The sequence below is a fragment of the Kordia periserrulae genome, assembly GCF_003054265.1.
Taxonomy (GTDB): domain Bacteria; phylum Bacteroidota; class Bacteroidia; order Flavobacteriales; family Flavobacteriaceae; genus Kordia; species Kordia periserrulae.
Window position 1 is genome coordinate 57,672 of record NZ_QBKT01000010.1, and the last position, 81,061, is coordinate 138,732.

Consider the following 81,061-nt stretch of genomic DNA (forward strand, 5'->3'; position numbering starts at 1 on the left):
GTGTTGGAGATTTAGTTTAAAACAAATTTAGTAAAATAATAGTGCGGTTTTTTGTGAGCTAAAAAGATGTATTTTAAGATTCATACCTTCATCTCGACTGCGCTCGATGTGACAAAAAAGGAGCTAGATTACCATTTTCTTGGGAATTAAAAATAGTGCTTTTAAAAATACTGCCCAATACCAAATACAATTCCGCGACTGGCATTTTTAGTGATTCCGTAGCCGTAATCGATGCGAAAAATAGCGTTGAAGATACGTTTGTGTATGAATCGTACACCAACGCCAGGATAGATTCGGAAGTTTTTGCTATCTACAAAATCGCTAAAGTCACCACCGGGATTTCGCCACGTTCCTGCATCAATGAATCCGTTTCCTTGTACAATAAACCATCCTTTTTCGTAGAGTGTGTATCGGTATTCGGTGTTCAAAACCAAACTTGCCGTTCCGCGATCAATGATGTTTCCCACACCGCGAATGTTTAAGTTGTTATCCACAGAAAACGGCGCAAACGGACTGTCGTCATTCGATGCGACACCAAAGCGCAATCGGTTTGCCCAATTCCCTTTTTCCCCAACTCGGGTAAAATATAAAAAGTCGCTCCAACCGATGAGAAAGTTATCTTGAAAATCATTTTCGGTAGTAACATACTGTAAATACAATGTGTTTTTGATGCCTTCTACGTATTGATATTCATAATCCAAATCGTTGAATTCGTAAATGAATTTTAGCATTTGTTTGTCCAAAGCTAAACTTTGTGGAATCGCGTTTGAGGTTAATCCAGAAAGGTAATTGTATTCTTCTTTAAAAATATTGATTCCGAATTGTAATGAATGTTTGAAATTGATTTGAAATAACGCCAACACTTCAAACGACGTATTGCTGTATTTGTAGTTTGCAGAACCATTGTTGAAAAATAACGGTTCTTCACTCGTCCAGTTTTGATGATTGATAGCAATTCCCAAACTCCGCGTAAACAAGTTCGGCGCGCGTAAATTGATGCCGTACGAGTCAAATCCGTTGTTTTGGTAAAATCCGCCAAAAGCGATATTTCTTCCCAAAAAATTATAATCGTACAACCCAATTTTATAGGCAAACTGCTGATTGGTCGTTGTCCAAATATTGGCATTTGGAATGAGCGTGAAGTTTTCTTCTATGTTATAATAGACATTGTAAAGATTGTCTTGCGAATGAAATACTTGATAATAGGCATTTGAAACGCCTGCCAAACGTTTGAGCAGAATGACATCCTTTTCGAGCTGAAGCGAATCCAACACATCTCCGTTTCGAACGCTGACATATTTTTTAAGAAAGCTGACTTTATTCTTTTTTTGCCCTTGAAATTTGACATCATAGACAATGTTATCTTGTGCTATTCCTTGCAAAGAAATAAAAAGCAACAAGCTAAAAAGTAGAAATATTTTCATTATCAATCGGCGAGAAAGTTATGGAAAACTACTCTATTTAACCAATTATCAGCATTAACATCTAACAAATACACAAAATAAGGCACTCCACTTGTCAGAGCTTCCGGTGCTTGTTGAGTGAAATCTTGTAATACATTAGAAGTGTCGAAATACTGAAAACGGTTATCTTCTGTAACCACATTTGCTAATACATTTCCTGAAGACGTTATTATACAAAAGGAGAAAGATGTTTCACCTTCAGTATTATTTTCCCAACTTATTTTTGGATACCCTACATTTGATTGGTTTATATATAATACTCCAATATTAGAAGTCCAAGTATTTGGTTGTGATATAGGTGTCACTTTTATTGGGTTCGACAATCGTACCTCATTATTAACCATATATTTTACAATGGCATAATATTCCTCATCTCTTGTGTCTTCTCTTCCCTGTTCAAAATTTCCAAAAACTGAGTTAGTTTCCATGGTAAACTCTCGATAATTACTGTAATTAGTTCGATCGACTTCGGTGTTTTCCGTTTTGAAAAATTCAATGTTTGTAGCCCCATCGGCAACGTGATAGAATAAAAAAGTATTACTTGTGCTAAAGTTTGAAAACCCAATAGCAGTAATTTTTTCGTTAGATATTTGCTGATTTGTTAGTCTTACCTCTAAGGAAAAAGGATCTACGGACTGTGGACTATCGTCATCATTACTACAAGAAAATAAACTTACAAGAAATAAACTTGCGATAAAAAAGTTTCTGAAAGTGTGTGTATATTTCATAATTCGTAGCTATTGTGCTATAAATATACTTTGAATTGCTGTATTTACCCAATTATCTTCGCTTACATCCATCATGGTGAATTTATACGAGTTTCCAATGGTCAATTCTACGGGATTTTCTTCAGAAATATTCAATACTACATTCGACGTATTGTAGTATTGAAATTGATTTTCAAGCGTGTAGGTTCCTGAAAGCAATCCATTATCAACTGTTGAAACGATTTGAAAATAAATTGCAGTATCGCCCGTTGCATCAGCTTCCCAGCTAAATTTTGGCATTTTTGATACTTCTTGATTTACCAAAACTTGGTCTGTCCACAAAGTAGGTTTGCTCGTGTTTTTTGTGCGAATCGGGTTCGAAAGCTTGAGTTCACCATCCAATTCATAAGACACAATAATCCATTGTTCATGCGCAAAAGGACGTGTAAATTGATAGATAAAACCGTTGAAAAGCGGTGTGGAATGTAAGTCTAATTTTCGATACTTGCTATAATCGTTTGAATCAACTTCGGTAGTATTAGTTTCAAAAAATTGCACATTGGTAGCACCTTCTTCCAAATAGTAAAACACATGTACTACCTCAGCACCATTGGCGTCGCTGGCAGCACAAGCAATAACAGCTCCAGTTTCAATCGACTGATTGCCGATAATAGTGGAAAGTCTGGCGGTGTTTTCTAAATTGATAGCTGTTTCTACATCGTCGGACTGACATGAAAAGAGTGTAATAAAGAAGGTAAGTACAATGACTTTTGTTAGTTTTTCCATTCGTATTTTTTATAAGTTTCGCGGACAATTGCTTCCGCAGGTTTGTTTTGAGGTGTAAATTGATCATCGGTTTCGCCGCCGACTTTTTCATCGTGAATGAACCATTTCCAGATAAATCCGCCCGCAAACCAATCTTCTTTCCAAAATTCGTTATACAAAGCTTGCAAAGCGACTTTCTGCGCTTCCAAGTTGAGCGTTTTTCCTTTATGGTTGGAATCCCAAGGTTCTTTTCCAGTGTAATCCATGCTGCGATATCCGTATTCAGTAAAGAGTATTTTTCGTGCTATTTTTTCAGACAAGGCTTTGATTTTCGTCTTGTGCTGTTGCCAACCTTTTTGCAAACTTTCTACCGAAGGCATTTTTTCGTCACTCAACGGAAAATACGCGTCAATTCCTATAAAATCGAGCTGTTCCCAAAAAGGCACTTTGTCAAACGAATCCCAGTTTTCGGCGTAGGTTAATTTTCCTTTGTATATTTTTTTCACTTTCGTGATGAGTTCTTTCCAAAACGCTGGTCGCGCCGCTACAAATTTGTGTAATTCCGTACCAATGCAATACATTTCCGCGTTGATTTCTGCAGCCAAACTTGCATATTCAAGAATAAAACTTTCATAAGACGCTTCAAACGCTTTCCAATCGGCTTCTGAAGTCATTTCAATCAAGCCTGTAAATTCGCCTTTCCATATCCAAATTTGCGGTTTTATCATGACTTTAATACCGTTTTTTTGTAACAATTCAGCATATTGTTTTGCTCCTTTTCGGGTTTCACCAAACCATTGTCTATCGGTATTGTGTACTACTTCTGTCGTTGTTAATTGTCGCATAAAACCAAAAGGCATAATGGCAGCATAATTTGCGTTGACTTCGATAACAGGATTCACGTGCGATTGGTCAGCCGCTTGTCGCGAAGCCACAAAACTTACACCATTTATTTTTTTAGATTGACTGGTGCATGAAAATTGCAACAGGCAAAAAAAGGCACAAAGGAGTCTAAATTTCATAGAGAATTTGTTTAAACTCCTAAAGTACTATATTTCTTAAAATAGCGCTCTTAAACCTATGCTAAAAGTTTGTCCCAATCCTTGAAAGTTGCTTCCGCGCACAAATTTATCAAAAGACGCTTCTAGGTTCAACACGTTCGTTAATTGGTATTTGGTTCCGATGCCGAATGAGGTTGAATTTTGTGCAAAATCATTTCCTAAATCGATTAAAAACGCTTGTTTTGTATTGACGTAAATCGTCGATTCTGCGGATGGAAAATAGCTTAAAAATACCGCAAATGGCATGAATAAACTGTTGTTCGCAAATCGTTCTCCTATGTTTGAATCATTCGGATTTGCATCTGACGCTTTTTCTCCAAAATTGAATCCGAAATCGGCTTGTGTAAACAACTGCCATTTGTCTTGTCCGAAGGTTTTGTCGTAGAAAAATTTCGTTTCCCAAAAAACACTTCGTTTGTCCAAATACGGCGCATTGGCTTTGTCTGCAAAAATTGGCAAATACACTGAACTCGTAAACGAAAACGTCGCTACATTTTTAAACGGTTGCACACGAATAGAAGGTGCAATGGTTGTAAAACCGCTTCTAGATGTTGCGTTATCTCTAAATTTCAACACATCTAACGCGCCCGCGCCACCAAAGGTATTGGAACGCACTTGAAAGATGAATCCGATGTTGACACGACGGTTTTCGCTGATTCCTGTATAAATCTCAGTCGTATTCGTAAAAAACGTTTCTCTCGGAATCGTCACCGAAGTGCTTCCTGCGTCGGTTCGTTCGGTTTGTGTATAAATACTATTGAAGAATTTAATGTCCCATTGTCCTTTTTTTAACAATTTAGAAGGCGTAAATTCTTGAATATTCGTTAAATCAGTTGTCGTATCATCGTCATCATTTTGCGCGAAAGTTAGGTTTGCATATAATATGCAAATGGCGATTAGAAGTAGATTTTTGGTATTCATTTTTTTTAGTTTAGTTTTTTATGGATTGTTTCTTTTGTCATTCCTGCGAAGGCAGGAATCTATTTTTTTTGTCTTTACACTGAGCTTGTCGAAGTGTTGTTTTTGGTTTATGAGTTTAAAAAGTTTAATAGTTTATGCTTTAATAACTATCATTTTTTTATTTAAAATTTATCTTTTTACATTTAGTATTTCTAGGTACTTCTCGATGTGAATTCACTCGAAGTGACGTTATTGTTTCCAACAACTAGCAACTAACAACCAGCAACTACTTCGTTGAATTCAAATTCCAGTTGTACGGATAGTAACTAATCTTTGATGTTGTTGGAATTTTCTCTTTTCGATATTGATTGATAAAATCGATTTCATTGCCGTTTTGTGTGAAATCTTCTTTGTACCATTTCATGATTTCAGAAAGTTGCACACGCTTTTTTCTAGCATTTACTTTGATAAAATCGTCACTGTTTAAAGCGATTTTGGTTTGTGTTTCTAGTTGCGCATCCAAAGTGCTAGGCAAATACGCTTTTGCGATGATTGGCGGACAACCCAAGCCTGCACAAACCAACACAAAGTGAAAACGCGCATCGTTAAATTGTCCACGCAACAGTTTGTGTTCTATATCATTGAGCGTAATTTTTTTTCCGCCGACGGAATGTTTTGTTTTGTCAAAAAAGCCTTTAATATCAAGCGGAGATTTTACAGGATAATTCTCCACAATTCCTTTGATTACGGATAAATTGTAAATATTAATCCAAAATGCTTGATACGTCGCTGCGTCACTTTTGTCAACTGTAATGTTGTTGGTGCTTGTTAAAATAGTCTCTAATTCGGCAGAGTTTTCTTTAATTGCCTCGTAATTCACGCGTCCGTCTTTTACATATTTTTGTAAAAAAGCGTCCGTTTTTTTGAAAAATTCGTCTGTGTTTTGCGCAACACTAAACGCTGTAATAAAAGCTGTTACAAAGAGTAACATTTTAGATTTCATAGCAATTTCTCCCATAATTATTTCAATTTGTAATGCTGTCTAAGTCCTAAAAACAATTTAGAACTTACAAACTTTCTCAAAAAAAGTTTTTTTCGCATCAAATTGATTTTCAAGCAAGTCGCGCGTAGTTATTTTTTAAAAATCCTTACAACATCTGTTTAATTTATAATTGTTCTAAATTCTTGCTCTCGTTTAAGTTCTTAACTTTAGCTTCGACAGAATTCCCGACGTGAGTTCATTCATACACAATCAACTTTGTCAATTGCCTAGGGACAAGCCCGTGAAGCATTCAGAGAAAACAATTAAAAATTTCGACTTAAGCATCGAAGCAATTAAATCTCGATTATCGAGTCAAAAATTAACTAACCATTACACCTATGGAACATATTGTAATTATCGGTAACGGAATTTCAGGAGTCACGGCTGCCAGACATATTCGGAAGCTTTCTGACAAACGCATTACCATCATTTCGGCAGAAACCGAATACTTCTTCTCGCGTACAGCATTGATGTACATTTACATGGGACACATGAAGTTTGAACACACACAACCGTACGAAAATTGGTTTTGGGAAAAGAATCGCATCGAACTCAAAAAAGGATTCGTCACACACATCAACGACGCTTCTAAAGAATTGGTATTTGCCAACGGAGAAACCATGCAATATGACAAACTCATCATCGCCACAGGTTCCAAACCCAACAAATTTGGTTGGCCAGGACAGGATTTGGAAGGCGTGATGGGCATGTATCACAAACAAGATTTGGAAACTTTGGAAAAGTTCGCACCAAATAACAAAGTCTGCAAACGCGCTGTGATTGTCGGTGGCGGATTGATTGGAATTGAACTTGCCGAAATGTTGCAAAGTCGTGATATTCCTGTGACATTTTTAGTGCGTGAAAGTAGTTTTTGGAATGGCGTGTTGCCTGCGGGCGAATCTGCAATGATTAACGAACATATTAGAGAACACCATATTGATTTGCGCTTAGGTGTGAATTTACAAGAAATCAAAGCAGACGAACACGGAAAAGTGAAATCCATCATCATCAAAGAAACGGGCGAAGAAATTGCTTGTGATGTGGTTGGATTGACCGCAGGAGTTTCACCGAATGTAGATTTCTTAAAAGAATCAAACATCGAATTGGGACGCGGCGTGAAGGTGAATCGGAAGCTAGAAACGAATGTAAAAGATATTTACGCCATTGGCGATTGTGCCGAACAACAGGAAGCTATTGGAAACCGCAGACCGATTGAAGCCGTTTGGTACACAGGACGCATGATGGGCGAAACGGTAGCACAAACCATTTGTGGCAATCCGAAAGAATACAATCCGGGACATTGGTTCAATTCTGCTAAGTTTTTAGACATTGAATACCAAACCTACGGCTGGGTTTTTGGCGAACGCGGACGACCAGAGTATGAACAACATTTTCACTGGAAACATCCAAAAGAGCATTTGTGTATTACGATAGCTTTTCACAAGGAAACACATGAGTTTTTGGGCATCAACACCTTCGGAATTCGCATGCGACATCATGCTTTTGACAAATGGTTGACAGAAAAACGCTCAGTAGAATACGTGTTGGAACATTTAGCCGACGCCAATTTCGATCCTGAATTTTACAAATTACACGAAAAAGATATCGTAGCGCAATTCAACCAAGAACACCACACCAACATTCAACTGAAAAAGAGAAGCTGGAAACGTATTTTTCAATTTTCTTAATCGCATCAAAACGTTACAACATGAAAGCAATACAACATATAGGATTGAGTCTTTTTTTAGCGGGACTTGCTATTTTCACCATACTTCCGTTCATCGGCTCGTATGAATTGAGCACTGAAAAACTAGATGAAGTTGTTCAAAATAAAGGTATTAAAAGTGAACTTTTTGTCAAAAATTTACAAGAATCAACCGTTGGAAAAGAATTTTCAACACCGTTTACATTTTCATCAAATATCGTTTCGGCTATTGAAGATGCGAATGAAACACACAAAGCAAATCAAGAGTGGGATAAGGTTATTTGGGATAAAAAGCACAGCTTTTCGTACGAGATTGCCAAAGATATCGGTGCTGGACCTGTCCGCGAACACAAAGGGTTGTTTTGGTTTTTGACATTTGGATTGGGAATTATTGGCGCGTTGCTATTTATCATTCCGCAACTCTATCTCAAACCAATTCCAGGCATTAAAAACAATGGCATTTGGCATAGCGCTGCCACCAACAGAGGCTGGATTGGTTGGTTTGTCTTTTTGTTCCTTGTCGGATTTTATATACTACTCTACTTCTATCCAGATTATATTGTGAATTGGACGTATATCGTTGACCCGATTAGCCAAAGTATTAGTGGCAACATGGCGAGTCAGTGGTTTTTATATGGTTTCTTGTATTGTATCGTGACGGTTGTCATGGGAATTCGCATGTATATCAAATACCGTCATAACAAATATCAAATATTGCGTACGACTTCTGTATTGTTCTTTCAGATTGCATTTGCCTTTCTAATTCCAGAAATCATGGTGAGTTTGGAAATGCCGTGGTACGATTTTAAAAATGCGTTTCCGTTAGATTATGATTTTTTCTTTGAATGGAATTTGAAAACACTTGCCAATAGTGGCTTTATCGGAATTTTTATTCTCGTTTGGGGAACGGTTTTAACGATTGTCGTTGTTCCTGTGATGGTCTACTTTTTCGGAAAACGTTGGTATTGCTCGTGGGTTTGCGGCTGCGGCGGATTGGCAGAAACCTTGGGCGATCCGTACAGACATTTATCCGACAAATCGCTTCGTGCATGGCAAATAGAACGCTGGTTGATTCACGGTGTGTTGGTTTTTGCCATTTTGATGACAGGAATGACGTTGTACGCCTATTTTACAGGAGCGGATGTTGTATTGGGAATTAAAACCCAATTGGTAAAAGACACCTATGGATTTTTGATTGGTTCTATCTTTGCAGGCGTGATTGGAACAGGATTCTACCCAATTTTCGGAAACAGAGTTTGGTGTCGTTTTGGTTGTCCATTAGCCGCGTATTTGGGATTGGTACAACGTTTCAAATCAAAATTTAGAATTACGACTAACGGCGGACAATGTATTTCCTGCGGAAACTGTTCTACGTATTGTGAACAAGGAATTGACGTGAGAGCATACGCTCAAAAAGGACAAAACATTGTGCGTTCTTCGTGTGTCGGTTGTGGAATTTGCAGCGCGGTATGTCCACGAGGTGTGTTAAAACTAGAAAACGGCCCAGACGATGGTGCCACGCGTCACGAAATTCCAGAAGTTATGTTAGGGAATGATGTGAATTTGTTTGAGATGTTGGAGGAGAATCGTTAGCTGTTAGCTGTTAGCTGTTAGCTGTTAGCTGTTAGCTGTTAGCTGTTAGCTGTTAGCTGTTAGCTGTTAGCTGTTAGCAAAATTAATTTTAATTTTATATGTTGAGTTTTTCATTTTATAATTTATTTCAATTTTATGTTGAATGTTGAATTATTCTTTGATAAAATAGAAACGACTAAGATTTGACTAGTTTAAAAGAGATGAGTTAAGTTTACTAGCGAGTCTTAGTCGTTATCTTGGAAAAAATACTGAAATTACATTTTGTATTATCACTGATTAAGTAATAATTACAATTAAAATGCTATACAAAGTTATTAGGGAAATTTATTTATTCTCAGTTGTTTAATACAATTCCTCTATTTTGTTTCTACAGTTGTAGTTTCGCATGGAGCACAAATATATATCCAACTTGAAGGACAAGGGTCACGATAGGAGCATTGTTCCGAAATACAATCTATAGTGCAATCCCAAGTACAAAAGTAGGTGTAACAAAATGCAGAATCTCCTCCTTTAATTGCATTCCCATGTAATTGCGAAATTGACTTTTTGTTCAGCTTTAGTGCTTTTAAATTCTTTTTTTCATGATATAAAATTTAGGAATTAATAACAACATAAAGAAAGAAAATATTTACAATAAATCCTAAGGGGAAAATTCCCCTTTAACATTTTTAGATAGTAGATTGTAGAAATAAAAAAATCCCAACAGTGATGTTGGGATTTTACTTTATAGAAGAAGTTTCTAGTACTCGAGGTGGGAATCGAACCCACACTCCCGAAAGAACTGGATTTTGAATCCAGCGCGTCTACCAATTCCGCCACTCGAGCATTTTTTTCTTGGTAATTGTTTCAAAAGGAGTGCAAATTTAGAAAATATTTTTAATTCTCCACTAAAAAAAGAAATAAAAGCTTTTAGAGTTGTATAAAATTTCTAAATTTGCACCTCATTTAACACAACACAACGATTAACTAACTACTAAACAGATTTTTAAATGGCCTATACTGTCCCAGAACCAAAGATTTTCGCCTGTACACAGAGTGAAGAGCTCGCAAGAAAAATTGCAAAAGAATATGGTACAGAGTTAGGTAAAGTTACGTTCTCAACCTACAGTGATGGTGAATTTCAACCTTCGTTTGAAGAATCGGTTCGCGGTGCTAGAGTGTTTATCATAGGATCTACGTTTCCAAACTCAGATCATTTGATGCAAATGTTGTTAATGTTAGATGCCGCTAAAAGAGCTTCTGCACGTCATATTACGGCGGTGCTTCCATATTTCGGTTGGGCGCGACAAGATCGTAAAGACAAGCCAAGAGTTCCGATTGGCGCAAAGTTGATAGCGAAAATGCTAGAAGTCGCAGGTGCAACGCGAATTATTACGATGGACTTGCACGCAGACCAGATTCAAGGGTTCTTTGAAAAGCCTGTAGATCATTTGTTTGCTTCTACCGTGTTTTTGCCATACTTGCGAAAGTTAAACTTAGACAAGCTTACCGTTGCTTCTCCAGATATGGGAGGTTCAAAAAGAGCGTATGCCTATTCTAAGTTTTTGGAAAGCGACGTTGTTATCTGTTACAAACAACGCAAAAAAGCCAACGTCATTTCACACATGGAATTGATTGGTGATGTAACAGGAAAAAATGTGGTTTTAGTAGATGATATGGTAGATACTGCCGGAACATTAACCAAAGCCGCAGAAGTTATGATGGAAAAAGGAGCATTATCTGTACGTGCAATATGTACACATCCTATTTTATCAGGACAAGCGTATGAGCGAATAGAAAATTCAAAATTGGAAGAATTAATCGTAACTGATTCTATTCCTTTACGCCAAGAATCGAAAAAGATTAAAGTGGTAAGTTGTGCCAATTTATTTGCAGATGTAATGCAACGTGTACAAACCAACACTTCTATCAGTTCAAAATTTTTAATGTAATTAAAATTAAATATAAACATTCAAGATGAAATCAATTACAATTAACGGATCTCAAAGAGAAAGCGTGGGCAAAGTAGCAACAAAAGCCTTACGTAATGCTGGAAAGGTTCCTTGCGTATTATACGGAGGAGATAACCCATTACACTTTTCAGCAGAAGAATTATCATTTTCTAAATTAGTGTATACTCCAAATGCGCACACTGTTGTGATTGCATTAGAAGACGGTTCTACACACAATGCTATTTTACAGGATATTCAATTTCACCCTGTATCTGACAAAATTTTACACATTGACTTCTACCGTTTATTCGAGGATAAAGAAATTACTATGGACATTCCTGTTTCTATCACAGGAAAAGCTCCTGGAGTAATGGCTGGTGGAGTTTTACGTTTAAACAAGCGTAAATTAAAAGTAAAAGCATTGCCAAAGAACTTACCAGATTATATCAAAGCAGATATTTCTGGATTGGAAATTGGAAACAAATTATACGTTACAGCATTACAAAACGATAACTACAAATTGTTACATCCAGATAACACGGTAGTTTGTCAAGTAAGAATTTCACGTGCTGCAATGAAAGCTGCTCAAGAAGCTGCAAAAGCAGAAAAAGAAGCTGGAAAAAAGAAGTAATTCTATTACTTAGCAATAGTAAAAGCATTCCGATATGGAATGCTTTTTTATTTTTGTAGAAATTTTATACTATGCTTCACTTTTTTAAAGAGATATTAGGTTTATCTCCATCAAAAACAGCATTGACTATTGAAGAAACGAATCCTATGAAAAAATTTCTTATTGTTGGTTTAGGGAATATTGGTAGCGAATATGAAAATACACGACATAATATTGGATTCAAAATATTAGATCATTTCGCAAAGAACGAAGAATTAACGTTTACTACAGATAAATTGGGCGATGTGGCTACGTATCGTTTCAAAGGACGTACGTTTATACTTTTAAAACCAAACACATACATGAACCTCAGCGGAAAAGCGGTTCGCTATTGGATGACGAAAGAGAAAATTCCTGTCGAAAATATTTTAATTATTACCGATGATTTGAATTTAGAGTTCGGAACAATTCGCGTAAAAACAAAAGGAAGTGATGGCGGACACAACGGACTTAAAAGTGTACAAGCCTTACTAAACACGACAAAATATCCGCGTTTTCGCTTCGGAATTAGTGCTGATTTTGGAAAAGGCAGACAAGTAAATTATGTCTTAGGCGAATGGACTTCAGAAGAAAACGAAAAACTCCCAGAACGCTTAGAAAAAAGTGCAGAAGTCATCAAATCCTTTGGAACTGCTGGTATTTCCAACACCATGAATGCCTTTAATGGAAAATAGAAAGTTAGATAGAAAAGTTGGAAAAAAGTCCTTGAAAACTGGCTTAACACCTTCCCACACATCATAAAAATAAAAAGAGAGACGTTACCGCCTCTCTTTTTGTATTTAGTTTAGTTAGGTTATGTTTATTATTTTACAATCAATTTCTTTACAGTAACACGCTCTCCATCATTCACACGAACCATATACATGCCTGCTTGTACAGCACCGATATTTACTTCCTCTGTAAAGTTTGTTGTATTGTTGTATTTGTTAGAGAAAATTGCGCGTCCGCGAATATCAAAAACATCGATTGTAATATCATCTGAAGAAGCCGACGTAAATTTCACGATAAACTTCCCGCGTGTCGGATTTGGCCAAATAGCGAAATCTTCCAATTCATTTTCAACCGTTGATAAGGTATTTTCCACATTAATTCTATAATCTTCTACTTCCGCATCTGCTCCATTTTCACAAGAAGTTGGCAATACATTATATTTTGTAGATACACGCATAGTTGTTGCGCCAGTGGCAGCTGTACTTGGTACAAGAATCATCATACCAGAATTTGAAGTTGGTCCGTCACCAACATTGTTTGCCGAACCTAAATCATACTCCTCTCCTGGGTCATCAAAACTACAGTTTTGATTCCAATCAATCCAAACAAGTGTACGAGTAGTGTAATTTCCGTCTGTATTAACGTTTATCGTAATTGGATACGACGATTCTTTTGTTACAGTAGCAATATCAGTAGCGGTGTAATCACTATATCCACTAGGTTTTGCGGAAACTCGGTTAATGCTCTCGAAGTTTACCAAAGTAGTACTCGTTTCAAAACTTGTATTGGCTACCGAAGCACAAACCGCACACGATTGTGTAGTGAACGAATACGTGCTCGAATATGCCATAGAAGCACATTCGTTAGAAACACCAACTCTCCAATAATACGTTGTAGATTGTGCCAATGAAGATGGTGTGTAATTGGCGTTTGCTACAGTTGCTGACTCTACAATACTTGTAAATCCAGGATCGGTAGCTATTTCTATAAGATATCCGTCTGTTAAACTATTTGTCGACCAATCAAACATTGAATTGACAGGAAGATTTGTAGCACTATTAGACGGAGTAACTAAGGTTACTGGCGTTAAACTACTTGGGAATACACTCAAAAATAAATCTGCAGAACGTGTTGTTCCTCCAGAAGTTCCATCTGCTGAGAACAAATACGTATTTGGCGTTACTCCTGCCGTTCCTGAAATTGTCAATGTTACTGGCGTTCCATCTACAGAAGCGCTTGTTGGGTTAAATGTAGCCGTTGCGCCAGAAGGCAATCCAGATGTTGAGAATGTAGTTGTTCCACTAAATCCGTTAAAAGCGTTGTATGTAAAGTTGTATACCGCGTTTGCTGGCTGACAAGCTGTTTCATCATTATCTGCAAAAACTAAGGCAAAATCTGGTTCAACTAAGGTAAAATTACTAGAATTCATCGCAAAGAAAATATTTCCTGCTCCTTCTACAATGATTCTTGCTTGCGATGTTGCTGGAGTAATTGGAACTGTTACTTGTTGCGAACCATCGTTAGGAACGTTAGTCGCTAATGTGTAAGGAAATGTTGCGCCACCGTCCACAGACATTAAAATATTTACGTTAGCAGTATTTACAGGTGCAATATTGGTATTTGCTACGTTCCAAGTTACGGTTTGCGACGTTCCCATTTCCCAACTTACATTAGATGTTTGCGACGTTACCGTAAAAGGTCCTGCCGTCGTTGTTACTTGAATCGACATCGTATCATAGCTTGTTTGTCCACCAAGTCCTGTCGCTGTTGGTTCTCTATCTCTAACTGTCAATGCCCAATTCATCGTTCTGTTGACAGTAGCTACGGTTTCCCAGGCACTATTAATCGTTGGATTCGTTTGTGTTAAATTTCCAGAAGCAACTCTGCTCAATTTTGGAATATATCTATTTGGAGAAGTTGTTGGTGATAACGAACGGTTCATAGAACCGTTGGTAACTGTTGGTCCAAAAGACGTATTTGTTACTTGTCCGCTATCCGTTTGTTCCCAGCAATACGTCAATGTATCGCCACTATCAGGATCGGTTGCACTTCCACGTAATACATACGCAGTTCCTTGCGGAATTACATGATTGCTCCCAGCATCAGCACTCGGAGGATTGTTTGCGATAGCTGGCGAACTATTCGCTTGCCAACACGTACGCGTTACTAGGTTATCCAATACTTGTCGGATACTGTGATAGTGAAAATACGGATCACTATTTTGCTGTACGTTGTTTGCTCCTGTAATTCCTGCATACGCCATTACTGTTGATCCACTTCCTGGCTCGGAGTTTACACCTGTTCCTTCTGTATTAAATGCCCATGTGTGGTTGGCTCCCATTTGGTGACCAATTTCGTGCGCCACATAATCTACATCAAACGTATCGCCTTCTGGAATTGCATCTGCTGGAGATGTATAAGCACTTCCTTTATTTCGGTCGTTAGTTGAAGCTGTATCATCTACACAAACACAACCAATACAACCCGCATTTCCACCACCACCAGAAGCACCAAATAAATGTCCAATGTCGTATGCTGCATTTCCAATAGAGCCCGTTAAGTAGTTTTGAAGTTCCAAATTCCAAGCACCACCTGCTCCTGAACTTGCAGGAGAATACGGATCGGAATTTGCGTTGGTAAATACAATGGTATCATTATTAGCAATCACTTCAAAAGTAACCGCCATATCAACTTCAAAAATAGCATTTACTCTAGTCATTGTTGCGTTGATGGCTGCCATAGCATCTGCTACAGTACCTCCGTGATATTGTGTATACTCTCCTGTTACAGAAATCGCAATTCGGAACGTACGTAGTATTTGATCGTTTGCATCCTCTAACTGAACGTTTGAATCATCCGTCAATCTTGACTGTACTTCATCAATAGTAGTACAATTAAATTCACTTACAGTACGCGTGCGCGCATCTCTTGTATACACAACATAAGTTGAACTATCGTTTCCAGCAGGCTGCATAAACACTGTTGGTCTGTTAGGATACGAAATCATTGTTTGTACACCTTTGTGTGAAATACTCAAACGAACTTCTGCACCGTAATTCTCCTGACTAAATCCTACATACGATTTAATGTCTGGAAACTTTGCTGCCAATTCTGGAGCGAATACAGAAGCTTCATACATTTTAAACGTTTCCAACTTTCCATCAATACCTGGAATTTGCAATACAGTATTTGAATTGAAAGTAGTTCCACGGAAAGGAGCACTATTCAGTTGTTGTTTGAAGCTTTCAAGATTCAACTCAAAAAAGTCAACCTTTTGTTCTGATAAGTTTAATTTTGATACAGATTCCGTATCGGTAACGGTTTGTAGCTTTTTCCAATCGTTGTTTTGTGCCAACCCAACGGAGGAAATCAAAAAGAAAAATGCTAGCAAACCGAAGCGTAATTGTTGCTTCATAGCTATTTATTTAAGATTAGGGGTTTTGTTAGAATTGCCCAAAAATCATTATTTTTCAAATAGCAACATAAATTTACCGCTATTTTTCGACGAATTAACCAAAAATAAGCGACGAAGGAATTATTTTTGTCTGTGAATGCACATTTATCCAAAAAAAAAGATTACAACCAGATTATTTATTTTTTGCAAAAGAATTAAATAGTTTTGTAAAAAAGACCGCCTAGTGAATACCATAGATTTTTTTGAGGCATACAAAGCTGAAAGTCCATCCGCAATTACCATTGGTACTTTTGATGGCGTGCATGTAGGACATAAAAAGATTATCGAAAATCTTATTGAAAAATCAGAAGGCTTAAATACGATGCTGCTCACTTTTTTTCCGCATCCGCGAATGGTATTACAGCAAGATAGCAATATCAAACTCATCAATACGATTGACGAACGCGTAGAACTCTTAGAAGCTACAGGACTCGACACGCTGATTATTTATCCGTTTAATAAAGAATTTTCGCGACTCAAAGCACGCGATTTTGTTCGCAATTTCCTCATTGACCATTTAAACTTGAAAAAAATCATCATCGGATACGATCATCGTTTTGGCAGAAACCGAACGGCAAACATTGACGATTTGCGCGAATTCGGACAAGCATTTGACTTTAAAGTAGAAGAAATCAAAGCCAAAGAAATTGACGATATCACTATCAGCTCTACCAAAATTAGAAAAGCACTCAACGAAGGCGATATTACGACGGCAAATACCTATCTCGGGTATGAATTTATGCTGACAGGAACGGTCATTGCAGGGAAAGGACTGGGAAATACAATTGATTTTCCAACGGCAAACATTCACATCAAAGAAACCTATAAACTCATTCCGAAACAAGGTGTGTATTTTGTAAAAAGTGCATTGGATGGAGAAACTGTCTTTGGCATGATGAATATTGGCACAAACCCAACCGTAAAAGGCACCAACCAAACGATTGAAGTACATTTTTTTAATTTTAATCGTGATATTTATGGCAAAAAAGTTCAAATTCGATTGATAAAACGCTTGCGTGACGAACGAAAATTTGGTTCTGTAACAGCGTTACAAGCGCAATTAGAAAAAGACAAACAAACTTGCGAAACGCTAATTCAAAACTACCATGCTCACTAAATTTCTGTACAAACAAGTAGACAACACATCGCTCATTGTATTTCGAGTGTTTTTTGGGTTGTTAATAGGTTTGGAAGGATTTGGTGCAATATTCACAGGTTGGGTAAAACGGACGTTTATTGAACCAGAATTCACATTTCCGTTTATTGGTTTTGAAGGCATCTTAACACCAATGCAGCAAACGTTGCGAAAACCACTTCTCGACTTCAATCTGTTTGGTATTGAATGGCTCAATATGGCAGACTATACCTACGGTTTCTACTTTTACTTTGCCATCATGGGAATCTGTGGTTTTATGGTGATGATTGGCTACAAATATCGCTGGAGCATTGGTTTGTTTACCATTATGTGGACAAGTGTGTATTTGATGCAAAAAACCTCATACAACAATCACTACTATTTGTTGGTATTATTGTGTGTATTTATGTGGATAGTGCCTGCGCATCATTACCTTTCGGTAGATGCGAAAAAAAATCCAGCTCTCAAAAAAATTCACATGCCCAATTGGGTGTTGGTCATTTTTATACTGCAATTATTCATTGTATATACGTATGCTTCCGTTGCCAAAATGTATCCAGATTGGTGGACAGGTGAAGTCACCACGAATCTAATGGCAGGACGAAGAGATTTACCAATTATTGGCGAATTTCTGCAGCAAAAGTGGATTCACGTAATGCTAACTTATGTTGGCATCGGATTTGATTTGCTGGTCGTTCCTGGATTGTTATGGAAACGCACGCGTGTCTTTTTCTTTATCTGTTCTATCATTTTCCACTTATTCAATTCGTTTGTATTGCACATCGGAATTTTCCCGTATATGTCACTGGCATTATGTCTGTTCTTTTTTGAGCCAGAAACCATTCGCAATATTTTTATGAGGGAAAAAAAGTTCTTTAAAAAGTGTGCATATTTTATAAAAAACGGACGCGCTTATAAAAATAACAATATCGTCTTAAAGCAAAAAGAAATCTATAAAGGTGATGAAGTAATTGTATCTCCGCATAAAAACTGGGCAGTTCCTATTTTTGTTATCTACTTTATTTCTCAAATGCTGTTGCCATTGCGTCATTGGACATTTGAAGATGATGTATTGTGGACAGAAGAAGGACATCGTTTAAGCTGGCGTATGATGTTACGCTCCAAAAGTGGAAACATTTCTTTTAAAGTCGTCAACAAAGAAAACAACGATATTACGTATGTAAGTCCGTCAAAATATACCTCTGCAAAACAAGCGGCTCGCATCGCAGTAAAACCTGATATGATGTGGCAATTTGTACAATTCTTAAAAAAGGAATATGCCAAAAAAGGTGTTGATGTCGCCATTTATGCAAACGGAATGGTCAGAGTAAACAATCATCCGCGCCAACGCCTTTTCAATCCTGAAGTAGATATAGCTGCAGAAGAATGGTCACATTTTTCGCATCACGATTGGTTATTACCGTTTAAAAGTAAATACGATAACGAGTCCAAAAAATCATCAGAAAACTAATTTTCAAAATTCCACAATTCTAAGCCGAAAAATAATACGTCAATTCTCTTAATTTGATTATTTTTGTGGCTTCATAAATCCGTGCGTTAAGGATTGAAGCATTGTTGGAGCTCCTCATAGAGAGCGACTGCTGAAAGCCTGACCAAAAAGCATACTGAGGCACTCGAAGGAAGCTTTTGGAAACGCCAAAAACATCATAACAAAATGTTACAATTACAATTTATTAGAGAGAACAAAGCACAGATTATTGACGCTTTGAAGAAACGAAATTTTGATGCTACCGCAATTGTAAATGACGTAGTTTCGTTGGACGAAGCACGCCGAAGTTTGCAAGTAGAATTGGACAACACGTTGGCTTCTTCTAATAAATTATCCAAAGAAATTGGGCAACTATTTAAAAGTGGTGAGCGTCAAAAAGCAGAAATTTTACGCGAAAAAAGCGCACAGTTAAAAACAACTGCAGAAACGCTGAAAGCAGATTTAAAAGAAAAAGAAACTGCCGTTGCCGAGCTTTTATATACCATTCCAAATGTACCCAACGAATTGGTGCCTGCGGGAAATAGCGAAGATGATAACGAAGAAGTATTTCGTGCTGGCGATATTCCGGTTTTACATGAAAATGCACAACCACATTGGGAATTGGCTAAAAAATACGACATCATCGATTTTGAACTTGGAAACAAAATTACAGGTGCAGGATTTCCTGTGTACAAAGGAAAAGGAGCGCGTTTGCAACGTGCGTTAATTCAGTATTTTTTAGATAAAAATACCGAGGCTGGTTATACGGAATATCAAGTGCCGCATTTGGTGAATGAAGCTTCAGGCTACGGAACTGGGCAATTGCCAGATAAAGAAGGGCAAATGTATCATGTAACAGGCGACGATTTGTATTTGATTCCGACAGCGGAAGTTCCGGTAACGAATATGTTTCGTGACGATATGCTAAAAGCAGAAGATTTGCCAATTTGCTGTACAGGGTACACACCTTGTTTTCGCCGTGAAGCAGGAAGTTACGGAGCGCATGTACGCGGGTTGAATCGTTTGCATCAATTTGACAAAGTGGAAATTGTTCGTATAGAACGTCCTGAAGATTCGTATGCCGCTTTAGATAGCATGGTGGAGCATGTAAAAGAAATTTTAGAAGAATTGAAACTTCCGTATAGAATCTTGCGTTTGTGCGGTGGCGATTTAGGATTTACCTCAGCACTCACCTACGATTTTGAAGTATTTTCAACAGCGCAAGATCGTTGGTTGGAAATCAGTTCGGTATCGAATTTTGAAACCTTTCAAGCCAATCGTTTAAAACTTCGTATCAAAGATAAAGACGGCAATAAGCAATTGGCGCATACGCTTAACGGAAGTGCCTTAGCCTTGCCAAGAGTATTGGCTGGAATCTTAGAAAATTACCAAACGGAAGACGGCATCGAAATTCCAGAAGTTTTGCGTCGTTACACAGGTTTTGACAAGATTTCTTAACTAGAAAAACATACATTAAAAAAACATCGATAATGCATTTTGTCGATGTTTTTTGCTTTTTATCGATAATATAGCTAGATTTGCATACCCAAATTTTAAACGACTAATATGTTGCGTATCCATAGATTAATAGCTAGTACGTATCATATTCGAACTTAACAAAAAATGCTATATACCCAAACCTAGTTTTAAATAGTTTTAATCTATGGAATTATAGCTGATAGAAATGCGTTGTTGCGAGTTTTCACTTGTAATGGCGCATTTTGCTTTTCATGCCATCACGAATTGGAAACCCGCGATTGCTGTAAGTATTGAGAATTTTAGCAAAGCGAGTCAAGAATCTAGAATCTAGAATCTAAAAGTGCTGAAAGCACGGTCTAACATCTAACAGCGCGAAAGCGCGGTCTAAAAATCAAACATTACCATTTATTTAACATACTTTATGCTATCTTTGAACTAAAAGCTATTGTATGCGATTCCTCATAAGTTTCTTATTCTGTGCATGCTTGTGTTCACAAACGTGGGCGCAAAGTGAAGCCTTAGCACAACAGTATTACGAAAAAGGAGAATATAAAAAAGCGATGGTTGCCTATGAAAAGCTCTACAAACAATCGCCTCGTAAAATCAATTATTTTATTGGTTTGGTAAATAGTCATCAGCAATTGGAAGACTTTGACACGGCAGAAACCTTGTTACTAACAGCCATAGAACAGCCTAAATTTAATCCAATTTTGTTGGTGGAAACTGGCTTTAATTACGATTTAAAAAAAGATTCCATTACGGCAAATACATATTACGAAAAAGCAGTAACCTATTCTGAACAGAAAATCACAGCATCCTATAGTGTTGGGCGTGCTTTTGAGAAAAAATCGTTGTTAGATTATGCTTTGCGCGTGTACAAATCTGCCATGGAGCAAAATCCCAACTACAACTTTCTCAACAATATTGCGCGAATTTATGGCGAAAAAGGTGACATTGAAAAGATGTTTTCTAGCTATTTAGACCTCATCAGAGACCGCGTAGAACAAAAAGGCTATGCGCAACGCATCATCAGCCAGTTTTTACGAAACGATCCGAATGATGAAAACAATCGACTTTTTCGAAAATTACTGCTCAAACGCGAGCAAGAAGAGCCGAATTTGCTGTGGAACGAATTGCTAAGTTGGTTGTTTATCCAACAGAAACAATACAAAAGAGCGTTCATCCAAGAAAAAGCCATTTACATGAACGGCGACTATTCGTTGCAACGTATTTTTGAGTTGGCAAATTTAAGCATTGAAGATAATGACAAGGAAACTGCACGCGAGATTCTAAATTATATCATAGAAAACTCTACGCAGGATATGACCATTATCCGAGCGTCGCAAAACTTACTACAACTAGATATTGAAACGGTTACCGATGGCAATTTTGACGCTATTGAACAACGATTTAATGAATTACTCACCAAATACGGTCGCAACTTTAGAACCATTTTATTACAACGCGATTACGCCAACTTTTTAGCATTTCAAAAAAACGAATCCGAAGCTGCCATTGCCTATTTAAAAGAAGCTTCAGAATTGAAGTTAACTTCGCGACAAGAAGCTGTCGTAAAATTGGCGTTAGGTGATATTTTGGTGTATCAAGAGCAATTCAATCAGGCATTGATTTACTTTTCGCAAGTGCAAAAATCGTTGAAAAATGATATTGTGGGACAAGAAGCGCGATTTCGCGTAGCACGAACCAGCTATTACAAAGGCGATTTTGAATGGGCAGAAACGCAACTCAAAGTGTTGAAATCGTCCGTATCGCAATTAATTGCAAACGATGCATTGCAATTAAAATTGATTATTTCTGATAATTCTCTGGAAGATTCCACACAAACTGCCTTAAAAAAATATGCAAAAGCCGATTTGTTATCGTATCAAAAAAAAGAAACAGAAGCGATTGCGGTGTTGGAAGATATTTTACAAAATCACAAAGGTGAAAAAATTGAAGACGAAGCCTTGTTAATGCAAGCGCAACTCTACGAAAAACGCGGCGAATATGACAAAGCGCGACTCAATTACCAAAAAATCATCGAATTTTACAAAGACGATATTTTAGCAGACGACGCGTATTTTGCGATGGCGCAACTCTACCTCAACCATTTTGACGATGAAGAAAAAGCCAAGCAATTCTTTGAAGAAATCATTTTCAATCACCAAGACAGCATTCATTACGTAGAAGCGCAAAAATCGTATAGAAGATTGCGTGGTGATGCGGTGAATTAATTCGAAAGCTTTTAATGAAAAAATTAACTTTTATCATTTTAATTCTTAGTTGTTTCTACAATTGCAAGAAAGATGGAAAAACTATCGGAAAAGTACATGAAAAAGCTGTAGACTCTTCAAAAATAAACTATTATGATGCCGAAAAATCAAGTTTCACGTTGTATGAAAGCGATATTATAAATGGATTAAAATACAGTCCTAAATATGTTATTTCTGAAATCAATTATGAAGTTTTTAGAATACTAGATACTACATCAAAAAATTATAATATGACTTATCATATTGCGAAAATAAACAAGGTGTCAGAATTGGTAAATGGTGCAGAAGGTGGACTTGTAAAAATCAGTGCGGAAATACGGAATTTCAACAATCCAACAAATATCGAATTTACTATTAAAGAAACAGAAGGTAATGAAATTCAATTTGAACCAAATTTATATAGAATTGTACAATATGGTTGTTGCGATTCTAACGGTTGGATAAAATTATACAGCTACCAACAAAAACTTATCGCAGAAGGCAATCCTACTGTCATAAATAACAAATATCCTGTTTGGTAATTATCAAGCATTGTTTAACTTAACGTGAGTTCGATTTAAGAAATCACTATTCAATTCATAATTCACTGATAAATAACTAATTGTCAGTTTGACATTGAGTATAATCTATTAGTAATCAGCTACATAAAAAAATAGTTATATCGAACTCACGTTAACTTAAGACTACATAAATAATTCAGCTTAAAACCGTAATTTTGCAATTCATTACAAAACAGTCGTATGTACATTTACAACATAACAATCAACATTGCAGCACACGTTCAAGAAGAATTTTTAAGCTGGATAAAAACACACATTCCTGACGTACTTGCCACAGGAAAATTTACCGAAGCTCGATTTACAGAAGTATTGGTTGATGAAGAAACGGGCGGCATTACCTATTCTGTTCAGTACACAGCAAAATCGCGCGCACATTTGGATGCCTATTACGAAGAAGATGCACCGCGTTTGCGCGAAGAAGGCATGAAAAAATTTGCAGATACGATGGTTGGTTTCAGAACCGAATTGAAAATTATTGAAGATTTCAAAGCCTAAGAAACGATGGAAAAACGATACTATTCACAACTTTCTTACTTCATTAAAGCAATTTTAATCATTGTCGTCATTGGAACGTTTTTTTACATCATCACGCAACTTTCGGACAAGCTAGCAGAAACGCTCAGTATAAAGTTTCGAAAAAATTTAGTGTTTATCAAATATATTTTAGACGCTATTTTTGGCATTGTTGGTTTACTATTTATTCTACTGATTCTCTTGCGAGGAAAACCACAAATTACGATTAATGAGACTAGAATTAGAACCAATCGTTTTAGAAAGAATTTTGACGAATTGGCGTCGTACCATCCCAGTAGAGGCGGCAGCGAACCGTATGTAATTTCAAAAGATGGAAAACAATACGATATTGAACTTTCATGGTTTTCTAAAAAAGATAGGCAGGAAATAGAATCCTTGCTACAAGAACGCATTAAAACTGCCTAAAACACACAATTTAAAACGGTATGAGCGATAAAGTAAGAGCTAAAAAACACCTAGGACAACATTTCTTAAAAGACGAAAATGTGGCACAACGCATTGCAGATACGCTGACGCTGAATGGCTACAAAAACGTGCTTGAAATTGGTCCTGGAATGGGCGTTTTGACGAAATACTTGCTCAAAAAACCAATTGCAACGTATGTGTGTGAAATTGACACCGAATCGGTTGTGTACTTACAAGCACACTATTTGCAACTCTCAGAACGTATTTTGGAAGAAGATTTTTTAAAATATGATTTGAAGAAAACCTTCCACGACGAATCGTTTGCCATCATCGGAAACTTTCCGTACAACATTTCGACGCAAATCGTTTTCAAAACTTTGGAAATGCGTGACCAAATTCCTGAGTTTAGCGGTATGTTTCAAAAAGAAGTCGCACAACGAATTTGCGCGCCGCACGGCAACAAAACCTACGGAATTCTCTCGGTATTGACACAAGCATTTTACGATGCGGAATATCTCTTTACTGTTCCGCCAGATGTGTTCAATCCGCCACCAAAAGTAGATTCGGGCGTAATGCGATTGATTCGAAAAGAAAACTTTACACTTCCGTGCAATGAAAAACTCTTCTTTAGAGTGGTAAAAACAGCTTTTCAACAACGTAGAAAAACGCTTCGTAACAGTTTAAAAACATTCAATCTTTCAAATAATTTAAAAGAAGATGCTATCTTTGGGCTACGACCAGAACAAGTAAGTGTTCAAGGATTTGTAGATTTAACCATCAAGATAGCCAATGACGCCATTTAAACTCAGCGAAGAACTCATTGAGAATGTACAACTTCTCATTGAAGGAACTAAAGATTCAGAACTTCTAGAACTCTTAGAAGAAGTTCACTATGCTGATGTTGCAGAAATTATTGACGACTTAAATCTTGAAGAAGCAACGTATATCATCAAGCTGCTCGACAGTGAAAAGACATCAGACATCTTAACTGAGCTTAATGAAGATGTACGTGAAAAAATTCTTGAAAATCTTTCTGCCAAAGAAATCGCCGAAGAAATTGACGAACTCGATACCGATGACGCGGCAGATATCATTTCAGAACTTCCTGACGAACGAAGACAAGAAGTAATTTCCGAACTGGAAGATAGAGAACATGCCAAAGAAATTGTAGAACTTCTTCGCTATGATGAAAATTCTGCGGGTGGATTGATGGCAAAAGAATTGGTTTGGGTAAATGAAAACTGGAACGTGATGACGTGCGTTAGAGAAATGCGCAAACAAGCAGAAGAAGTAACGCGTGTGCATTCCATTTACGTAGTGGACGATGACGATATTTTAAAAGGACGACTTTCGTTAAAAGACTTACTCACTACTTCTACTCGAACACCTATCAAAGAGATATACATTCCAAAAGTAGATTATGTAAACGTACACGACAAAGCGGAAGATGTTGCCAAAGTGATGTCAAAATACGATTTGGAAGCCATTCCTGTGGTAGACGAAATGCAGCGCTTAGTTGGACGTATTACTATTGATGATATTGTAGATGTCATTCGTGAAGAAGCCGAAAAAGATTACCAATTGGCCGCTGGTATTACGAAAGACGTTGAAGCAGATGATAGCATTTGGCAATTGACGCGCGCACGCTTGCCTTGGTTATTTTTAGGATTGGTTGGTGGAATTGGCGCCGCAGCCATCATGGAAGGTTTTGAAGAAATGATTAGCAAATATGCCATTCTGTTCTTTTTTACGCCGCTCATCGCCGCTATGGCGGGAAATGTCGGTGTACAATCGAGCGCAATTATTGTGCAAGGTTTGGCGAATGACGATATTAGAGGAAGCATCAACAATCGTTTGTGGAAAGAAATGTTATTGGCATTTCTCAACGGACTTGTCTTAGCGATAATCCTTTTCTTTGTGGTTTGGATATGGAAAGAAAACCCTATAGAAGCGTTGGCAATTTCTGCATCACTCATTGTTGTCATTGTAGTTGCAGGCATCATTGGTACTTTTATTCCACTCTTCTTGAACAAGCGTGGAATTGATCCCGCAATTGCAACCGGACCTTTTATTACCACCAGCAATGATATTTTCGGAATTTTGATTTACTTTTTAATTGCGAAACTCATCATCGGTATTTAAAAAAAAGCGAACTCTTCTGAGTCCGCCTTCCATAAATTTCAGCATTGCCTGCTTTTTTATCCACAAGTATAATTCACTGTTGGCTGACAACCAATAGCATTAGATGTACACATAGTATCTTCCTGTGTTAATACACTTCTGGTTCCTCCTTTAATACCTTGCGCACTTTGAGAATTTAACTCAGAAATTACTGATTTTTTTAATGACAATGATTTAAGATTTTTTTTCATAGTATATAATTTAATCTCCTACTCTTTTTACTATTTGGCTTTTCGGAGTCCGCCATGACTAGTACGTATTAGTGATTCGAAAATAAGTAGGAATCTTAAATTTTGACTTGATTTTGAGGTCGGATAGGTGTGTTTGTAACCATTCGCACGCTATTTAACATTTATTAGGAAATAATTTGATGTTGAAACTTAAAAACTTTAGTCGCGCCACTATACTATTCTCCTTTTTACATCGTTTACTTACAAAAAGAAGCTCCATACAACACAACTACTGAAAAGGCAAAATACAGCATGGCACATCACACCATACGAAAAGCAACTCCTGAAGATGCTAAGTATATTTCACTATTGGCAAAAATCAATTTTTCGGAATCGTTTGGTAATTTATTTTCTTCCGAAGAAGAACTCCGACTGTATATTGACAAGAAATTTTCTGAAGAGAAAATGAAAGCTTCTATTGAAAATAGCGAAAATGTTTTTTGGATTGCCTATGTACAAACGCTTCCTGTAGGTTTTGCCAAACTCAAAAAAGACATGCCTGTGCCTGATACCAACTACAAAGAAGCAGCGGAACTGCAAAAATTGTACATCTTAAAAGAGTATCGCGCAGAAGGAAATGGCAATCAACTCAAAGTAGATTTCTTTGAAGAACTACAAAAACTAAACTTAAAACGTGTGTGGATTAAGGAACTGCATACCGACCAACGCGCATTGAACTTTTACGAAACACATGACTTTCACAAACATCATACGCAATCGTTTAGCATTGGAAAAGAAGATTTTGTTTTCAATATTTTGATGAAGACATCGTAAAATCTTGTACATTCGTTGTATGAATGCAATCAATATTAAAGAAAAATTTCAAAAATTCAGCGCGCAATGGCATCCACATCAAATTGCTATTGTAGATGATATGCAAGTGCTCCTTGCTAAAATTCAAGGCGAATTTGTGTGGCATACACACGAAGAGGAAGACGAATTGTTTCAAGTCGTAAAAGGAACGTTGTATATGAAGTTTCGCGACAAGACAGTAACGGTTACCGAAGGTGAAATTATCGTTGTTCCAAAAGGTGTAGAACATTTCCCTTTCACCAAAAATGGCGAAGAAGTACATGTATTGCTTTTCGAGAAACTGTCTACTGCGCACACAGGCAATGTACAACACGAAAAAACACAAACCAACTATCCAAAAATCTAATCCGTGACTATTTTACATTTGGATGAAAATCATCCGTTACTCATACAACAACTTGCCGCTTTAGGACATATCAATCACGAAGATTACACGTCTTCGCGAGAAGAAATTATGGCGAAAATTCACCACTATGACGGTTGTATTATTCGGAGTCGTTTTACGATTGATGCGGAATTTCTAGCGAAAGCTACCAATTTAAAATTTATCGGTCGCGTAGGTGCAGGTTTGGAAAATATTGATGTAGCATTTGCCGAACAACAAGGCATCCAACTGATTGCGGCACCAGAAGGAAACCGAAACGCTGTAGGCGAACACGCGTTGGGAATGTTGTTGTCGCTCCTAAACAAACTCAACAAAGCAGACCGCGAAGTTCGCGCTGGAAAATGGTTGCGCGAAGCCAATCGCGGTGTGGAATTGGACGGACAAACGGTAGGTATTATCGGTTACGGAAACATGGGAAAAGCGTTTGCCAAAAAACTACGCGGATTTGATGTGGAAGTACTTTTTTATGATGTGAAGGAGAATATCGGCGATGAAAATGCAACGCAAGTTTCGCTAGAAACACTACAAAAACGAGCTACAGTACTCAGTTTGCACACACCGCAAACACCGTTGACCATCAACATGATTGATATGGAATTTATCAACGCGTTTCATCATAATTTTTGGTTGATTAATACCGCGCGTGGTAAAAGTGTGGTAACGCAAGATTTGGTAGCAGCCTTGCAATCAGGGAAAATCTTAGGTGCTGGTTTGGACGTGTTGGAATATGAAAAAAGTTCGTTTGAAAACCTATTTCAAGACGCACAAATGCCAGAAGCTTTTCAGTATTTGATTGCTGCTGAAAATGTGTTGCTTTCGCCACATGTTGCGGGTTGGACCGTGGAGAGTAAAGAAAAATTGGCGCAAACGATTGTAGACAAATTCAAAAAACACTTTCATTGATATGAAAAAAACAGTGTTCATATTTGCAACACTCATCATTGCATTGCTGGCGTTGATTCAGTTGAGTAAATTCTCCATCGTCAAAGGAAAATCTTCCCTAGAATATATCATTGCCGCGGTTGCCATTGTCTTCTTTTTTGTGGGATTGTATATTAACAAAAGAAAAAATCAGTCAAAAACATCTTTGACTAAACCTAATATTGACACGCAAAAAATAGAAGATTTAGGATTGAGCAAACGTGAATACGAAGTGCTGTGCAAACTCGCCAAAGGACATTCTAACAAAGAAATTGCTTCACTCCTATTCGTTTCTGAAAGCACAATAAAAACACATGTTTCCAACGTATACACCAAACTTAATGTAAAACGCAGAACACAAGCTATTCAAAAGGCTAAAGAGTTGCGCATCTTGCCGCACTAAAAATATATTTTTATACTTATCAGTAAAAATTTATTGAAAACTCTTTATTTTGAGAGATAAAAAAAGCGACTCACAAAAGTCGCTTTACATAAATATTATTGGTCTGCACATCCGTAAAGTCGGCAAGTAAATGTTTCATTACATGTATCTGATTGGCAACCGCACGAAGCTCGATAAGTAGCTCCTCCTTTTATCTGAGAATTTAACTTTGAAACTGATTTCTTATTAAGGTTCAAAGATTTTAAATTTCTTTTTTTCATAATTAAAATATTTAAAGTTATATATAATTGTAAGTTACAAATACAGATTATCAATGACTTACGGTAATCCCGTAATAAAAACATAAGTATTTACCTATGCTAAAATATTAAAGATGTTTCTATTTTATTAATACAACTCGATACTTTGAATAATATGGCATCTTGCCATTTTTCTAAAAATACTACCTTCGTATGAGCAGATTGGTACTTTCGTATGAGTACAATTTCAGTACTTACTGCTACTTTTGGCTTAGAAATCTTAAAACTATTCGACATGAAAACCACCATCAAAAAATACGGAATCAGCACACTTATCATCGCGCTCATTTTATTCTTTCTTGCTTTGTATTTTGGACAAAACTTGTCATTCAAAACACAAGAAGTCCTTGGATATGTCACAATAATTGTTTGTCTTATTCCTATATACTTCGGAATTAAACATCACAAAGCAACACAAAATGGAAATATCAGTTTTAAAGACGGATTCATCATCGGAATTCTGATTGCTTTATGCGCTGCGATTGGCTTTGCGATTATTGATTACATCTACGTCGCTTATGTAAATCCGGAATTTCCGCAGCAATATTTGGCGTATCAAATTGATGCTATCAACGCTTCCGACTTAAATTCGGCAGAAAAATTTCAAAAAATAAACGAAGCTACCGAAATGGCTAAAGACTACGGAACTCCTACATTTGGTGCCATATTGATGTTTGCGATTGTGTTTATTTTAGGAATGATTATTTCCATCATTTCGGCACTAACCTTACAGCGAAAAGCGAGTTCGTAGCAATAGCCTAAAATTACTAACTTAGTGTTTTTTCAAGAATGAACAAACTAGTGCGCATATACGGAATATACGGTTTTATTATAGCTGTAATATTATTTTCGACCGTGCTTTATTTTGGAAATGCATTGGCGTTTAAAACGCACGGAATTATTGGCTACCTTACAATGATTGCTTCAGTGAGCGTGTCTTTTTACGGAATAAAACACTTTGTAAAACTACATCAAGACAAAGAAATTAGCTTTAAAGAAATACTTGGTATCGGCATCCTGATTTCGTTATTTCCCGCCATTGCCTTTGGTATTATTGACGCTATATATATTAGCGTGATACATCCTGAGTTTCCAGCAGAATTTATAACCTATAAATACGCTATGTTGGATTCGCAAACCCATCTTGTTGGAGAAGAATTGCGATTGGCAAAACTTGCCGTTTTGAAACAAAGTGAAGCCTTTAAAAACCCGATTCTTGTATTTTTTGTCTCCATGATGATGGTATTTGTCATCGGCGTTATTGTTTCGCTGATTTCAACATTAATAGTACATAAAAAACAACCATAAAATTAACTACGAAACAACGAACTTATGAAAAATAGAGTAACTGGATTGGGCGGATTTTTCTTTAAAACGGAAGATCCAAAAGGATTAAAAAATTGGTATGGAAAACATTTAGGCTTGCCCGTTGACGATTACGGTTGTACGTTTTGGTGGAAAGACCAAGAAGGCAACGATTGTTCCACACAGTGGAGCACATTTCCCAACGACACCAAGTATTTTCAACCTAGTGAGAAGCAATTTATGATGAACTTTCGGGTAGAAAATTTAGTGGAATTATTAAAAGTCTTGAAAGAAGAAGGCGTAACGGTTGTCGGCGAAATAGAAGAATACAGCTATGGAAAATTTGGCTGGATTGTGGACCCAGAAGGCAATAAAATTGAATTATGGGAACCAATTGATAAAGCATTTCAATAGTTTTCTTTGTACATTGTAACAAATACAAGCTACTTTTTACTAATTAAATAGCATTTAAAAAGGAATCTATATGAGCAAAGATAAAGACACTTCTTCCCAAAAAAAACCGGAGTCTGAAGAGAAAGTACACAAAGCAAAAATTGTTCGCGATACGAAAGCGGAAGAACTGAAAGACGAAGTAAAAGAAACGCTGCACAACCTCAAGGAAAAAGCGGCAGAATTTGCAGATAAAGCCAAAGAAAAGGCGAGTCATTTTAAGGAAGAAGCCAAAGAAGCGTTTGAAAGCGCGAAAGAAAAAACAGCTGAATTTTCAGGAGAAGCGAAAGAAAAGTTTGCCGATTTCTCTGAAAAAGCACAAGAAAAAGCCGCCGATTTTGCCGAAGATGCCAAAGAAGCCTATGAAGAAGCAAAGGAAAAAACGGCTGAATTTACAGAAGAAGCCAAAGAAAAGTTTGCCGATTTCTCTGAAAAAACACAAGAAAAAGCGGCTGATTTTGCCGAAGATGCGAAAGAGAAATATGATGAATACAAGGAAGTAGCTAAAGAAAAGTTTTCAGAATTTAGCGAAGAAGCCAAAGAAGTCATTGAAGATATAAAAGAAAAAGTAAGTGAGTTTGCAGAAGAAGCTGGCGAACGCTTTGAAGAATTCTCCGAAGAAGCCAAAGAAACTCTTGGAGAAGCTTCTAAAAAAACCAAAAGCTTTTTTCAACGCCTTTTTGGAAGTAAAAAATAAATTCTCACCATAAATCTAATTCGAAAAGCTAGATGATTTCTAGCTTTTTTTATATCTTTATTGTAATATCACGTTATCACAATTTGTTATGGGCATTACCAAAAATCACATCTTTGACGAGTATCAAAACGAAACTGCAAATATCACAAAAGTGTTAGGTCATCCTGCCCGAATTGCTATTATTCAACACATAAGTCAACACGAATATTGCAATTGTAATGATTTGGTAGAAGCTACAGGACTGGCGCAACCGACAGTTTCGCAACACCTATCTGAAATTAAGAAAATTCACCTGCTTACACAGAAACATCAAGGAAAGAATATTTTTTACGCTATCGATTTGGACGTTTTAAACCAATATCGCCGTAAAATCAATGATTTTTTCGTAAAAATACAGGTCAACTGCCAGAAATAACTCCATTTTTTTAGCACATTTTTATAGTGAAATGTTAAATTATAGTAATTTAACATTTAAAAACTACGAAAATCCTTCTGCTGGTTTAATTTTATAAACTTGAACAGTGTATTTTATTTTAAAATGGACTGTTTTATCATTATAACAACCTACCATACATTATGAAAAATATTCTTGTACTTTGTACTGGAAACTCTTGTCGTAGCCAAATGGCAGATGGATATTTGACACATTTCACCAAAGGCAACGCTAACATATTCAGCGCTGGAATTGAAGCACATGGCGTCAATCCGAAAGCCATTGCCATTATGAAGTTGGACGGAATTGATATTTCGAACAACACGTCCAACCTCGTTTCTGATTATGAACATATTGACTTTGATTACATCATTACGGTATGCGATCATGCCCAAGAAAACTGTCCTTTTATTCCCAGTAAAAACGCCAAACGCATTCATCAAAATTTTGCAGATCCTTCTAAAGTAAAAGGTTCGGAAGAACAAATTTTTAATGCCTTTAAGAAAACGAGAGTACAGATAAAAGCGTTTTGTGAAACATTTGTTTTGGAGGAATTGGGTTTTTAGTTGCTGGTTGTTCGTTGTTCGTTGTTTGTTTTTCGTAGTTTGATTTGTGCGTCACGCTGAACATGATTCGGTGTCGCATAATTTTTTAGTTTTTTTTGTGATGAAACTCTTTTATGCTGAATAACTTCATAGCACTTCTCGATACAAAATCTTTTCAAGATTTCACTCGAAGTGACGCATTGGAATTCACATATCATATCGATTTAACCCTCAGGCGCCAACTCCACTTCCAAACCATCCAACTCAGGTGTCATTTGAATTTGGCAACCTAAGCGGCTGTTGTCTTCTACATGAAACGCTTCGGCAAGCATCATGTCTTCATCAACGCTCATTTCGGGCAATTCGTGGTCAGAATGTACATAACACTGACAGGAAGCACACATTGCCATACCACCACAAATTCCGATAGTTCCTTCAGGAGCGAGTTCGTACGAGCGTACGACTTCCATTAAGTTCATTGCCATATCAGTTGGCGCTACGACTTCATGTGTAACGCCATCACGATCTGTTATTTTTATGTTGATGTCTGCTGACATTTTTGATGTACGATTTACGATTTACGATTTACGATTGTAGATTTATGATTTTTGTTTCAGAGCTGTTCTCGATACTATTTTTTCGCTACGCTTAAAAATCACTCGAACTGACGTTTCTAAGTTCAAACTTAGGTAATTGAGCAAAATTATAAAAGAATTTTATGCCGAAATTAATTTATCGCTTTCACAACGGCTTTTGGCGCTTCTTTTCGTGTGCCGTCGAAACCGTCAATTCCACTTACCGTAGTGTATTTCATGACATATTTTTTATCTGGAAAAATACGCTGATACGCACTTTGACACATTAACGTTGCTTCATGAAATCCACAGAGAATCAATTTTAACTTCCCTGGATAGGTGTTTACATCACCAATGGCGTAAATCCCAGGAATGTTGGTTTGATAGTCTAACGTATTGTCTACTTTGATAGCGTTTTTCTCAATTTCCAATCCCCAATCGGCAATCGGCCCCAGTTTTGGTGCCAATCCGAATAGTGGAATAAAATGGTCTGTTTCTAACGTAATTGGCGTTTCTCCCTTTTTAGTTACCTCAACACCAGTTACATGGTTTTCTCCGTGAATCGCCGTGATTTCCGCAGGTGTAATCAAGTTGATTTTCCCTAAGTTTTTGAGTTCTTGTACTTTTTCAACAGAATCTAACGCGCCGCGAAATTCATTTCGTCTATGAACCAATGTTACTTCCGAAGCCACGTCTGTTAAAAAGATGCTCCAATCGAGCGCAGAATCGCCACCACCTGCAATTACGACTTTTTTATCACGATACATTTCTGGGTCACGAATGATATATTCGACACCTTTGTCTTCGTAATTTGCTAAGTTTTGAATTGGTGGTTTTCTTGGCTCAAAACTTCCCAATCCGCCCGCAATGGCAACAATTGGCGCATGATGTTTTGTGCCTTTATTCGTAGTTACGATGAACGTTCCGTCATCCAGTTTTTCAATAGTTTCAGCACGTTCTCCCAAAGTAAATGTTGGTTCAAACGGCGCTATTTGTTTCATTAAATTATCAACCAAATCGCCCGCCAATACTTCTGGATATCCAGGAATATCGTAGATGGGTTTTTTTGGGTAGATTTCCGCGCACTGTCCGCCAGGTTGCGGCAACGCGTCTATTAAGTGACATTTTAATTTTAATAATCCTGCTTCAAACACAGTAAAAAGTCCCGTAGGACCAGCTCCAATAATAAGTATATCGGTCTTAATCATTTTCTTTTTCTAATTATTCCACAGTAAAAATAACATGCTTTGGCACGACATTTTATGACTTTTGTCAGTTTAGTCTACGCTTATTACTTTTTCAATTTGTGGCACATGTTTTTTTATCGTCATTTCAACACCAGACTTTAAGGTCATTTGATTTACGCTACAGCCTGCGCAAGCACCTTCTAGTTGTACTTTTACAAGTGTATCGTTTTCAATTTCTACAAGTTTGATATCGCCACCGTCGCTTTGTAAAAAAGGACGAATTTCCGCTAACGCCTTTTCTACGTTGTCTTTTATTTCTTCGGTTGTCATGTATATCGTGTTTACGAGATTATTTTTTGACAGCTGAACATCCAGCCATTGTTGTAATTTTTATTACTTCTGTAGCAGGTAAACTTTCGTTTCTGTTTACCACTTCTTGCACTACATTTTGTGTCAGTTTTTCAAAAGCTGCCTCAATAATTGTAGCTGTTTGCATTGCCGCAGGTCTTCCCACATCTCCAGCTTCACGAATGCTTTGCACCAATGGAATTTCTCCCAAAAATGGTACACTGATATCTTCTGCTAGGTTTTTAGCACCTTCTTTTCCGAAGATGTAATATTTATTGTTTGGCAATTCTTCAGGAGTAAAGTACGCCATATTTTCTATAATTCCCAATACTGGAACATTTATGCTTTCTTGTTGAAACATTGCCACTCCTTTTTTGGCATCTGCCAAGGCTACATTTTGCGGTGTACTTACGACTACAGCTCCTGTTATTGGTAACGATTGCATGATGCTTAAGTGAATGTCGCCCGTACCTGGAGGCAAGTCTAACAGTAAAAAGTCCAATTCGCCCCAATCGGCATCAAAAATCATTTGGTTTAGTGCTTTGCTCGCCATTGGTCCACGCCAAACCACTGCTTGATTAGGTTTTGTGAAGAATCCGATAGACAGAATTTTAACTCCGTAACTTTCTACAGGTTTCATTTTTGAAACACCATCAACACGAACCGCTAGTGGCTTTTCGCCTTCTACATCAAACATAATTGGCATCGATGGTCCATAAATATCTGCATCCAACACACCTACTTTAAAGCCCATTCCTGCTAAGGTTACCGCCAAATTCGCTGTGATAGTAGATTTTCCAACGCCACCTTTTCCAGAAGCGACTGCAATGATATTTTTGATATTTGGCAGTTGTTTTCCTTTAATTTCTGGCTTTTCTGGTCGCTCAACTTTTACGTTGACTTTGACTTTTGCATCTGCATACACTTTATCGCGCAATACTGAGGTAATTTCAGCTTCCACTTTTTTCTTGGCTTGCAATGCTGGATTTGTGATGACAATATCTACTACAATTTCGTCTGCAAATGTCATGATGTTTCGTACAGCGCCGCTTGCAATCATATTGGCGCCTTCGCCTGGAACAGTAATGGTACTTAATGCTGCTTGTATATCTTTCTTTTGTATTTTCACAGTGTTATTTTTTGTGTTGTTCAATTTAAAAAGCGATGATATAGACACTTAATGTAAATTGATTCTAAATTGCAAAGATACAGCGAAATGTTTAGAAAGTGAAGTCCTTGTATTGAAATGATTTATTGTATGATTTGGATAGGTTATTTTGGGTGTTGGGTGTTGGGTGTTGGGTGTTGGGTGTTGGGTGTTGGGTGTTGGGTGTTGGGTGTTGGGTGTTAGGTGTTAGGTGTTAGGTGTTAGGTGTTAGGTGTTAGCAAAAATACTTTATCATTTTACATTTTGCTGTTTTACATTTTAAATTTTGTTATTCGTTTTTTGTCGATTTGTTTGTGAGAGAACATTCAACGTACGCGCTATGTGGAAACTAATCGCTACATTGCTACATTAAAAAATTGCTACACTATAAAAGTTCTTTAGACGGATCCCAAAAGTATTTTTCTAAGTTTTGAATTTGATTGTCGATGACTTCTACACCTTCGCTTTCGAGCAGTTGTTGCATTAAATTGGTTCCTTGAAAATGATGTTTTCCTGTGAGCAATCCTTTTCTGTTGACGACTCTATGTGCGGCGATATCTTCGTATTTTCCTGCGCCATTCATTGCCCAACCGACCATTCTGGCACTTCTGGCTGCGCCTAAATATTTGGCAATAGCTCCGTAACTTGTCACTTTTCCGTACGGAATTAAACGCGCCACTTCATACACACGTTCAAAGAAGTTTTGATTTTCTGGCTTCATACCACATCAGGTTTGTAAAAGATTCGAATGAGTGTCACAATCACTAAAACCAACATCAGTCCACTGAGAATATGATCGGAATATTTGGAAAAGTTACCCGATTTTGACTGCGATTTGTTAAAGTAAAATACATACATATACAGCATGGCAAAGGTTCCAAATCCTGTTCCTAACACAAATGTAATGATGTCTACAACCGTAAATTCCATCAAGTCTGACGCGCGCCAGAGTGCATTTAAACCAATAAAATACGGAATTGGCAACACATTGAGCATTGCTAAGAAAATTCCTTTAAAGAAACTTCCTTTTTTGCTCACTTTGACCATTCGGATGCGTTTTTTCTTTTTTGTTTTTTTCCGTGCGACAATGAAAAAATAGATGGCTAATAAACCAAAAATAACAACAGCTGCTTTTTCTAAAACTTCTATAATTTGTTGATTGTGATAGAGATATTTGGAAATCATCACGGCAATGATTGCCTGAATAAATACAACAATAGAAGCTCCGATAGCGAAGATAATACCGTTCATTTTCCCTTTTTGCGTACTGATTTTAGCAGCGGTAATGTTGATTAATCCCGGAGGAACCACACCTAAAAGTGCCGCCGAAAAGGTGATAAAAAAGAGAATAATGAAATCGGTCATTACTTAATTTTGAAGTGAATATAAGTAATTGCTTTGTTTACTTCCAAATATTGTGACTCGTAAAATGTTTGTATTTCAGTGACTTCCGCCGGACTTCCCTCATTTTTGTACACATCGTGATTGGCGTATAACACTTCGTGTCCCGCGCCATGCAACAATCCTAATGTATAACCGTGCATAAATTCGCTGTCGGTTTTTAAATGTACGGTTCCTTCCGAATTGAGAATTTTTTTGTAACGCGCTAAAAAGGCTTCGTTGGTCAATCGGTGTTTGGTACGTTTGTATTTGATTTGCGGATCGGGAAAGGTAATCCAAATTTCAGAAACTTCATTTTCGGCAAACAAACCTTCAATCAATTCTATTTGTGTTCGAATGAACGCTACATTATTCATATTTTCTTCAATGGCCGTTTTTGCTCCACGCCAAAAGCGCGCCCCTTTAATGTCGATTCCGATAAAGTTTTTGTTTGGAAATTTACGCGCCAATGCCACGCTGTATTCGCCTTTTCCACAACCCAATTCGAGTACAATTGGTGCATCATTTTTAAAGAAATCTTGATTCCATTTTCCTTTGTAGGGAAAATTTTTATTGACGATTTCTTCGCGTGTTGGCTGTAGTACATTCGCAAAAGTATCGTTTTCTCTGAAGCGTTTGAGTTTGTTTTTACTTCCCACAATAGTTTCTTAATATTTTGACAAAACTAAGGAAATCTTGCAGACCTTTTTATATTCTTATCTTTGATTTTATGAAGAATTCGAAAACTGTTTTGGTAGCACCGCTGAATTGGGGTTTGGGACACGCCACGCGATGCATTCCGATTATTCGTGGTTTACTAGCTGAAAATTTTACACCTGTAATTGCTTCGGATGGTATCGCGCTTCAATTGTTGCAAAAAGAATTTCCTGAATTGGAAACGATTCTTTTACCCGATTATCAGATTGAATATGCTAAAAAAGGCAAGAATTTTAAGCTGAAAATGCTGAAAGATTCGCCCAAAATGCTCAAAGCGATTTCGAAAGAGAAAAAAATCATTAAAAAACTCGTGAAAGAACGTGATTTTGCAGGAATCATCTCAGATAATCGACTAGGCGTGTATCACAAAAAAGTGCCTTCGGTGTTTATAACGCATCAATTGAATGTACTGAGTGGTGCCACAACATGGCTTAGCAGCAAAATTCATCAATCTATTATTAAGAAGTTTGACGAATGTTGGGTGCCGGATGTTGCTGGAAAACCGAATCTTTCAGGCAAATTAGGACATTTAAAGAAACATTCGCTCACGCTAAAATATATTGGTCCACTGAGTCGATTGCAGTTTCAAGAGTTGCCAACTGTGTATGATTTGATGGTGATTTTGTCCGGACCAGAACCGCAACGTACCATGCTTGAAGAAAAGTTGTTTGAGGAAGTGAAGCATTTTGACGGCAAGGTATTGTTTGTTCGTGGAAAAATTGAAGCCAAACAAGAACAGTTTCAGTTTTTGAATTGTGAGGTGTTCAATTTTATGCAAAGTGACGCGCTCGAAAAAGCCTTTAACGAAAGTGCCTTAGTGCTTTCTCGCTCTGGTTATACCACAGTGATGGATTTGGCAAAGTTGCAAAAGAAAGCATTTTTTATTCCCACACCAGGACAGTTTGAGCAAGAGTATTTGGCAAAACGTTTACAGAAGCAACAATTGGTTCCGATGGCGACACAAGACGATTTTTCAATTGATCAACTAAAACGGGTTGCCGATTTTAAAGGCTTACGCCAGATTGATTATGAAGAAGATTACACCGAATTATTCCGCCTTTTCCAGCGTAAATGAAAATTCTGAACCTACACCGTATTCACTTTCCACGTAAATTTTTTCGTTGTGCGCTTCAATGATGTGTTTTACAATGGAAAGTCCCAAACCTGAACCGCCTTCTTTACGCGTGCGGCTTTTGTCTACACGATAAAAACGTTCAAACAAACGCGGAATGTTTTCTTTTTCAATTCCTTCTCCGTTATCCGTAACACGGACAATGACTTTGTTTCGAATCAGATTTTCAACGCTGATTTCCGTAGTTCCTTTTTCGCGCCCGTATTTGACAGAGTTTACAATCAAATTGGTCAATACTTGCTGAATGCGTTCTTTATCGGCAGAAACCATGATAGGTTTGGTATAATTCATATCAAACGCTAAGGAAATTTGCTTTTTTGCCGCTTTCATTTCGAGCAAATCGAACACATTTTGCACCAATTCGATAATGTCAAATTTTTCAATATGCAAGTTTAAATCGCCCGCTTCTAGTCGCGTAATCATGTCCAAATCTTTCACGATGTAAATCAAGCGTTCGACACCTTTTCCTGCGCGATTTAGGTATTTTTTACGAATATTTTTGTCTTCCATCGCACCATCCAACAAGGTTAAAATATAGCCTTGCACGGTAAATAAGGGCGTTTTTAATTCGTGCGATACATTTCCGATAAATTCTTTTCGGTAGTTTTCACGAATTTTTAAGGTTTCAATTTCCAGTTTTTTGTTCGTGGCAAACTTCTCTATTTCTTTAGTTAGTGTTGCCATGTCTGTTGTAATCGGATAATTTTGAAAGTCGCGAATATCCAACAACGTCACATCGTCGTATATTTTTTTAACTCTTTTATAGATGAATCGCTCCACGCGGTATTGAATGATGAAGAAGCAAAACGCAAAACTGGTGATGAAAAATAGAATGGGTACAATAATGTAGCTTTCTATTTTAAAAAAGAACAGCAATGCTTCCAAAATAGTCGTTGTAAATAAGGTAATGTACAACGAAGAGCGCAGCGCAAAACGATATGATTTTCTGAGTTTTCTGGTCATGTTTTATTGTACATACTTGTACCCAACACCTTTAACAGTTTTAAATTGATTTTCACCAATTTTTTCACGCAATTTACGAATATGAACGTCAATGGTACGTCCGCCAACAATGACTTCATTTCCCCAAACTTTGTCTAGAATTTCTTCTCTTTTGAATACTTTTCCAGGTCGTGATGCTAACAAAGACAATAGTTCAAATTCTTTTCTTGGCAGAATGATTTCGGTACCGTCTTTTACAATTTTATATTCTTCACGATTGATGACGATGTCTCCAACGGTCACAATTTGTTCGTTTTCATCATCTTCTTTGAGCCTACGCAACAATGCTTTTACTTTACTTACCAATACTTTTGGTTTGATAGGTTTCGTGATATAATCATCGGCTCCAGCATCAAAACCAGCTACTTGCGAATAATCTTCGCCTCTCGCCGTTAAAAAGGTAATGATGGTATTTGCTAAGTTGCTATCTTTTCGAATATTTTCACAGGCTTCAATTCCGTCCATTTCTGGCATCATAACGTCCATGATGATTAAATGCGGTTTTATTTTTTTGGCTTTGGCAATAGCATCTATACCATTATTGGCAGTTGTTAATTGATAGCCTTCTGAAGATAAATTGTAACCGACAATTTCTAAAATATCTGGCTCGTCATCGACCAATAAAATTTTGATGTCCTTTTTTTTCATTTGAGTGTGTTGTTTGTTTAAGTAGTTGATTTCGTAATTATTACGCATAATTCACACTACATATTACTTCGCAAAAGTAAAGATAAAATTAATTATTGAAAGTGATTAACACTCATTTAATATGATAACGTTAAGCTAACATACATATTACAAAGGTTTAACCTGCAAGTAACACCATCTTTACACGTTGGTCATTTCTTTGCGCTGTGAAATAAAAACTAGATGAAACAAAAAATTACATTTACGATATTCCTATTATTTACTTTCGTTTTGATAGGGAATGCACAAAACGGTTCTATCGTTGGTAAAGTGCAAGATAAAGAAGAAAACAATGCTCCATTACCTTTTGCGAATATTTCTATCAAAGGTACTTCTAAAGGAACAACATCTGATTTGGATGGTTTATATCAAATACCAGAAGTAGCTCCAGGAACGTACACGTTAGTATTCAGTTTCGTAGGTTACAAAACTCAAGAAGTTGAGAATGTAGTTGTAAATCCAGGAAAAATTACAAATGTAGATGTTATTTTATCTGTAAATGCTGCTGCGTTAGACGCAATTGTCATTACAGCCACTACTAGAAAAGTTTCGGAAGCAGCTACTTTATTAGAGCAAAAGAAGTCGAAAGATATCAAACAAATTATTGGAGCGGAAGAATTGGCACGTAAAGGTGTGGGTGATGCCGCTGGTGCAGTTTCAAAAATTTCAGGAGTTTCGCGCCAAGAAGGTTCTAGCAATGTATATGTACGTGGAATGGGTGACCGTTACTTAAATACTACATTTAATGGATTGCCATTGCCATCAAACAATATTGAAAAGAAAAATATTTCATTAGGCTTGTTTGCAACAGATGTTATTGAAAATGTATCAATTAGCAAAGCCTATTCTGGAAAACAGTATGGTGACTTTGCCGCGGGTAATGTAAACATTAATTCTAAAGAATATAGAGGAGAAGGGTTTATTGAAGCCTTTACAGGATCGAGCATCAACACAAACGCCATTAATGAAGATTTTGTAGTGAGTGAAGGTTCAGGATATTTTGGAGATTATGCGCGACACAATCAAAATCCGTTTGCTGTAGTTTTATCTCATGGAATAGACCCTGAAGCAGTAAGTGCTCCAATTAATACCAATTTTGGAATTGCTGGAGGAAAATCGTGGACCTTTGGAAATGATTCTCGCTTGAGTGTTTTTGGAACGGTTTCTTTTGAAAACGGATACGAATATCGTAGAGGTGAAGCAACAGACTTTACTACGGTTGAAAAGAAAACATTTAAAGATGCGGAAGAATTTGAATACAGTACTACCACAACGGCAATGGGAACTGTAAGCTACAAAATTAATGATGATAACAAATTAAAGTTCAACTCCTTATTCATCAATAGTTCTACCAACGAAGTTGGATATTTTGGTATCGACGGAACAGGTCGTGATCGTGATGCGATTTTAAACACAGACGAAGGTTTTTACCAAATGAACGCACAATTTGACCAAAACCAAGTGTATGTAAACCAATTGATGGGAACACACAAATCTGGTAAGTTTGAAATTGACTGGGCAGCAGGTTACAACTTTGTAGTAGCAAAGCAACCAGACCGTCGCCGTATTACGCTTGAAAATTATCAATTTGCATTAGATAATGACCCAAGTACAAATCCGACATTCTACAGTAACATTGTTTTTGACAACCAACGTTATTTTCAAGATATTGACGATTCAGAATTTAATGGACGTTTGAACTTAGAATACGAAGCAAACGAAAATTTAAAATTGAATTTTGGTTACAACGCAAGAGCGAAAGAGCGTAATTTTGAAAACATTCGTTATGGATATGACATCATTGATTCTGACTTCCAAGTAACAGATGTTAATAATTTTGATGCAGTATTTAGTCCAAACAATATCAATTTAACTTCTGGAGATGGTATTTATGAAATTAGAGTAATTAATACTATTCCTGGACTATCAAATGTAAACCGTCCTGGACTTCCAGAAAACACATACAAAGGTAACTTAGACATTTTTGCTGGGTATGTAGATGCAGAAATCCAAACTGGAAAATGGTTAATTGTTCCTGGAATCAGATTCGAAGCATTTGACCAAAGTATTGCGTATGACGTTATCAACTTAGGAAACAGTGGAAATGCTACAGCAAGCGCTAACGAAAACTTTATTTTACCAAGTTTAAACATCAAATACGAATTGAACGAAGAGCAAAACTTACGTTTGGCAGCGAGTAGAACAGTATCGTTACCTGAATTTAAAGAAACAGCTCCTTTCGTATATATTGATGTAACCAACAGAGTTGGTGGTAACCCTGATTTATTAGGTTCTACAAATCCAAACTTCATCAACGTAAGTGATGTAGCATACTCAGATGTATTGAACTTAGACTTAAAATACGAATGGTTTTTTGGTAAAGGAGAAATTTTCTCTGTATCCGCTTTCGCAAAACGAATCTCTGACCCAGTAAACCGAGTAGTTGCTTTTGATGCTACAGGAACACAACGTTACTTTAGAACTGGAGAAACTGCCGAAGTGTACGGATTGGAATTAGAATTTAGAAAAAACATCTTAAAAGATGCTGATGATAACAACTTATTAGGCTTTGGAATTAACACTACGTTGATGCACACGGAGCAAGATTTATACGATGTTATTCAAGGAACTTATAGTGTAAGTTTTAGCGAAACTACAGAACAATTACAAGGAGCATCACCGTTCATTGTCAATGCAGACGTAAGCTACTCGCCTACCTTCGGAAACTACAAGCCAACTGGAAACTTAGTATTCTCATACTTCGCAGACCGTATTGACGCATTAGGTTCAGGACAGTTAGGAAACATTATAGAAAAATCAGTTCCAACCTTAGATTTTATCTTAAAAAACAGCATCACAGAAAACTTCGAAATCAACTTTAGCGTACGAAACATATTAAATCCAGATGTCAAATTTATTCGTGAAACCTCAGGTGGAGATGTACTTGTTACTTCAACCAACGGAAAAGGAGTTTCAGGTTACGATAGAGGACGAAATATTGGATTACAACTGAAATACAAATTTTAACAAAAACAAACTTAAAGATTACTATTAAAAACACAAACACAATGAAAAATCGTATATTATTTGGATTTGCACTTTTAGGAGCTCTAGCTATGACTTCATGTGCATCAGACGACACTGCTGATATCAACATTACTGATAACAGTGTAGTGAACAACACAACAACAAACCCAGGCGGAGGAAGTACTGGTGGACAAACTATCTTCTTATCAGGAACATATACAGAAGATTTAGAATTAGATGCTAACAATACATACAAAGTAAACGGATCATTAATCATGGCTGCTGGAACTACATTACGTGTACCTGCAGGTATGACTGTAGAAGCATTAGCTGCTGGATCTGACGTTTATATTGCTATCTCTGTGGGAGCTCAAATTGAAGCTATCGGTACTGCAGACAACCCAATCGTATTTACTTCTGATGCTTCTGCACCAGCTGCTGGAGACTGGGGAGGATTAATCTTATTAGGAGATGCGCCTGTAAACTCTGTTTCTGGTACTGCAACTTCTACTTCTGAAATCGCTAGTTTACCTTACGGTGGAACGGATGCTGCTGATAACTCAGGTACCTTACGTTATGTACGTGTACAGTACTCAGGAGGATCTGCTGATGGACAGTCAGAAAACAACGGAATCTCTTTCTACGGAGTTGGAAACGGAACTATTGTTGAGTATGTTCAAGTATTTGAAGGAAAAGATGACGGAATTGAGTTCTTTGGTGGAACTGTAGATGTTGACTTTGCAGCAGTTATTGGAGCGCAAGATGATTCTATCGACTGGACAGAAGGGTATACAGGAACTATCACAAACGCTTACGTTAAACACGGAGCTGATCACGATAAAGGAATTGAAGCTGACGGTTTCAACACAGATATCGGAAACAACTCAAACCCAATCTATTTCTCTGCGCCAACTGTAAACAACCTTACCATCATCGGATTAGGTTCTGCTAACAGTAGCGAAGCTGTTCGTTTAAGAGCTGGAACAAGAGCTATGTTCAACAACGTAGTATTAGAAGGATACAACGAAGGTTTTGATTTAGATACGGATCCAGTTGTTCCTGCTGATCACCCAACAGGAGAAGGTGTTGTAAGTGGAGAAACTCAAGTTACTGACATTACTTTTATCGATATCAATGTAAAAGTTAAAAACGATACAGGAATCATGTTTACAGAAGCTGACTTAATTTCTGGTGACGGAAACGGTACAGGAACTGACTTCGCTTCTTGGGGAGCTGGTTGGACAGTTGGAAACTAATTGCACAACAGTATACTAATCATACGGAAAAACGTCTTCTTAACGAAGGCGTTTTTTTGTTTATGGCAGAATAATACTTTTGTTATCAAATGGTTAAAACAGCGCACAAATACGTAAGCTTACTTCCATAGTTCGGCTTCTTTTGTATATTTGTACCATAAATTTATGAATGGTTAAAACATTAACGTATGAACAAAAACTACTTTTTACTAATTGCATTGCTAATATCTTCTATCTCTTTTGGACAAATATGGAGTGAAGATTTTGGTTCGTATGCAGAAAATACAGGAATTGAAGGAGATGGCGCTGGTGGTGTCGCAAATATTGGTGATTACCCAGGAGGCGTAACTTGGACTTTAGATGCTACGAATTCAGGTTTATTTAATTCTTCAGACTTTGCTAAAACTGTTGGTGGTGTATTTACTTTTAGAGATACTGATGGTGCAGGAGGAGTTACTTGGGAATCTGAATTAATTAACATTTCAGCAGCAACAAGCCCTGTAACATTTCAATTAACAGCTTCAAACAATGCTGGAGGATTTGAAACAAGTGATTTCTACAATGTATATTACAGTGTTGATGGAGGTCCTTTTACTTTAATTGCTGACTGGAACGGACTTGGAGATGCAACAACTACAATTTTCGGAGAAAAAGGTGGTGTTGATTGGGGAACTGTAGAAACAATCTCTCAAAGTGGAATCTCAGGAAGTACATTACAAATTAGAGTACAAGCACTTATCAATGCTAGTGCAGAGCAATTCTTCTTAGACGATATTTCAGTTTTTGAAGGTGCTGCGTCTCCATCTTTAACGCTTACTGCTCCAACAGACAACAACGTATTCGCACCTGGAACAACTTCTGTTGACGTTGAATTTGTTGCACAAAACATCGATTTAATGATCGCTGGAAACCAAGTAAATGTTACAGTAAACATGGGCGCTACTGATGCTGACGTTACAAGTCCTTACGCAATTCCAACTACAAATGGAGGAACGTATGACGTAACTGTTGAGTTATTAGAAGGCGGTATGGTTGTAGATACTAAAATGGTTTCATTCTCTGTAGCAAATATTACTACTGTAAATAACATTACAGAATTACGCGCAGGAACAGAAGGTGAATATTACGAATTAAATAATGAAGCTATCATTTCATACATCGTAACAGAAAACACAAGAAACCAAAAATACATCCAAGATGCTGGTGCTGGGATCTTAATCGATGATACAGCTGGAACATTAAGCGCACCATTAAACATTGGTGACGGAATCTTCGGATTACAAGGACAATTATCTTCATTCTCTGGAGTATTACAATTTGTGCCAATTGCAAACGTACCTGGAGCTTCTTCAACTGGAAACTCATTAACACCATTATACGTAACAGCGAACGAATTGGCTACAAACGGTGAAGTTTACGAAAGTAGATTAATCCGATTGTTAAATGTAACATTCGCTGATATGGGAATGTTTTCAGATAATACAAACTACACGGTAACTACAGATGGCGGAACAGATTCAACTGTATGTAGAGTATCTTTCGGTGATGAGGATTTAATCGGAACAACAATTCCAGCGGTAGCTGTTGACATTATTGGTTTAGGTGGAGAATTCAACGGAACATACCAAATATTACCAAGATACGCTGCTGATATTGACACTACATTAAGCAACGACGAGTTTGATACAACTTCGTTTAGCATGTATCCAAACCCTGTTAACGGAACTACAGTAACCATTACTTCAGCTTCAAACAGCACAAAAGAAGTACAAGTGTATAGCATCTTAGGAAAGCAAGTAATCAACACTACGATTACAAACACCCTAAATGTTGCTGAATTACAAACAGGAATCTACGTAGTAAGAATTACTGAAAATGGTAAATCAGCCACTAAGAAATTAGTTATCAAATAAGAGATACCTCTTTCACAACATACCAAAAAGCATCTTGAGTTTTCAAGATGCTTTTTTTTATTGAACTCATCTTGGCAAAAAGATGTTTTTAAGTACTTTTGCCACAGAATTTGCACTCACAAATGGACATCAATACAATTTTCAACATACATAATGAAGCTTCTTTTGAAACTGCTGCGTTTCAAACGTTTCAGCATCAATTTGAAAATAACAGTGTATATCGTTCGTTTTGCGATTTATTATATGTGCATCCAAGTGATGTGCGCAACATTGAAGACATTCCGTTTTTGCCGATTCAATTCTTTAAATCACACAAAATAGTTTCCAATCGTAATCCTGTCCAAGAAACATTTACGAGTTCAGGAACCACAGGAAGCATCACGAGCAAACATCATGTGACAGATATTGCTATCTACGAGAAAAGCTATCGCAACGGATTTGCACATTTCTATGGAAACATTGAAGAGTATGTCGTGTTAGCGTTGTTACCGAATTATTTAGAGCGAAAAGGTTCGTCATTAGTCTATATGGTAAACGATTTAATACAACGCAGTAAACAGTCTGAAAGTGGCTTTTATTTGCACGATTTAAAAGCTTTGGCAGAAAAACTCATTCAACTAGATAGGGCTGGAAAAAAAGTGCTCCTCATCGGTGTTTCGTTTGCTTTATTAGATTTGATTGAAACGACTCAATTTCAACTCAAAAACACCATTGTTATGGAAACAGGTGGCATGAAAGGTCGCCGCAAAGAAATGATTCGAGAAGAACTACACCAACAGCTTTGCAACGGTTTTGGCGTATCCAAAATTCACTCCGAATACGGAATGACCGAACTACTTTCACAAGGCTATTCCAAAGGAAATGGTGTCTTTCAAACACCGCCGTGGATGAAAATCTATACGCGCGATCCAGAAGATGCATTAACCATTCAACCCAACGGAAAATCGGGCGGCATCAATGTGATTGATTTGGCAAATATCAACTCCTGCGCATTCATCGCTACACAAGATTTAGGCAAAGTACATACAGACAATTCGTTCGAAATTATTGGACGATTTGATCACTCAGACATCAGAGGCTGCAATTTGATGGTATTTTAACACATTCACGCTGAAAGGTTTCTCAAAAAAAATCGAACTAACACTAAGTTTTACATCTTATTAGTTTAGTATTTAACGTGAGTTCGACTTAAGAAATCACTATACAATTCATAATTCATTGAGAAATAACTAATTGTCAGGAGCGCATTCGAGAACAGCTAAGAATTGATAATTTCAAAGGAATCTCATGAGCTATGCTCGGTATCTACGATAATGCTCGATTTGACATTGAGTATAATCTATTAGCAATCAGTTGCATAATAAAATAGTTATATCGAGCTCACGTTATTTAATACCTCGACTCCAAATATGTTCCTCCTACACGTATTTGGAGTTTTATTTTTAGCTTTAAAAAAACCGTATCTTTATAGCAAAAGCCTCCAAACTATATGTTCGAAAAACTATATCGATACGTCAACAACGAACAAGAAGAACGTGTCTGTACCGACATCACAGAAGATGCCTGCAAACATGCGCCAAAAAATTACTTTTTAATCTTAATCAGCAACGTACTCACCAAACTGGGTGATACGATGAGCAATCCAAAAACTGTACTTACGTGGTTGATGAGTTATGTGAATTCGCCCGTATATCTTATCAGTATGATTGTTCCGATACGAGAATCGGGTTCTATGATTCCACAAATTGCATTGGCATCGTATGTCAACACCAAAGCCATCCGAAAATGGATTTGGATTGTAGGCGCCATTTTTCAATGTATCGCTATTGCTTCTATCGGTGTAATTGCACTGTATTTTGAAGGCGCTACCGCAGGTTGGCTCATTATCATTGCTGTGATTATTTTTAGTATTTCCCGAAGTTTATCATCATTATCTTCCAAAGATATTACAGGAAAAGCCATCCCAAAAACCCGTCGTGGACGTTTAAAAGGCTATACAACTTCCGTTGCTGGCATCTTAGTTTTAGCGGTCGGAATTTACATTTTATACACTTCCCAAGAAGATGCGGACATCACCTTTTACAGCTATTTAATCTTCTTTGCCGCAGCTATGTGGTTGATTGCTTCGCTAGTATATGTTCAAATTAAGGAATTTCCAGGCGAAACCACTAGCAAAAAAGAAGCTTCTAAAGGAAATAGTATCCTCTCAAAATTCAGTTTACTTAAAACAGATACTCAATTTAGAAATTTTGTCATAGCGCGTTCGCTATTACTGTGTTCTGCATTGACAGCGCCGTTTTATGTATTGCTTGCGCAGAAATATGTTGGGAAAGAGAGTTATTTATTAGGACTTTTTATCATCGCGAAAGGAATTGCTTCTATCATCAGTTCGCCCATTTGGGGAAAACTTGCCGATAAATCGAGTAAAAATGTCATGGCAATTGCAGTGTTAATTGCTTCCGGATTGGGAATTTTAATTTTTTGTATCATCACTTTCGTGGAAACCTTCCGCGATGCCAATTGGCTCTACCCAATTGCCTTTTTCATTTTAGGAATTGCGCATGAAGGCGTTCGTATGGGACGAAAAACCTATGTAGTAGACATGGCAACTGGAAACGACCGAACAAACTATGTATCAGTCAGTAATACCATCATCGGAATCATTTTAATCATTACGGGCGGATTGAGCGCGTTGGTATCATTAATTTCTACAGAAGGAATCATTTTAGTACTATCACTCTTCGGAGTTTACGGTGCGTACAGAAGCTACCGATTGCCAAATGTAGAAGGGTAGTTTTCTTTAATGTATCAATGTGATAATTTGAAAATGTACCAATGACTTTTGAATCTCTTGTAAAATATTGTCATCGTCAGATTGAGTGATTTTTCAAAGCACTTCTCGATACAATTTTTCTCCGCTCCGCTACAAAAAATCACTCGAAATGACGGCTATTTTAATGTGTAAATTTGAAAATGCACTTCGTCAAGCTGAACTTGATTCAGCTTCTCACAAATAGCTAAAATTCTAACAGCCCAGAAATCTAACCATCTAAACGCAAAGCACATCTAGAATCTAGCAGCAAAGCGGTCTAGACTCTAACAGCGAAGCGAGTCTACGTAACAATCAACAAAAACTGGTTCTTTTTACCATGTTGAATCGTAACAAACTTATCATCAATCAAATCGTCTGTAGTGATTTTATAATCCTCTTTTACCTTAGTTTTATTTACTGAAACTGAATTTTGCTTCAACGCTCTTCGTGCTTCTCCGTTAGATGCCAAAAAGTTGGTTTTGGCAGCCAACGCGCCAATCATATCCAAGCCTTCTTCAATATCAGCACGGTCAATTTCTGCCTGTGGCACACCTTCAAAAACATCTAATAAGGTTTGTGTATCCAACCGTTTTAAATCATCAGAAGTACTTCTTCCAAAAAGAATTTGTGATGCTTTCATCGCATTCTCAAGAGCTTCTTCTCCATGCACCAATAAGGTAACTTCTTTAGCAAGACGATTCTGTAATAACTTTCTTCCAGCATCTTCTTTATGTTCTGAAATCACAGAATCAATCGTTTCTTTATCTAAAAATGTAAAGATTTTAATGTATTTTTCAGCGTCTTCATCACTGGTATTAATCCAAAATTGGTAAAACTTATACACCGACGTTTTATCCGCATCTAGCCAAATATTTCCGCCAGCCGTTTTTCCAAATTTAGAACCGTCTGCTTTGGTAATTAGCGGACAGGTCATTGCGTAGGCTTTGGCAGCTTCATCGTTCATTCTGCGCACCAATTCGGTTCCTGTGGTAATATTTCCCCATTGGTCAGAACCGCCCATTTGCAACAAACAGTTGTATTCTTTATGTAAATGGTAAAAATCGTACCCTTGAATGAGTTGGTATGTAAATTCTGTAAACGACATTCCTGTGCCATCACCAGCTACACGTTTCTTTACAGAATCTTTTGCCATCATGTAGTTAACTGTAATTCGTTTTCCAACATCACGTGCGAAGTCGATAAACGAAAAATCTTTCATCCAATCGTAATTATTCACTAAAATTGGCGCATTTTCCGCATTCGAATCAAAATCTAAAAAGCGAGACAATACACGCTTGATTCCCGCAACGTTTTTATTTAAAATATCTTCTGTCAGCAAATTACGCTCATCCGACTTCCCTGAAGGATCGCCAATCATTCCTGTAGCACCGCCAATTAATGCAATTGGCTTGTGTCCAGCTTTATACAAATGCATCAACAAAATAATAGGCACCAAACTTCCAATGTGTAAGGAATCGGATGTTGGGTCAAATCCGATATACGCCGTCGTCATTTCTTTGGTCAATTGTTCTTCAGTTCCAGGCATGATATCGTGTACCATTCCTCTCCAACGTAATTCTTCTACTAAATTGCTATTCATTTGTACATTCTTTTTAAAGCTCCGCAAAGATATAAAACGTCCGTTCTATATAAGTTTTATTCAAAAAAAATTATTTCTCCTCTAGAAAACAAAATACAAAAAAACTCAATTTCAGTACTTTACTTTCTTATTCTTTGCTTGCCCAAAGAAAAGAAACAAAAGAAAGGGCACTTTTAGTTCGTGAGTTTTCTATTTTAAATAAAGGAACTCATGAATCTTTGATTTCCAGAGGTGTTTTTGCTTTTTCTCTTAAAAGAAAAACCAAAACCGCAGGAGTTTTTCTAAATTTCTTCCATGGTTTCAGAAATTTTTAACGAAAAACCCCTGCTACACTGCGGAAAAGAAGAAGCCACTCTTGACGATTTAAAGATAATTTACATTACAAAAATGAAAAGAAAAAAGTTTATTTTAGTAGCATGATATTAGTTACGGGAGGAACAGGTTTGGTAGGCGCACATTTACTAGCGCATTTGGCGAAAACGGAAACACGGATTCGAGCAATATATAGAACGAAAGAAAAGCTGGAAACTGTAAAGAATGTATTTGGCTATTATTTTGATGATGTTCCTTCTTTTTTTGATAAGATTGAATGGCGCAAAGCCGATGTAACCGATGTGCCAGCGTTGGAGGAATCGTTTCCTGATATTACGCACGTGTATCATGTGGCAGCATTGGTCACTTTTGACCCGAAATTGTTTGAAAAACTCCGTAAAGTAAATATTGAAGGTACTGCCAATATCGTGAATTTTTGCATTGCCTATGGCGTGAAAAAACTCTGTTTTGTCAGCTCTATTGCTGCGATTGGCGAAACGGAAAACCCAAACATTCCTATTACAGAAGAAACGCATTGGAATGCTGAAGCTGATAATAATGTGTATGCGATTTCGAAATACGGTTCCGAAATGGAAGTGTGGCGCGGTTCGCAAGAAGGCTTAGACATTGTGATTGTAAATCCTGGAATTATTTTAGGTGCAGGATTTTGGCGTGGCGGCGGAAGTGGTTCGCTGTTTCGAAAAATTGACAAAGGGTTAAAGTATTATACCAAAGGAATTTTGGCGTATGTAGATGTGCAAGATGTCGTTTCTGTCATGATTCAATTGATGAATAGTTCTATAAAAAGTGAACGTTTTATTTTGGTGGCTGATAATTGGACGGTGGAAAAATTCTCCAAAACTACCGCAAAAGCACTCAATGTAACTCCACCACAAAAAGAAGCTAGTGCGTTTTTATTGGGAATTGCGTGGCGATTGGATTGGTGGCGACAAGTATTCACAGGAAAACGCCGTCGCTTGACACGATTGACCGCAAAATCCATTCAGTCGCAAATGGTGTATGACAGTAGTAAAGTAAAGGAACAACTGAGTTTTGAATTTACGCCGTTGGAAGAAAGCATTGCGCGTGTGAGTGAACGCTACAAAAATCAATCATAGAGCGTCTTTACTTATCTCCTCGCACTCTGGTAAACTCAGGTTTTTTCTTTGCTAAAGAATCTTTATCAATTTTGGAACGTTGTATTTTTTTGGCATCTTGAATAGAATCGCGTCGCTTTTGTTCTGCTTCGAGCGCTTCTCCTACTTTTTTTCGTTCTTTGGTTAGTTTGGCTTGCACAATGCCGTAAATTTCAAAATACTTTGTCGGATTTGCCGCGTAATAATCGTTACTTCGCTTGAATTGCAAACTGTCTGTTTCGTGCTTTGCATACAAATACGAATCTAAATGCAGATACGTGTCTTCTAGTTTTTGCTTGTTTACTCCTTTGATGGAATTTACCAACGTAACATCGTACAAAATGGCTGCCATTTGCTCTTTAGACAATAAATCATCTGGCTTTGGCACCGCTTCTTCTCTACAAGAAACAACCAAAACTAAAAGTGCTAATATGCTAAGAATGTATGTTTTCATCTGTTGAATTCTAATTGTTTTACGTGACGTTTTTCAGCGAATTTCCCTTCGTGATACGCCAAATTTCCATTGACAAATGTATGCGTTACGACAGAATCTAACTTCGTTCCTTCAAACGGCGACCAACCGCATTTGTACAATACGTTTTCTTTAGAAACCGTGTACGATTGCTCCAAATCAACTACGACCAAATCGGCATAAAAACCTTCTTTGATAAAACCTCTGTCTTTTACTTGAAACAATCGCGCTGGATTGTGACACATTTTTTGCACCATTTTTTCCAACGAAATTTTTCCTTGTTTGTGTGCTTGAATCATCGCGTTTAACGCATGTTGCACCAACGGCCCACCCGATGGCGCACTTGTGTACGGATTTGCCTTTTCTTCTAAGGTATGTGGCGCATGGTCGGTAGCTATGACGTCAATTCTATCATCCAACAACGCTTTCCACAATTCTGCTCGGTCATCGGCTGTTTTCACCGCAGGATTCCACTTAATATGCGTTCCTTTCGTTTTATAATCTTCATCCGAAAACCATAAATGATGAATACAGACTTCTGCCGTAATTTTCTTTTCTTCTAACGGAATGGAATTGTCAAACAAATGCGTTTCTTTTCCTGTAGATAAGTGAAAAACATGCAAACGCGCACCCGTTTTTTTTGCCAATGCAATCGCGGTAGAAGACGATAAAAAACACGCCTCTTCACTTCTGATAATTGGATGGTATTCAATTGGAATATCATCACCATATTTTTCTGTGTATTCTGCTAAATTTCTTCGAATTGTATCTTCATCTTCACAATGCACCGAAATCACCATGTCTGTGCTTGAAAATATTTTTTCCAACACGGCTTCGTCATCTACCAACATATTTCCTGTAGAAGAACCTAAAAATAGTTTCAACCCTGCAACTTGTGTAGTATCTACTTTTAAAATTTCGTCTAAATTATCATTCGTTCCACCAAACATAAACGAATAATTGGCAAACGAGGTGTTTTTAGCAATGTCTAATTTTTCTTGAAGTTTTTCTATTGTCGTTGTTTGCGGATTCGTATTTGGCATTTCTACAAAAGAGGTAATTCCACCCGCAATGGCCGCGCGCGATTCGGTTGCGATATTCGCTTTATATGTCAAACCAGGTTCTCTAAAATGCACTTGATCGTCAATAACACCCGGAAATACATGCTTTCCTGCAATATCTATTACTTCAGCACTTTCGTCAGAAAGATTCGTTCCTATTTTGGCAATACGTTCGCCTTCTATGAGAATATCTGCTGTTTTTATTTCGACTTCGCTAACTATTTGTGCGTTTTTGAGTAGTATTTTATGCATGACGTTTGGTTTTGGTAAACATACTTCTGATTTTCATTTTGATAATTCCGAAAAAAGCTTCCGAAAATATCGAACTGTCCATTTTAGAAACTCCTTTGGTTCTATCGGTAAAAATAACGGAAACTTCCTTGATGTTGAAACCGAGTTTCCACGCTTTGAATTTTAATTCAATTTGAAACGCATATCCCACAAAACGAATATTATCCAAACCTATAGTTTCTAGCACTTTTCGGCGATAACAAACAAATCCTGCAGTTGTATCGTGAATTGGAATTCGGGTAATGAAACGCACATATTTTGACGCAAAATACGACATCAACACCCGATTCATAGGCCAATTGACCACATTCACACCTTTTACATAGCGAGAACCAATGGCGACATCAGCTCCTTCATTTTCACAAGCTGCTAACAACCGTTCCAAATCTGCTGGATTGTGTGAAAAATCGGCATCCATTTCAAAAATGTATTCATAGTCGCGCGCCAATGCCCAACGAAACCCATGAATGTATGCGGTTCCCAATCCTGTTTTGGCGTTTCGAACTTCTAAAAATAATCGCGAAGAATATTTTTGTTGGAGTTCTTGTACTTTTTTGTGCGTTCCGTCAGGAGAATTATCGTCCACAACCAAAACATCAAATGCCCTTTTTTGCGCAAAAACGGCTTCAATAATAGCTTCAATATTTTCAATTTCGTTATACGTGGGTATGACTACAATTGCGTCGGACATTTTCTAAAATTAAAATAATACCAAATAAACTTTAAAATAACCGATTAAATTTGTTTCTATTTCCTTTATATTTCAATATAAAAAAGAAGCGTAACTAAAGCTATGCTTATGTTTTCTATTTCATCTAAAGAAACTATAATTCAAATTTTGCATCAATCATTTTAAAGCTTATCTGGCATAACAAAAGTACACAAATTATAGGTTTTGCCATTGTGTTCGGTATTTTGTCCTAAATTTTTATGTATTATTTAACATACTTGCTAATTTTACCAAATGTTTACTTCTGTAGAACGAACCGTCATTTCTAACGATTGGCTTACATTGTTGTTTGTCACAACCTTATGTTTGCTTGTGGTGACACGTTTGTTATTTCGGAAGAAGTTTGCGCTTTTTTTAGGGTTTCTTTTTTCGAATGAATATCAAAATCAGGCGATAGCAAAACAAGAAAAAACCATCAATACATTTACCTCATTATTGTTTTTGGTGCAGGTAATTTCTTTTTCGATTTTTGGGTATATAGCGGTCACTTTTTTTCGCCCATATTTAGTTGACGCGCAGTTTTTGTTTGTGAAAATTAGTTCCTTCATTTTATTTTTTGTGATAATTCGATATATTTTAGAGAAAATTATAGCCGTTATTTTAGAAATTGAACCCTATATTGATGCCTATAATTTCCATAAAATTAACGCTCGAAATTTATTTGGGCTGCTATTGATTCCTGTTAACTTGGTACTTGTGTATTACGATTATCAACATAAGATTGTATTTTTCTCAGTAATTATCATTTTTCTATCGTATAATCTCATAGTATTATTTCTTCTACTAAAGAATTATCAAAAATTGATTATCAGCAAGTTGTTTTATTTTATTTTGTATCTTTGCGCACTTGAAATTGCCCCTTATTTAGTTATCTATAAATTACTAATTGAATAACGCGACATATAAAATAAAGGTTATGAAAGTCAAAACCATTTTAGTTTCTCAACCGGAACCAAAAATTGAGAACTCACCTTACTCAAGGCTTATTGATAAGCAAAAAGTAAAGATTGATTTTAGACCATTCATACATGTTGAAGGTGTAAGTGCAAGAGAGGTGCGTCACCAAAAGATAGACTTAACGAAGTTTACAGCTATCATTTTAACAAGTAGAAATGCGGTAGATCACTTTTTTAGAGTAGCTGAGGAAATGCGCTTTAAAGTGCCTGATACCATGAAGTATTTTTGTCAGTCGGAAGCTGTGGCTTATTATTTGCAAAAATACGTAGTGTACAGAAAACGTAAAATTTATGTTGGGAAACGTACGTTTCAAGAGTTGTCTCCGTTAATTAAAAAATACAAAGACGAAACGTATTTGTTGCCTTCATCGGATGCATTGAAACCTGCTGTTCCGGAAATGTTGAATTCACTAAATGTTAGTTGGGAACGCGGAATTTTCTATAAAACTGTAGTGAGTGACTTGTCAGATTTACGCGATGTGTATTATGACATTTTAGTGTTCTTCAGTCCGTCAGGAATCAAGTCATTGTTGGCAAACTTCCCTGATTTTGAACAAAACAACACGCGTATTGCCGTATTTGGAAATTCTACTATCAAAGCAACTACCGAAGCTGGATTGCGAGTAGACATTAAAGCACCAACGCCTGAAACACCATCCATGACGATGGCTTTAGCAAAATATATTGACGAAGTGAATAAGAAATAAACACTCTTCAAAAAATTAACAACAATTAAAAAGCGTATATCCATCACAGATATACGCTTTTTATTTTGGGTTGGTTATTGTTTCGTTGCTATTAGCCTATAGGACCGCCAGCCATAATTTCATCACTTGCATACGCCGAAAATTTCTGAAAGTTTTTTTCGAAAGCTTTTGACAATTCTCTCGCTTTTGAATTGTATGCAATAGCGCTATGCCATGTATCAATTGGGTTTAACACCTCGTTTGGCACATTTGGACAGTCTTTTGGGATTGCCAATCCGAAAATTGGATGTATTTGATAGGCTACATCGTCAAGTTTACCTTCCAAAGCAGCACTGATCATGGCACGAGTATATTTCAATTTCATACGCGTTCCTTTACCATAAGGACCACCAGTCCAACCTGTGTTAATAAGCCATACATTTACGCCAGCTTCTTGCATTTTCTTACTCAGCATTTCTGCATACTTCGTTGGATGCAAAGGCATAAATGGCGCACCAAAACACGCAGAGAAACTTGGTACAGGTTCATCAATTCCCGCTTCTGTTCCTGCAACTTTTGCCGTATATCCTGAAATAAAATGATACGCAGCTTGCCCCGGAGTTAATTTTGAAATTGGAGGCAATACACCAAACGCATCAGCCGTTAAGAAAAATATATTTTTAGGATTTCTTCCAATAGAAGGCACTTGAATATTGTCTATATGATAAATTGGATAACTTACACGCGTATTCTGAGTAATAGAAGTATCGGAGAAATCTACGTTTTTGTTTTCATCTAACACAACATTTTCAAGAATTGCTCCTTTTTTGATAGCGTGATAAATTTCTGGTTCGTTTTCTTCGCTCAAGTCGATGGCTTTTGCATAGCAACCGCCTTCAAAGTTGAACACTGTATTTTCGTTTGTCCAACCGTGTTCATCATCTCCAATTAATTTGCGATCTGGATCTGCAGATAAGGTTGTTTTTCCTGTTCCAGACAATCCGAAGAAAATAGCGGTATCGCCTTCTTTTCCAACATTTGCACTGCAGTGCATTGGCAAGGTATTTTTGAAAACTGGTAAAACAAAGTTCAACGCAGAAAAAATTCCTTTTTTAATTTCTCCTGTATAGCCTGTTCCGCCGATTAGGGCAATTTTCTTTTCAAAATTTAAAATGGCAAAGTTATGCTGACGCGTTCCATCAACGGCTGCATCTGCCATGAAACCTGGCGCATTGACAACGAGCCATTCTTCTTCAAAATCGTTCAATTCTTCTTCTGTTGGACGTAAAAACATGTTATACGCAAACATGTTACTCCAAGGATATTCGTTTATCACACGAATGTTCAATCGGTAATTTTCATCAGCACACGCGTAGGCATCACGAACATATATTTCTTTTTCGGATAAATACGCAGCAACTTTGTCGTATAGTTTGTCAAAAGCATCAGGCTCGAAAGGAATATTAATTTTTCCCCACCAAACCTTATCTTCTGTAATACTATCTTTCACGATAAATCGATCCATGGGAGATCTTCCAGTAAATTCTCCAGTATTTACTGCGATAGCGCCAAAGGAAGTTTCAATCCCTTGTCCCTTAAGTATCGTTTCGTCATGAAGTTGTTCTGAGGAAAGTTGGTAGTGTACTTTTGCATTTTTGATTCCGTACTGATTTAACGAAATCGTTTTCGTTGAGAAGGTGTTATTCGTCATAACTTTTAACTCTTGTTGTGTTTTTGTAAAGGGCAAAAGTATAAATATTTTTAGATAGTCTTCCTTTTTTAACTGATTTTCTCTGTTTTAAGCTTGAAAAAATTTAAGCCCAAAGTTATCCATCCAATAATTAACAAGGCACCACCAATTGGCGTAATGAATCCTATGCTAGTAATATCAATACCTGTTGCGTCTTTTGTTGCCAAAAGATAAATAGAGCCTGAAAACAATAGAATTCCCCATAACACAAATACATATATAAGTCGGAGCATTTTTAGTGAAACTACATTGGACATTCCCACAAAAAGCAAGAAAAATGCATGATACATTTGATACCGAACGCCCGTTTCAAATGACGCAAGTTGGTCAACTGTTAACACTTTTTTGAGTGCATGTGCGCCAAAAGCACCTAATATTACTGCTAGTAAACCTAAAATTGCTCCTGTAATCAATATTTTTTTTCTCATAATTGACGAAGTTATTTTTATAAATGTAACATTTCACTACATTCGTGTTATATTTGTCGTTTTACAAATTTACGCAACAAAACTTACTATGCGAAACATTTTAATTATTGGTGCAGGAAAATCTGCTTCGTACCTTATTAAATATTTTTTAGATAAAAGTCATACCGAAAAATTACATATTACTGTTGGAGATATCAACCTTGAAAGTGCCAAAAAACTCGTTGGCAATCACGAGAATGCTTCCGCTATTGAGTTGGATGTTTTCAATAAAGAAAGTCGTCAAACCGCTATTAAAGAAGCTTCAATTGTGATTTCGATGTTGCCTGCGCGTTTTCATATCGAAGTAGCCAAAGATTGTGTTTCGTATGGTAAAAACATGGTCACAGCATCTTACATTAGTGAAGAAATGCAAGCATTGGACGAGGCTGTAAAAGAAAAAGGCTTGGTGTTTATGAACGAAATTGGCGTAGATCCAGGTATCGACCACATGAGTGCGATGGAAGTGATTGACCGCATTCGCGATAATGGTGGAAAAATGATTTTGTTTGAATCGTTTACGGGCGGATTGGTTGCTCCAGAAAGTGACACCAATTTGTGGAATTATAAATTTACGTGGAATCCAAGAAACGTGGTACTTGCAGGACAAGGTGGCACAGCGAAATTTATTCAAGAAGGAACGTATAAATATATTCCGTACAACCGCTTGTTCCGCAGAACAGAATTTTTGAACGTGGAAGGATACGGAAAGTTTGAAGCATACGCAAATCGCGATTCTTTAAAGTATAGAAGTGTGTATGGTTTGGACGATGTATTGACTTTATATCGCGGAACGATACGAAGAGTTGGCTTTTCAAGAGCGTGGCAAATGTTTGTGATTTTAGGAATGACCGATGATAGCTACATCATGGAAAACTCCGCTGACATGAGCTATCGTGATTTTGTGAATGCCTTTTTGCCGTACAGTCCGACTGATTCTGTAGAATTGAAAATGCGTCATAACTTGAAAATTGATCAAGATGATACGCTTTGGGAAAAGTTGCTCGAATTGGATTTGTTCAACCCAAATAAAAAAGTAGGCTTGAAAAATGCAACACCTGCACAAATTCTTCAAAAAATATTGATGGATAGTTGGACCTTGGCGCCAGACGATAAAGACATGATTGTGATGTACCATAAGTTTGGCTACGAAAAAGATGGCGAAAAGTATCAAATTGATTCAAAAATGGTCATTTTAGGCGAAGATCAAACCTATACGGCAATGGCAAAAACTGTTGGCTTGCCTGTTGCTATTGCAGCTTTAAAAATTCTTAATGGAGCAATCACCACGCCAGGCGTGCAATTGCCGATTACCAAGGAAGTGTATAGACCTATTTTGGACGAATTGGAAACTTTCGGAATTAAGTTTATTGAAAAGAAAGTGCCGTATTTTGGGTATAATCATGATTCGGTTTAGGGTTTTTGATTGACGGTTTTTGATTGACGATTGACGATTTTTGATTTTCTTTCAATCTTTCAATCTTTCAATCTTTCAATCTATTATCAAAAAAACCTTCAATTTCGTTAAATACCTCAATTTTAAATTGAAATTTATATAAAAAAACTACTTTTGAGCTATCACTTTATAAGAAATGCAGCATGAAAGTAATTAATGAACAAATAGAAATTGACGGAATTGACAAAAAGATTCTGCGTGCGCTTATGCAAGATGCCCGAACTCCAATTTTAAGCATTGCGCGCGATATTGGGATTTCCGGTGCTGCGGTGCATCAACGTTTGCGAAAACTGGAAGAAGTACAACTGATTGTAGGCTCTAAATTTGTCATCAATCCGAAAGTATTGGGTTATAAAACGATGGCGTTTATTGGTGTGTATTTAGACAAAGCCATGCGAAATCCGGATGCTGTAAAAGCATTGAATGAAATTCCAGAAGTGATGGAAAGTCACTACACTACGGGAAATTGGTCGTTACTCATTAAGATTTTATGCAAAGACAACGAGCATTTGATGGACATTTTAAATCACAAAATTCAAACCATCAAAGGTGTTTCGCGAACAGAAACTTTTATTTCCTTAAATCAGCAAATTGATCGTCAGATTAAAGTGTAATTTTAATTAATTCCATCATGAGCTTTCACTTTTACGTAAAAAACAATACACCTGTTACATTTTCTCAAGTATTAACAAATAAGTATGTTCCCAAACAGGTAGCCATTGCTTATGAGAAAGAAAAAAACGAAATCATTCAAGGGTTTTCAAAACTTTATATTCCTTTGGAATCATCTAGAGGTGTTGTCATTACGAAAGATGATGACGAATATGATATTGAATTAAATACTGGAGCCAGCGAAACGGATTATTATTTGGCCACTAGAGTCGCTTTGGCTTTGGGTGAATTGAATAATAGCGATATTACTGACGAACTTGGTGAAATCTTTTCTGCAGATGGATTACAGGAAGAGTACACAAAAAAATGGGCGCAAGAAATTGAATCGTATGGCATCAATGCTCTAATTCATATTATACAAGAGCACTCTTCATCGGTACAGTTAAACGGCTGTAAAAGAGCTTATTATTTTGGTGAAAAGATGTTACAAAAACTCACAAACGAGCAACATCTCACCGAAGCTGAGATTGCCAAAAATATTGTTGAAGATATCAAACAACTTCAATTTATAGAAGATATACAGAAAGATATTCACGTACCAACTTTGATGGAAGCAGATTTTATTGAAGGCACACAAAGTTTTATCTCGGTAGCACCAAATTTTCGTTTATTACTTATCAAGGCTGATTGCATCATTCTTCGCAATGATGAACATTTGGCTAAGTTTGATTACGAAGATTTTATAGAACTGCCAAAAATTAAAGAAAAACTACACCCTATAGATGAAGAACAATTCATCATGGAATCGTTATCAAATCATGAATATCAAAAAATTATTAAACAGTATATAAAAGCACTAATTGCAAAAGAAAAGCCCAAAAAATCAAAGAGTAAGTGGAAATTTTGGAAGTAGTGATTTTTTAATCTGCAACATAATTTACATCATCTAAAAAAGAAGCTGTTTTTAAAAGTTATTCGAAACGTCATTCTGAGCTTGACTCAGAATCTCATGATACTAATTTTCAATCTCAATGTGAAAAAATCACGTTTAATTTGACGAATTTCTAACTTTTAAAAACAGCTTCTTTTATTTTTTAGCCTTTAAATTTAATCCCTACCCAAATAGCGCATAAAATACAGCAAGGTTGCTAGTGAACCGAGCGCTGCAACTACATAGGTTCTAGCTGCCCATTTGAGCGCGTCTTGTGCGCCGTCAAATTCTTCTGAGGTTACCATGTTTTTATCGCGCAACCAAAGTAAGGCTCTGTTACTTGCGTCGTACTCTACAGGAAGTGTGATAAAGCTAAACAACGTCCCCAAAGCAAACATGATGAGACCAACGATTAAAATCGTTTCTCCAACGTCCGAACCGCCAGTGGCTTGTTGACTCGCTATTAACGCAATTCCACCATAAATTACCCATTGTGAAAATCGGGAAGCAATGCTCACCAACGGCACCAATTTGGAGCGCATTTGCAACCATTCATAGCCTTTGGCGTGTTGCACCGCGTGTCCTACTTCGTGCGCAGCTACTGCAGCCGCCGCGGCATTCCGTTGATGATATACGCCTTCACTTAAATTTACCGTCTTTTTTAGCGGATTGTAATGATCGGTTAACATTCCTGGTGTTGAAATTACTTCTACATCTCTAATTCCGTAATCCATCAGCATTTTTTTGGCAATTTCGGCACCACTCATTCCGTTGCGTAGTTGTAGTTTGGAGTAAAACGCAAACTTACTTTTCAGTTTACTACTCACAAACATACTTACTAACATGATTGCACCTGCTAGGAGCAAATATCCATTATCAAATGTCATATTCTTTTGTTTTAACTCTTTTAAAAATACAAAAACCTCGCCAAATAAGCGAGGTTTTTATGAATATGAATTTTTGTCAGTTTTTTGCTAATCGCGTTCTACTTTGCGCAACGCTGCTTTTTGAATCACCGTCGTATTATAGCTTATCACAGGTAATTTTTCAGTTCCTGTTTTTCTAGCTTCTGCTTTTTCTGTAACTGTTATTGAAAAAAATACGCGTCCGTCGTTGTTAAATTCTACGCGACTGTTCAAAATTCTATTGTTCAATTCGAAAGTGCTAAACAGTGTTTGACGCATGTAATTTGCCCTCAGCACGATTCCGTTATTTTCATCCAAGTCGTAGATGCCTTTTTCAGGATCAACCACAACTAAAGTATATTTACGTTCGTCTCTTTTCTTTGAAACGATGTACGATAAGGTATAATCATATTTTTTTGGGTCTTCTGTCGGCTTAATCTCTAATTCCATCGGCACATTTTGAATCACGCCAGAAGCATCTGAAATATTGAGATTTCCAGCATAGATTCCCACATATTCCTTTGGAAATGCTTGTTCCACTGGAAACACTTTATCTTCTGAGGTTTTCCCAGCGCGTTCTTTGGTTTTCTTTGTTTGCGCCATTACTGCTGTAGACATACTAATTAGCGCAATTAAAAAGACTATTTTTTTCATTTTTCTATGTTTAGATGTGACAAGTTGTGTACTATTTTTGTACCAAACTGCTTTTCTATCCTACGATATTAATGATTTTTCCTGGAACTACAATCACTCTTTTGGGAGTTCTTCCGTTTAATTGTGCTTGTGTACGTTCGTCTTCTAGAATTATTTTCTCAATTTCTTCTTTGGATAAATCTAACGGCAATTCTTTTTTGAAGCGCATTTTTCCGTTGAACGATACTGGATATTCTTTGGAACTTTCTACCAAATGACGCGCTTCAAACACTGGAAACTTCACGGTAGCAATAGAACCTTCATTGCCCAAACGCGACCATAATTCTTCTGCAATATGCGGTGCATACGGAGAAACCAAGATTGTTAACGGTTCTAAAATTGCACGACTTGTACACTTTTGATCGGTCAATTCGTTGACGCAAATCATAAACGTACTTACCGACGTATTGAACGAGAAGTTTTCAATGTCTTCCTGTACTTTTTTGATGGTTTTGTGCAAAGTTTTTAAGTTGTCTTTCGTCGGTTCGGTTTCGGTTACTTTCGGACCTTCGTCAGCAACGTACAATTTCCACAATTTCTTTAAAAAGCCAAAAACACCTGTAATTCCTGCCGTGTTCCAAGGTTTTGCTTGCTCCAACGGCCCTAAAAACATTTCATACAAACGCAAGCTATCCGCACCATAGGTTTCACAAATTTCGTCAGGATTGACAACGTTGTATTTAGATTTCGACATTTTTTCGACTTCGCGAGAAACTTTAAAAGTGCCATCATCTTCACAGATAAATTCAGCATCTTTAAATTCAGCTCGCCAGTTTTTGAAGCCTTCTATATCCAACTCATCTGACGAATTTACTAATGAAACATCAGCATGGATTGGAATTGCTCTCTCTGTAATTTCAACAATCTCTATGTCGCTTAGAAAATCTATTTCTTTTCTAATAATATTAAAATGCTCTTTTTCAATAGTTTTAAACAAATTCTCACGATCAATTTCATTTAATAAAAATTTCTTTTCGAGAACTTGACCTTTACTATCTAAAAGATCTTCTAGTCTATCACTAGATACATATATTTCCTTCTTATAATATTTTCCATTTTTATATTTCTTAGTAGAGTGAATTTTAGAATTATCATTTGTCTCTACTGTAATTTTCAAATCAATATTATAACTAATTATGAATTTGTGAACAAAAGCACTCGTCCCCAAAATCATTCCTTGGTTGATGAGCTTTTTAAACGGTTCATCCACATTGACAAATCCTCTGTCGTGCAAGAACTTTGTCCAGAAACGTGCGTACAATAAATGCCCTGTCGCGTGTTCGCTTCCACCAATATATAAATCTACATTTTGCCAATAGTCTAATGCTTCTTTGCTTGCAAAATGTTCATCGCGCAAGGCTTTTTCCATATAACGGAAGAAATACCACGAACTTCCTGCCCAACCTGGCATGGTGTTTAACTCCAAAGGATAGATTCCGTTGTCTTGCTTCTCGACTGCGCTCGAAGTGACAAGTTCGTTGCTTACAATGGTATTTGTGTTGGTATCCCACGCCCAAACCTCAGCGTTTCCTAATGGTGGTTCGCCCGTTTCGGTGGGTAAATATTTTTCTACTTCTGGTAACGTGATTGGCAAATGTTGTACATCAATCATTTGTGGCATTCCGTCTACATAATATACTGGAAACGGTTCGCCCCAATAACGCTGACGCGAGAATACCGCATCGCGCAAACGATAGTTGATTTTTCCTTTTCCAAAACCGCGCTTTTCCATTTCGTAAATCACGGTTTTCATGGCTTTTTTATAGGTCAAACCGTTTAAGAAGTCAGAATTAGCGATTTTGACACCTTCTTTTTCACTGTATGCTTCTTCAGAAATGTCTACATTTTCAAAGATGTTTGGAATGTCTAATCCGAAGTGTTTTGCAAAGTCGTAATCGCGTTGGTCGCCACATGGAACTGCCATCACCGCGCCTGTTCCGTAACTTGCCAATACGTAATCGCCAATCCAAATTGGAATTTTTTCGCCTGTAAACGGATGAATGGCATGCGCGCCTGTAAAGACTCCCGAAATCGTTTTGACATCTGCCATACGCTCGCGCTCACTGCGTTTTGCTGTGGCTTCTACGTAACTTTCCACAGCTTCTTTTTGTGCAGCAGTTGTGATTTTCGCTACCAAATCGTGTTCTGGAGCCAAGGTCATAAAACTTACGCCGTAAATCGTGTCTGGTCGTGTCGTAAACACATCAATATTCGCGTCGTGTCCGTCTACCTTAAACGTTACCATCGCGCCTTGCGAGCGACCAATCCAATTGGTTTGCGAATCTTTTAGAGGTTGTGGCCAATCGATTTCGTTCAAACCGTCTAGCAAACGCTGTGCATACGCGGAGATTCGCATGCTCCATTGGGTCATTTTTTTACGAACCACAGGATGTCCGCCACGTTCGGAAACGCCGTTGACAATTTCGTCATTTGCCAATACCGTTCCTAGCGCAGGACACCAGTTTACTTCGGTTTCTGCCAAATATGTTAGTCTATATTTTAAGAGAATTTCTTGTTGTTCTTTTGAGGAATAATTGTTCCATTCCGCCGCAGCGAACATTGCTACATCATCATCACAAACCGCTTTTACATTGGCGTTTCCGTCCACTTCAAATTTCGCGATAAGTGTATCAATATGCTCCGCTTTGTCAGTTTCGACATTGTACCACGAGTTGAACAATTCGATAAAAATCCACTGTGTCCACTTGTAATATTCAGGATTGGACGTTCGTACTTCTCTGCTCCAATCGAACGAGAAGCCAATTTTATCTAACTGCTCACGGTAACGCTTGATGTTCGTTTTGGTGGTAATCGCAGGATGCTGTCCCGTTTGAATCGCATATTGTTCTGCTGGCAATCCAAAACTATCATATCCTTGCGGATGCAACACGTTGAATCCTTGATGACGCTTGTAACGCGCATAAATATCTGAAGCAATATAACCTAATGGATGCCCAACATGCAGTCCCGCACCTGACGGATATGGAAACATATCAAGTACGTAATATTTTGGTTTGTCGGTATTATTTTCGGCATGAAATGTTCCGTTTTCTGCCCAATATTTTTGCCATTTGGCTTCAATTTCGTTGAAATTGTACTTCATTTTGCTAACTTTTAAAGAAGCGCAAATTTAGTGGTTTTTTTTGGGTTTTGGGTTTTGGGTGTTAGGTTTTTGTTGGGTTTGTGTCTGTTGATTTGTTGATTTGTCAATTTGTGGATGTGTCTATTTGTTTCGCTTGCAACTCTATACTTGTAAACTTCTTGTTTATTGAAAGATTCAATGATTGAAAACTGTTAGTTTATTACTTAAACTTATAAACCCTTAAACTTTTAAACTTCAAATAACATACGATTTTATAGTAAACTTTCGTTTTTAGTATATGTTTTTGCATCAAATATACATTTGCATCTAAAATTTTTTAATTTTACCTAATTAATGCACTTTTTATGAGTTCTTCTTTTGACAAGTATCAAAAAAAACGATTGATTTCTTCCTATTTTTCTGTGGTTTTAAGTACCACCCTAGTACTTTTTCTGCTGGGAATTTTAGGCTTATTGGTTTTGAATACGAAGAAAGTTGCCGACTATTATAAGGAACAAGTTCCGATGACGATTTTCTTTAAGAATTCAGCCAAAGACGTTGAGATGCAGCAACTCCAAAAAACATTGGCGTTGGCAGATTATACCAAGTCTGCTAATTTTGTATCAAAAGACCAAGCCGCTGTAAAGTTGACCGACGATATTGGAGAAGATTTTGTAGCGTTTTTAGGGGAAAATCCTTTGTATAATTCGCTGGATGTATATTTGAATTCGAATTTTGTGTCTGTAGAAGAATTGGAAGCTATTGTAAAGGAATTGAGTGAAAAGAGTTTTGTAAACGAAGTTTCTTATGACAAGTCGCTGGTTTCTAAACTGAACGCCAATATCAAAACCATCGGATTTTGGATTTTAGTTGCATGTGTCTTTTTTGCCATTGTGGCAGCATTGCTTATTAATAGTTCGATTCGCCTTTCGGTATATGCCAAACGTTTTACGATTAAAACCATGCAAATGGTGGGCGCTACGAAAGGGTTTATTCGCAAACCTTTTATTTGGAAGAGTGTAAAAATGGGCATTATTGCCGCTATTTTAGCATTGGCTGGAATGGCTGCCATGTTGTATTACGCTAATAAATCGCTACCACAATTACAATTGATTGATAATAAACTATTAATAGGCTCCGTATTTGCGGGAATTTTAGTGATTGGCATTTTAATTACGTTGATTAGCAGTTTTTTTGCCACACAACGCTATTTGAATTTACGCACAGACCAATTGTACACGTAATTTTTGACTTTTGTGATGAAAAAATCAATACTTCCTTTGTTGCTTATTATTGCGAGCGTTATTTTAATTATTGTCAATCTAGTTACTTCTGAAAATTACGACAGAGGTTTCTGGATGCGTTCACTTTCAAGCATTTTACTGATTTTCGCGATGATTTTAACGATTAGAAGTCAGAAAATTGGGAAATAATATTCTGGAGTTTTTCACTATGGATTTAAAATATGAACATGCCTACATTCCTATTGAAAATAATGTTCAAGACACTTCCTCTGAAGCATGGAAAAGACTTTGTGAATATGTAGAAATTGCTGCTAAAGAAAGACATAAGGAATTTGATCCCTTCAATTATTTGGGAAAAGAATTATACGCACAGCTTCACACGTTACCAAAATCAATTGAGAAATTGACGCACGTAAAAAAGATGATACTTTACGGAAGTAAACTCAAGCGAATTCCACCCGAAATAGGAAACATGAAAAGTCTAGAAGAATTCATTCCTTATACTTCCTATGACTTACATTGGCTTCCTTATGAAATTACTCAGTGTAAAAATCTAAAAAATAGTATCATAAGTACACGTGCTTTATATGGAAACTATAAACATAGAAAACCGTTTCCGAGCTTACATGAAAATCCGGTAACATATAACTCAGAAATCATTTCATGTAGTGTTTGTAAAAAAAGCATCTCGCAAGCAGAAACGAATCAATGGTGGATTTCTCTAAGAGTCGCTACAGATGTTGTTCCGCTTCTTGCAAATATTTGCTCCGTCGAATGTAAAAAAGCATTGCCCAAACCTGCAAAAGGCTATCTACAATATGCCCATAAAGGTGGAAAAGAACTTGGACAACCTTCAAAAAATGATGTTGGTGTAGCAAGTAATAGGAAAATCCCGATGAAAAAATTGATTTTTGAAGAAAAGTCACCAAAACCTTCCATTTGGGAAGCAATTCGAAAACTTTGGAAAAAGTAATTGGTGCAAGCATATTTCTACAAACATTAACACACTTTAACCCTTCGTTATAAAATAATTAGGAAAATACTTAGTTATATTTAGACCAACAAATCCAAACCCAAAATTTATGATGAAAATATTTACGTGATTGAAAAGACATTTTAATTTTTAAAATTATAAATTATGAAAAGAATCACATTCATATTTTTAGGCATAGCACTCGTTGTATTCTTAGCATATTCGTTTACACCAATAAACACGGTGCAATCGGACGATTGTGTATTGATATCCGGTAAAATCGTTTCTATCAAAGAAGGCGCTTCTAACAATATCCAAATTCGACTCGAAAATGATAGTCATTATTATTACATCAATCGTGGCTTAGAGAAAGGAATAAATTTAGCGCAATTAAGTGCCAAAGTTTTAAATAAAACCGTTACTTTGTATTGTCCGAACCGATGGACAATTGTCAATCCTGACGGAATTGTTCCGCATATTTCAAAAATGGAAAAAGGCACAACTGTCGTGTACAGTGAGTTTTAAATGTTTTGAAATGAAATATGTATTCGGTTGACATTTGTAAACTTGAGCATTCATGAAAAACAAAAATTCTAAAAGCAATCGAAAAAAAGCTAAAAGCGCACCGCAAAAACCTGTACAACAACCTGTTGCTACACAAAAAGATGACGCGGCGACTGTAAAAAATAATCCTTCCAACCAAGAAAATATATCACAATCAAATTTTGTTTTCGGGAAGAAAAACTATCTATTTATGTTTATCGGATTGGCAGTCATTGCACTCGGATTTATTTTGATGGCTGGCGGCGGAAGCGATGACCCGAATGTTTTTAATGAAGATATTTTTAGCACACGACGCATTCACATTGCGCCGATGGTTGTCGTTCTTGGATTCGCGATAGAAGTGTATGCTATTTTGTTAAATCCGAATTCAGACGCCTAATTCATGGAAAGTTTTAATGCAATTATCCTTGGTATCATTCAAGGATTAACGGAGTTTCTACCTGTTTCGTCTAGCGGACATATTGAATTGGGAAAAGCCATTTTGGGCGCAGACATCAAAGAAGATTTATTATTTACCGTAGTGGTGCATTTTGCTACCGCATTAAGCACTATCGTAGTTTTCCGAAAAGATATTCTTTTTTTACTTAAAGGACTCTTTCAATTCCAATGGAATGAAGAATCGCAATTCGCCTTAAAAATTGTGCTTTCCATGATACCTGCAGCACTTGTCGGTATTTATTTTGAAGAAGAATTGGAAGCGTTGTTTGAAGGAAACTTGCTGCTCGTCGGTTGCATGCTTATTATTACGGCGTTGCTACTTTATTTTGCTGACAAAGCCAAAAACACAAATAAAAATGTGAGTTATTCCAACGCAGTTGTTATCGGAATTTCGCAAGCCATCGCTATTTTACCTGGCGTTTCACGTTCGGGTGCGACTATTTCAACCTCTGTTTTATTAGGAAATGATAAAACCAAAGCCGCACGATTCTCGTTTTTGATGGTCGTGCCGTTAATTTTTGGGAAAATTGGAAAAGATATTTTTAGTGGCGAACTTGCGTTAGAAAGTGCTGACATTCTACCAATGTCACTTGGATTTATCGCTGCTTTTATCGCGGGATTATTTGCGTGTACGTGGATGATTAATTTGGTAAAAAAGAGCAAACTCACCTACTTTTCCATCTATTGCCTTATTGTCGGATTGATTGCGATTGGGTATGTTGGATACAAAACGTATTTCTAAAATGAAAACGCTCGAAGAATTTCAAGCCGGACAAACCTTACTCATTGACAAACCGCTAACTTGGTCATCATTTCAAGCAGTAAACAAAGTGAAATGGGCGTTAAAATCTACCTTTAAAGTCAAAAAACTAAAAGTCGGTCATGCAGGTACGCTTGATCCATTAGCCACAGGTTTGTTGATTATTTGTGTTGGAAAAAACACGAAAAAAATTGCAGAATATCAAGGACAAGTCAAAGAATACACAGGAACCATTACCGTTGGCGGCACGACACCTTCCTACGATTTGGAAAGTGACATCAACAAAACATTTCCAACGGAGCATATCACAGAAGAACTTATTCACGAAACTACGCAACAATTTTTAGGCGAAATTGACCAAAAACCGCCTATTTTCTCCGCTTTAAAGAAAGATGGAAAACGTTTGTACGAATTGGCACGTGCAGGCGAAGAAGTGGAAATTCCATCCCGAAAAATTACCATTGAAGCATTCCAAATCACACGTATTGAACTTCCTGAAATTGATTTTAGAGTGGTTTGTAGCAAAGGAACGTATATTCGATCTCTGGCGCATGACTTTGGACAAGCATTGCATTCTGGCGCACATTTATCTGCTTTACGACGTACTAAAATTGGTGATTTTGATGTAAAAGACGCTATTTCTCCAGAAGCATTTGGGGAAAGTCTTCGGAGTTAGAAGTGAGCTTTTAATCTTTCAATTATTGAATCATCAAACTTCTAGAGAAATTCCTGCCTTCGCAGAAATGACAATCAAATCAATTTGAGCAAATCTTCAATCGTGTTTTGACCTTTGTCTTTGTTGTACCAAATTTGTAAATCTTTCTTGAATTCTGGCGTGAGTGTTCCGTGTTTTGCTTTAAAATCGTTCACCATTTTTGTGGCTTTGGAAGGTCTTGGTCCCCAATCGCCAATGACATTTTTAGAAGTATTGTCAATTGCAATCAACTTCGGAATCGATTTTCCGCCGTTGGTTAAAAATTCGTTCATCAACGCATCATTATCATCGCGTAATACAACTTTTAGCGTAATATTTTCGTTTAATTCTGCCACTTTATTGATGACAGGCATGGTTTGCGCTGCATCGCCACACCAACTTTCTGTCAACACCAACCAAGTCACGTCGCCAGTATACGCTTTGATTTCAGCAATGGCTTCTTCGGATAATTTTATGGTTTTGTTCAAACGCTGCATGCGTTTGTCGTTTAACATGGAATATGTTGACAAAGCTTCTGTTTGCACATCGCCTGTGGATTTTCCTTCTGCTACTAAATTCTGCACCAAAGTTCGGTATGCTTCGTAGCTCATGGATTTTGTCAAACTTTCTGCTATGATATCTTTTATATGTGTTGTGGTCACGGTCATAATCAATTATTTTACGCGAGTTCTGTCGCAATTTTTCAGGAAACTTACGTTACGTCTTTTGCGGTTCATTTTTTGCGTTGTAAATTTACGAAACGATTTTTAGAGCAAAAACAGATATTTACTAAGAATCACAATAGACGTTCAAAGTAAAACCAATCTCAAATAATGAACTCAAACGATAAAAAACGCTGTACTTGGTGTGGAAATGATCCGTTGTATGTTGCCTATCACGATGAAGAATGGGGCGTTCCTGTGTATGACGACGACCGACTGTTTGAGTTTTTAATTTTAGAGACGTTTCAAGCGGGTTTGAGCTGGATTACCATTCTGCGGAAGCGTGAAAATTTCCGAAAAGCTTTTGACAATTTCGACTATAAAAAGATTGCGAAATACGGTGATGAAAAGTTTGAAATTTTGCTGAATGACAAAGGCATTATTCGAAATAAATTAAAGATTAAAGCCACCATTACCAACGCACAAGCGTTTATGAATGTACAGGAAGAATTCGGTAGTTTTTCCAAATATATTTGGCAATTTACAGACGGAAAACCGATTCAGAATGCTTTTAAAACAAGTAAGGAAGTGCCTGCAACCACAGAGATTTCAGATGCGTTAAGCAAAGATTTAAAGAAAAGAGGCTTCAAATTTGTCGGTTCTACGGTCATCTACGCGCACATGCAAGCTACGGGAATGGTAAACGACCACACGACAGATTGTTTTCGTTATGAAGAATTAAAAAACTTGAAATGAGAAATCTTGCTTTACTACTTTTTTTGACATTTTCAGGGTATTGTACGGCGCAACAATCGTATAAATACGAAAAAGAAGAGCGCATTGAAAAAAAGGTGTTTCCACAAAAAGGATTGGATTTGCTTGACAAAACGCTTCCTGAAAAAGTGAAAAATGTCAAATATTATAAAGAGCGCGACAGTGTAAAAATCAGTTACGAATCCAAACTAAAGTTTAAACGAAAGTATTACAGTATTGAGTTTACTGAAAAAGGACTTTTGGAAGATGTAGAAGTAACGATTAAAAAGAAACAGATTCCCGAAGAAACACGAGAAAAAATTGAAAACTATATGCGCAATGCGTACGATTCGTATCGCATTAAAAAAATACAACGTCAATACAACAATACCAATACGATTGATGCAAAACAAGTCATACAAAACGCGTTTTCCAACGATTTAAACAGTGAACATTTTTATGAAATTATTGCGGAAGTGAAAACGAAAAAGGAGCGTTATTTTATTGAAATCACGTTTACCAAAGATGGCGATTTTACGCTCGTGAGAACCATTATTCAAAGCTCGTATGATCACATCTTGTATTAAAAAAATAGTACTGTTGGTATTTTTTTGCAGTGTGTTTTCTATGCATGCGCAAAACGATTTTACGACTTTTGTTGAGCCTTCGTTCGCAGTAAATCATAACGTAAATGATAGTTATAAAGTGAATTTTGCTACGGTTGCTAGAAATTATGTCTATCGCGATGATACAACTGAATTTACGGTACGTCACTTACAATTGGTTCACTTTTCTACGTGGAGTTTCAACTCAAATCACAGTGTGAGTGCTGGGCTCATGTATCGTTTCCGAGAAAATTTTGAAAACAGTAGCAACGAATTGCGATTCACACAACAATACAATTATGCGTATCGACCGAATATTGTGCGTTTTGGACATCGCGTTCGGACTGAACAACGCATTACCACGAATGCTACCGTGCATCGTTTTCGCTACCGATTTACCATCGATTTGCCACTTTCGGGAGAAAAGCTAGATATTGGAGAACCGTATTTTGTCGCGAATGCAGAATCGTTACTCAGCGTCGCAAAAGCTGAGACACCACAAATCGACCAACGTTTTACCACACAAATCGGTTGGCAATGGACTGAAAATCTAAAGTTTCAAACAGGTTTGGAATATCGTTTTGAAGACTATAATAATAGCACACGAGAGATTTTATTTATTCTTACTTCGTTGATTTTAAAAATTTGACAAAACATAAAAAGCCAGAAGCATACACTTCTGACTTTTCGCTAACTTTTATTTTACATAAAATATGTAAAGATTAATAATCTGATCCACACTGTAAAATTCCAGATGGTCCCCAACAAATCGTTTCAATACTCAATGGTTCTGCTGGTTCTGCCTCACATTTACAGTAAGTTTTCGTGTTAGGCGCTGCTCCCACAAGTTTTTCTTGTTTAAAGTTTGAAATTGCTTGTTTGTTCAGCTTTAGATTTTTTAAATCTTTTCTTTTCATAATATAAAATTTATAAGTTATGCCCTATAGTTCTTGAAAAAGAAAAGTGTTACCCAAAAATAAAATGGTTTTTTATAAAAACGACAAAAAGACTTCTCTAGGAATTTCATACGCTCCCAAACTTTCTAGATGATTGGTATGCATTTGGCAATCAATAATTTGACAACCTTCTGATTGGAGTTTTCGCACCAAATGAATAAAACCAAATTTACTTGCATTACTTTCATACGCAAACATACTTTCGCCACAAAACACACGTCCTAAGTTTACACCGTACGCGCCGCCGACAAGTTTTTCGTCGCGCCACACTTCTACGGAAGTGATATATCCCATATTGAATAATTCCAAATACGCTTCCTGCATTTCGTCTGTAATCCACGTATCGTCTTGTCCTGGACGTTGCACGGAAGCGCATGCGTTTATTACTTCTTTAAAAGCTGTATTGTACGTCACGGAAAATGCTTGGCGACGTAGCAGTTGCTTCATGCTTTTTGATACTTTTAATTCTTCTGGAAACAACACCATTCGCGGGTCGGGCGACCACCAAATAATAGGCTCATCTTCTCCGTACCAAGGGAAAATTCCGCTTTTATATGCCAATAGTAAGCGTTCTGGTTGTAAATCGCCTCCAATCGCTAAAATGCCTTCTGGTGAAGTTTCTGAAACAGGTGGAAACACTATTTTATCTGTTAAAAAGTACATGAAATTGCTATTTTCTGAGTCTTTATACAAGAAAACAAAAGGTAATACTTTGATTTTTAGTATTTTTTCGCCAAATTTGTAATTAGTCTTGAGACATCTAAACATTTATTTTTCATCATTGCTTTTTGAATTAGTGTTGAAAGACTAAAGCCTAAAACCACAACATTAAGTCCCGCTTTTCGGGACTTTTTTTATGGAGTTACAACAAAAGCAATCCTAAAACATATACGGCAATTCCGACTGCCATCAAAATAATGGTATAGGGCAATATTTCTTTCGCTTTTAATCGTGTAATGCCTAATAACGGCAATGCCCAAAAGGGTTGCAACATGTTTGTGATTTGATCACCATACGACAATGCCATGACTGCTTTCGGTAACGGAACGCCTAATTCTATCGCCGATTGAATTACAATCGGACCTTGTACTGCCCATTGTCCGCCGCCACTTGGCACAAAAATATTTACCAATCCTGCGCTGAAAAATGTATAAATTGGTAAGGTGGTTTCATTCGCCACCGCGACAAAACCTTCTGAAATCATTCCGACCATTCCAGAACTTTTCATGATGCCCATAATTCCGAAATAGAGCGGGAATTGAATCAAAATTCCCGAAGTTCCTTTAATCGCTTCTTCTACCGCGTTTAAAAAACTTTTAAAATTTCCATGCAATACAATTGCCAATCCCAACATAAAAAAGTTGAGCATATTGGGAGAGATTTGAATGTTTGCTAACGAACTTACATTTTTAGCATATTGAATAAAAAACACGATCAAAAGCAAGACACCAAACGAAATGGCAACTATGGAAGAATGATCTAACTTTTCAGCTCCTTCTAGAGTTGCTTTATTTATTTTGTCGAATTGGTATTTCGGTAAATTTAACTTTGTAGGCGTGGCTTTTTTGGCTAGAAAACGTAATACCAAGGGAATCAATACGAGTAAAATCGCGAATAATAATAAATTCCACCAACTAAAAATAGTACTGCTCGACGTGATGACTTCGGGTACTTTTCCAAATTGATCTACCGTTAATACACCGTTCATCATTTCGAGTAAATGTCCTTGTTCTGCCACTTTTGACGGTGCCGAACCACTGATACCACCGTGCCAAACCATCAACCCGACATACCCAGCCGCACCCACAAGTGGATAATTGATTGGAATATTATGTTCTTGCGCACGTTCGCCAACTTTTCTGGCTAAAATTGCGCCAAAAATTAGTCCCAATCCCCAATTAAAAAAAGCAACTAGCATCGTTGTTACACTAACTAAAACGACTGCATTTGTGGTATTCGTGACCGATTTTGTGAGTGTCATGATGAGTGAATTCATCGGTTTACTCAATACCAGCACATGTCCAAGCACGAGAATCAGCATCATTTGATAGGCAAAAACGAGCAATCCAGAATTCCAAATGCCATCTTCCCAAAACGACAACACATCTACTAAATAATCAAAAGTAGCTATTTCTTCAGGTCGTGTAAAAAACGTTGCCAAAACAATTGTCAATACCGTCAGCAATACCGCAATGGTAAACGGTGAAGGCAAATAACGCTGAAAAATGGTTTCTATGGTTTTGGTAATGCGCATGGTTGATTTTTGGGTGAATTTACAAAAATATTTGTCGCTACGCTCCAGATTTTTAGACCGCTTTGCTGTTAGACTTGTTCCTGTGCGTACAGGATTTTTTTAGACTGCTTCGCTGTTAGATTTAAGATATATTATTTCTTGCGAAGGGATTTGGGTAGTTTTTTTGAAAAGCCTTCATTTATTTTTCGTTTTGAATTTTAGAATTAGTAGTTTTAAACAATCGCTGTTCGCGATGCGTTTCAATTAAAAATCAATCAACCAAAAAAAGATTATTATGCTGAAAAAATTGTACGATTTTAAGAATTTTAAAGGTGATTTTACAGGCGGACTCGTTGCTGGAGTTGTGGCATTGCCGTTAGCATTGGCATTCGGAGTACAATCGGGAATGGGCGCTACGGCAGGTTTGTACGGAGCTATTGCCGTCGGAATTTTTGCAGCATTGTTTGGTGGCACCGAAACGCAAGCCAGTGGTCCAACAGGTCCAATGACAGTAGTTTCTGCCGCGTTGGTTGCTATTGCTATTCAGATGAATGGAAGCTTGGATAGCGGAATGGCAATCATTTTAACAACATTTTTATTAGGCGGAATTTTACAAGTGATTTTTGGCTTTTTAAATATTGCTAGCTATGTGAAATACTTTCCTTATCCCGTCATTTCAGGGTTTATGAGTGGTGTGGGATTGATTATCGTGATTTTACAAATTTTCCCCTTTGCGGGAATGGCCTCTTCGAAATCGACCATTGCTGTGATGCAAAATTTTCCTAGTTTGTTTACCGATGCTAATGTATATGCGCTGTTATTAGGCGCCATTACGATTGCAGTGTATTATCTTTTTCCAAAAATCACCAAAGCCATTCCGAGTGCGTTGGTTGCCTTGATCGTAGCGACGTTGATTGCCTATTTTATGAAAATGGACGTTCCACTGATTGGCGAAATTCCTTCGGGATTGCCTTCGTTTCAGTTGGGCGGTATTTTAGAAATTGATGCTAGCGCGTATGCCACTATTGTAGAATATGCAGTTGTTTTGGCGGTTTTAGGAAGTATTGATTCTTTATTAACATCTGTGATTGCAGATAATATGACCAAAACCAAACACAATAGCAATCGCGAATTGATTGGACAAGGAATTGGAAATATGATTGCCGCTGCTATTGGTGGAATTCCAGGTGCGGGAGCAACCAAAGGAACTGTGGTAAACATTAACGCAGGTGGAAAAACAAGAATGTCTGGAGTCATTCACGGACTATTTTTATTGGCTGTTTTGTTGGGATTAGGACAATTAGCTGCGCACATTCCGCTATGTGTTTTGGCAGGATTGTTAATTCCGATTGGATTTAAGATTGTCGATTTTAAAGGCTTAAAACACTTGTTAAAAGTTCCAAGAGCGGATGCCGTTGTGATGATTTTAGTATTGTTAATTACTACATTTGGAAGCTTGATTCAAGCAGTTGGAATTGGTATTGCCTTGGCGTGTTTGTTGTTTATGAAAAAATCGGGAGACATCAGCGAAAAAGGCTTGGAAGTTGGAAATGTAGCGGATATTGACGGTGAAAAACCTTGGCAAGACGAATTGGAATTTTACGAGCACTACAAAGAAAAAGTCATCATCAAGCATTTGTATGGATCGTTATTTTTTGGATTTACTTCGTATTTTAAAGATCAAATTAACCTATTGCCAAAAGATATCACAGCGGTGATTTTTAGAATGGACAGGGTTCCGTATATGGATCAATCGGGTTTGTATGCCTTAGAAGATATCATCTTTGATTTGCGTGCGAAAAACATTGAAGTCATCATCGTCGGACTCCAAGAACAACCTTGCGATATGTTAAAAGCCGTAGACATCATTCCAGATTTGGTTCCTGAAGACGATTTATTTGCTACAGTTGATGAGAGTTTTGAGTATTTGAAAGGGAAGTTGAAAGGCGCTGCTGTAAAATAATTTCTAGATGTATCCAAATAACTTGAACAATTTTACTTCATACTTTTTATACATTTTTTGACTCCAGTTTATAATATCAAAGTCACTTTCAATACCAATATCTAATCCTACTAAGTTTAATAAAGGAATAGAAGCTTTAATTTTCATTTCTAAATTACCGCCTTTTGTATTTAAAGTGTCTAGGTATTCTTTTTGTTGTTCATCCATAGCTTCGTATAAGGATTCTAAAGCTTTGTGAATATCATCAAATATGGCTTGTTTTTGAGTGATTGAAATTTCTTCAACTGCTTGAATGATTTCTTCTTTATTTAACTTTAAGTTTTCATCTAAACTCAATAAGTGCTCAAAAAAAGTATTAAACTTTTCTAAAATTTCTTTTGTGTTTTTCTTTGTTTTTTTTGAATATTTTAACGTTTTCTCAGTTGTGTTTTCTATTCTTCTCAGTCGCTCTCGATCATCTATTTCATGCATTTTATGCCGTGCATCTTTTTCTCTGAGTATTTCAACTAATGTATAAGGCAACGCAAAACCTGAACTTTCTAAAATAGGCGCAATTTTAATATGCCCTCTCAAATTTCGACAGTAAATATCATCTCGATTATCTTCAATTTCACGTTCAATATCTTCGTTATAGTCATGATACGTTTTTTTAACACTTGAAAGTGTACTGCATTTTTCACAAACACAAGGAATTTCAATATCAAAATCAAGTCCTTTATACGTTTCGTGAATATCTTTCATTGCTTTTACAATATCCTGCATCAACATCAATCGTTCATTGCCGTACGCTTCTACCGAAATTTGTTTTAGGTTTCTGTTGACTTGTACTTTCGCTTTTGCATTTTTTACGGTAAAAACAACTCCAAAAGCCCATACATCCTCAAAATCAGAATCGACATATTTACATAGTTCCGCGGCTAATTGATTCACAATCCCTCTGGGCATTAAACGAGGATATTTGTATTTGATTTCCCATTTTTCTTTAGGGTTCCAGTTTTCATGTTTTTCTGGAATAACAGTACTCATTAAAGACGGAACGATATACGCGTTTTCGTGCCTTCTTTTATAAGCCAAGCGGAAAATCTTTAACATTTCTAATAATTCATTGTGAAAATCTACATACATAGGTTCATTCCATAAATGTTCTACATCTTCTTGTTCTAACTTTCCATTTTTGGCACGAATATCTTTACTATCAATAATACGATAGAGCGCAGTAGTGATCCATTCGGGATTTAAGATTACTTTTTGTTTGATAGCTAGGTAGTCTTCATACCAAAGTACAATTCCCAATTTATGTAAATATCTAAGTAAGTCTTTTTGTCTTTCTTTGTCTTCAACTTTGTGTTTTTCGCAAATTTTAGCATACTGACTTAAATTTATCAAATAGGTGTTTATCTCAAGTAATTCCTCTAATTCTTTTCGTACGTTTAACCAATCACTTAATATTTTTCTTTGAACATGTGGAAGTTCTTCTAATCGATTTTGAATAACTTGCTTAAAAGCTCTAAATGTTTCACGGTGTTTAGCCTCAGAAAAACTTAAATCAACTTCAAATACTTTTCCATCAACGATGTTGTAGTATTTTTTATAATCTGAGATATCTATATTTGCAGGCGTATCTCCAAATTTTAAATTTTGTAATAAGATAATCTTATTATTATTATTTTCTTTGGTAAAAATCTCAATGGTTTGCAACCATTCTTCATATTTATTTCCTTGGTCAGCTCTTGAATCAGTTACTAAAATGTATATTGCATCATTACTCAAAAAGAAACGATGTACTTGATACAACACATCTTGTCCGCCAAAATCCCAAATATGACAAATAAACGTATCATTATTGGCAGAGAATTCGTAATTATAAATATCAATACCTCTTGTTCTGTCTTCTATCTTTGGTAACTCTTTATTTTCATCTTCTATTTTGATACGAAGTGATGTTTTTCCTGTTTTGCCTTCACCCAATAACAACACTTTGGCTTCTAATAATTGTACTTCTTTAACATCTTTTCGTTCCAAAGCTTCAAAGTATCGCAATACTGCAGCATTTCCCTGTTCTACGATATCTTGTGATGGGCTGCCCAAAGGATTTTTATACAAACGGATATCTCCACGATACGCTTCTGTTGAAATCTTCCTACCTTTTTTTATAAAAGGTACAAGCGATTTAATATCCGTAATTTTATTATAGCTAAGATCTAAGAAAGTTAAACCAACTAAGTCTTTCAAAAAACGAATATCCGTAATTTGATTTGAGCGAAGATCTAAGGAAGTTAAACCAACTAAGTCTTTCAAAAAACGAATATCCGTAATTTGATTTGAGCGAAGATCTAAGGAAGTTAAACCAACTAAGT

At 36.8% G+C, this 81,061-nt stretch carries 78 protein-coding genes and 1 tRNA gene; 47 read left to right on the forward strand and 32 right to left on the reverse strand.

Annotation, left to right across the window (positions count from 1 at the left end; translation table 11 throughout):
* Positions 1 to 161 precede the first annotated feature (161 nt).
* The 6 genes from C8N46_RS17430 to C8N46_RS17455 form a co-directional block, all read right to left on the reverse strand.
* Complete coding sequence (locus C8N46_RS17430; RefSeq protein WP_170110098.1) at positions 162 to 1,424, reverse strand: BamA/TamA family outer membrane protein; 1,263 nt, start codon at positions 1,422 to 1,424, stop codon at positions 162 to 164.
* A 2-nt stretch (positions 1,425 to 1,426) separates the two neighbouring features.
* Positions 1,427 to 2,191, reverse strand: a complete 765-nt coding sequence (locus tag C8N46_RS17435; RefSeq protein WP_108116394.1) for a hypothetical protein — start codon at positions 2,189 to 2,191, stop codon at positions 1,427 to 1,429.
* 9 nt (positions 2,192 to 2,200) lie between these two features.
* Positions 2,201 to 2,956 carry a hypothetical protein gene (locus C8N46_RS17440; RefSeq protein ID WP_108116395.1) on the reverse strand — a complete coding sequence of 252 codons (756 nt, stop codon included), beginning with the start codon at positions 2,954 to 2,956 and terminating at the stop codon, positions 2,201 to 2,203.
* Positions 2,944 to 3,957, reverse strand: coding sequence for a glycoside hydrolase family 113 (locus C8N46_RS17445; RefSeq protein WP_108116396.1), 1,014 nt, complete (start codon positions 3,955 to 3,957; stop codon positions 2,944 to 2,946). Before C8N46_RS17445 ends, C8N46_RS17440 begins: the two co-directional genes overlap by 13 nt.
* Positions 3,958 to 3,993: 36 nt before the next feature.
* Complete coding sequence (locus tag C8N46_RS17450) at positions 3,994 to 4,917, reverse strand: hypothetical protein (RefSeq protein ID WP_108116397.1); 924 nt, start codon at positions 4,915 to 4,917, stop codon at positions 3,994 to 3,996.
* A gap of 265 nt (positions 4,918 to 5,182) precedes the next feature.
* Positions 5,183 to 5,914 carry a DUF547 domain-containing protein gene (locus tag C8N46_RS17455; protein WP_245896929.1) on the reverse strand — a complete coding sequence of 244 codons (732 nt, stop codon included), beginning with the start codon at positions 5,912 to 5,914 and terminating at the stop codon, positions 5,183 to 5,185.
* 362 nt (positions 5,915 to 6,276) lie between these two features.
* Here C8N46_RS17455 and C8N46_RS17460 point away from each other — a divergent pair, with 362 nt between their 5' ends.
* The gene (locus tag C8N46_RS17460; protein WP_108116398.1) at positions 6,277 to 7,626 is read left to right on the forward strand and encodes an NAD(P)/FAD-dependent oxidoreductase; all 1,350 of its coding nucleotides are present in this window, start codon (positions 6,277 to 6,279) and stop codon (positions 7,624 to 7,626) included.
* 20 nt (positions 7,627 to 7,646) lie between these two features.
* Positions 7,647 to 9,236, forward strand: a complete 1,590-nt coding sequence (locus tag C8N46_RS17465) for a 4Fe-4S binding protein (protein ID WP_108116399.1) — start codon at positions 7,647 to 7,649, stop codon at positions 9,234 to 9,236.
* A 743-nt stretch (positions 9,237 to 9,979) separates the two neighbouring features.
* Here C8N46_RS17465 and C8N46_RS17470 read toward each other — a convergent pair.
* Positions 9,980 to 10,061 (reverse strand) — tRNA-Leu (locus C8N46_RS17470).
* Between the two features lie 164 nt (positions 10,062 to 10,225).
* On the opposite strand from C8N46_RS17470, the gene C8N46_RS17475 reads away from it, so the two are divergent.
* The 3 genes from C8N46_RS17475 to pth all read left to right on the forward strand — a co-directional run bounded on the left by C8N46_RS17475 (position 10,226) and on the right by pth (position 12,511).
* Complete coding sequence (locus C8N46_RS17475) at positions 10,226 to 11,167, forward strand: ribose-phosphate pyrophosphokinase (RefSeq protein WP_108116400.1); 942 nt, start codon at positions 10,226 to 10,228, stop codon at positions 11,165 to 11,167.
* A gap of 25 nt (positions 11,168 to 11,192) precedes the next feature.
* Positions 11,193 to 11,798 (forward strand): 50S ribosomal protein L25/general stress protein Ctc, encoded by a 606-nt coding sequence (locus C8N46_RS17480; RefSeq protein ID WP_108116401.1) that lies wholly within the window; start codon positions 11,193 to 11,195, stop codon positions 11,796 to 11,798.
* 71 nt (positions 11,799 to 11,869) lie between these two features.
* Positions 11,870 to 12,511 (forward strand): aminoacyl-tRNA hydrolase, encoded by a 642-nt coding sequence (pth, locus tag C8N46_RS17485; protein ID WP_170110099.1) that lies wholly within the window; start codon positions 11,870 to 11,872, stop codon positions 12,509 to 12,511.
* 128 nt (positions 12,512 to 12,639) lie between these two features.
* Here the strand turns inward: pth and C8N46_RS17490 are convergent, their stop codons facing one another.
* Positions 12,640 to 15,963 (reverse strand): reprolysin-like metallopeptidase, encoded by a 3,324-nt coding sequence (locus C8N46_RS17490; protein ID WP_108116402.1) that lies wholly within the window; start codon positions 15,961 to 15,963, stop codon positions 12,640 to 12,642.
* Positions 15,964 to 16,186: 223 nt separating this feature from the next.
* Here C8N46_RS17490 and C8N46_RS17495 point away from each other — a divergent pair, with 223 nt between their 5' ends.
* The 9 genes from C8N46_RS17495 to mgtE all read left to right on the forward strand — a co-directional run bounded on the left by C8N46_RS17495 (position 16,187) and on the right by mgtE (position 26,019).
* Positions 16,187 to 17,119 carry a bifunctional riboflavin kinase/FAD synthetase gene (locus C8N46_RS17495; protein ID WP_108116403.1) on the forward strand — a complete coding sequence of 311 codons (933 nt, stop codon included), beginning with the start codon at positions 16,187 to 16,189 and terminating at the stop codon, positions 17,117 to 17,119.
* The gene (locus C8N46_RS17500; RefSeq protein ID WP_108116404.1) at positions 17,109 to 18,608 is read left to right on the forward strand and encodes an HTTM domain-containing protein; all 1,500 of its coding nucleotides are present in this window, start codon (positions 17,109 to 17,111) and stop codon (positions 18,606 to 18,608) included. Before C8N46_RS17495 ends, C8N46_RS17500 begins: the two co-directional genes overlap by 11 nt.
* A gap of 204 nt (positions 18,609 to 18,812) precedes the next feature.
* On the forward strand, positions 18,813 to 20,084 hold the full coding sequence (gene serS / locus C8N46_RS17505; protein ID WP_108116405.1) for a serine--tRNA ligase: 1,272 nt from the start codon (positions 18,813 to 18,815) through the stop codon (positions 20,082 to 20,084).
* Positions 20,085 to 20,554: 470 nt separating this feature from the next.
* Positions 20,555 to 22,339, forward strand: a complete 1,785-nt coding sequence (locus C8N46_RS17510; protein WP_108116406.1) for a tetratricopeptide repeat protein — start codon at positions 20,555 to 20,557, stop codon at positions 22,337 to 22,339.
* Between the two features lie 14 nt (positions 22,340 to 22,353).
* The gene (locus tag C8N46_RS17515) at positions 22,354 to 22,899 is read left to right on the forward strand and encodes a hypothetical protein (RefSeq protein ID WP_108116407.1); all 546 of its coding nucleotides are present in this window, start codon (positions 22,354 to 22,356) and stop codon (positions 22,897 to 22,899) included.
* Positions 22,900 to 23,118: 219 nt separating this feature from the next.
* The gene (locus C8N46_RS17520) at positions 23,119 to 23,433 is read left to right on the forward strand and encodes a DUF4286 family protein (protein WP_108116408.1); all 315 of its coding nucleotides are present in this window, start codon (positions 23,119 to 23,121) and stop codon (positions 23,431 to 23,433) included.
* A gap of 6 nt (positions 23,434 to 23,439) precedes the next feature.
* Positions 23,440 to 23,877, forward strand: coding sequence for a hypothetical protein (locus C8N46_RS17525; protein WP_108116409.1), 438 nt, complete (start codon positions 23,440 to 23,442; stop codon positions 23,875 to 23,877).
* Between the two features lie 20 nt (positions 23,878 to 23,897).
* Positions 23,898 to 24,680: a 16S rRNA (adenine(1518)-N(6)/adenine(1519)-N(6))-dimethyltransferase RsmA gene (gene rsmA, locus C8N46_RS17530; protein WP_108116410.1), complete on the forward strand. Its 783-nt coding sequence runs from the start codon at positions 23,898 to 23,900 to the stop codon at positions 24,678 to 24,680.
* Positions 24,667 to 26,019, forward strand: a complete 1,353-nt coding sequence (gene mgtE, locus C8N46_RS17535) for a magnesium transporter (protein ID WP_108116411.1) — start codon at positions 24,667 to 24,669, stop codon at positions 26,017 to 26,019. The genes rsmA and mgtE overlap by 14 nt, the downstream gene beginning before the upstream one ends.
* Before the next feature lie 56 nt (positions 26,020 to 26,075).
* Here the strand turns inward: mgtE and C8N46_RS20645 are convergent, their stop codons facing one another.
* Positions 26,076 to 26,249, reverse strand: coding sequence for a class I lanthipeptide (locus C8N46_RS20645; protein ID WP_158269194.1), 174 nt, complete (start codon positions 26,247 to 26,249; stop codon positions 26,076 to 26,078).
* Positions 26,250 to 26,540: 291 nt separating this feature from the next.
* Between C8N46_RS20645 and C8N46_RS17540 the strand changes: the two genes are divergently transcribed.
* The 10 genes from C8N46_RS17540 to C8N46_RS17585 all read left to right on the forward strand — a co-directional run bounded on the left by C8N46_RS17540 (position 26,541) and on the right by C8N46_RS17585 (position 32,560).
* Positions 26,541 to 27,062 carry a GNAT family N-acetyltransferase gene (locus C8N46_RS17540; RefSeq protein WP_108116412.1) on the forward strand — a complete coding sequence of 174 codons (522 nt, stop codon included), beginning with the start codon at positions 26,541 to 26,543 and terminating at the stop codon, positions 27,060 to 27,062.
* Positions 27,063 to 27,081: 19 nt separating this feature from the next.
* On the forward strand, positions 27,082 to 27,447 hold the full coding sequence (locus C8N46_RS17545; protein ID WP_108116413.1) for a cupin domain-containing protein: 366 nt from the start codon (positions 27,082 to 27,084) through the stop codon (positions 27,445 to 27,447).
* Between the two features lie 3 nt (positions 27,448 to 27,450).
* Entirely contained in the window at positions 27,451 to 28,389 is a 939-nt protein-coding gene (locus C8N46_RS17550) for a 2-hydroxyacid dehydrogenase (RefSeq protein ID WP_108116414.1), read from the forward strand.
* A 1-nt stretch (position 28,390) separates the two neighbouring features.
* Complete coding sequence (locus C8N46_RS21010) at positions 28,391 to 28,810, forward strand: response regulator transcription factor (RefSeq protein ID WP_108116415.1); 420 nt, start codon at positions 28,391 to 28,393, stop codon at positions 28,808 to 28,810.
* A 534-nt stretch (positions 28,811 to 29,344) separates the two neighbouring features.
* Positions 29,345 to 29,860 (forward strand): DUF4199 domain-containing protein, encoded by a 516-nt coding sequence (locus tag C8N46_RS17560; protein WP_158269195.1) that lies wholly within the window; start codon positions 29,345 to 29,347, stop codon positions 29,858 to 29,860.
* A gap of 38 nt (positions 29,861 to 29,898) precedes the next feature.
* Entirely contained in the window at positions 29,899 to 30,417 is a 519-nt protein-coding gene (locus C8N46_RS17565) for a DUF4199 domain-containing protein (protein WP_108116417.1), read from the forward strand.
* 24 nt (positions 30,418 to 30,441) lie between these two features.
* Positions 30,442 to 30,828, forward strand: a complete 387-nt coding sequence (locus C8N46_RS17570; protein WP_108116418.1) for a VOC family protein — start codon at positions 30,442 to 30,444, stop codon at positions 30,826 to 30,828.
* A 70-nt stretch (positions 30,829 to 30,898) separates the two neighbouring features.
* The gene (locus C8N46_RS17575) at positions 30,899 to 31,561 is read left to right on the forward strand and encodes a hypothetical protein (protein ID WP_108116419.1); all 663 of its coding nucleotides are present in this window, start codon (positions 30,899 to 30,901) and stop codon (positions 31,559 to 31,561) included.
* Between the two features lie 88 nt (positions 31,562 to 31,649).
* Positions 31,650 to 31,976 carry an ArsR/SmtB family transcription factor gene (locus C8N46_RS17580; protein WP_108116420.1) on the forward strand — a complete coding sequence of 109 codons (327 nt, stop codon included), beginning with the start codon at positions 31,650 to 31,652 and terminating at the stop codon, positions 31,974 to 31,976.
* Positions 31,977 to 32,137: 161 nt separating this feature from the next.
* The gene (locus C8N46_RS17585) at positions 32,138 to 32,560 is read left to right on the forward strand and encodes an arsenate reductase ArsC (RefSeq protein ID WP_108116421.1); all 423 of its coding nucleotides are present in this window, start codon (positions 32,138 to 32,140) and stop codon (positions 32,558 to 32,560) included.
* A 203-nt stretch (positions 32,561 to 32,763) separates the two neighbouring features.
* On the opposite strand, the gene C8N46_RS17590 is transcribed toward C8N46_RS17585, so the two are convergent.
* The 7 genes from C8N46_RS17590 to trmB form a co-directional block, all read right to left on the reverse strand.
* Complete coding sequence (locus tag C8N46_RS17590; protein ID WP_108116422.1) at positions 32,764 to 33,096, reverse strand: 2Fe-2S iron-sulfur cluster-binding family protein; 333 nt, start codon at positions 33,094 to 33,096, stop codon at positions 32,764 to 32,766.
* 170 nt (positions 33,097 to 33,266) lie between these two features.
* Positions 33,267 to 34,322 (reverse strand): NAD(P)/FAD-dependent oxidoreductase, encoded by a 1,056-nt coding sequence (locus tag C8N46_RS17595; RefSeq protein ID WP_108116423.1) that lies wholly within the window; start codon positions 34,320 to 34,322, stop codon positions 33,267 to 33,269.
* A 69-nt stretch (positions 34,323 to 34,391) separates the two neighbouring features.
* Complete coding sequence (locus tag C8N46_RS17600) at positions 34,392 to 34,631, reverse strand: NifU family protein (RefSeq protein ID WP_108116424.1); 240 nt, start codon at positions 34,629 to 34,631, stop codon at positions 34,392 to 34,394.
* A 19-nt stretch (positions 34,632 to 34,650) separates the two neighbouring features.
* A complete protein-coding gene (locus tag C8N46_RS17605; protein ID WP_108116465.1) occupies positions 34,651 to 35,778 on the reverse strand; it encodes an Mrp/NBP35 family ATP-binding protein in 1,128 nt (375 codons plus the stop codon).
* 403 nt (positions 35,779 to 36,181) lie between these two features.
* Positions 36,182 to 36,517 (reverse strand): MGMT family protein, encoded by a 336-nt coding sequence (locus C8N46_RS17610; protein WP_108116425.1) that lies wholly within the window; start codon positions 36,515 to 36,517, stop codon positions 36,182 to 36,184.
* Positions 36,514 to 37,161, reverse strand: coding sequence for a lysine transporter LysE (locus tag C8N46_RS17615; protein WP_108116426.1), 648 nt, complete (start codon positions 37,159 to 37,161; stop codon positions 36,514 to 36,516). Before C8N46_RS17615 ends, C8N46_RS17610 begins: the two co-directional genes overlap by 4 nt.
* Positions 37,161 to 37,835: a tRNA (guanosine(46)-N7)-methyltransferase TrmB gene (gene trmB / locus C8N46_RS17620; RefSeq protein ID WP_108116427.1), complete on the reverse strand. Its 675-nt coding sequence runs from the start codon at positions 37,833 to 37,835 to the stop codon at positions 37,161 to 37,163. The genes C8N46_RS17615 and trmB overlap by 1 nt, the downstream gene beginning before the upstream one ends.
* Before the next feature lie 71 nt (positions 37,836 to 37,906).
* On the opposite strand from trmB, the gene C8N46_RS17625 reads away from it, so the two are divergent.
* On the forward strand, positions 37,907 to 38,968 hold the full coding sequence (locus tag C8N46_RS17625) for a glycosyltransferase (RefSeq protein WP_170110100.1): 1,062 nt from the start codon (positions 37,907 to 37,909) through the stop codon (positions 38,966 to 38,968).
* Here C8N46_RS17625 and C8N46_RS17630 read toward each other — a convergent pair.
* Both C8N46_RS17630 and C8N46_RS17635 read right to left on the reverse strand, forming a co-directional pair.
* Positions 38,942 to 39,988, reverse strand: coding sequence for a sensor histidine kinase (locus C8N46_RS17630; RefSeq protein ID WP_108116428.1), 1,047 nt, complete (start codon positions 39,986 to 39,988; stop codon positions 38,942 to 38,944). The genes C8N46_RS17625 and C8N46_RS17630 overlap by 27 nt on opposite strands.
* Positions 39,989 to 39,991: 3 nt before the next feature.
* Positions 39,992 to 40,675 carry a response regulator transcription factor gene (locus C8N46_RS17635; RefSeq protein ID WP_108116467.1) on the reverse strand — a complete coding sequence of 228 codons (684 nt, stop codon included), beginning with the start codon at positions 40,673 to 40,675 and terminating at the stop codon, positions 39,992 to 39,994.
* A gap of 222 nt (positions 40,676 to 40,897) precedes the next feature.
* On the opposite strand from C8N46_RS17635, the gene C8N46_RS17640 reads away from it, so the two are divergent.
* From C8N46_RS17640 to C8N46_RS17660, 5 genes are all read left to right on the forward strand, one after another.
* The gene (locus C8N46_RS17640; protein WP_108116429.1) at positions 40,898 to 43,741 is read left to right on the forward strand and encodes a TonB-dependent receptor; all 2,844 of its coding nucleotides are present in this window, start codon (positions 40,898 to 40,900) and stop codon (positions 43,739 to 43,741) included.
* A gap of 41 nt (positions 43,742 to 43,782) precedes the next feature.
* A complete protein-coding gene (locus C8N46_RS17645; protein WP_108116430.1) occupies positions 43,783 to 44,997 on the forward strand; it encodes a multidrug transporter in 1,215 nt (404 codons plus the stop codon).
* Positions 44,998 to 45,185: 188 nt separating this feature from the next.
* Positions 45,186 to 46,910, forward strand: coding sequence for a T9SS type A sorting domain-containing protein (locus tag C8N46_RS17650; RefSeq protein WP_108116431.1), 1,725 nt, complete (start codon positions 45,186 to 45,188; stop codon positions 46,908 to 46,910).
* Between the two features lie 122 nt (positions 46,911 to 47,032).
* Positions 47,033 to 48,010: a LuxE/PaaK family acyltransferase gene (locus tag C8N46_RS17655; RefSeq protein WP_108116432.1), complete on the forward strand. Its 978-nt coding sequence runs from the start codon at positions 47,033 to 47,035 to the stop codon at positions 48,008 to 48,010.
* Between the two features lie 389 nt (positions 48,011 to 48,399).
* Entirely contained in the window at positions 48,400 to 49,704 is a 1,305-nt protein-coding gene (locus tag C8N46_RS17660) for an MFS transporter (RefSeq protein WP_108116433.1), read from the forward strand.
* A 319-nt stretch (positions 49,705 to 50,023) separates the two neighbouring features.
* Here the strand turns inward: C8N46_RS17660 and tyrS are convergent, their stop codons facing one another.
* A complete protein-coding gene (gene tyrS / locus C8N46_RS17665) occupies positions 50,024 to 51,322 on the reverse strand; it encodes a tyrosine--tRNA ligase (protein ID WP_108116434.1) in 1,299 nt (432 codons plus the stop codon).
* A 416-nt stretch (positions 51,323 to 51,738) separates the two neighbouring features.
* Between tyrS and C8N46_RS17670 the strand changes: the two genes are divergently transcribed.
* Entirely contained in the window at positions 51,739 to 52,752 is a 1,014-nt protein-coding gene (locus tag C8N46_RS17670; protein ID WP_108116435.1) for an NAD-dependent epimerase/dehydratase family protein, read from the forward strand.
* Positions 52,753 to 52,759: 7 nt separating this feature from the next.
* On the opposite strand, the gene C8N46_RS17675 is transcribed toward C8N46_RS17670, so the two are convergent.
* From C8N46_RS17675 to C8N46_RS17685, 3 genes are read right to left on the reverse strand one after another with little or no spacing between them, the layout of a single operon-like run.
* On the reverse strand, positions 52,760 to 53,224 hold the full coding sequence (locus C8N46_RS17675) for a DUF4296 domain-containing protein (RefSeq protein ID WP_108116436.1): 465 nt from the start codon (positions 53,222 to 53,224) through the stop codon (positions 52,760 to 52,762).
* The gene (locus tag C8N46_RS17680) at positions 53,221 to 54,555 is read right to left on the reverse strand and encodes a dihydroorotase (RefSeq protein WP_108116437.1); all 1,335 of its coding nucleotides are present in this window, start codon (positions 54,553 to 54,555) and stop codon (positions 53,221 to 53,223) included. Before C8N46_RS17680 ends, C8N46_RS17675 begins: the two co-directional genes overlap by 4 nt.
* Positions 54,548 to 55,285: a polyprenol monophosphomannose synthase gene (locus tag C8N46_RS17685; RefSeq protein ID WP_108116438.1), complete on the reverse strand. Its 738-nt coding sequence runs from the start codon at positions 55,283 to 55,285 to the stop codon at positions 54,548 to 54,550. The genes C8N46_RS17680 and C8N46_RS17685 overlap by 8 nt, the downstream gene beginning before the upstream one ends.
* Before the next feature lie 273 nt (positions 55,286 to 55,558).
* Between C8N46_RS17685 and C8N46_RS21080 the strand changes: the two genes are divergently transcribed.
* Positions 55,559 to 56,218, forward strand: coding sequence for a DUF4271 domain-containing protein (locus C8N46_RS21080; RefSeq protein WP_108116439.1), 660 nt, complete (start codon positions 55,559 to 55,561; stop codon positions 56,216 to 56,218).
* A gap of 22 nt (positions 56,219 to 56,240) precedes the next feature.
* Positions 56,241 to 56,987 (forward strand): uroporphyrinogen-III synthase, encoded by a 747-nt coding sequence (locus tag C8N46_RS17695; protein WP_108116440.1) that lies wholly within the window; start codon positions 56,241 to 56,243, stop codon positions 56,985 to 56,987.
* A 91-nt stretch (positions 56,988 to 57,078) separates the two neighbouring features.
* Here the strand turns inward: C8N46_RS17695 and pckA are convergent, their stop codons facing one another.
* Complete coding sequence (gene pckA, locus C8N46_RS17700; RefSeq protein ID WP_108116441.1) at positions 57,079 to 58,677, reverse strand: phosphoenolpyruvate carboxykinase (ATP); 1,599 nt, start codon at positions 58,675 to 58,677, stop codon at positions 57,079 to 57,081.
* 68 nt (positions 58,678 to 58,745) lie between these two features.
* On the reverse strand, positions 58,746 to 59,144 hold the full coding sequence (locus tag C8N46_RS17705; protein ID WP_108116442.1) for a DUF423 domain-containing protein: 399 nt from the start codon (positions 59,142 to 59,144) through the stop codon (positions 58,746 to 58,748).
* Between the two features lie 88 nt (positions 59,145 to 59,232).
* On the opposite strand from C8N46_RS17705, the gene C8N46_RS17710 reads away from it, so the two are divergent.
* From C8N46_RS17710 to C8N46_RS17720, 3 genes are all read left to right on the forward strand, one after another.
* Positions 59,233 to 60,597 carry a saccharopine dehydrogenase family protein gene (locus tag C8N46_RS17710; protein ID WP_108116443.1) on the forward strand — a complete coding sequence of 455 codons (1,365 nt, stop codon included), beginning with the start codon at positions 59,233 to 59,235 and terminating at the stop codon, positions 60,595 to 60,597.
* 182 nt (positions 60,598 to 60,779) lie between these two features.
* A complete protein-coding gene (locus tag C8N46_RS17715) occupies positions 60,780 to 61,250 on the forward strand; it encodes an Lrp/AsnC ligand binding domain-containing protein (RefSeq protein WP_108116444.1) in 471 nt (156 codons plus the stop codon).
* 17 nt (positions 61,251 to 61,267) lie between these two features.
* Positions 61,268 to 62,161: a DUF4299 family protein gene (locus C8N46_RS17720; RefSeq protein WP_108116445.1), complete on the forward strand. Its 894-nt coding sequence runs from the start codon at positions 61,268 to 61,270 to the stop codon at positions 62,159 to 62,161.
* 194 nt (positions 62,162 to 62,355) lie between these two features.
* On the opposite strand, the gene C8N46_RS17725 is transcribed toward C8N46_RS17720, so the two are convergent.
* From C8N46_RS17725 to C8N46_RS17735, 3 genes are all read right to left on the reverse strand, one after another.
* On the reverse strand, positions 62,356 to 63,066 hold the full coding sequence (locus tag C8N46_RS17725) for a zinc metallopeptidase (protein ID WP_108116446.1): 711 nt from the start codon (positions 63,064 to 63,066) through the stop codon (positions 62,356 to 62,358).
* Positions 63,067 to 63,153: 87 nt separating this feature from the next.
* Positions 63,154 to 63,738 (reverse strand): hypothetical protein, encoded by a 585-nt coding sequence (locus tag C8N46_RS17730; RefSeq protein WP_146169871.1) that lies wholly within the window; start codon positions 63,736 to 63,738, stop codon positions 63,154 to 63,156.
* Positions 63,739 to 63,793: 55 nt separating this feature from the next.
* Positions 63,794 to 66,880: a leucine--tRNA ligase gene (locus C8N46_RS17735; protein WP_108116448.1), complete on the reverse strand. Its 3,087-nt coding sequence runs from the start codon at positions 66,878 to 66,880 to the stop codon at positions 63,794 to 63,796.
* Positions 66,881 to 67,224: 344 nt separating this feature from the next.
* Here C8N46_RS17735 and C8N46_RS17740 point away from each other — a divergent pair, with 344 nt between their 5' ends.
* The 7 genes from C8N46_RS17740 to truB all read left to right on the forward strand — a co-directional run bounded on the left by C8N46_RS17740 (position 67,225) and on the right by truB (position 71,514).
* Entirely contained in the window at positions 67,225 to 68,103 is an 879-nt protein-coding gene (locus C8N46_RS17740; protein ID WP_108116449.1) for a cell division protein FtsX, read from the forward strand.
* A gap of 15 nt (positions 68,104 to 68,118) precedes the next feature.
* A complete protein-coding gene (locus C8N46_RS20650; protein WP_158269196.1) occupies positions 68,119 to 68,292 on the forward strand; it encodes a hypothetical protein in 174 nt (57 codons plus the stop codon).
* Between the two features lie 19 nt (positions 68,293 to 68,311).
* Positions 68,312 to 69,076: a hypothetical protein gene (locus tag C8N46_RS17745; protein WP_211314509.1), complete on the forward strand. Its 765-nt coding sequence runs from the start codon at positions 68,312 to 68,314 to the stop codon at positions 69,074 to 69,076.
* Positions 69,077 to 69,241: 165 nt separating this feature from the next.
* Entirely contained in the window at positions 69,242 to 69,601 is a 360-nt protein-coding gene (locus C8N46_RS17750) for a hypothetical protein (RefSeq protein ID WP_108116450.1), read from the forward strand.
* Positions 69,602 to 69,785: 184 nt separating this feature from the next.
* Positions 69,786 to 70,019 carry a DUF3098 domain-containing protein gene (locus C8N46_RS20930; protein WP_262498089.1) on the forward strand — a complete coding sequence of 78 codons (234 nt, stop codon included), beginning with the start codon at positions 69,786 to 69,788 and terminating at the stop codon, positions 70,017 to 70,019.
* A 3-nt stretch (positions 70,020 to 70,022) separates the two neighbouring features.
* On the forward strand, positions 70,023 to 70,820 hold the full coding sequence (locus C8N46_RS17760) for an undecaprenyl-diphosphate phosphatase (protein ID WP_108116452.1): 798 nt from the start codon (positions 70,023 to 70,025) through the stop codon (positions 70,818 to 70,820).
* A 1-nt stretch (position 70,821) separates the two neighbouring features.
* Positions 70,822 to 71,514: a tRNA pseudouridine(55) synthase TruB gene (gene truB / locus C8N46_RS17765; protein WP_108116468.1), complete on the forward strand. Its 693-nt coding sequence runs from the start codon at positions 70,822 to 70,824 to the stop codon at positions 71,512 to 71,514.
* 74 nt (positions 71,515 to 71,588) lie between these two features.
* On the opposite strand, the gene C8N46_RS17770 is transcribed toward truB, so the two are convergent.
* Positions 71,589 to 72,200 carry a thioredoxin family protein gene (locus C8N46_RS17770; RefSeq protein WP_108116453.1) on the reverse strand — a complete coding sequence of 204 codons (612 nt, stop codon included), beginning with the start codon at positions 72,198 to 72,200 and terminating at the stop codon, positions 71,589 to 71,591.
* A 165-nt stretch (positions 72,201 to 72,365) separates the two neighbouring features.
* Here C8N46_RS17770 and C8N46_RS17775 point away from each other — a divergent pair, with 165 nt between their 5' ends.
* From C8N46_RS17775 to C8N46_RS17785, 3 genes are read left to right on the forward strand one after another with little or no spacing between them, the layout of a single operon-like run.
* Complete coding sequence (locus tag C8N46_RS17775; protein ID WP_108116454.1) at positions 72,366 to 72,950, forward strand: DNA-3-methyladenine glycosylase I; 585 nt, start codon at positions 72,366 to 72,368, stop codon at positions 72,948 to 72,950.
* On the forward strand, positions 72,947 to 73,534 hold the full coding sequence (locus C8N46_RS17780; protein WP_108116455.1) for a hypothetical protein: 588 nt from the start codon (positions 72,947 to 72,949) through the stop codon (positions 73,532 to 73,534). The genes C8N46_RS17775 and C8N46_RS17780 overlap by 4 nt, the downstream gene beginning before the upstream one ends.
* A 40-nt stretch (positions 73,535 to 73,574) precedes the next feature.
* A complete protein-coding gene (locus C8N46_RS17785; RefSeq protein WP_245896930.1) occupies positions 73,575 to 74,201 on the forward strand; it encodes a DUF2490 domain-containing protein in 627 nt (208 codons plus the stop codon).
* Positions 74,202 to 74,274: 73 nt separating this feature from the next.
* Here C8N46_RS17785 and C8N46_RS17790 read toward each other — a convergent pair whose 3' ends face one another.
* The 3 genes from C8N46_RS17790 to C8N46_RS17800 form a co-directional block, all read right to left on the reverse strand.
* Complete coding sequence (locus tag C8N46_RS17790; protein ID WP_108116457.1) at positions 74,275 to 74,469, reverse strand: hypothetical protein; 195 nt, start codon at positions 74,467 to 74,469, stop codon at positions 74,275 to 74,277.
* Positions 74,470 to 74,541: 72 nt separating this feature from the next.
* Positions 74,542 to 75,171 (reverse strand): leucyl/phenylalanyl-tRNA--protein transferase, encoded by a 630-nt coding sequence (gene aat, locus C8N46_RS17795; RefSeq protein ID WP_108116469.1) that lies wholly within the window; start codon positions 75,169 to 75,171, stop codon positions 74,542 to 74,544.
* A 199-nt stretch (positions 75,172 to 75,370) separates the two neighbouring features.
* Entirely contained in the window at positions 75,371 to 76,762 is a 1,392-nt protein-coding gene (locus C8N46_RS17800; protein WP_108116458.1) for a short-chain fatty acid transporter, read from the reverse strand.
* Between the two features lie 274 nt (positions 76,763 to 77,036).
* Here C8N46_RS17800 and C8N46_RS17805 point away from each other — a divergent pair, with 274 nt between their 5' ends.
* Entirely contained in the window at positions 77,037 to 78,704 is a 1,668-nt protein-coding gene (locus C8N46_RS17805) for a SulP family inorganic anion transporter (protein ID WP_108116459.1), read from the forward strand.
* A gap of 3 nt (positions 78,705 to 78,707) precedes the next feature.
* On the opposite strand, the gene C8N46_RS17810 is transcribed toward C8N46_RS17805, so the two are convergent.
* Positions 78,708 to 81,061 (reverse strand): COR domain-containing protein (locus C8N46_RS17810; protein ID WP_211314510.1); only part of this gene is annotated, 2,354 nt, incomplete at its 5' end.

Bases quoted from the DNA above. Each gene is read 5' to 3' on its own strand.
- C8N46_RS17670 (WP_108116435.1), top strand. From the start codon at position 51,739: ATGATATTAGTTACGGGAGGAACAGGTTTGGTAGGCGCACATTTACTA.
- rsmA (WP_108116410.1), top strand. From the start codon at position 23,898: ATGAGCGATAAAGTAAGAGCTAAAAAACACCTAGGACAACATTTCTTA.
- C8N46_RS17625 (WP_170110100.1), top strand. From the start codon at position 37,907: ATGAAGAATTCGAAAACTGTTTTGGTAGCACCGCTGAATTGGGGTTTG.
- C8N46_RS17515 (WP_108116407.1), top strand. From the start codon at position 22,354: ATGAAAAAATTAACTTTTATCATTTTAATTCTTAGTTGTTTCTACAAT.
- C8N46_RS17540 (WP_108116412.1), top strand. From the start codon at position 26,541: ATGGCACATCACACCATACGAAAAGCAACTCCTGAAGATGCTAAGTAT.
- C8N46_RS17455 (WP_245896929.1), bottom strand. From the start codon at position 5,914: ATGGGAGAAATTGCTATGAAATCTAAAATGTTACTCTTTGTAACAGCT.
- tyrS (WP_108116434.1), bottom strand. From the start codon at position 51,322: ATGAATAGCAATTTAGTAGAAGAATTACGTTGGAGAGGAATGGTACAC.
- C8N46_RS17435 (WP_108116394.1), bottom strand. From the start codon at position 2,191: ATGAAATATACACACACTTTCAGAAACTTTTTTATCGCAAGTTTATTT.
- C8N46_RS17560 (WP_158269195.1), top strand. From the start codon at position 29,345: ATGAAAACCACCATCAAAAAATACGGAATCAGCACACTTATCATCGCG.
- C8N46_RS17445 (WP_108116396.1), bottom strand. From the start codon at position 3,957: ATGAAATTTAGACTCCTTTGTGCCTTTTTTTGCCTGTTGCAATTTTCA.
- C8N46_RS17430 (WP_170110098.1), bottom strand. From the start codon at position 1,424: ATGAAAATATTTCTACTTTTTAGCTTGTTGCTTTTTATTTCTTTGCAA.
- C8N46_RS17790 (WP_108116457.1), bottom strand. From the start codon at position 74,469: ATGAAAAGAAAAGATTTAAAAAATCTAAAGCTGAACAAACAAGCAATT.
- C8N46_RS17775 (WP_108116454.1), top strand. From the start codon at position 72,366: ATGAACTCAAACGATAAAAAACGCTGTACTTGGTGTGGAAATGATCCG.
- C8N46_RS17590 (WP_108116422.1), bottom strand. From the start codon at position 33,096: ATGTCAGCAGACATCAACATAAAAATAACAGATCGTGATGGCGTTACA.
- C8N46_RS17645 (WP_108116430.1), top strand. From the start codon at position 43,783: ATGAAAAATCGTATATTATTTGGATTTGCACTTTTAGGAGCTCTAGCT.
- pth (WP_170110099.1), top strand. From the start codon at position 11,870: ATGCTTCACTTTTTTAAAGAGATATTAGGTTTATCTCCATCAAAAACA.
- C8N46_RS17465 (WP_108116399.1), top strand. From the start codon at position 7,647: ATGAAAGCAATACAACATATAGGATTGAGTCTTTTTTTAGCGGGACTT.
- aat (WP_108116469.1), bottom strand. From the start codon at position 75,171: ATGTACTTTTTAACAGATAAAATAGTGTTTCCACCTGTTTCAGAAACT.
- C8N46_RS17660 (WP_108116433.1), top strand. From the start codon at position 48,400: ATGTTCGAAAAACTATATCGATACGTCAACAACGAACAAGAAGAACGT.
- C8N46_RS17770 (WP_108116453.1), bottom strand. From the start codon at position 72,200: ATGACCGTGACCACAACACATATAAAAGATATCATAGCAGAAAGTTTG.
- C8N46_RS17520 (WP_108116408.1), top strand. From the start codon at position 23,119: ATGTACATTTACAACATAACAATCAACATTGCAGCACACGTTCAAGAA.
- C8N46_RS17685 (WP_108116438.1), bottom strand. From the start codon at position 55,285: ATGTCCGACGCAATTGTAGTCATACCCACGTATAACGAAATTGAAAAT.
- C8N46_RS17490 (WP_108116402.1), bottom strand. From the start codon at position 15,963: ATGAAGCAACAATTACGCTTCGGTTTGCTAGCATTTTTCTTTTTGATT.
- C8N46_RS17805 (WP_108116459.1), top strand. From the start codon at position 77,037: ATGCTGAAAAAATTGTACGATTTTAAGAATTTTAAAGGTGATTTTACA.
- C8N46_RS17565 (WP_108116417.1), top strand. From the start codon at position 29,899: ATGAACAAACTAGTGCGCATATACGGAATATACGGTTTTATTATAGCT.
- C8N46_RS17710 (WP_108116443.1), top strand. From the start codon at position 59,233: ATGCGAAACATTTTAATTATTGGTGCAGGAAAATCTGCTTCGTACCTT.
- C8N46_RS17600 (WP_108116424.1), bottom strand. From the start codon at position 34,631: ATGACAACCGAAGAAATAAAAGACAACGTAGAAAAGGCGTTAGCGGAA.
- C8N46_RS17585 (WP_108116421.1), top strand. From the start codon at position 32,138: ATGAAAAATATTCTTGTACTTTGTACTGGAAACTCTTGTCGTAGCCAA.
- C8N46_RS17580 (WP_108116420.1), top strand. From the start codon at position 31,650: ATGGGCATTACCAAAAATCACATCTTTGACGAGTATCAAAACGAAACT.
- C8N46_RS17735 (WP_108116448.1), bottom strand. From the start codon at position 66,880: ATGAAGTACAATTTCAACGAAATTGAAGCCAAATGGCAAAAATATTGG.
- C8N46_RS17705 (WP_108116442.1), bottom strand. From the start codon at position 59,144: ATGAGAAAAAAAATATTGATTACAGGAGCAATTTTAGGTTTACTAGCA.
- C8N46_RS17510 (WP_108116406.1), top strand. From the start codon at position 20,555: ATGCGATTCCTCATAAGTTTCTTATTCTGTGCATGCTTGTGTTCACAA.
- C8N46_RS17480 (WP_108116401.1), top strand. From the start codon at position 11,193: ATGAAATCAATTACAATTAACGGATCTCAAAGAGAAAGCGTGGGCAAA.
- C8N46_RS17640 (WP_108116429.1), top strand. From the start codon at position 40,898: ATGAAACAAAAAATTACATTTACGATATTCCTATTATTTACTTTCGTT.
- C8N46_RS17460 (WP_108116398.1), top strand. From the start codon at position 6,277: ATGGAACATATTGTAATTATCGGTAACGGAATTTCAGGAGTCACGGCT.
- C8N46_RS17650 (WP_108116431.1), top strand. From the start codon at position 45,186: ATGAACAAAAACTACTTTTTACTAATTGCATTGCTAATATCTTCTATC.
- C8N46_RS17500 (WP_108116404.1), top strand. From the start codon at position 17,109: ATGCTCACTAAATTTCTGTACAAACAAGTAGACAACACATCGCTCATT.
- serS (WP_108116405.1), top strand. From the start codon at position 18,813: ATGTTACAATTACAATTTATTAGAGAGAACAAAGCACAGATTATTGAC.
- C8N46_RS20645 (WP_158269194.1), bottom strand. From the start codon at position 26,249: ATGAAAAAAAATCTTAAATCATTGTCATTAAAAAAATCAGTAATTTCT.
- C8N46_RS17725 (WP_108116446.1), bottom strand. From the start codon at position 63,066: ATGACATTTGATAATGGATATTTGCTCCTAGCAGGTGCAATCATGTTA.
- C8N46_RS17740 (WP_108116449.1), top strand. From the start codon at position 67,225: ATGAGTTCTTCTTTTGACAAGTATCAAAAAAAACGATTGATTTCTTCC.
- C8N46_RS17720 (WP_108116445.1), top strand. From the start codon at position 61,268: ATGAGCTTTCACTTTTACGTAAAAAACAATACACCTGTTACATTTTCT.
- C8N46_RS17785 (WP_245896930.1), top strand. From the start codon at position 73,575: ATGCATGCGCAAAACGATTTTACGACTTTTGTTGAGCCTTCGTTCGCA.
- C8N46_RS17780 (WP_108116455.1), top strand. From the start codon at position 72,947: ATGAGAAATCTTGCTTTACTACTTTTTTTGACATTTTCAGGGTATTGT.
- C8N46_RS17475 (WP_108116400.1), top strand. From the start codon at position 10,226: ATGGCCTATACTGTCCCAGAACCAAAGATTTTCGCCTGTACACAGAGT.
- C8N46_RS17745 (WP_211314509.1), top strand. From the start codon at position 68,312: ATGGATTTAAAATATGAACATGCCTACATTCCTATTGAAAATAATGTT.
- C8N46_RS21080 (WP_108116439.1), top strand. From the start codon at position 55,559: ATGTTTACTTCTGTAGAACGAACCGTCATTTCTAACGATTGGCTTACA.
- C8N46_RS17655 (WP_108116432.1), top strand. From the start codon at position 47,033: ATGGACATCAATACAATTTTCAACATACATAATGAAGCTTCTTTTGAA.
- C8N46_RS17440 (WP_108116395.1), bottom strand. From the start codon at position 2,956: ATGGAAAAACTAACAAAAGTCATTGTACTTACCTTCTTTATTACACTC.
- C8N46_RS17760 (WP_108116452.1), top strand. From the start codon at position 70,023: ATGGAAAGTTTTAATGCAATTATCCTTGGTATCATTCAAGGATTAACG.
- C8N46_RS17630 (WP_108116428.1), bottom strand. From the start codon at position 39,988: ATGACCAGAAAACTCAGAAAATCATATCGTTTTGCGCTGCGCTCTTCG.
- C8N46_RS17595 (WP_108116423.1), bottom strand. From the start codon at position 34,322: ATGATTAAGACCGATATACTTATTATTGGAGCTGGTCCTACGGGACTT.
- C8N46_RS17545 (WP_108116413.1), top strand. From the start codon at position 27,082: ATGAATGCAATCAATATTAAAGAAAAATTTCAAAAATTCAGCGCGCAA.
- C8N46_RS21010 (WP_108116415.1), top strand. From the start codon at position 28,391: ATGAAAAAAACAGTGTTCATATTTGCAACACTCATCATTGCATTGCTG.
- C8N46_RS17750 (WP_108116450.1), top strand. From the start codon at position 69,242: ATGAAAAGAATCACATTCATATTTTTAGGCATAGCACTCGTTGTATTC.
- mgtE (WP_108116411.1), top strand. From the start codon at position 24,667: ATGACGCCATTTAAACTCAGCGAAGAACTCATTGAGAATGTACAACTT.
- C8N46_RS17450 (WP_108116397.1), bottom strand. From the start codon at position 4,917: ATGAATACCAAAAATCTACTTCTAATCGCCATTTGCATATTATATGCA.
- C8N46_RS17615 (WP_108116426.1), bottom strand. From the start codon at position 37,161: ATGACCGATTTCATTATTCTCTTTTTTATCACCTTTTCGGCGGCACTT.
- C8N46_RS17525 (WP_108116409.1), top strand. From the start codon at position 23,440: ATGGAAAAACGATACTATTCACAACTTTCTTACTTCATTAAAGCAATT.
- C8N46_RS20650 (WP_158269196.1), top strand. From the start codon at position 68,119: ATGAAAAAATCAATACTTCCTTTGTTGCTTATTATTGCGAGCGTTATT.
- C8N46_RS17680 (WP_108116437.1), bottom strand. From the start codon at position 54,555: ATGCATAAAATACTACTCAAAAACGCACAAATAGTTAGCGAAGTCGAA.
- C8N46_RS17730 (WP_146169871.1), bottom strand. From the start codon at position 63,738: ATGAAAAAAATAGTCTTTTTAATTGCGCTAATTAGTATGTCTACAGCA.
- C8N46_RS17675 (WP_108116436.1), bottom strand. From the start codon at position 53,224: ATGAAAACATACATTCTTAGCATATTAGCACTTTTAGTTTTGGTTGTT.
- C8N46_RS17610 (WP_108116425.1), bottom strand. From the start codon at position 36,517: ATGAAGCCAGAAAATCAAAACTTCTTTGAACGTGTGTATGAAGTGGCG.
- C8N46_RS17635 (WP_108116467.1), bottom strand. From the start codon at position 40,675: ATGAAAAAAAAGGACATCAAAATTTTATTGGTCGATGACGAGCCAGAT.
- pckA (WP_108116441.1), bottom strand. From the start codon at position 58,677: ATGACGAATAACACCTTCTCAACGAAAACGATTTCGTTAAATCAGTAC.
- C8N46_RS17695 (WP_108116440.1), top strand. From the start codon at position 56,241: ATGAAAGTCAAAACCATTTTAGTTTCTCAACCGGAACCAAAAATTGAG.
- C8N46_RS17800 (WP_108116458.1), bottom strand. From the start codon at position 76,762: ATGCGCATTACCAAAACCATAGAAACCATTTTTCAGCGTTATTTGCCT.
- C8N46_RS17570 (WP_108116418.1), top strand. From the start codon at position 30,442: ATGAAAAATAGAGTAACTGGATTGGGCGGATTTTTCTTTAAAACGGAA.
- C8N46_RS17715 (WP_108116444.1), top strand. From the start codon at position 60,780: ATGAAAGTAATTAATGAACAAATAGAAATTGACGGAATTGACAAAAAG.
- truB (WP_108116468.1), top strand. From the start codon at position 70,822: ATGAAAACGCTCGAAGAATTTCAAGCCGGACAAACCTTACTCATTGAC.
- C8N46_RS17575 (WP_108116419.1), top strand. From the start codon at position 30,899: ATGAGCAAAGATAAAGACACTTCTTCCCAAAAAAAACCGGAGTCTGAA.